Raw genomic sequence first — 115,343 nt, 5'->3', positions numbered from 1 at the left:
ATATCAATTACGATAAAAACTCTAAAAAATTTATTGGGATTAACAATTTTGGCATACGCATGCGTCATGAAGTTTTTGACCGTTGGCTGACCGAAGAACGCAGCGTGGATTATGTATTGGAACATTTAAAGGATGCCAATTTTGATCCTGAATTTTACAGCCAATACGAAAAAGAAATTGTAGCAAAATACAACAACGAAAATAACACAAACATTAAAGTAAAATCAAAAAGCTGGAAACGCATTTTTGCATAAACAATAAGAATACAAAGACATGAAAGCAATCAAATACACAGGTCTAGCAATTTTTATTGCTGCACTAAGCATTTTTACCGCTGTTCTCTTTATTGGAGAATTTAAAGCCTCAAAGGACACCGTAGCTGAATTCATTGAATCAAACAGCATTAAAAGTGACATTTTAAAAGATGAACTAAACAATACAATTGCCGGCACCACGTATAGTAACGGCATCAGTTTTTCTGCCGCCATTAAAGGCGCCATAAAAAAATCAAATGATCATTACGATGCTTTAATTGAAAAGTATGATGCCGAAAAAAACTGGGATAAAAAAGGCGAACAATTTCAATACAAAGTAAGTAATGTGAGTGGAATGACTTACAATCTAGCAAAAAAATCTGGCAGTGGACTAATTGTAAACAATAAAGGATTATTTTGGTGGCTTACTTTTGGTTTGGGTATTTTGGGTGCACTCCTATTTATTACACCTAATTTAATTTTATTAGGAAAACCTGGTATAAAACACGATCATATTTACCATGAGGCAGCTACTAATAGAGGTTGGATTGCTTGGTTAGTATTGGTATATCTGGTATGCTTTTACTTAGTACTTTATTTTGCTCCCTATTACGCCGTAAACTGGACCTTTATACTGGATCCAATTAGTAAAGCATTAAACGGTGGACCAGCAAGTCAATGGTTTGTGTACGGATTTTTATACTGTACCATCATGATTGTAATGGCAGTGCGTATGTATATTAAATACCGCCATAATAAGTACCAAATTATGCGTACCACTTCGGTATTGTTTTTTCAAATTGTATTTGCCTTTTTAATTCCTGAAATCATGACCAGCCTAAACATGCCTGGCTATGATTTTAAAAATGCATTTCCTCTGGATTATGATTTCTTTTTTGAGTGGAACTTAAAAAGTTTGACCGAAAGTGGAGGCATTGGACTATTCATTTTAGTATGGGGAATTGTACTTACTTTAGTAATAGTACCATTGATGGTGTACTTTTTTGGAAAACGCTGGTATTGTTCATGGGTCTGTGGTTGTGGGGGATTAGCCGAAACCTTAGGAGATCCATACCGCCAACACTCCAACAAAAGCCTAAATTCCTGGAAACTGGAACGCTGGGTAATCCACTCCGTATTGGTATTTTCATTAGTAATGACGTTAGTCACCCTATACTGCTATTTTTCAGGGGCAGAGTCGTTAATCGGAATAAAATCGCAATGGATCAAAGATACCTACAGCTTTTTAATTGGTGCTTGGTTTGCCGGAGTAATAGGAACTGGTTTTTATCCAATTTTTGGAAACCGTGTATGGTGTCGTTTCGGATGTCCACTAGCCGCTTACTTAGGTTTAGTACAACGTTTTAAATCTCGTTTCCGTATTACAACAAACGGAGGGCAGTGTATCTCCTGTGGTAACTGTTCTACTTATTGCGAACAAGGAATTGATGTACGTGCTTATGCCCAAAAAGGAGAAAATATTGTACGTGCAAGTTGTGTAGGGTGCGGAGTATGTTCCGCAGTATGTCCACGTGGAGTACTTAAGTTGGAAAACGGACCTGAAAAAGGACGCATCAACCCAACTGAAGTATTACTTGGTAATGATGTAGATTTAATTGAATTAGCAAAACAAAATAGACAATCTTCCTAAGCTTACCACCTTTTGATTACATAAACAGCACTGTCTCTTTAAAAAGATAGTGCTGTTTTTTTATACCAATCAATTACTATAGTTACAACACGCTTTTATCGCTTACGCTAGAAGGTAAAAAAGCTGCTCAAAAATATGGTGGATCAATTAGTAATTTGTGTTAATCTTATCGACTTTAAATTTTATTTAAAACAACCACCTTAAAATTGAGAATAATCACTTAACAAGTGTATACCGCGTCAAATTTCCATTATTCAATATTCATATAATTACACAAACAATGTGTGTTTAGATTTTGATAAAGTTGCTATAAGCTCATATTAAAATCTAAGATTATTTATGTATTTAATTAACAATTAGGTTTTTACAATAAAAAAATACTGAAATGTTTGTCATTGATTGAAATTCAGATAGTTTTGGAAATATAAAAATGTATGTATGCTGGTACATATATAATTGTTGTAGCCAATCTCAATAGCAAGACCAAAATAAATTAGTTATATAAGTGTAACTTTCTGACAAGTTTAAAGATCTCTAAATAAAAAACTCATTGAAATAATTATCTTTGCTCAAATGGCTACAGGACCAAAGAAATTACACAGATAAAACATTAAAAAGACTATTTGGGCTTTTTGGAAATCAATTAAACAGCTCAAAATCCGGGTTAATAGATTCATTTTTTCACTAGCCTGAAAGCGGTTAAAGCAGTAAAGTTTCTCTTGAATTAGATTATTGCTTCTAAAATCATAGAAAACCACTCATCACTTTGCCCATAGATTCACCACTAGGTATGTCAAATGGATTATAAAATGAGACTGAAGATACGCCGTTGCTTTTTTGAGATCAAAGCCGTATTTTATTTTCATAACCCCAGCTATGGAAATGAAACATAATACAGCTATCGAAAAAATGAATAAGTATTTGCGTCTATCATTTTATGATCTTTTTAGCATTGGTCAACAACGCATTCATCTATAGCTTATCGGTAAGACGAATGCTTTATGTGTAGGTACAAGTAATTATTTCACAGCCCAGTTTTCTAGCTTAATGTTTTTAATCCTATCAAATTCCTTAATATTTTCTGTAACCATAATTAAATCATTACATATAGCGGTTGATCCAATTAAAAGATCAAAGTCACTTATCATATTTCCTTTTTTTCTAAGTCTAACTTTTTCCTTTGCGTATACTGGTATAGCGTTATAAATAGGAAGTACACTTAACATATCTGTCAAGTCATTTATAAGCTTATGATTTTTGTAAGGATTAATACTATTCTCAGCTCCAAATATCAGTTCAGCTAATGTTATTTCAGAAATTAAACAGTTCTCTATTCCAATCTCTTCTAGTTTTTCTAATAAATTATATTTACCTCTGAAAAAGTGAATACAAATATTGGTATCTAGTAAGTATTTCATTAAAAATCTATTGAGTTTTGTTTGTCAACTCTTGAATTTTTAATGTCAGATATGATTTCATCAGAACTTCGTTCATCCTCCCAAGCACCAAACATTTTTCTCAAGTTATTATCTTTTTTCTTTTTTACCTCTATCGATTCTACTAATCGTAATATTATCATCTTCTTTGAAGATGTGTCTAATTTAGATAAAAAACTAAAATATTTGTCTGCTATATTATTTGTTATACTTAATGCCATAATTACAAATTTAAGCAAAATGATTTTAGCTTATTTGTGCCAACTGCAGTTTTTGTCTAAAAAACATTGCATCAAAGCTATGCCACACATGTATTAAAAAATGGAGTAAGTTTATTACAACTACATTAGTTGCCAGGGCATTTGTGTATTGAAAACGACCCGTACGCTAAGTGGTGAGAGAGGCGCACACTCCTAATTTATGAGGAGATTCGTCTACTCAACCGGTGGTGGTTATTTTATATCAGTTTCAGGTTTTACAATTCTTAATATTTCTCCAACGCAATTATGAATTTTATTACCTATTTCATATTTACTTTGTTGGTCATTTTCTACAACTAATTCAGTAATTAAAGATTCTATATTTGAGTATTCAGAAATTGTAGAAGATTCTTTGTCATCGGGCAAATAATGACAATTCTCTTTTAGATTGTCAATATATTTTCTTAGAACAGAAATTATGTTTTCATAATTCAGTCCTCTCACTTTTTTTGCTGGATTTGCTGGAGTGGTTAAATTCCTAGTTAGTTCAATAGTTGATTTTGTAGAGTTAAGAAGTTTTCCTAATTCAATTTTCTTGTATTCACGTTCTATGGATTTTTTCATTGTTTCAGCTTCTGAAGCCGAGTTTTTCGCTTTCTCTGCTTGGCGATAAGCATATATAGCAGAACCAATAGTTACAAAAGTTCCTAAAACACTAACTATCAAGCTAATTAAATCCATTTTTCTTCAACGATTTTAATTCCTGTTTGATTGAAATAAGAATTAAAATTTTTGTCATTTATTGAACCATTTGCAATCTTTTCAAATAACTTTATGAAATCATAATAATCCTTAGCTATTGTTAATTCTCCATTTTGCCCGTAATTAGGAATTGGTAATTCACAACGTCCTCCGTCAACAACAAGATAACTTTCTCTGAAAACTAATGACCCTCTGTAAAAAACATCAAGTATATTTGAATATGCACTTGGGTCAGGAAATTGGTTAGCCCATTCAGCTTTAAAGTCTTCATTTGAAGTTATGCCGTAAGCCATTGTAATATCAATATCTTCTCTAAATACACAAATATCACTATGTGATTCAACTTTAAGAACATTCTCTTTACCATTATAAGCTTCATAAAAATCAAATTTATCTTTATACGATGGTCCTGAACCATATCCCCAACAAGAAATTCTATTCCATTGTTCAGGTTCTGATGTTAAAATGACTTTTAAAAGTTCGTCTAATTTCATAATTTCTATTTGATGTAGTCAGGTCTTTTTATTTTAAGGTAGTGCTTACAATTACCGCCAAAATCACACAAATCCCACAATTAAGGTTTATTTCTGTTACACTCCCAAAACTATCAGAATTACATTTACCACCCAACAATTTAAGCTTCTTTTTTTTGTAAATTATTTATTTTTAGCAACATATGACAGTAATTCTAATTTAGTGAGTGAATTTTAAAGCAATGGTAACCGAATTTAAACGTAAATTATTCGTATAATTTTACGGTTAGTAATTGCTTTTTTTTTGACAAATGATGATGCGTTGAAATTTATTAAATACAATTATTTGGTTGGGATACTATTTGCAAATTAAATTTGCTGGCTCGTACTGCACATTTTGGAATTTTGTGTTACTATAAATAATTGTGGTTGATGTTTTATTTAAATTATTGTTTGCTAAAATTTTCAAATTCACTGTTTTTTCGGAAGTAAGTTCAAACTATCACTAGTATATTTTTTAGTTTGGATTTTGCATGTGTCTGCCAACTTTAGTGAATAATACAACTGATTTTAAATTTTTTGAGCAATAGAAAGCAGCAATTTATTGTGCACTTGTTTCTATTTATGAGCAAAATACAGTATTTAATTTGGGAAACAGGGATTTACTACTCCACTAAAACAATAGGCTAATTATTGTAATTGATTTCATTTACAAAAAGTAGGTTTGTTGTAGCAACACGCGGTCAGATTCGCAAAAATTGTCTGTATTGCTAACTGGCAAAAATGTATCTTTGCAAATTGGAACGGCTTTGGTGTTAAAACCTTAGTGTTTCGGGCAGGGATAGCAGTGGAAATCCCACAGCCTGAGTAGAACGAAGCGCGAGGAATTGGAACGGATAGCCCGGTTCAGCCCGCCAAAAAGTGAAGAGAAATTTTTATGAAGCATATTCGGAATTTTTGCATTATTGCACATATTGATCATGGGAAAAGTACGTTGGCCGATCGGTTATTGGATGAAACGGCTACGGTAACCAAACGCGAGGCTCAGGCGCAGTTGCTGGACAGTATGGATTTGGAGCGCGAGCGTGGGATTACTATTAAAAGTCATGCCATTCAAATGGAATATACGTATCAGGGGCAGGAGTATATTTTAAACCTGATTGATACGCCTGGTCACGTGGATTTTTCATACGAGGTTTCTCGATCTATTGCTGCATGCGAGGGGGCGTTGCTTATTGTGGATGCCGCGCAGAGCATCCAGGCACAAACTATTTCCAACCTGTACTTGGCGTTGGAAAATGACCTGGAAATTATTCCGGTACTCAACAAAATTGACTTGCCTAGCGCCAACCCGGAAGAAGTTACGGATGATATTGTGGATTTATTGGGTTGTGATGCTGAGGAGGTGATTCCGGCAAGTGCTAAAACGGGTATTGGTATTACCGAAATTTTAACTGCAATTATTGAGCGTGTTCCTGCACCTACGGGTAATCCGGATGCACCGCTTAGGGCCTTGATTTTTGATTCGGTGTATAACCCTTTTCGTGGTGTAGAAACCTATTTTAGGGTAATGGATGGGGTAATTAAAAAAGGGCAACACATTAAATTTGTGGCTACCGAAGGATTGCACCATGCGGATGAAATTGGTACGCTTAAACTGCAACAGGTTGTTAAAAAAGAAATAAAAACGGGCGATGTGGGTTACCTAATTACGGGGATTAAAGATGCGCGCGAGGTTAAGGTTGGGGATACAATTACGGATGCCAAAGAGCCAACGCAGGAAATTATTGGTGGTTTTGAGGATGTAAAACCTATGGTTTTTGCGGGAATTTACCCCGTGGATACGGAGGATTATGAAGATTTACGATCGTCCATGGAAAAATTACAACTTAATGATGCCTCACTGGTGTTTGCGCCTGAAAGTTCGGCGGCACTTGGTTTTGGTTTTCGTTGTGGATTTTTAGGAATGCTGCATCTTGAAATTATTCAGGAACGTTTGGAGCGCGAATTTGATATGACAGTGATTACTACCGTGCCTAACGTTTCCTATAATGCATATACAAATAAAGAGCCTGATACGGTAATTTTGGTTAATAATCCTTCGGATTTGCCGGATCCTTCTACCATGAATCGTGTGGAGGAACCTTTTATTAAAGCGACTATTATTACCAAATCCGACTTTGTGGGTAACGTGATGTCCTTATGTATTGAAAAACGAGGGGAAATTACTAATCAAACGTATTTGACTACCGAGCGTGTGGAGCTTACGTTTGATATGCCTTTGGCCGAAATTGTTTTTGACTTTTACGATCGTTTAAAAACGGTTTCCAAGGGGTACGCTTCTTTTGACTATACTCCAATTGGCATGCGCGAATCTAAATTGGTTAAAGTAGACGTGCTGCTTAACGGAAATACGGTGGATGCCCTTTCGGCATTGCTGCACAAGGATAATGCGTACGACATTGGTAAAAAAATGTGCGAAAAGCTGAAGGAATTGATTCCGCGTCAGCAGTTTGATATTCCAATTCAGGCGGCAATTGGTGCCAAAATTATTTCCAGAGAAACGGTGAAGGCCTTACGTAAGGATGTGACTGCTAAGTGTTACGGTGGTGATATTTCGCGTAAGCGTAAGTTGCTTGAAAAGCAGAAAAAAGGGAAAAAGCGTATGCGTCAGGTTGGTAACGTGGAAATACCACAAGAGGCATTTATGGCCGTACTTAAATTAAATGATTAATTAAATTTATACAATTTGCGGATAAGCACTTTTGGATTAATAGGTTAGTTTATATATCGCTCGCTGGTATAAGACAAAAATTAAAGAATAACCTTTAATTATGGGTTCATTTTTATACGCACAAGTAATAGAAATAGAAACAAGATATAGGTAATTCTTTTATTTATTTGTATTAGTTGTTTTTAAGCTTTTAGCGAGAAAACAAGACAAAAAAGCCTACAAAAGAAGTCCGAGGTACTTCTTTTGAGGCTTTTTTTAATGCGGTTGTTATTTAAAAAGAAATTGTTTCTTTTGCTATACTGATTCTAATTTTAAATGAGAAATTTAATGTTGATAGCAACATTATTCTAGCTACAACTATGTAATGAGTTTGTCTTTGTAATTATCATAATGTCACTATTTATTTAACCACTAACGTCCCAATACTAATTTAACATCTGTTCCATTGGGATCAGTTAGTACTAAGGTGAGGTTATTTTCTGTAAAAGAGCTTTCTGCAAGGTAACCTAACTGATTGTTGTTTTCAATTTGCATGTATTTTTGTAAGCCATTTGAAGCAGAGCCAAATACATTTATTGAAATTCTTAAATTTAAACCATCAGTGTCTTTTGAAAAACGAAGTTCACCGTTTGTTGAAAGCGATTGCGTTTGGTTTTGTTCATCTTCAGGCTCAAAAATTTGCATGGTTAAAAATTCTTCGGATTGTCCTGAGGTAAAGTTAATTTCCGAAAAGTTAAAATCAGCACTCCTATCTTCATTTCCTGATGTAAATGCAATAATTTTCCAAGGTGTGTTGGGGTTACTCATTAAAATATCCGAAATAAGATTTAGTTGATTTATAAAAACAAAATCATTAGCCAGTGTAGCTTGTTTTTGGAAAATAATGGTGGCCTCCTGATCTCCATTTTCATTAAAACCAATTATCGTAAATTTTGTACTTGATGCGTCTTTAAGTATTTTATAGCCTGTATTACCAAAGTTATTAATACTTTGAAATTTATTTTGTTGTTGCGTATTAACTATAAACATTTGAAACCTTAGGTCATTATTGTTTTCATCTTTAAAAAATTCATTAGTTCCTGTAGTTGCTGGAGTAAATGGGTTATTTACAAATGATGAAGAATCGTAAATTTCTGTACGCTGCGCGCCTTCATTTAGTGTTTCAAAAACAAAAATATCTTGTTCAAAATCTTGGGATAAGTCGTTTGTTCCAAAATTAGCACTTGTAATTTTCCAGGGATCTTGTAATGAATTAGTAGCAAGGGCATCCATAAAGTTTTGTTGCTCGCTTATTTGTAAAAAATCACTCTCAGGTGGAAGTGGAGGCGTAGTAATTACTTGTATTTTTTCGAATACAACCATCAATTTTTCGCCATTTCCATTGGCACTTAGTAAGGTTATCTTATTTGCTGTAATCGTTTTTAATACTCTGTATCCTAAGCTTACCGTAGCGGTATTTATGGAGCTAAATTTTTCTGTTTGAGCATTTGTTTGATTAACTACAAACGGGAATCGAAGGTCGTCATTAATATTATCTTTAACAATATCAGATGATCCACCAGTATTGAACAACCCTTGGGCAGTTTCCTGAACACGAATTTGAAGCAATTCGTTATCCAAAAGCGTAAATCTAAGTCTAGTGTCAACAAAATTTTCAGTTAAGTTAATTGAACCTGACAAGGCATTGGTTATTTTCCAAGCAGTTTCCTCAGTGCTATTAGTAAGTATTTCAATGAGTGCGTTTTTTTGATCAAACTGCAAAAAATCACTTTCAGTAATTTCCGATCTAGTTATTCCAGTAACGTCTTCCTCTTGCTCTTCACAGGAAATAAAAAGCAAAAAACACAAAATAATTTTTAATAAAATATATTTCAATCTCATAATTGGACTTTAGCCTAATAGTACTGTAACAGTTTAATGCCACTTAACCCTACCCTGAAAACACTTATTTTAAAAAAAACTTATTTTTTAAAATAAAAAAAACACACCACAAATTTAGAAAAATCATACCAATGTTATTTTTTTGTCCTAAAAGGTAGGGTTTTTCTAATGATAACGGTTCTAGTATTAGTAAACCTTTTTTGTAACTGATTTATTTAAGTTTAAATTAATTGTAAGCTTACCATTGGAAACAAAAATCTAATATGCTTTAACTAGCAAAATTAATGATCTTACTAAATTACAATGGATTTTGTAATTTAATAAAATTATAAATATCACTGTAAGGTGTTATAGCAGAAACAAACTTTTAACTAGTATTTAAATTAACTATGGGTAACGTACCATCAGTATGTAGCGAAAAAAATTACGAATTACTATACGATAAGTACAGTAACTCTCTTTACAGCTTTATGTATTTCCGTTGCGGAAATGCCGACCAAGCGGCTGATTTAGTGCAGGAAGCCTACATTAAATTGTGGACTAATTGTGCTAAAGTAATTTTTGAAAAAGCCAAATCGTACTTATACACTATAGCCAATAATAAGTTTTTTAATGAAGTTGCGCATGAAAAAGTAAAACTATCATATGAAAATGCAGGCTACCAATTGGATCGAAATTTTGAAAATCCAGAGTATGTATTGGAAGAAAAGGAATACATGAAAACCTTAGAAAACGCCATAGCGAACTTAACGGTTGCCCAACGCGAGGTTTTTTTACTTAACAGAATCGAAGGGAAAAAATATAAAGAAATTGCTGAAATGCTTGACGTATCCGTAAAAGCAGTAGAAAAACGGATGCATTTAGCACTTGTAAAATTAAGAGAAACTTTAGGCGATAGTATTTAAACCTTTTTAGTTTTACTCATAACAACTTATAGATATGACAAATTTTAACGCAGATGATACTTTTTTAGCCCGCTGGCTAAATAACGAATTAACCGAGGCAGAATTGAAAGTTTTTAAAGCATCAGAGGATTATGAAAGCTATCATAAAATCGCAGAAAAAAGCAAACAGTTTCAAATTCCTGCTTTTGATAAAGCAGGGGTTAAGGCAAATATCCAGTCAAAATTAAATAGTAGCTCCACTAAAGTAGTGCCATTATATAGGCAATGGGCTGCCGCAGCTGCAGTAATTTTAATATGCGCATTAGCAGGGGCATTCTATTGGATCAGTTTGCCCACTACATTTAGTACCAAAATTGGCGAGCAAATGGCGTTTGAGTTGCCCGACGGATCCACGGTAAAACTAAATGGTAAAGCCACCGTTAGTTTTTTAAAAAGCGACTGGAAAAATGATAAAAGAGATTTAAATTTGACTGGCGAAGGTTATTTCATAGTCAAAAAAGGATCAAAATTTAATGTGCAAACAGCAAACGGAACTGTTAGTGTGGTAGGTACTCAATTTAACGTAAATGTATTGGATACTTATTTTGCTGTAGAATGTTACGAAGGAAAAGTAAGTGTAAATCATAAAAGCTCAACCACATTACTCACCCCAGGTCACGGCATTCGCTATAAAAATGATATTGCCGAAAAAACATCCGTTAACCACACTAAACCGCAATGGATAAATACAAATTATACGTATAATAACGTTCCTTTAATGGTAGTATTAAATGACCTGCAAAATGTGTATAAGATGAATGTTGACATGCAAAATATTGATATTTCGGAGGAGTTTACAGGGAAATTAATAACTTACGACATAAATAAAGCTTTAAAAGCCATTTGTAAACCTATGAAGTTAAATTATGTTATAGATGGCACTCAAATAAGTATAAAGAGTAATTAAATTTATGTGGAAATGGATTGTTTTTTTTGGTTTTGTTGCCCTAGTATACTGGCTCAAAACACAAATAGTCTAACACAAATAATTAATAATTTAACGGACAAGTATCATATTGTATTTTCATACAAAACAAGCGATGTTAAGCCTTTTGATGCCATTATTTTACCTAACGAAACTTCCTTAAATGCCATACTATTTGCCATCCAAAAACAAACCAAACTATCCTTTGAGAAATTAGATGCCAATAACTATGTCATCACCAAAAGCACCTCAAATAATACAGTGATTAGCTGCGGTATTGTTAAAGATATCTGGGGCAATCCCATAGCAGAGGTGTTAGTATCTTCAAATAATAAAAATACCTTAACTGATAGTACAGGAGCTTTTCATTTGGCATTAAATGACATTGCAAGTACAGTAATTAATTTTAGTTATTCTGGGTATCAATCCGTAAAATTACCGCTTGATTATTTTGAAAAGAATTGCCAATCGGTAACCCTAAACAAAAAGGTGACCGCTTTAAAAGAAATAGTCATAACGGATTACATTACAAAAGGGATGACTAAAAAGGAAAATGGGAGCATCCAAATTGATTTAACTACAACCGGATTGCTACCTGGGGTTATTGAGCCTGATGTGGTGCAATCCTTGCAATTTGTACCAGGAGTATTAAGTCCCGATGAAACCGTGGCAGGTTTGCATATCAGAGGGAGCACACCCGATCAAAATTTGGTATTGTTTGATGGGGTAAAAGTATATCAGGATGCGCACTTTTTTGGACTAATTTCTGCATTTAACCCGCATGTTATTAATGATATTAAGCTTTTCCGATCCGCAACTAAAGCAAAATACGGAGGGCATGCAGGGGGCGTACTCTCCATTGGTGTGGATACCAAAATACCTCAAAAAGCTAGTGGAAGTGTTGGTGCCACTTTTACCCACACAGATGCTTTTGTAAAAGTACCTTTAGTGGCTAAAAAATTGGCTATGTTTGCGTCGGCGCGCAGAAGTATCACCGACATCTCTAATAACATCACGTTTAAAAATTTTTCGGAGGTTGCTTTCCAAAATACTGATATTTTAGGCGGTTTAAATAATGAATCTTCGCGTATATCGGCAGCCAAAAACACATTTTTATATCAAGATTATTTTAGCAAATTAATTTATACTCCTACGGATAAACTTACAGTAAACCTAAGCTTTATTAGTAATAAAAATGAGCTTTTTTTTCGTGGAATTGATAATTTTATTACTTCCGATTTTGAGGATAATATCACAGTAAAAAGCCATACTTTAAGTAATAGCGTCCAATTTAATGACTCCAAATTCGGAAACCACAACTTACAACTCAGTAGTACCTCGTTTGATAAGCAATACAATGGCCTTAATCAATTTGATTCTACGAGCCAAACACCAACCCTTTTGGAAATTACTTTTGATAAAGAAAATTTTGTTGATGAAACGTCCATAAATTACACAGGTAGCAAACAGCTTTTTAAAAACGGAACGCTCGAAGTTGGTTTTCAGCGTAGCAGATCCAAAATTGGCTATGTGGTGGAAAATTACGGGGTTGATTTTACCGCCTTTAAAGAATCATTAATTGGTACTGAAACTTCACAATCATTTTTTGCTGATTTTGAATTTAAATCAAAAAAAACACAAATTAACCTTGGGGGAAGAAGGCAATTTTTTAACCGACTTAATCGCACCTTTTGGGAACCCCGTATATTTTTAAACTATAAAATTTTAAATCGCTTATGGCTAAAGGGAACTTTCGAAAAAAAACACCAATCCATAAGTCAAGTCACTGATATTAGAAATGACGGTTTAGGAAATTTATTTGATAAACTATGGGTGGTTTCCACACCCAATGACGTACCAATATTGGAAAACACACAAGGAAGTATCGGATTGGACTTTCAAAAAAAAGGATGGACTTTAGATATTGAAGCCTACCAAAAAGAAATAAATGGAATAGGAATTTTATTGACTAACGACATTACCAATCCTCAAAACGTTACGGGTAATAATACGATTAAGGGCATTGATGTTTTACTAAAAAAGCAGTGGCCACATTACCAAACATGGGTGAGTTATTCTTTTTCTGAAAGTGAGTATCAGTTTAGTGCCATTAATGACAACACCCCCTTTGATGGATCATTTGACACCCCGCATAATTTAGTGTGGACGCATAGTTTTAATTATAAAAATTTTGAACTGTCTTTGGGTTACAGATACCATTCAGGTATACCTTACACCAACAAAAGACTTGATACTGACGCGTCGTTGTCAAATTTCATTCGTTTTGATGCATTTAATGCTGAGCGATTGCCTGATTACCAACGGTTGGATTTGTCTGGGAGTTATCAATTTTATTTGGATAAGCCCAAAACAATACATGCTAAACTAGGGTTTACGTTACAAAACTTAACTAATGAGCGCAATTTACTATCCCGAGATTTCAGAGTAGTTGAGGGTACTGATACCACTACTAGTCAAAATACCAGAAGCATTTTGCTTCAAAGAGTCGATAGAAAATCGTTGGGTTTTACGCCTAATTTTGTGTTTAGATTGCGCATTTGATTTTTATCCCCAAAATTACCCCTTTATTCATTTGAATCTTTTTATTAAAAAGAGTAGAAAACTAACATTGTTCAATTCGTATTAGTTAAAACTTCATTAAGCGCTCATTTTTACTACGTTTATAAGATGCAGTCCAATTACTACTGAAATTTTAGTGATTTTTTAGTGCAGAAGCATGAGAAGTATCTTAAATTTCATCAAGTTCAACTTTATATTTGACGGCATTTTAAAGAGGTTATAATATTAAACTATATAAAATTATGAAATGAGGTAACAGGGCAATTGTACCGTTTCCGACATTAATTTACTTATTTAAAACAGAATCAGAATTATGTGTTTCTGTGTGTGCTTTTCAATATTTTTTTTCTTTTATTTGACTACTTTACCAATGAAATTAGTCTTCAGTTGTGGACTATTTCCTCAATATTCTACGGATTCCACAATGATTATTAATTTCTATATATTTTAAAAATATTCATAATCAAATACTTAGTAATTTATCTAGTAACTGGCATGATTATTCCTTTATAGTTAGTACAAATCGTTTATAAAACATAAAAACTCATTAAAATGAAAAAGTCAATTTTATTACCAGTAGTAGCTTTAGGTTTATTAGTATCAACACAAACAATTAATGCACAGGATGCCACAGCAGAAGTTACTGCAACTGAAACTGTAGCACAGGATGAAATGGTTGTTGTTTCTATTGAAGAATTACCTGAACCTGTTAAAACTGCATTAGCAAAAGATTATGAAGGAATGACAATTGCTGAAGCACATGCAACTAAAGATGGATCTAAGTACAAGCTAATTTTAACAAAAGAAGGTAGTGAAGGAACTACTGTACTTTGTGATGCTGAAGGAAACTGGATTACTGAATAACCTTTGATTAGGTATTATATTCTTATATTAGTTTAGTTAGTTAAAAAAAGGGGGTAGTTTATTTAAAGCTACCCCTTTTTGATACTATTTCTTACCAAAAATTTGTGTCCAGTACCTTCCTGATTTTCCAACGCCCATTTCATTAACGTTAGGATTAAGCATATTTTTTCGGTGTCCTGAACTGTCTTTCCATAACTCAAAAATTTGATTCGCACCACTACCTTGCGCAATGTTTTCACCAAAAGCAAATCCTTCATAATCCTCTCTTCTTACTCGCTCTCCAAAACTTGATCCGTCTTTTCCCGTATGATCAAAATAATTGTTACTTTCCATATCTTTGGAATGCTTAAATGCTGCGGTATTTAAAGGGTTACTTAAAATTACTGGTGGTACTCCCTCATTTTTTCTAAACGCGTTAACCAATTCAAGCATTTTTTGTGCATCCGTATTTTGAACAGGTGCGGCAACTACTGGAGTTTCAGGTGTAGTTGGTGTAGATGCCTCAGGGTTTTTAGGATTAACATCTGGATTTAAGGGTATTTCTTCGGGAGTGTTTTTATCCTTATCATCATTCATATCACCATCCATTACAACATCATCAATAGGATCAAGCTTTTCAGGAACTTGCTGCTCAATAACACTAGGATCTTCTGTATTTGTATCAACGCGCTCTTCAATGGAGTCTGTTGCACAAGAAATAAATAACACAAATCCAAGCAGAAAAATCAATCTTAATTTGATAGCAGCAAGTAACTGAAAATAATACATATTAATGATTTGATGTAGTTGTCTATACTGTTTAACGAGTATTAGCAAGTTGATAGTATTCAGTTTAGAATTTACTTACAAAATACCACCTAGTAGGTTGTGATATTTTGATACCTCATTGCTTTCTGTATGAAAAGCGATAATAGTTAAACAAAAAGAGGACATCTAATTTTAGATAGCCTCTTTTATTATTTGGTATAAAGTACTCAAAAGACTAAAGGTAATTTACTTGAGTAATTTAGGTAACAACAAAAGACTGCCCTTTTGGGCAGCCTTCACTCAACAACATTACTATGAATAATTATTCCTTTACACAAGAATAACAGCAAGTACTTATTTAATTAATTAACACTGCCTCCCCATTTTGGCAAGCTATTTCTGTTGGTGGCAGTACAACATCGCAAGTTGAAACTATCCCCCATTTTTTATTAAAGTCATCCTCTGCTTTGGTATAAACAGCTACTTTGTCCAAAAAAGAGGTTACGTCAATTGTAGTGGAATAGGGTAAAAATAAATTAGGACCGCCACAGGCCTTTGAACCTACAGTTGTAAATTCCCATTCGGAAGCATCATCACAAACCACACTTTCTGAAATTTCATTAAGCTCAGTTAACATACTATTTAATAACGCCCTACCTGCTTCTTGGGTTAATCCGCACACTTTACAAGTGTCACTTTCTCCTCTTGTATAGCGAATACCTTCTTCAAAATTGGCTAAATTTAGAATAATAGTTTCGCCCGGCTCAATTAAAGATGAAATATCAAATGATGTTGTAGCAACTACCTTAGCTGGAAAAGTAAAATTTTCTTCAATGACAAGTTTTATTGTTGTTTGGATAGGAAAACTTTCCATAATATCACCTGATCCAACTAAATCAACATCAGCTACAGCATCCTGAGTACTTAAAATTTCAAAGGTAATGTGCAAACAGTCACCAATAACTTCTGCGTCAATAATCGTTGCCGCTTTTGAATTAGAAAATAACTCGGGGTCAACTAATACTGATTTGTCACAATTTGAAACACCGTTCCTGGTTGAAAACAACACTTTTCTATTTGTTGCTTCGGTTTCAAAATCAGGACAAGTGTTTAGCCCCGCAATACCTCCAAATTCGCAAATTATATTTTCATCACAATCATACACTATTTCAAGTGCATCAGCACAATTATTAATGCAATCATTAACCAGGTACACCGTTTGATTTTGAAAAGTATACTGCACAATTTCTAAACCGTTTGATTCCTCAGGATTTTGAGCCTGCTCGTTTGCTACTAAATCCCTCAATACACCAACATCTTCCAACGGATTATTACTACATTTTGGCGTGTCAAAAACCCGTTCGCAACTAGCAAAAGTAAATGCAACCACTGCTAATATTTTAATTAAATTTTTCATGATATTATAAGTTATAATTATAGTAAACTAGTAAAAAACATGCAATACAAACTAACTAAGTATTGCATGTAATAAGCTAAAAATTAATACTCCTCTTTTGAAAGCTTCCTTATTACTAAATTAGACCCCTCAATAAAAAAACAATAAACTAGAGCTATCCAAAATTTACGAAGTAATCAACCTTTTGTATTACTTAGATGGTAATAACTTTAAAAGGTTGCGTTAAATAATTATTTTTTTAACGCAACCTTTTTTATAAACCTGAATCTTACTTAAACAAATGCATTAAATTTATAACTCGACAGGCTAAATTAGTAAGACATAGAACAACTTATTGAACAATGCAAACAACATGATGCTAAAGCCCAAGCTGCGCTTTACAGGAGACTTGCGCCCATACTTTTAGGAGTTTGTATGAAATATTGTAAAAATAAAGCCAATGCCGAGGACTTATTTCAGGAGTCATTTATTATAATTTTTAAAAAAATCCATCAATTTAAACATCATGGATCTTTTGAAGGCTGGGCTAAACGAATTACAATTAATACCATTTTAAGTCATTTTAGAAAGAAAATGCTTACTGAGCCTATTGACGAAGAGAAAATTGAAACTATTGAAGATGAAGCTGATTTTGAACCCACTAATTTCTCGTTAGATACGCTATTGACATTAATACACAAACTTCCTGATCAATACAGGTTAGTATTTAACATGTACGTATTGGATGAATTTTCTCATCAGGAAATTGCTGAAGCCTTGCAAATTTCATTGGGTACATCAAAATCAAATTTATCAAGAGCCAGAGCTATTTTAAAAAAGGAATTAGTGATTTTAAAACAACAAAAACAGATGATTAATGGGTGAAAAAAAGCCACATATAGATGCAATTTTTAAGGATAAACTTCAAGATTTTGAAGCTATACCTAATGCCATTTTGTGGAAAGAAATTTCAAAAAACATTCCTAAAAAAAGGAAAAAGAATAACCGATTATTCTTTTTGCTTTTCCCTGCTGGTATTGCTGCTTCTGTACTCTTATTTTTTATGCTTACTACCATATCAAATACTAAAAATGAAGGTATAAAAACAAAAACCATTGTATTTGAAGACACTCCTTGTCCTGTCAACATCACTGACAAAAATACCCAAACTATAGTTAGCACAAGTAAAAATTCAGGTACTTTAAATACTACCTCAAAAGCTCCTAACAATACCGAAAATAGGATGCACCAAATTATAAAAAAGAATCGTTTTTCTTCACCGTTAAACGGGAATAGTAACAATTACATTAATAAAAATGAAATAGTTGGTACTTTAAATTCAGCTAAAGAATCTTTAAAAAATAGGGAGAACCTTTCTAAAAGCGAGCATTCTAACTCGGTTGCTGCAACAACTGAAGATAACGCCTTAGTTGGTATGCAAAAACATCATGTAAAAGTTAGCAGTAAAAAAAACGAAAAACCTTCAAAAAATTTAGCGGATCACTATACTGAAAAAGCTTCAAATGATGCTTTGACTCAACTTTTAGCTTCATCAAATCAAGAAGAAAATGATTCAAATACAACACCAAAACAGGACAAGAATTGGACAATTCAGCCTCAAATTGCGCCGCTTACTTACAATTCCATTTCAGGAGGGTCACCAATTAATAACAATTTTTCAGAAAATCCGCAATCCTATGATGCTGCGCTTAGCTACGGCATTCGAATTGCCTATCAACTTACTAATAAACTTCAAATTCGAACTGGTATTAGTACGGCATCTATCAATTTAGCTACAGATAATATTTTAGCTACTAGTTTAGCCAGCAGCAATCAAGCCATATTATTTAATAATTCGGACCAAGTAAGCGCATTATTAAATACCAATAATTTAGGCAACCCCGAAACTCCAACAAATAGTGAGCGTCCTACTTCTGAAGAGCTTGAAAATGCAGACATTCCAACACCTGACTTTAACAATCCCGAAACTGATCCAATAGTTTCCGATACTGATGACCGGCGTAACCTGCAAAGTGGTACGCTACAACAGCAAATTGATTATGTTGAAATTCCTTTTGAAATAGCCTACAAACTATTGGACAAAAAAATTGGTATTTCGCTCATTGGAGGGGTAAGCTCTTTTATTTTAAACCAAAAAAATAATAAAATTTCATTTGAAAACAATGCTGCTGCAACCGCTATCGGTCAAGCTAGAAACTTAAATAACACCAGTTTTAGTAGTAATTTTGGTATTGGATTAGATTATGAAATTACTCCAAAAATTAAATTTAGTGTGGAGCCTATTTTTAAATTACAATTAAATGCCTTTGATAACAATACCGATTTTGATCCCTATTTATTTGGTATTTATAGTGGTATAAAATTTAATTTATAGTGTATAAGCCGCATACAGCTTCAAATGATTTCCGCCATAGGATGTGGAGAATAAGAATAGTATTAAAAGATATTTATTCATGCTTCTGAACTATAACAAATTAGTTATCCATACATTTTTATACCATTAGCGGTACGTAAAAATATGCTAATCAATATGCAAATTTGTTCAGATGTTACATAAAAACATAACGAAGAAATCGTTATGACATATGCCATCATTTAACGCTATTTTGTAATTTAGAAGCTTAAAAAATTGAATGCTTTCTGTACAGTCCATTTCTTATGCCTATCACCAAACAAATGTTATAGATTCCATCAGTTTTACTGCAAAAAAAGGAACACACATTACCCTTATGGGCGAAAGCGGATGTGGGAAAAGTACGTTACTTAAAGCTATTTATGGACTGCTTACACTTACTAAGGGAAAAATCAGTTATAATGCTATGGAGTTATTAGGTCCAGAACATCATTTAGTGCCTGGCCACCCTTTTATGAAATACCTGGCTCAGGAATTTGATTTAATGCCCTTTACCTCTGCCGCAGACAATATTGGCGATTTTTTATCTAACTTTTACCCCAATCAAAAACAAAAACGCATTAATGAACTGCTGGAAATAGTTGGCATGACTGAATTTGCCAAAACGCATGTCCGTTATTTAAGCGGTGGCCAAAAGCAACGAGTGGCATTAGCACGTGTACTAGCCAAGGAGCCTGAAGTTTTATTACTAGATGAACCTTTTAGCCAAATTGATAACTTTAAAAAAACGAACTTCGTTACCGTTTGTTTACCTATTTAAAAAAGCAAAAAATTACCTGTATTACAGCTACACACGATAAAAACGATGCCTTAGCTTTTGCAAATAAAATCATCGTTATTAAACAAGGCAAACAGCTATCAGCACGTAGTCCGCAAGAAATGTTTGCCAACCCAACAGATCAATATTCGGCTTCGTTACTTTCGGAAATTAATATAGTACCACTAACTTTTTTTTACCCTGTCGGAGAAGAAAAGAATATTCTGCTTTATCCACACGAAATTGAACTAGCACAAAAAAATTCGGTAAACGCCACCGTAACCGATGCTTTATTTATGGGTACTTATTTTTTAATAAAAGCAATGGTCAATGATTATGCTATTGTTTTTCAACATGCTACTTATATTGCAAAAGCAACCATAGTTGGAATTTCTGTTAAAAAAAACGTTATTGAACAACGTATGAAATTGTAAGTTTGCGACCCTAATCATCCTTTTAGTAGGTGGTTCGCTTACCATAAAATGGTATTATTGAGATGTGTTCAGTACTATTTTTTTGGTGCGCTTTTTTCAAAGATTCACCTTCCATATTAATTCGGTTTTAAAGATCTATTAGCCTCGACAACTTAACGAACAAATTAGCCAGGCCAATAAAAATAACCGTGGCACTACGGTAAACAGCACCCGAGAAGAGGTGCGTTTATTTAAAAACGTAATTCAATCATATAATCAATTAAAAACGGCTTTACAAAAGTGGGAAATCAACTATGCCCTCAAGACGTCAACCACAGGAACCTTATCTTTTTTAAATCATTGGAGCATCAGTCAAAGTGTGACTAAGGGTGATTTTATGTTTACGGTGATTCCTGAAAAAAATAAAGATTATGTAGTTAAACTGAAAGCACCACTAGTAAATTCTGGCATAATCAAAAAAGGACAACGCATCAATATCAACTTGGAAAACTACCCCGAGCAAAAATTTGGAATGCTCATTGGAAAAATAAAACGCATATCATTAGTGCCCGATGCTAACGGACAATACATAATTGATGCTTCATTGCCTAACAAACTAGTAACAAGCTATAATAAATCCCTCGATTTTAAACAAGAAATGAGCGGCAGTGCCGAAATCATTACCGAAGACCTCAGACTCATTGAACGCTTCTTTTATCAGCTTCGGAAAGCGTTTGATAGATCATAATTTCAACTCACCTCAACAATCTCAGTAGACTTCCCTCTAAAAACAAAATGATCTCCTTTCTTTTTTCCTAATAAAAGTTGACCAATAGGGGATTGCATGGATATGGCATACACGGTTGTACCATCAACTAATAGTTCTCCCGCAGAAATACTAATATAATAACGCATGGTATCCGTAACCACATAACTCCCTAAGGATATCAACTCCATAGATTTATCCCACTGTAATTTCTTTAAAGTAGCTTCTAAACGCTCCACTTCCTTTAATTGATTTCCTGCTTTTTCACGCTCCAATTGTAACATAGCTCGTCCAGTTTCATGTTTGTCCCCTGCAGTACTTTTACTTTCTGAAGTCATTGAAGTGTGAATTTCGTCAATAATCCGCTGAATAGTATTTCGTTTATTCAAAACAAATTGTGCACACTGGTTATATAGTTCTTGCTTCAGCTTAGTCATAAATGCATACTAATTTTTTAAACTCAACATAAACCCAGATGATGCGATAGAACAATATAATCTTAATAAGTTAGGCATGTTTATTGCAGAAAATTATAAGTTCAGAAAAATACATATATTAATCAAGTTAACCGCTATTGCCGAGAAACATATTTATGAAATATTTTTTACCTGCTTTGCTCATTTTTAGTCTTTCCTTTTTAAGTTGTAATCAGACCATCACTCCTATTGAAAAAATAGAAACAGCACCTACTGCTTCTAAATTACCACTAAATGATACTATTTCTTCTGCGACAGCAATACCCCCTATTAAAATTAAAAATTTAGCTAGTGTTTCCGATACTTCTTTTATTAAAATTACTGATTATAACTCAAATTTTTTTTACGATTTACGCTATGCTACCCACAATAATTTTTTAAAAGAAAAAGTGTATAACTGTGGCGAATGTTACACCAGAGCCAAAACTGCTAAAGCATTAATAAAAGCCAATAACTTTTTGATGAAAAAGGGATTTAAAATTAAGTTTTTTGACTGTTACCGGCCTAATTCGGTACAATACAAAATGTGGAAAATTATGCCAAATCCGCAATATGTAGCTAACCCCAAAAAAGGCTCCATACATAACAAAGGAGGTGCTGTTGATATTACGTTAACTGACCTAAACGGAAAAGAAGTAGATATGGGTACTGATTTTGATTTTTTTGGCTGGAAAGCGTATCACACCAATATTACATTACCAAAAAAAGTACTAGAAAACAGAAAACTACTAAAAACAACCATGGAACGCTTTGGTTTTTGGTCCATACGTACTGAATGGTGGCACTACAATTTAAAAGGGACGAGTCATTTTAAAATCGCAAATTTTGAATGGAATTGTTCCGACTAGTTGCCGTTTTAATTGCTGCTAATAAGTTTATAAATATTTCTCTTCTTATATGATCGATTTAAAAACCATTTTGGATAGGTGATTTAACATCGGAAACGGTATTACTCTCTTTTCGTAAATTTTATAAGACCTAAGCATAACAAAAATAATCATACAAAAAAAGCCTTCTGAATTAACAGAAGGCTCTTATGTTATTACAACTTTATTTATTCAATAATTAATTTTTTAACTAATGTATTAGGAAACTTCACAAAATAAATTCCGCTTACAAGATTTGAAACATCTATTGTATCTTCTTGATTTGTATTAATTTCTTCTTCTTCTTCTGCTTCTTCTTCTGCTGCTGCTGCTGCTGCTTGCAAACCGCCCGTAGCATCGTAAATTTTTATTTTAGCTACTGGGTTTGTAATATCTTTATAAAAAATTGATACAACCTCTTTTGCTGGATTTGGATAAATTTTAATTGTATTTACCAATGCTTCATTTTCGCTAATTAATTGTTTAGCCCCAGTTCCATTTAATGGAGAAATTTTCCAGATACCAAAATCATTCGGCTCTTTAATTGATCTTGTCTTTCCATCAGCGTTAAATTTTTTATGAAAGTTTAATTTAGGTTCTGTTTCACTAAAAAGCACGGATTGTTTTTCGTTTGCTGCTGGTAGAATTTTAAATTCTCCTTCGTTAGGACCCTTTCTTAAAATCCACCTTGGAATTTCTTTTTCTTGATCTGCAAGAAATGGAAATACATTTTCCTCCGTTTCTTCTTTAATATCAGTTTCAGTATACCCTTTATGAATTTCTAAATATTTGCCTGTTTCAACATTTTTTATGTAATAGTAGTACGGGGTACCCAAGTGAACTCCCATTGCACAGAACTATCATCAGTATCTTTAGTTATCAATGAATTTCCAGTAGGTGATGAAGCTAATTTTTGATTAGATCCGAGATTGATTAGCTCATAATTCCCTGTTTCTCTTAATGGTACTGGATTTGGAATAGCATTTAAAATTAATTTTCCCGAAACAAATTGGTCTGCATCTATATTAATATTTGACTCATCAACTTCAGGTACATTCAACTGACAATTTTTTTCCAAAATTTCTAATCCTTTGTTTCCAGTTATTGTAATTAATCTTGAAACAAATTCTTGATTTTCATCAATTTCCTCTCCAACTTTATTCCTGTTTTCATACCACAAGAAATCTATTACACTAGTTCCAAAAGGAATAGCTTTCGATAAGTCATTATCTGTAATTGTCACTTTATTAGGAGCAAAACCATTTACTAAAAAATTATATTCTCCTGTTACTACATTATCACTTATTGTTATATCGTTAACGGCTTGTAATTCGCTATCTAAAATAACAATTCTGGATCTTTCAAATTCTCTTTCAGGATCAGTTGGTTTAGCATTACATTCAAAATTATTTCCTGAAATAACTATAGCGTTTGAAAATTCTTCAGCATGAATTAAGTCTACTACTGCAGTATTATCTATAAATTTATTATTTAAGATATTCACATTACTTACCCTTGATAAAGCTACTCCCGTATTAAGAAACTCACAGTTTTCAACAGTAGTACCGTCACCACTCCATACCACTGGGTATTCTGTATTTCCAGCATCTAATGAAATGCCTCGTGCGTCAAAATTAAAGTCTCCAGATTCATCATTTTCAGATGGGACAAACTTACATTTTGAAAAAGTTACTTTTTTCATTCCATCAGCTCTAGCCCTTCTATCATTTATATAACCAATTCTTCCGTAATTCAAAAAAGATACATTTGTTATTGTTGCTTCCATTCCATTTGCTGCAAAACAGCTATAGAAGCCTCCATCTAACTCGATATTTGTTAGCTCAATACCGGTATACTGATCATCGGCTACAAAACCTGGATTGGAAAAATTTTCTTCATATCTATCAGATCGACCATCGATTAATATGCCTTTTAAATCATCTCTTGAAATTTTTAGATCTTTAAATTTCACATTATTTGATCGTATTCTTAAAGAACCTACATTGGTTAAACTTGTTGTAATTTGTGATGCACCAATGGTATCTTTATCAATATTATTGACAACTACTTCTTGAAAGGTTAACTCTTTATCTATCTCAAGAACTAGATCATTCAGATCATATTCATTTTCTTTACCATTTCCATCTCCATTAAAAAATATGGTATCGCCATCGCAGGCATTTTTTACAAGTTCTACAAGTTCATTTGTAGTTTGATTGCTTGAAAATTTAATGGATTTGGACTAGGGCAAACTTGTTGTGCATTTGCAACGTTAAAAAACAAAGCTGACGCCGAAATGATTAATGATTTAACAGGCGACTTTTTTAGCCTACTTGTTTCTAAATTTAATTTAAACATAATTTTGAATATTTTTTTAATTCATAAAAGCTATTGAAAAAGCCATGATGTTATGCTAAAAATCTATCAAAATAGGTATGATTAATCAATTAAATCGATATAAATAGGTGCATTAAAATTGTTTCATAGTGTGTAAAAAGTGTGTATTTATAAATAATTACTATTATGAATTGTTATTGATTTACGTTAAAAAGAACATTCAGAGTTAAAATAACAAAAACCCCCTAAAATTTAGGAGGTCTTTTAACGTTGGCTAACACTTATTATTCACAACATTTGTACTATGCTACTGAACTAATAATTTTTTAACTTTTCCATTGGATGCTTTTACAAAATATACACCTGATGTCAAGTTAGAAATATCTAAAGCTGTGTTAGAATGAGAGTTAATCTGATCAGTCATTACCAACCCTCCAATGGCATTAAAAATTTCAACACTCATCACTGGTTGGTTGTCGTCTTCATAATATATTGTCACAATATCATTTGCAGGGTTTGGATACATTTCCATTCCTAAAATACCCTGGTTATCTGCAAGGGTTAGTTGCTTAGCACCTGAAGAAACAGCACTTGGATTTATCCACCATTTGCCATAATCATTAGGCTCCTTGATCGATCTTGTGGCATCGCTATTAAATTTTTTATGTTTGATAAGTTTAGGATACGTATTGTTTTCTAACGAAAGTACTGATTGCTTTTCATTGCCCGCTGGTAAAATTTTAAATAAACCAGTATAACTTGTTTTTCTCAAAATCCATTTTGGCTTATCACTACCTGCATAATTAAGGAATGGGTATACCGTTTCAGGCTTATTCTCTTTAATTTCCGTTTCAGTATATCCTTTGTGTGTTTCCAAATACATACCAGTATCTACATTTTTAATATGGTAATAATATGGTGGAACCCATTCAAATTCCCATTTTACTGAGTTGTTACTAACGCCTTGCTTGGTAACCAAACCATAACTACCCGCTCCATTAGAAGCTAACTTTTTATTAATATTTCCCGCGTTTACAATTTCATAAACACCACTACTTCTTAAGGCAGTAGGATTGTCTATAGCATTCAATAATACTTTGCCACTACCAAACTGAGCGTTGTGAATAGTAATTGCTCCACCACTTTTAGGAACATTAATTCGGCATTCTTTATTCCAGTTTTTAAAGCCAGTATTTCCTGTTATTGTAATTGCTCTTGAGGTAAATTCTTGATTATCATCAATACCTTCACCTGTCTTAAACCTATTTTCGTAATATCTAAAATCAATATAACTTTTCCCGAAAGGGAAACCTTTTGACAAATTGTTATTTTTAATAGTGATGTTTGTTGGTGCATATCCGTTTACAAAAAAGTTATACTCCCCCGTTACTATATTATTGTTAATCGTAATGTTTGTCACTGCTTGCAATTCACTATCTAAAGTAATGATTCTACTTCGCTCGTACTGTCGGTCACCTGATGGCTTAGCGTTACATTCAAATGTGTTTCCTTTAATGGTGAAATCATTTGAGAATTCTTCGATATGAATCATATCCACTAGCGCCGCATCATCTGAAAACTTATTGTTTTCAACTACTATATTTTTAATTCTGGAAAACGCCACACCTGTATTCACAAATTCACACGCTTTAATATAAGACCCATTACCACTCCAAACCACAGGGTATGAGGTGTTTCCTGCATCTAAGGAAATTCCTCTTGAATCAAATCCGAAATCGCCTGTTGGTGGTAATGGCTCAAATTTACATTTAGTAAAAGTCACTTTTTTCATACCGTTAACACGAGTTCTACGATCATTAATATATCCAATTCTTCCAAAATCAGAAAAAGAAACGTTTGTAAAATCTGCTTGCATTCCATTACCTGAAAAACAGCTATAAAAACCACCAATTAATGCAACATTTGTGAATTCGATACCTTCGTATTGGTCATTAGCAGTATAACCTGGGTTAGTAAAATTAGCATTGTAGCGTTCCGATCGTGCATCAATAAGTACTACCTCATTGTTTACTGCCGTAATTTTTATATTATTAAACTTAACGTTATTTGAGCGAATTTGAAATGAAACCACATTGGTTAAGTTCGTTACCACTCCTGAATGACCTGTAGCACTAGGCGTGTACATGCCTGAATAGGCACCTTGAAAAGTGATCCCTTTATTTACCAGAATTGGTGGACCGCTCATATCGTAATCATTCCCTTCGCCTCCATCAATAAAATAAATTAAATCACCTTCGGATGCATTATTAATTAGAGATTGAAGCACATTACGACCTTGGGTTTTATTTATGTACCAAGTTTTAGCAACCGCTGTATTAAAGAAAAGTAAAAATGAAATTAAAAATAATGGGTGGGCAAACAGCTTTCTTGTGCTATTAACCGAAAACGTTGTAGTAACTTGAGGCATATACTTAGTATTTTGGGATTATTGTTATGCAAACATAATAAAAATGATTAAATTGTAAAAAAAATCTTACTAATTTTAATTTAAAATGATATTCTTTGCACACGTTTTATTGTGATAAAAGATTGATTTAATCAATAAAAACAGGTGACTCAATGAGTATTTATAATCAATATAAATTATTTATAAAAGTAAAAAAAACAGGATTAAATGTAGTTTACAAAACTTAATCCTACAGTAATTACCTAATTTTCTTCATATTATGTGATAAAAGGGAGTGTTAAATTTTACTTTTTGTTATAATAACAATATGTAACTTTGTTTTACTTAAAATTGACTTTTATGGCAACACAAGCACCTTTTAACCTCAATAAATGGATTGCGGAAAATAGAGAATTATTAAAACCCCCTGTAGGAAATAAAAATTTGTATAAGGATGCAGGTGATTATATTGTGATGATTGTTGCAGGCCCAAACGCCCGAAAAGATTACCATTACAACGAAACTGAAGAGTTATTTTACCAGTTGGAAGGTACAATTGAGGTTCATATTCAGGAAAATAATCAAAAAAGAACCATGAAGTTAGGTCCTGGGGATATGTATTTGCATCCCGCAAAGGTACCTCATTCTCCAGTTAGGCATGAAGGTTCAATCGGATTGGTTATTGAACGAAAACGAAAAGAGCTTCCCATGGAAGATGGTTTATTATGGTTTTGTGATCATTGCAACACTAAACTACATGAAGTGTATTTTAAACTTGAAGACATTGAAGTTGATTTTTTAAAACATTTCAAAAATTTCTATGAAAATGAAACACTACGTACCTGTAACAATTGCAATAAAATAATACCTGTTGATAATCGATTTGTAAAAAAATAATGACTACTACTGAAATACTAGAACACCTCCACAATTTAGAAATTACCTCCTCAGAAAAAGGAACTGCTTACGGCAGCCAATTTTTATCAGGTACCGATTTAATTACTTCTTATTCTCCTGTTAACGGAAATCTTATAAGCAACATTGAATGCACTTCTAGCGAAAGCTATAAAAAAGTGATTGAAAAAGCCGAACAAGCATTTGTAAAGTGGCGCACCATTCCTGCACCAAAACGCGGAGATTTAGTACGGCAATTTGGCGATGCTTTGCGCGAAAAAAAGCAAGATTTAGGGGTGCTAGTAGCTTACGAAATGGGGAAATCACTCCAGGAAGGTTTGGGTGAGGTTCAGGAAATGATTGACATTTGTGATTTTGCCGTGGGGCTATCTCGTCAATTACACGGTTTGACAATGCATTCCGAAAGGCCTGAACATCGAATGTACGAGCAGTACCATCCTTTAGGTATTGTTGGTATTATTTCTGCCTTTAATTTTCCTGTAGCCGTTTGGGCGTGGAATACGGCGTTAGCTTGGATTTGTGGTAATGTTACTGTTTGGAAACCATCGGAAAAAACACCTTTATGCGCTATAGCCTGCCAAAAAATTATTGCACAAGTACTTGACAAAAATCAGTTGCCAGGCGCTATTTCATGCTTGCTTACTGGAGGTGCAAAATTTGGTAAATTGCTTGCTAACGATAACCGTGTTGCTTTGGTTTCAGCTACCGGCTCCACCAAAATGGGCAAAAGCGTAGCTACATCTGTTGCTGCCCGACTAGGAAAGTCATTATTAGAGCTTGGCGGTAATAATGCGATGATTATTACTCCTAATGCCAATTTGCAGCTTGCCCTTACGGGTCTTGTTTTTGGAGCTGTTGGAACAGCGGGTCAACGTTGTACTACTACGCGTAGGCTAATTGTACATGAGGATATTTTAAATTCCGTTATTGAAAAATTAACCGCTGCTTATGCGCAACTTAAAATAGGGTCGCCATTGGACGAAAAAAATCATATGGGACCATTAATTGATACGGATGCTGTAAAAAATTACGCCACCACTTTAAGCGAAGCAAAAAAACAAGGCGCCACCCCAATTGTTGAAGGTGAAGTGTTAACGAATAAAACCTATGCAAGTGATTGTTATGTAAGTCCTGCTATTTATTTAGCAAACAATGATATGGCTATAGTTCAAAAGGAGACATTTGCACCAATTTTATATATGATTCCCTATAGTGGTTCAATTACCAATGCTATTGCTATCCAAAATAACGTACCCCAAGGCTTATCATCCACTATAATGAGCGAAAATATACGCGAAACAGAACTATTTCTTTCGGCTCAGGGATCGGATTGCGGAATTGCAAATGTAAACATTGGAACATCGGGCGCTGAAATCGGCGGAGCCTTTGGTGGTGAAAAAGAAACTGGAGGGGGTAGGGAATCAGGTTCCGATGCTTGGAAAGCATACATGCGCCGACAAACAAATACAATTAATTATTCTACTGAATTACCTTTGGCGCAAGGAATAAAATTTAACATATAATTACATGATTTACAGGCAATAACGGTTTTTTTTGCTAAAAACATATAGTATTATAACGGAATAAAACTCAATAAATCGGCGGTTTGCTACAAAAAGCAGTACTTTTTAACGAAATTATTTGCTCTTTGTGTGTTTTTATAAACATTTTATCGATTAAACCAGCTAAAACAACAAGACTATTAAAAATTTAGGCGATTAATTATTAACTTGATGATAATTAATTAACTAATAACATAACTCATGTCAAAAAAAAGTCTTTACTTTTTGGGCATACTACTAACCGCAATTTTAGGTGCGTATTTCAACTGGATGTTTTGTTGCCCTCCTGATGGCAAAACGGACACTAAAACACCCGCAGTTGCACCTGTAGTAAAGCCCACAACTCCTTCGCCAACCTCATACGGCTTAACTTTTAACGACAATTCAGGTTTTAATTATGCCGTTAATGACAATTTTAATTTTGAAAAATCTGATTTCTCAATTTTAAAACCTATTTCATCAAAAGTTGATGATGGTGTGCTTAAATTAAAAGATTACTTAGTATCAAATCCTAGTAAGGTTATTGATATTACTGGATATTTTAAAAGTACCGAAGAAAATACTTCCGCATATCCAAATTTAGGGCTAGCACGCGCTAATGCAGTTAAAAACTACTTGATTGCACAAGGAATCTCGTCAAAACAAATAAACACTTTTGGCAAGTTAGAAGATAGTATGATTCCTGATGGTAATGTTTTTAAAGGTCCTGTAGCATTTGGTTTTGAAACTATGGATTTAAGTGACGAAGGCTCTAAAAAAGCAGCTGAAGAATTAGAGGCTATGCATCAAGAAATTATGGCGCATCCATTAGAGCTCCACTTTGCAACAAATTCAAGCAGCATAAAGCTTACTAGTGAGCAAAGACAAGAAATGGCAGATATTGCTAAATATTTAGATAAAGTTGATGATGCTAAAGTATTAGTTGTTGGGCATACTGACAACACGGGTAATGCTGAAGCTAATATGGAACTTGGATTAAACCGCGCCAATACGATTAAACAGTATTTGGTTCGCAATCAAATTTTACCAAGTAAAATTGAAACGCTTAGTAAAGGACAAAATCAACCAATTGCGTCTAACGAAACACCTGTTGGTCGCGCCAAAAACAGACGTGTTATGGTAACACTTAAATAAACTAATTAACAAATTTAAAAATATAGACATATGAATCCATGTATAATCATTCCAATAATTGCTGCATTAGTTGGCGCTTTATTAGGGTGGCTATTGCGCCATTTAACTTGTAACTGCGATGACGATTTAAAAGAAATTGAAAGACTTAGGGATAAAAACAGAAAATTAGAAGCGGAATTACAAGCTTGTTTGTCCGATAAAGAAAAAGCCATTTCATTACAATCAAACCAACCTATTGCAAATACCACCACAAGTAGTTTTGCAGCACATAGCTTGGAGACTAGCGAAATTGAAGTGGAGCCTAACCTGAGTTTTGATGCTGCTTTAGCAAAATCTATTTTCGGTAAAAAAGTAATTGCCGATGATCTGAAGGTTGTTGAAGGTATCGGTCCAAAAATTTCCGATCTTTTTAATGAAAACGGCGTAACTACTTGGTATCAATTAAGTAAAACTAGTGTAGAACGTTGTCAAGAAATTTTAAATATAGGAGGAAAACGCTTTGAAATTCATAAACCTACTACTTGGCCTAAACAAGCTGGCTTGGCATTTGAAGGAAAGTGGCAGGAACTTAAAGAGCTCCAAGATTATTTGGATGGAGGTAAAGAGCGTTAAGTATACATAGAAAATACTATATATAATTGGGCTTTCAAAATTAGTCGAAAGCCCTTTTTGCAACTGATTTTGTAATTTACAAAATTGATTAGCATCACAAAAAATGCCGCTTTATCTGAACAAAGCGGCATTTAATACAACAATATAACTAACTAAAAATAAACTAACATCTTACTTAAATCAAAGAGTGTGCCAAACGCCAATTTGCATATGACAAGATGTACGAAAACGACTGATTAGGGCTTCAAAATATGACTTAAACTATCATTCAATTAAAATAAACACTACTGAACTGAAATTAAGTCGTTAAAAATGTAACCTTAGCGATTCTTTTCTTTTGTATAGAATTACATATTTTTGCAGCGTAATTATTAACTATGAACAATACTATTCATTTCGCCGTTATTGGCGGAGGTAGCTGGGCAACGGCTATTGTAAAAATGCTTTGCGAAAATGTAACCACTCTAAGTTGGTATATGCGTAATGAAGAAGCGATTGATCATATAAATAACCACGACCACAACCCTAATTACCTAAGTTCTGTTGAGTTACATTCAGAAAAACTTAATATTAGTTCCGATATTAATACCGTTATTGAAAAGGCGGATTATATTATTTTTGCTATTCCATCTGCTTTTTTGCATAGCGAATTACAAAAATTGAGGGTAGCTATTACCGATAAAGTAATTTTTTCGGCAATTAAAGGAATAGTACCTGAAACCAGTCTTATTGTAGGTGAACACTTTCATGATTTTTACAAAATTCCGTTTGAAAACATTGGTGTTATTACAGGTCCTTGCCATGCAGAGGAAGTTGCGCTTGAAAAATTATCTTATTTAACCATAGCGTGTAGCGATAAAGATAAAGCCTGTGTGGTTGCAGCTCATTTGAAAAGTGACTACATAAAATGCACTACTAGCGATGATATTATTGGAACAGAATACGCTGCTGTATTAAAAAATATATACTCCATTGCAGCTGGTATAGCACACGGTTTAGGGTATGGCGATAATTTTCAAAGTGTTTTAATGAGTAATGCTATTCGCGAAATGAAGCGCTTTATTAAAAAGCGTCATAAAATGAAGCGAAATATAAATAATTCGGCTTATTTAGGTGATTTGTTAGTTACAGGGTATTCCATTTTTTCGCGCAACCGCATGTTTGGTAATATGATTGGGAAAGGGTATACCGTAAAAAGTGCCATGATGGAAATGAACATGGTTGCCGAAGGGTACTATGCTACTAAAAGTGCCTACAAGTTAAATAAAAACGATACGCGCACTCCAATTATAAACGCTGTTTACGAAATCCTTTACGAAAATAAAAACCCTAAAAGGATATTCAACAAATTAACGGAAAGGTTGGATTAAATGAGCTCAAACATCTTTCCAGGTAAGGGGCTTAATATTCCTTTTAGTTCCAAGGTTAAAAGCATTCCTGCCAATTGATAGGTGGGCAAGTTGCAATGCAAGGCAATATTATCCAAATCTTGCCTGCCTTCCTTTTTTAAAAAATCATACACCCGTTGTTCATTGGTGTTTAACTGAATAAACAATTCCTTTTGTACGGGCGCTTTTTTTAACGTTTCCTTTTTTAAATTTAAAATATACACCAAATCTGCTACACTGGTAAGCATATGCGCCTGCTGGGTTTTGATCAGCATGTTACAGCCTTTACTGTAAGGGTCAGTGGTTTTACCAGGTACAGCAAATACATCTCTAAAATAAGAATTGGCGATTTGAGCGGTCACTAGTGACCCCCCTTTATCCGCACTTTCGATAACTATGGTTGCTTTTGATAATCCTGCTATAATTCGATTTCTCCTTAAAAAGTTTTGTGGGTTAAAAGCATCTGTACTCCAAAAGTCAGTAAAAAAACCTCCGTTTGCCTCCATGGCAGCCATATATTGTTTATGAGTTTTGGGATATATTTGATTTAACCCATGCGCTAAACACGCTACTGTTTGTAATTTATTTTCTAATGCTGCTTTATGGGCAGTAATATCCACACCATAAGCAAAACCTGAAACAATTACTGGGTTGAACATGGCTAATTCAGCTATTAATTCCTCACAAAATTGCGCTCCGTAACGGGTTATTTTACGCGTTCCTACCACACTTAAAACAAGTTGATCTTTAAGTTTTATCGCTCCTGAACCAAACAAAACCACAGGGCCATCAATACATTGCGATAAATGTACAGGGTAATCCTTATCCCGATAGGTGATTGCTTGGATATTGTTTTTATGGATGAAAACACGTTCTTTTTCCGCTGCTTTTAAGTGTCCCTCATCATGTATAGATGTTACTTTTGCCTGACCTATTCCATCAATTTTTAACAGGTTGGATTTTTTTTCCTTCAAAACACCAATGGCGCTTCCTACCGTCTGAATCAGCTTTTTTATAGAGGCATCGCCCAAATTTGGCACGTGCTGTAAACAAAGTAAGGCGTCAAGTTCAGTCATAATTTAATGCAAAAAAATATTGAAACAATTTTTTAAAATTTACCATTAGCCTAATAGCAGCTTTAATGTTGAATTACTCATTTTAAATGTTTTTTTCCCTCATGCCAATTCACAACTTTACATATATAACTGTACTTCGGTTTCATTCTAAGTAGAAAAAATTACCTTCTTTATTTGAAAAATTTTGCTATCACCGTGTAGTACTTCTAGCCTAAGCGAAAAAAACTTAAAAAAAATTTACTGATAAATAGCAATATACTACAAAAATGCAAATCTTGTTAATAAGTATTGGATAAAGAGTTTTTTAAAATACAGTTCTTTTATACTTTTGTTATGATGACAATAACAAATTACATTTGCGATTTATTATACCGTTACGATTGCGTAATTGTTCCTGATTTTGGCGCTTTTTTGACCAAGAGAATTGCCGCACATTTTTCCGAAGATACTCACTTAATGTATCCTCCGCAAAAGCAGCTTTCGTTTAATCAGCAAATTACAAATAACGACGGCTTGTTGGCTAACTATATCGTCAGTAATGAGCAAGTAACTTATGACAAGGCTTTAGAAAAAATTAAAACTTTTGTTTTACAAGTTAAAACTGAATTAGAAAATAAAGGAAGGGTAACCTTTTCAGATATTGGTTTTTTTAATGTAAATTTTGAAAATAATTTGATTTTTGAACCTTTACATACTTCAAATTACTTACCTGAAGCTTTTGGCTTAAGTACCTTAATGTCCAGCAGTATTTTACGCGAAACGTTAAAGGAGGAAGTTCAGGCTTTAGAAGAAAAAGCTCCAATAGCCTTTACACCCGAAAAACGCAAAAGTTCAAAATTTGTTAAATACGCAGCTGCAGCAGCTGTTGCGCTTTTCCTGAGTGGTGTTGGAATTAACGCATATAAAAATCATGTTGTTCAACACAATGTTGTTGAAGCTATAAAGGCCGAGGCTTTGGTTGAGCAAGAAATACAAAGCGCCTCATTTGTTTTGGATATTCCCAACCCATTACCTGGTATTTCAGTTAAAGTAAAACAGTTTGCCGAGGATAGTTTTGAAGCCGAAACAACACCGCTACAAAAATATCATATTGTTGCTGGTGCCTTTAGAGAATTTGAAAATGTGGATAAAAAAATTAAGCAATTAAAACGCAAGGGGTTTTCGCCAAAATATATTGGTGAAAATAAATATGGGCTGCACCAAGTAATTTATAGCAGTCACACCAGTAAAAACGAGGCTATAAATGCGTTAAATGCTATTAAACGTCACGAAAACAGTAGTGCTTGGTTATTGGTAAAAAAATAAAGTGCTTTTACTTAAAGCTATCACAATATTGTAACGCATTTGTTTGAATAAATAAATGCGTTATTTATTTTTATCCAATGAATCCAAAGCACCCTTCCGCATCCTATACCTTATTAACTGATATTGTATTGCCTAGTGAGACCAACTCCTTAAACCACATGTTTGGTGGCGAATTATTAGCCCGGATGGATCGGGCAGCTAGTATATCGGCACGTAGGCATTGCAATGAAGTTGTTGTTACAGCCTCAGTAAACCACGTATCATTTAATTACGCCATACCTTTGGACAGTGTGGTAAGTGTGTCAGCAAAAGTTTCGCGCGCTTTTAAAACCTCCATGGAAGTAGTTATTGATGTAATGGTTGAAGATCCCAAAACGGGCTCAATAACACATGCCAATCAAGGGATTTACACCTTTGTAGCCGTTGACGAAAATAAAAGACCTGTAGCGGTACCAGAAATTATTCCTGAATCGGATACAGAAAAAGAAAATTTTGTGGCCGCTTTACGCAGAAAACAATTAAGCCTAGTATTAGCTGGCAGAATGAAAGCCGATGAAGCTACAGAATTAAAAGCGTTGTTCTTTTAAAGTAATAAAAACTAAATTTTTAAATAGACTCCAGTATGGGGCTAGAAATATATTGGCTATACGAATGCTTTAGGTGTTAACAACTGTTTTTATTTAGATTTTCCAAGTGAACCTTTCTTTAGTTTTAGATTCAGCTCCTAATTTTTCATAAAAATCAATTGCTTTTTTATTAAAATCAGGTGTTTGCCATTGAATTACAGGACAATTGTTTGATTTCGCGTAAGCTTTTATATTATCCATAATTTGTGTTCCTATGCTTTTTCCTCTAGATTGTTCATTTAAAAATAAACAATCCAAATAGATATAATAATTTGCATCCCAAGTTGAGAATTGTTTCGTAAAAGTTGCATAACCAACAATTTCATTATTAAGTTCAACTACCAAACATTCTACAACATCAGTATTGAAAATATAGTTACTTAATCGGTTGATGTTACTATCGCTTAAAGCGCTCGCTTTTTCAAATTTGACGTGCGCTTTAATTAATTTTTTGATAGGCTCGAAGTCTCTTTTTTCTGCAATTCTTATTGTCATAAATTATTAATTTAGCAAGCACATTCAAATATAGAACCTTTGGTGGCATTTGTTCCTTTGGTTGCATAGCCATCAAATTTCCACCATTCAATCCCACCCATAAGTTCTTTTACTTTAAAGCCCAATTTAGCCATTTTTAATGCACCTTTTGTTGAAGCGTTACAACCAATTCCATCACAATAAGTGACATAGATTTTTGATTTATCAAGATGCTTTGTAGTTTCTTCGTCCATTTCTCTATGTGGAATGTTAATTGCAGTTGGAATATGTTCTTTATCAAATCCGAATGCTTGTCGTGTATCAAGTGCAATATAATCTGTACTATTTTCAAAACCATCATACAAATCAGAAGGATCCATTTCGTAAGCTAATTTGTTTTCGTAAAATTTAATTTGTTCGTTCATAATTTTGAATTTAAGTTGATGCAAACCTAAAGACATTGTTTATTTAAAAATAGTATTAAAACTGAATGATTTTAATTTATAAATGAAAATATTTCATATTCAACTTTATCATATTATTGTAATTTTGAAGCTATGGAAATCAAGTACTTTAGACTTATAAAAACAATTGCTGAAGAAGGTAGTATTGCTAATTCATCTGACAAATTATTTCTAACTCAATCAGCTTTAAGTCATCAGTTAAAAGATTTAGAAGATCAATTAGGATTTAAAGTTTTTCTTAGAACTAGAAATAAATGGGTATTAACTGAAGAGGGTAAAGAACTCAATAAATTTGGTTGTGAAATATTAAATAGCTTAAAAAAAGGATTTGATACTATTAAAAGAATAAGAAAAGGTTCCATTGGTAATATAAAAGTTAGTACAGAATGTTATTCATTTTATCAAGGCTTTCCAATTTTTATTCAAAAAATGGGCTTATTGTATCCGGAAATTAATCTAGAATTAATTTTAGAAGCAACACACCAACCAATTTCAAAATTATTATCAAATGATATTGATATAGCTATTGTAACCTCAAAACCTGAAAATAACTTATTATCAAGTATGGAAGTTTTTGAAGATGAAATTTATGCAATTATGCATAAAGAAAATGTATTAGGTGATTTGGAATTTTTAAATGCAAGTGATTTTGCAAAAGTACACTTAATAATACATTCTTTTCCATTAGAAACTGTTTCGGTATACGAACACTATCTAAAACCAAATAAGATAGTTCCTTCTAAAATTTCTGCTATTCCGCTTACAGAAGTTGCTTTAGAAATGATTGGGGCAAATTTTGGGATACTATGTATGCCAAAATGGGCATTAAAATCGTTTAAACTTCCAGAGGAATTGATATATAAAAAAGTTGGGAAAAGCGGACTAAAGAGGAAGCATTTTTTAGTTATTCGTTCTGCTGATGAGCCCAAAAAGTATATTCAAGATTTTATTTCAAATTTTTCAGATGAATTTTCAATTGTGTAGATTTTTTTTTAGCTTGATGCTAATTGCGGGCATAAGAAATGTAGAGGGTTACGAAATGCTCTAACACCAAGTTTGTAATTAAGCCAAATATTATTGGTCATGTAAGCCTACAACCATTTGTAGCCAATCTTTACATGTTGGATCTTTCCCATGATTAAACATCAGGTCAGTCGACAAAGCTTTCATCTTTTGTTTACCAGTAGGGCGAATGCTTTTATGTGTTGTAGCCCATTCTGAATCTCAAGTTTTACTGTTTTTTTTCAAATATGTCAAACTTAAAAGAGTTAAAGAAAAAATTATTGTTAAAATCAATTTAAAAATTGAAAAATCATAATAGCTAGTTGTTAATTGAATTAAATATGTCAATACAGGTATTACAGTAATAATTATTGAAACATAAAGTGCGTTTAGATATTTTAAAGCTTTTTGGAGTAAGAATAAAGGGAAAGCCATTGATAATAAGGCTAAAGCTAAAAGTTCAGCCAATACATTTAATTGAATATTGAATGAAATTTTACTAAACAAAATCATAAGGAATGATAGTATCAACAAGCCATAAAATCTCAATGAAACAACCAAAGAAGCGGGCAGGCTTTTGTCTGCTAATTTTTTAGATGTTTTCATTATAAAAGCTCCTACAATTCCACCTACAATAGTTACTAAAGTTCCATATTTCATTATTATAGAAAAATTATTTTCTTTCAAATCCTGAGAAGCTAATAGAATCATTACTATAAACATAAATGAAAGTAAAAAGGAAATGTAGAAGTTACTTTTATTATAGTTTTTGGATTTTATTAATTCAATTATGAAAATATTGATTGGTATGGCACCAAGAAACAAACAAGAAAACAAAGAGGGACTCAAAAATTTTAAGCTGTAAAAAATTACAAGCCATATTATTGTATTAAGAATATTCAACCATAAAATGGACTTTTTGTTTTCCTTAATTAGAACAATATTTCTATTAAGTTTTTAAAGTTTAAAATGGAAAAAAATATTATGGTAAAGATAGAAGTGAAAAACAAGCTCAAAATTGGGTCAACAGTTCTTGTAGAATGATTTACAAATACATTAGAAATTGCACTTGTAATTACATAGAGAATTATAAAAATTCCACCTTTGAAAGGTACTTTTTTAGAAACCATTTATGAAAAGATCCTTTAGGTAAATTTTGTTGTTAATTGATTTTATGGGTCGTAACGCTCTTTAAGTGTTGCATTTGCATGTAAATGGCGGCAGATGCAATTTACAAACCGTGCGTGCCTTGAATGGTAAATATAGTTTTTCCCCTTTACCTACTCGACTGTACTCAGTTTTAATTTCTAAATTCTTTTAAGATTTTTATTTCTTCTTCCAGATAATGTTCTAAAGAATCATATGTTCCCATTCTGTCATCTTCCCACACGAAATCACCACTTTCTTTATCTATCAAATCATTGGCTATTTCATGGTCTATTTTAAAAACTCTGAAGTCATTTCCGTCTAAAGAAATGAAACTATCATTACCACATCCATCAGTTCCAATGCAAATTTTATTCTTACAAAGCCCTTCTGTTCTTGGAAGTTTATGAAAATCTCGGTTGAATTCAATCATCCAATTAAAGTCTGTTGTCAAGGTAATGTAGTCTTCGTCATTAGATAGTTTTTTAAATTTTCTAATTAACTTTTCTTTTTTTATATAGAAGTCTACAAAAAAACTCGGTAATTGAATATTGAGTTTTTGTTCGACTTTCTCTATTTGTTTTATGTCTATGACATTTTTTTTAAACCACATTATTTCGTTTTTTTTATTCTGAATACCGTCAATTTTATTTACTGGTTATTAGGTTGTTGTAAAATACTAAATCTTCAGGTTTTAAGTCAAATTTATCTATTTGTGTTTTAATTCTTTTCATTATCCTTAATTTTCTTTTTTGATCAAGGAATAAGTATTATTTAGGTTGTTAATATTGCATTTTTTTAGTAATCATATTCCAAATAATGACTGCTGGTTTTCTAGCAGTTACACTTACGACAGAATGCCTTACTTTTCTGTAGGCTAGTCTTCTGAATAAATCGGAAAGATGTGTGTCTTTTAAGTTTCCAATAGCATTAGCTACTTGCCTGAGTGCTATTTTTGGATTTATGGATCATAAAAAGTTTATTGTGTACATTTGTTCAATTCCCTCTAATGCATAACTGAAAAAAGCTATCTTTACTTGTTAGTATTTATCAAACGTATTACTATAGTTTATTATGAAAGAATTTACCATCTACTATGCTGATGATGATGATGATGATTTGTTTTTCTTTGAGGAAGCAGTAGAAGCGTTATCCGCTAAAAATAGAATTGAAGTTAAGCTCCACCTCCTAAAAAATGGTGAACACCTTCTCGATAGTATTGATAAAAAAAAATTACAGAATTCTGTAGTTTTTCTAGATCTTAACATGCCTTTAAAGTCTGGATTTGAACTACTACAGGATATCAGGAATGCCCCAGATATTAAAGGTACACCAGTCATTATCTATTCTACTAGCGCTAATGAAAACAACATTTATAAAAGCAAGAAACTGGGAGCCAACTATTATGCTGTTAAACCAACTAATTTTACAGATTTAATTGATATCATTACTAAGGCCGTTTCTTTCAATTGGAAATCTTATCGACACAATCCAGATCCCTTTTTGTTCAATAAAGTAGCAATTTAATTCAGCCTCATTTCGTCTCTATGAAATATAAAGATATTGTAAATAATAGCATTTCAAATCTTGAAAACTGCGAAGATGAACCCATTCATATTCCTGGACTAATACAGCCTCACGGATTTTTAATATCCGTTGATTCTGAGCTTCATATCATTACATTGTGTAGTGAAAATACGCAAGAATTTATAAACTTAAGTTATGAAGAATTACTAGGTAAATCTATTGATGATATTTTGGACCAGGATCTAGTGGAGCAAATTTTAAATAGGGAGAAGTCTACATCGGAAGCAGTCACTGTATTTGAACATTCCATTAGCGGTGTACACTTTGCTATAAGTGTGCATAGTAGTGCAAACACTATTATAATTGAAGGCGAACCAACCGATATTCAATTCAATAAAGAGCATGAACTTTACAATTCATCCAAGCAACTTCTCAGTTATATCAAAGACAGCTCTACCTTAAAAGAATTGTGTAATGAAGTAGCCTCCGCAATAAAAAACATCACTAAATACGATAGGGTTATGGTATATCGTTTTGATGACGACTACAATGGTGAAGTTTATGCAGAAAGTAAAGAAGAACATCTTGAGCCTTATCTAGGCTTGCATTATCCGCATACGGATATCCCTCCTCAGGCAAGAGCACTCTATATCAAAAATTTATTACGGATCATTGGAGATGTTCATTACAAACCTGTTAAACTTTACACCTATCAGCAAAGTGCCATAGCGCAATTAGACTTAAGTATGTCCATTTTACGAAGTGTCTCCCCTATTCATATACAATATCTTCAAAATATGGGCGTGGGTGCTACGATGACGCTTTCTCTTGTTCATAAAGGAAAACTTTGGGGATTAATCGCTTGCCACCACTACAGTCCAAAATATTTAAGTGAGTCTATCAAAAATACAGTTAAGTTACACGGTCATTTTATTACATCGCAAATCGATGTTAGGATTCTAAATGAACAATACAAAATTGCAGAAAATGTAAATATTTATGTAGACCGTTTAATCTCTAAAGATCTAAACTACGACCGCAATTCCATCAATCAGCTATTTAATGAAACTTCATGTTTAAATCTTTGTAATAGCGACGGTATTTCCGCAGTTATAAATGGTGAGGTCTATACAAGTGGAATAACACCCGACCGTGGAGATATAAAGGTGCTTGGTAGTTTTCTACTTGACTACAGTAAAAACACAAAATTCGAAACTTCCAATCTTAGTCGTGTTACATCTGATTTTAAACTTATTTCACAAGAATTTCCAGGAATAAATTACAACTCACTAGGAGATGAGAACAATTTTTTAATTTGGTATCGTTTACCTACAACAACCTCTATTAATTGGGCCGGAGATCCTAAAAAAGCTATTAATAAAAATGCCAACGGACTTTCGCCTAGGACTTCCTTTGCAACATTTATAGAAAATGTGAAGGATACTAGTATGCCTTGGTTACAGTCAGAATTAGAAGCTAGCAGTAAATTTTATTATTTTCTCCAAAATCATATTCGGTCCATAATAATAAATGAAGAAAAAGAAAAACAACGACAACTAAGTGAAGTACTAAAAGAAACTAACGCTGAATTAGAGAATATCAACTGGATCAGTACCCACGATTTGCAAGAACCACTTCGAAAAATTCGTATGATGGCGTCAACGTTACTGCTTAAAAAAGATGTGGTTAGCTTAGCTGATGATACCGTGAAACGTATTGAGCGTATGCAAAGTTCTGCTGAACGCATGCAAATACTTATTAACGACATTTTAAAGTACACCAAAACTACCTCAGGAGATGCAGAATTTGAAGATATAGATGTAACCATTTTGCTAGGTGGTGTAAAAAATGATTTAAAAGAAACGCTTAGTGATGCCAATGCTACGCTAACTATTGAAAAACTTCCTCAAATTAATGGCGTATCATTTCTGCTCAAGCAACTGTTTTTAAATACCATTTACAATTCATTAAAGTTTAAAAAACCAGATGTTAATCCAGAAATAGTTATAAGCTCTGATACTAAAAAGGACGAACTCAACCCTCAAAATGCTTATCATCTTATCAAAATTAAGGACAATGGTATTGGATTTAAAAATGATTATAATGCAAAAATTTTCAAGATTTTCGCACGTTTAAATAATAAGGAAGATTACAAAGGTTCTGGTATTGGGCTGGCCCTCTGCAAAAAAATTATGATAAAACATCACGGACTTATAAGTGCCGAAGGTGAGCCAAATAAAGGTGCTACTATAAAGTTATATTTTCCAAAGGTTTAGATTTAAGCAGCCATTGTCTTAACATATCAAATGTATCTTTTGCCCCAGAAACGATCTGATGTTCGTTAAGTTCTTCTTGCGAAGCCAATACTTCTGATTTTAGTTGCTTCCACATTGGTAGTGTCTGATCTTTATAGGAACTAAAATAAGATATAGCCGTAGCATCATTCAAATTTAACTGTTTGATTAACATAGCTGAAATTATTTGCCCACCCAAAGTAGAACCTTCAATAACGTAAAGTACACCAAGTCCATAAGACGGTGTGGTAATTTGCAATGTTTCATTGCAATCTATTGGTTTAATAGGATAACCTAGAATCGATAAATCCTGTAATATGCGGTGCATATGTTGCCTTAACTTTATATCAGGCATAAAGTTTTCATTTATTATATTTTGTAACTGTGCTTCAACTGGTGCGTAGAAAGCATAAAGCCGATGAAGAAGATTAGCATAATCTTTAGCATTCTGTAAATTTTTTAGTTCACCTATTAAAACTTTTTCAACACTCTGATGTTGTGTTTTTGTTGCTAATTTTAAATGGTCAAAGATGGTCATCCAATGTCGTAAATTTTATATGTGTAAGTTATAAATATATTGTAATGTTTTAAAATTTAATTCAATATTTGAAATCCCATCCATATGCTACAAAGAGAACTTGATCTTCAAAATAGGAGTTTGTTATTACCTCCAGTATTCAAATGGTATCCCATGTCAATCCAATATCATTTTGACAGTAAACCTTTCACTTTAAAACAACTTCGATTACAACTTGGGAAAAGTAAGAGCCGTATTTATAATACTGTCAGAGAATTAAAAAATCGAAAGATGTACATATTCCCGTATTGACAGTACTATTTGAAGAATTTTGTTTAAAAGAAAAGTCGTTTTCCAACTCTTGAAAACAACTTTAAAGCATTAGCTTAATTTGAATAAATGGGAGTATGATTTCTATAGTAAATCGATGTCTCTTACACCTACCAAGTTGCTATTATTTTTTTGATATCGAAATTCACCTATAAAATGATCATTTTTAAAATTAAATACTTAGGGCTTGCTGATTTTCTAAAAAAATGGTTTAGCCTCAATATTTATAGGGTTTCGGAGTGATTTTATGAACCAAAATGTATGCATAAGCGCATTAGATTTCGTATCTTCTTGTTAAATACTGTGGACTTATGATCAAATATACCCCTGCCAATCAACTGACTTTAGAAGGATTCGAGCATCCATTTGACCAAGAATTATCTCCAGATAACAGATGGGTAAAGTTAGCAACATTGATACCATGGGATGAACTGGCTTAAGTTTATTGTAAGCAGCTAAGTAGCACTTCTGGCAGGGAAAGTATTGATGTTCGTTTGGTCATCGGAGCAATTATTGTAAAACACAAGTTAGGATTAGACGATCGAGGTACCGTTGCTATTATAAGTGAGAATATTTATCTTCAATATTTTTGCGGGTTAAAGAGTTTTCAAACCGCATTACCTTTTCATCCAACCGTTTTTGTAGATATCCTTAAGCGTATGGGAGCCTCTGAGTTTGATTTATGGAATACACAGATCATCGAAAAAGCAGATAGCTTAAAGTCAAAGAGCAAACAACTCGTCTCAAAGAGTGACAAGGAAGACTTACATAAAAACCCTAAATCAGGTGATCCACCATCTAAAAAAGGAAAACTCAAAATAGATGCCAGTGTTGCCAATCAGAAGATCATCTTCCCTACCGATGCCAAGCTATTGAACAGAAGCAGAGAAGAGACTGAGCGACTTATAGATATATTTTACAAGCAACCTATGGACACTATCCCGAACTGCTACTAGCAGATCGCATCTACCTCAATACAAATATCCGAAAACTTTAAAAAGAAAAAGGGATTAGAATTGTAGGTAAACCTCTAGGAAGACCACCAAAAGAAAATCTAACTGCCTATCAAAAACGCAAACAAAAAAAAGAACGCAAACAAAGAAATCTCATTGAAGGCAAATTTGGACAAGGTAAAAACGCATATGGTCTCAACCATATTCAAGCTAAAAGAAGTGACACCTCCGAAAGCTGGATTGGTGCAATCTTTTTTGTCATGAATTTGGTATCAATACTAAAAATAGCTAAGAAATTAGCTTTTTTTTATCATTTATTGGTAAATAGGTCACCGATCCATTACTCAATCAAGCTAATGGTACTTCAAATAAGAATCACATGGAAATATTTTGAAAAGATTTTTGCTAAGCAAACGAATTTTAATTTTTTGACTTAAACAAAAATCAACAAGCCTTAAATTATAAATTTTATACTTTTAAAATTTGATTTTGAGCCATTTCCTTTAAGTTTGAATAATTGATCTCCAGTTCCTATAAAAGGATTTTGAATAAGTCAATGTCATCTTTAGCTTGTTTAACCAGTACTTTAATAAATCTCATACCCCAAAATAAGTGATAATATTTAGAGTGTCTTTTTTTTACATTTGGGCAATGACGGTGTTTGTCCTGCTACAGCTTCATTAAGTGCTTCCGCTATGTAGTACTACTAAGCGATCCATGATGGCGAATTCTAGTAAAACTTTTATGTAAAATGTGTAACTGAAAGCAACTAACAAATATTATTATTGGAAGATTTAACGTTAATAATTTACCTTCCTTGCGGTAATGCTTCACTCGGAAACTTAGCCACCCACTCTTTATCTTTATCTAACCCCGTAATCCTTCCATCGCTAACGGCATTGTTTTTAGTAGCATAAATCCTACTACTTTAACGTTAATAATATATTGGTTATCACGAATATCTAACGTTAAAGCACACCTTAATCATTGCTTATAACAAAAAAAATCTGTAAAATGATCATTTTTAAAAATTAAATACATAAAAATGAGTTTCTTAAGTTTTTACAAGCTTTCCTTTGCTTACAGCTAATAATCGAATTTATTTATGCTAACACCAGGAAAGATTTTACCCACAAATTAAAAATAATTAGACAAAATGCTTTTTTTAACGTTTATGTGTAATATATTTGTGGCTTTAAAAATTATAAAGAATAACTATTATGAAAAAATTTTTATTGTTATCCCTTTTTTTTACAGGGTTATTAATTCAAGCTCAGACTAAAGGAAAAGTTAGGGTTGATTTTAATTTGGGTTATGCCATTCCACAAGCTGGTGGTGGCGGACTAGCTCTTTCACTTGAACCTAAATACAATATTGCTGATAATATGAGTGTAGGTTTAAGATTTGGTACTGCTTTACTTGTTAAGGAAGTAAACGTTAATGAATCTGAAGAAACTGCTGAAGGCGAAATAGGAGGAAATGGCTCATACTTAGGTACTTTCGAATATAATTTTAATAAAGGAAATTCATCATTCGCACCTTTTGTTGGGGCTGGTGTTGGATATTACTCTATAGCAAATATTGGTTTTGATTCTAATACTGACCCAGATACTTCTTCAGAAGAATTAGAAGCAAGTGGTAAATTTGGAGGTATGGTTAGAGCTGGATTTGACTGGGGTAAATTTAGACTTGGCCTAGAATACAACATCGTACCTGAATCTGACTTAAAAGATTTCAATAACGAAACTATCGGTTCAACGAAAAATAGTTATTTAGGGATTTCTCTAGGTTTCTTTTTAGGAGGCGGAAAATGGGGTAAATAATTACCTACTGAATAAATATAATGGATTGCCCTTAGGGGGAATCCATTTTTTATTTTACCCAAAAAAATCAACCTGCTTTATGTAATAAAATTTCGTTACAAAGTTATGATGTCCAATAAATACCAGTGTTTTCTTGATTGTCAGCATAGCATCACTACGGTCAAATTTAAAAAAAAGTATACAAAAGTGTGTGTAGTGGATTTTAAATAAAAGCAAGTATCTTTTAATTTTGATACCACTTTTCTCTATATATCTTAGGGGGCGACCCCACAAATCGTTTAAAGTATTTTACAAAATAAGAGGCATCATCAAAACCTATTCTAAAAGCAATCTCGCCAATTTGTAAACTTGTGAATCTCAGCAAACGTTTAGCTTCTAAAATAATACGTTCTGATATAATCCCTGATGCCGATTTACCAACAACACTTTTAGTTATTGTTGTCAACGTTTTTGATGATATATTTAGCAACGCTGAATAGTCGCTAACGGACAAGCCTTTTTGATAATTTTCTTCAACCAACTCTTTGTATTTAGCAAACTGAAGCTCGTAATGGCTATTGAATTGAATATTATTATTTTCACTTTTACGATGAACGCGCTCAAGATTTATAAGTAGTGATTTTAATGAAAAACGAATGCTATCCTCATAACCAAACGCACCTTTGGTTGAAAGTTCTTTTTTAATTAAATCAATGTAAGAATTTGCAATAACAGCCGTGTCATCATCAATGATATAACATGGGTTTTCTACTGCACTAAAAATATTATATTTTAAAAAAATATCAACATCGCTATGCATAAAAAAACTTTCATTGAAATGGATAAGGTATCCGTTTACCTCCAAATTTTTATCAAATGCATGAATATGATCTTTGGAAATAAATAACACTGTATTTTTTTCAATTGGGTAAGTTGTAAAATCTACAATATGCTCCCCTCCTGCTTCAAAAAACCAAATAATTTGATAATAACTATGAGAATGCGCTACAGCTGCCATATCCCCACTTCGCTTTCGGTAAGTATTTAAATCATATACTTCAAACTGTAACTTTTCGGGATGCGCTTTGTGAAGGTGATATTTTTCTATTTTATTTTTTAAGTCTCTCAAATTAAACCTGTTGTTTGTCGGTAATTTTAAAATACAATTTTAAAATTACTTCCATATTGATAATTCTTTTAATTATGTCGAAAGAAAATCAAATAACACACTATTTAATCAATCATTTTTTTTGCCGTTAATAATCCACTGTAAATAGCTCCATCCATATAACCACCATGAACTGGTGAAGTTTCGGCTCCTGAAAAAATAAGTTTCCTATTAAAATAGGTTTTAGCAAAATCCGGATTCCCATATCTCGGACTCATATAAATCGATTTAATTTTGTTGCATGATGTGTTTTTATCTTTTGACCAATCTTTTTCTTGATAGGAGATATAGTCTAATACTTCTTCACCTAAATATTTTTGCAAATGCTCTAAAATACGTTGTTTACGCTCTTCAGCGGTTACATCTCTCATTCCTTCATTAACAAATCCCATTAATGAAAATGTTTTATCAGCTACATCACTATGATCATATAAATCAGTAACTACTCCAACTTGCCCAATTAAAGTGCCCGATAAATTTTTGTTTCTCCAAAAAGGCGTTTTAAATGTCAATCCAACTTTAATAGCATTACTCATCCAAGTATGTGTATCTTTCATTGATTTACGAACCGATTTTGGTAACTCTTCTGATGTAAAATCAATACGCGTAGCAATACGTGGTGGGATAGTTACTACTACTTTTTGAGCTACGTAAGTCTCTTTTTCGGCAACTACCTCAACAGTAGCTTCGCGATTATTAATTTCTGTTACCGTGGTATTTAATTGAATTTTATCATTGCCAATTTTACTGATTAATTTATCAATCATTGCCGTTGAACCGCCAGCTATTCTGTAAGCCGATGGTGAATTTGGATCATTTTCAAAATAATGAGCGGGTGCCATTGTGTTGTATACCAACACACTTTTCCCCTTGCTATACTGATAAAATTTATTAACTTCTAATTCATCAAGTAGTGCGTTTACATTTTCATGGTGATTATGAAACCAAGTTGCGCCGTAATCAATTCCTTTTTCAGTATATATACGCCCCCCCGACCTATCTCTGGATTCTAAAATTAAAAAATCAGTTTCCCCATGCTTTTGCAACATATAAGCTGTTGTTAAACCAGATAGTCCTGCTCCAATAATAACGTATTTTTTTTTAATCATACCTCATTAACTTAATCCAAACAATTAGTAATACCGTAGCTAAAGCTACATTTATGTTTTCTTTATCGTCTATACAAAAAATTTCGAATTTTTATTTGAGTAATTTAACATTAGAACTGGGATAAAACATATTCACTTTTTTGCATTCCAATATATAAACAAACATCTAATGCGTAAAGATGTTGTTTATTAAAATAATTATTGGACGATTAATTCTACTTCTGAAATTAAATTACTTAACTAAATTGGTTTGCTTACTTAAATTCTTCAAAACAAAAAAATCTTAGCTAAAGCTATATTTTGAATTAAAGAAATAACATTTGAAAATAATTTCTTTTAGAAATAAACTCCTAAACCGTCCAACAATTAAATGACATTAATAGTAATATCCTTTCTAATATTAAATTGTGTAATCTAAGCAAGCAACTCAACAGCAAAAATGATCTATTTTTAGTTCCTACCTGACATTACACCACCATCAGTATCCCAAATAGCACCAGTTACCCAGCCTGCTTTATCTGATAATAGGTAAGAAATGGTATCTGCAACATCTTTTGCTTTTCCATTTCTTCCAATTGGGTGAAAACCATGAAAATTCTGAAGTGCATCATGCGCCTCTTGCTTTCCTCCAAAAACACTTTCGTAAACTGGAGTTTCAACTACTGCTGGAGAAACTGCATTAACTCTAATTTTATGATCAGCGAGCTCCATAGCTAAGTGCTGTGTTAAAGAGTGTAATCCTGCCTTTTGCATTGAATAAGCAGATGATGGCGTAGCTTTTACAGCTTGCTTTGCCCACATTGACCCTACATTAACAATAGAACCCCCTTCAGTTTCTTTCATTTTTTTTGCCGCCGTTTGCGTAATAAAAAAGAATCCTCTGTTAAGGTCTTGATAGGAATCATAATCAGCTACCGTGTGATCTAAAAATGATTTTGGGCCAAAAATACCAGAAGCATTTACTAAGTAATCTAAATTATCCCATGAGTTTACTTGCTCATTTAATTTATCAACTTCAGCTGCGTTGGTGATATCTACCTTGTGCGTGTGTAAATTACCAGAAACATCAGATTTAAATCCATTTAATTTTGCCTCGTTAGTACCAACTACGTGTACCTCAACACCTTCTGACAATAAATTTTCTGCTGTAGCACGACCGATACCACTACTTCCCCCAATAATTAATGCTCTTTTACTCATAATACTATGTTTTTTTGTTATATAAACTGTTTTAATTTATTACACAAAAGTATCATCATGATGCAAATTACAATAGTGCTAAAACGATAATAAATGGTGATTTTAGGAAAACAAAATAATTTATTTGAAATAAGTCAGTTTTATTTCAATATTTGAAACAACAAAATTTAATCGTAAAAAAGTAAATTAATTTGCGGTTATTACCTATAAAAATAGCTAAAAAGTCTCTTGTACTTTTATTTTTTCTTAAAATACCATCTATTTTCTGAAATGTACTATTTGTAGAAACACTGGCATGCTACCTTTGAATTTCACAAAGAACAATTTTATTATTAAATATCGTATTGATCATATAGTTTATACAGTTTTTGATTTAGATGCTGCTATACAGTTTTTTACAAAAAAAATAGGTGTCACTCCCATTTTTGGTGGGTATCATAAAAATCAAGGGACAAAAAACGCATTGATCAATTTAAGTGATGAATGTTATTTGGAAATTCTGGCAATAGATAACACCAACACATCAATAAAACCTCCGAGATGGATGGGTGTCGACGTATTAAAAAAGAATCAGATAACGCGTTTTGCATTAAAATCAAAAGCACTAAAAAAAGAAAGCAAAATTTTAAAGCTATACGATAGCAAAATGGGAATTATAAGTAACGGATTAAGGCAAACCTCAAATGGAAATATTTTAAAGTGGGAATTAACACTCCCTTTGCCTAAACCTGAAGTCGAAATCTTTCCCTTTTTAATCGATTGGTCTGGGAGTAAAACACACCCAAGTTTACAATTACCACAAATGGATTGTAAACTCATAAAATTTTATGGTACACATCCCAACCCAAAAAAATTTGATCGCCTGTTTGAAATGCTTGACTTTTCAATACAAATAAAAAAAGACAAAAAAATAAGCTTACAAATGATACTTGATACTCCCAAAGGTCTTGTAACTTTATAATTCAAGAAAAACAAACCAATGAAATCAATATTAATTACCTACATCTTTGCTACGTTACTAACTACTTCCTGTAAAAATACTAATGAAGCAACCGCTAGTAGTATTGCGCTAACCCAAAATCAGGAAGATATCACCAAGGCTGATCAAATAATTGAAAAAACAATTCAAGCGCATGGCGGAAATTTATACCACACCGCAGATTATTCATTCACCTTCAGGAAAAAATTATACCGATTTACCAATAACGGAAGTGATTATACCTACACTGTAACCTATCAAAAAAACAATACTACTATTCTTGATGTCATTACCAATGGTTCCTTTAAGCGTTTTGTAAACGAACAAGAAATTGAATTGAATCAGAAACAAACTGATGCTGGTTTTGGCGCACTTAACTCAGTAATTTATTTTGCCACATTGCCTTACAAACTTAACGACCCTTCAGTTAACAAAAAATTAATAGAAAAAACTGTTATTAAAAATGAAAATTACGACGTTATTGAAGTTACTTTTAATAAAGAAGGTGGTGGTAAAGATCATGATGATGAATTTTATTACTGGATCAATAAAAAAACACATAAAATTGATTATTTAGCCTACAATTATCAAGTAAATAAAGGTGGCGTTCGATTCAGAAGTTTTTATAATCGAAGTGTTGTGGATGGTATTACTTTTCAGGATTATATCAATTGGAAGGCTCCTGTTGGAACTCCGTTACAAAAATTGCCCACATTATTTGAACAAAATAAACTTAAAGAATTATCTCGTATTGAAACTGAAAATATAACTCATTTAAAAAATTAATTTATGAAAAAAACACTATGGATTATAGCAATTGGATTGATCTTTTTCCAAGGTAACGCTCAAAAATTTGCTAAACTTGACAAAAGCCCTATGGACAGAGCTTATTATCCTGCCAATGCCGCAATTCGTAACTTTGAAAAAACGGATGAAAAGAAAAAAGCTGCTGAACCTAAAATTAGGGTGACCTACTCCAGACCTTCAAAAAAAGGAAGGACTATTTTTGGTGAACTCCTTAAATTTAAGGAACCTTGGAGGATTGGTGCCAATGAATCCACTGAGGTCATTTTTATGACTGATGTTGTTTTTGGGGGCACAACTATTGAGGCGGGTCGCTATTCATTGATTGCCATACCTGAGCAAAATCAATGGACACTACATATAAATACCTTATTAGATGGTTGGGGAAATTACGGATACGACCCTTCATTAAATATTGCCAGCATTACTGCTACTACTCAAAAAAGCAAAACAATAATCGAATACTTATCCATGGCTTTGTACAAAGCTGCTGAAAATACCGTACACTTAAAAATTGGTTGGGATGATACTTTTGCCGAATTTCCAATAACAATTAAATAATAAAATAATGACCACATTAAAAAGTATAATATTACAGGAGTTTAAGGATGAAATGGATACCACCATTCGGATATTTGAAGCAGTAACCGACGAAATTTTTGATTTTAAGCCGCATGAAAAATCCAAAACAGTACGTCAACTAGCAAATCATATGAGTGAAATTCCTAGTTGGGTTGCTGGAATTTTTGGTGGCTCAGAATTGGATTGGATGCAATATACCCCACCTGCAAAAATTACAACTGCTAAAGATTTAGTGGCTACCTATAAAAACAATGTAGCTGTAGCGCTACAAGCTTTTAAAAATAGTACCGAAGAGGATTTACATAAGGATTGGACAATGAAAAAAGAAGATTTCACATTTTTTACACTCCCTAAATATGCTGTTTTACGAAAATTAATAATAAATCATACCATTCACCACAGGGCACAAATGGGCGTTTATTTACGATTGAATAATATTAGTGTTCCGGCAAGTTATGTTTCTTCAGCTGATGAAAACTTATTTGCTTAATAGCGAAGTAATCCTTTAAACACTTAATACTTGTATTCAAATGGCAATTCTTAAAGTTATCAAACTAGGTCACCCAACCTTACGATCAAAATCGGGTATCATTAGCAAAAATGAAATCAATTCTTTTGAATTTCAGGATTTTATTGATGACCTGATACATACTATGAGAAGTCAGAATGGTGCTGGTATTGCTGCCCCGCAAGTAGCTTGTTTAAAAAGGATATTTATCATGGAAATGCAAAACAATCCGCGTTATCCAAATAAAGAATCCTTCCTTTTAAATGTTGTTATTAATCCTGAAATTGAATATTTAGACAACGAATTAGTGGATAGCTGGGAAGGTTGTTTATCCATTCCAACATTACGAGGCAGACTCAAAAGACATAAAAACATTTTACTTAAAGGACTAGATCGTAAAGGCGTTCCTTTTGAAAAAAAAATGACTGGTTTTGCTGCAATTGTTGCTCAGCATGAAATGGATCATTTGGATGGTACTTTATTTATTGATAAAATGAATTCCATGGAAACACTGACATTTCAAAAGGAGTATGAAAAGTACTGGATGTAAATGCTAATGAAATTAAAAAAATTGATTGGCAACCTAATTTAACTCTACATAAAATTACTAGTTCCATTCAAAAAGTAAGTTTGCCTAATTCATTGGGTAGGCTTACTTTAAAACAAATACAGCAATCATGAAAACAAATTACAATAACAAAACATTTAAAGTTGCTGGAAACGGTAACGATGTTACTCATTTTAAATATTCCCAAAAAGACAACATCGTTTGGGGTAAATATGAAGGTGGAGGAGTAACCAAAGGAAATTTAATAGCTACTGTTGATACGGAAGGCACTTTACACATGCACTACCACCATTTGAATGCTAAATTAGAGTTCAAATTAGGCAAATGCGTATCCATACCCACCGTGCTTAAAGATGGTCGTATTCAATTGTTTGAAAAATATGAGTCCGTAAATACCGATGTTGTTTCCAAAGGAGAAATTACCCTTATTGAAGTAGTGTGAATGAAACTCTATAATTATATATCCACCATTTTAGAAGCTCCTTTTGAGAATTTTGGGGGCAAAACAATTGGAGTTTCCTTGGAGGCTATTGAGATTGATGCCTTCATTTTTGGAAATGGCCCCAAAAAAATTAGTCTGATTGCTGGTAACCATGCCGATGAACCTATTGGTCCGTTATTACTTAAAAAGCTAGTTAATTTTTTAAGTTTATTGAATGAGCAACATGAATTATTGTTAAAATACACTTGGTACATCATTCCGCATACCAATCCCGATGGTGAAAAACGCAATTTAAAATGGTATACCTATCAGGACACTGAAGCAGATTTGGCCAATTATTTAACTCATGTGACCAGGGAGTTACCTGGTCAAGATATTGAATTTGGCTTCCCAATTGAAAATAAAGCAAAAGCATTACGCCCCGAAAATGAAGCGATTTACAACTTTTGGAAAAAAGCCAATACCTCATTTGATTTACATGTCTCACTCCATGGTATGAGCGCTACTTACGGACCATGGTTTTTAATTGATAAGAAATGGATCAATCGCACCCAGGCACTTAGGGATAAATGCACCCTTAAAACAAAAGCTTTAGGATATCAGCTTTTTGATCTGAATCGCTTTGGCGAAAAAGGTTTTGAACGCATTAGCAAAGGGTTTTGTACCCGCCCTGATAGCACTGAAATGAGAAACCATTTTTTAGCATTGAACGATAAAAAAACAGCCGAAAAATTTCACCCAAGTTCTATGGAATCCATACGCAGTATAAGTACTGATTGTTTAACCTTGGTTTCAGAAATGCCCTTGTTTATATTCCCTGAAGAATCCCGCCAACTCACATGGCCCGATCCTTTTTTACAAAAATGGAATACGCAGTTCACATTATGGAAACAACAAATACGTGCTAAAGAATTAACTGCCGAACAGTGTAACAAACAAGCAAAAAAAATGAATGTAAATGCAATGCCTTGGAAGGATCAAATGCGATTGCAGTGGCAACTCGTTGTCGCTGGAATTGAAACCATAGAAAAAGTCAATTGAACATTTAATTTTCAATTGACTTTTTTACTGTTCGAATTTTTTCAGAGTTTGTTATACTAAGGCATCTATTTTAGCCCTTAATTGTGCTTCGGGTGCTAGCCCTGTTAATTGATCTACAACTTTAGCATCTTTAATAAAAAATAGCGCTGGAATACTTCTTATTTTAAATTGTGCTGAAAGTTCTCTGTTTTGATCTACATTAATTTTTCTGATTTCTACTTTACCTTCGTATTCGTCAGATAATTTTTCAACTACGGGTAATAATGTTTGACAAGGACCACACCAGTCTGCATAAAAATCCAATACTACAGGTTTGTCTTGGTTCATTACTTCTGAAAAATCTTTATTGTTTTCTATTACTTTCATAATTATTTAAGTGATAAGGTTTTGCAATTTCCGACATTAAATTTCCATTAAAATGGTTTTTTCATTTAAGTCATTTAAAATCAGAACTAATTTTTTTATTTTGATGTTTTAATTTCTTTTACTATTTCATCAGTTGTAAATACATGACTTGCAATCATTTTGAAGTTTACAACTGCTGCTTCATACGCATTCATATTCGGTAAAATTGCACCTGCAGTTGCATCGGAAACTACAGCCACTTTAAAACCTGACTCTATCAAATCGCGCATGTGCGATTCAGTGCATAAGTTTGCCGACATACCTGCCAAAATTACATTATCGTAACCATGTTTGCGCAATTGTAACGCCAAGTCATTAGACTCGGGTCCGTATACTTTATGCGCATTTGTAACAATTACATTATCGGCTTCAATGTATTTTTTGTATTGATCTAACCAATCAGCTCCTGAATTTTCAAAACCATCTGTTTTTAATGTGTGAGACCTATCAAACATATTTATTTTATGCATCAACGCCTCTAATGCTCCTTCAATTTTCCAATTATGGTCGTGTTTATAGTAATAATGTGGAGATACCATTACAGTCATCCCTTTTTGTTTTGCTATTTTAAAAAGCGACTCCAAATTGGCAACTGTATTATTTTTTGTTACACTCTCCCCAACTACTCCCCACGCTACGCCCTGTGGACTTAAAAAATCATTTTGTGGATCGGTAATGACTATTGCAGTGCGCGAATCAACTGTAAAACCAGGATCGGGTAATTGTGCAAAAACGTTCGCACTAGTCACAATGGCTATTAAACCTGTTATTATTCTTTTCATCACTAAATTATTTAAATTAAACTTTGATTTGTTTTATAATATAGTGGTCGCTTAAGGTAACGTAAGCTTAATATTGGCTATTCCTTTTGTGTTAACGATTTTTCCCGAAGCTTATCTTCTTTAAATTCCGAAGGAGAAACACCTTCATACTTTTTAAAAAACCTACTAAATGATTGAATATCATCAAATCCAATTTCAAAAGCAATTTCTTTAATATGCAGAGCAGAATAACAGAGTAGTCTTTTGGCTTCTAACATTTTTCTTTCTTGTATGTATTGCAAAGGCGTTTTTGAACCCATTTTCAAAAATAAATTAGAAAGTGTTTTAGGAGATTTGAAAAGTAATTCAGCGTATTCTTTTACAGTATGTTTTGATCTAAAGTGTTTTTCAACTAAAAAATTAAATTCCCTAACGATATCGGAGTTTTCTATTACATCTGAATAATTTGCTTGCGTTTTATACACACGGGCACATAATATCAAGTAACGCTTTAACATCATTTGCAGCATCTCAATTTGTAAACTATCGTCAGATTTCATTTCTATAGAAAACATATTCCATAAAATTTCAAACTTTTCTAATTCACTAGGGGGTATATTAATAATTGGTAATTGCGAAGCGCCAAAAAACAATATCCCTTTGCACCCTACCTCAGTATCATGGTCTAGTACGCAATAAAAAGGCCTATTAAAACGTAACAACCTTATTTTATCTATTTTTACGGCGGAAACTCTGTGAAATTCAGTTAAAAAAACAATTTGATTTTTGTTAAAAATATGTTGTTTCCCGTCAACAATCAATTCATTTGTATCCTCAATAAACCAAAGTACAGTTAAACTACTTTCAACTTTTTCTTTTAACACATAGCAAGTATCTGAATTGATAGTTTCCAATTGTAAATATTCTTGCATGTTCCCTAGAAATTTCATTCTGTTGCTTTAAATTTTTGCAAATAGTTGCTACTCAGCAAATATGCTATTTATTAATGATATCAATATAAAGTTAGCTAATTTATAGTAAATTCTGATTACAAATAAGCATCGCCTTAACATAATTGACAGATCAACAAAAAACCTATAAATCGCATAAAATTTTCAATGTTAATATTATATCAATTTTTTACAACAATTGTTTTGTTTATCTTTTTAACCTTATATTTAAACAAAAATAACGGTATGACTGTGCTACAAAATTGTTTAGTAAGGCTATCTCAAGTAAAGGAAATTAACGCTAATATGATAGCTCACTATAATAAGCTATCACAAAATAATGAATTAAAAGAGCTTGCACCTTCATTATTATTTTTAAAGAATCAAAAAAAACGGTTTTTGAACGCTGCTATTTACGAAGTTGATCGTTTAAAAAATGAACATCCCAACACCGCCATTTTGGCAACAAATGATTTTAAATTCAACTTTGTAGTTCCTATAATAAATTCAAAAAATATTGACGCCTATTTATTACGACTGATTGCGACGGAACAGGATTTTATTGGATTTTATTTAAAGATTATTAGTGAATTAAATCCAGAAGGCGCGGTATATCACAGGTTAGTTAATCATATCGATGAAATGAGATCCAGCTTAACGATGTTAGAGCGCAATGTGACTCACCAACAACAGCTTTTAATTGCATAGGTTTTTTTGAAAATAATTTTTAACAGCTTCAAATTAACTTTTTTAAAAAAATTATCGAACTAAATTTTCAATGATACATACATTTCATTCTGCAAAAACAATTTATGCTACTGGAGGTTAACACTTTCGGGTAATAAATATTTTTTAACTGTAGTTTTAAAAAAATCTATTTCAATTGGTTTAGAAATAACTTCAGCACAACCTGCATTTAAGGCGGCTTCAATATCCTTATCGGAAGAATAGGCAGTATGTGCTAATATTGTAAGTTCAGGACGCATTTTCTTGATAATACGTGTTGCTTCGTAACCGTCCATTACAGGCATTCGAATATCCATAATAACTAGATCAATGTTGGGATTTCTTTGAGCAAAATCTACCGCCTCTTTACCATTGACAGCATGCAAAACCGTAAAATTAAATGGTATAAACTTTTTAAGAATTGAGTTTACCAATAAAAAATTAATTTTAACATCTTCGGCAACCAACACCGTATAATTTAAAGTGTTACTATCAGCTTCAAACCAAATATCTACTTGTGCTTGTGACGAAACGGCTTGATAGGGCAATTTTACCGTAAAAGTTGGCCCTATATTTTCTTTAGATTCAAAACTAATTTTTCCTCCTAAAACCAAAGTGTTTTCTTTTGCTATTGAAAGCCCCAAACCTAAGCCACTAAACGTTCTGGAAATATCGTTTTCGAGCTGCAAAAAACTGTCAAATATGAGTTCTTTTTGATCGCTTTTAATACCAATTCCAGTATCTGCGATAGTGACAATAATATATTGAGGGTCTTTTTCATAAGTAATAGACACTTCCCCTTGAGCAGTAAATTTTATTGCATTATCAGTAAGTTTATTCACTATAATAATCAAACGTTGTTTATCTACTTTTACTAAGTCTTCTTTTAGATTAGCTTGTTTATAAAAACTTAGTTTAATTTTTTTATCATCTGCTTTGGGTTTAAAATAATAGACTATTTTTTTAAAAATATCAATCAAATTAACTTCCTCCGCATGAGTAGTTACTTCTTTAGTTTGAAGGCTTGAAATTTCCAAAACATCGTCAACTATATAAATCAACTGTTTCCCACTGTGGATCACTTTTTCCATATGATTTTGCTGATCTGCCGATAAATTACCTTCTTTTTTTATTAATTCGGAAAATCCTAAAATACTATTTAATGGCGTTCTTATTTCGTGGGAAATATTATGAATAAAACTTGTTTTAAGTAAACTACTTTGCCCTGCAGCCTCTTTTGCTAATTGCAACGCGTGCGTACGTTCTTTAATTTTGTATTTTAAATATCTATTTAAAAACATATTGACAAACAACATGATGAACATGATTGTCAAAATAAATAACCAAAAACTAAATTTTAAATAAAATGGTTTTACCTTTTTTAGCAACCAACGGTCAAAAAGTTCGTTTTGCTCGCTAAAACTGATGCTTTCGGTTGCCTTTTCGATAATGTTATTCAACATTTCATTATCCTTCCGAACACCTAGGCCAGGAGAATAATAATACGGAGTTTCGGTAATAATGACCAAGTCTTTAAAGTTTTTTGCTTGTATAAAGTAATTAATAGCCGCTTTTGCTCCTACATAAGCATCGTATTTACCGGCGCTAAGTGCCCTAAGGCATTCCACTTCATTTTCTTCAATTTCTATTTTAATGCCAGGGAATTCTTCTTCAAGCGTTTCTCTAATGGCATAACCTTTAGGAGTTACAATTGTTTTATTGGTTAAATCTGCTATAGTATAAATATCTGAATCTTCCTTAGTAACAATGACGTGCTGTGATTCAAATAACTGCGCATAAAAATTGAGGTAAGGAGCTCTTTCTTTAGTTTCTTGGATTTCTAAAATCATATCAATCCTACCAACTTTGATATCTTCAATTACATTATTCCAGTACGTATATTTATGCTTTTTAAATTTATAATCGATTTTTTTCTCGATAAGCTCTAAATAATCAATAAATAGGCCTTCCACCTCTCCAAAATCATTTAAAAATTGATATGGTGGATAATATCCAAAAACTGAAGTAGTAATACCAGAATGCTCTTTTAGCCATTTTTTTCCTGATCAGTCAATATTGAATCCTTGGCACAAGAATTTAATAATACAAGCAACGTAAGTAACCGAAAGAACTGTTTATACATTAGAGGATATTTATATCCTAATATAATATAATTTTAACATATTTATACTAAATAAGACAACCAACCATCACCTTAAACATGAATTTATTAAATAAGTAATTGATAAAACTTATCGCATTTTTGTATTCCGCTCCTATATTTCTTTCTCAATAAATAAAATCAGTAGTCATTGGTTTAATTGTTATAGTTATGAAACTATTATTTAAAAGCACATCTAAAATTTATATATTTAATATACATGTAGTTACGTTATAAAAATATTAAAACAGAATATTTTTTACAAAAAAAAGCCAAGTTTCATTTTACTGAAGCTTGGCTTTTTAAACTTACTAGTTAAAAACATTTATTGCTTAATAATTTTTTTAATTAGTAGTCTATTTTTAGTTTTTATTTTTATAAAATAGGGACCTCTTTCCAATAATTTAAGATCTACTTTTTCAATTTCCAGTTCATTTGACGTCAAACGACGTACAAGTTTACCATTCATATCATAAATAATTACCTGCTCTAAATCATCTTCAAGTTCAAAATGCACACTACCCGTAGTTGGATTAGGATATATAATTATATTTTGGTCACTATTATTTGTTAAAAAATCATTAGTTGACAATGTGTTTTCAACAATATTAAAAAAGTACAGTTCCTTCTGAATATTTTCTTTGTAATCCTTACCTACTGGTCGAATACTTAACACTATTTTATACCTATCACCAATTGCTGGCAATTCGGTAAGATTTAAAGTTAAGTCTACAAAGCCATCCTCGGATGCCCGCACTGTTTGCGTTACTGAAGTTACCTCCTGATCCGATGGATTTTTTAAAATTAAATTAATATCTCTTTCCTCATTTGCAGTGTATTTAAAAGTAAAACTATACGTTGTTTGTTGAGTCAATTCATCAGCTTGTTCTTTAAATGAAATAGTATCATCAACTGTAGGTTCAGCTGGTGCTACTGGTGTTGTTGGCGGAGGTGTAGTTCCGTTACAAGATTCACCAGGCAAATTATAACATCCGTTACCAGATGGACCTAAATCTTTATCCCAATCTATCCCTGTTTTAAATGGAGCAACACCAAATTCATAGGCTCCTGCATCAGGGCTAGCGCCTTGAAACCCATCCGTAAATCCATCAATCACCCTTCCGTGATCAACCGCATCAGCTCCTGCCTTTAATTGGTAGTTATTATTTTCCCAGTCCACAAAGGAAGACCTATCTACCAAATTATTTTGTTTATCAGACTGCGGCTCCCATGTGCCTTCACTTTCTTGATTTCCACCTTGATCACTGGAAAACTTATCTGTAATATTATTCCAAACTTTTACATTACTGAACATGGTACCCGCTTTATGCCAAGCTCCCATTGTTGCTGAACCTTTAGCAAAGGTATTATTAAAGATATTTAGGTTAATACCATCCCAATTAATCTGGATATTAGTCCATTTCGTATTCCAAACAATATTGTGATGAACATCCCAGTTTTTGGAATCATTATCTAAATAGATACCTGCTCCTTTGAATCTGCCTTTTCTTGACTGTGAATCATGAAAGGTATTATGGTGTATTGATGATTTTTGGTTTCTTACATTTGTAGTATATAAAAGCCCGCCATCATCGGCTACAAAATTATTAAAACTAATATCATTATAGGCGTACTCACCCCCATCAACATAAGCTTGAATTACATCTTTTCCTGCTCTTGTCAATGTATTATTACGGTACTTACCTCTTTTGGCACCACGTGTGTTTAATACACAATCATAATTCCCAAGGTAATTAAAATCATGCACGTATGAATTTAATAGTTGGTTATCATCACCCCTGTCATAAACTCCATTTCCACCACCCCAAGCAATTTCGCACTTTTCAACAACATTACGTTTTCCGTTCATTAAAACACTTTGTCTTCCTGAATCAAATCCTCTAATAACTCCTAAGGTATGATTTCCATAAAAGCTGGAAACTTGATACAGCTTATTATCATTCCCGCTAATGTCAATAGATCCACCAAATACTGCTAAATTTTCAACGTGGATGAAATTTTTATTTAAACGAATTGCTTGCGTTCTTCTTCTAAAACGCACACTGTTTTGTGCAGGTGCACCTCCACCTTCAATTTGTACAAATAAGGTATTATTGCTTTTGTCAAAAAACCATTCGTTTTGATAATCTAAAGCTTCTTTAATTCCCTGAAGAAAAAATTCACCTTTTTTTATTCCATGCCCTGTATAACCAGGGTTATGCCTTAAACGGATCCAGTTTTGACCTCTTTCTAACTTAAATTCAATTTTGTTTGACGATGATTTAGTAACAAAATCAGTCCAAGCAAGGAATCCTGCACCTCCATAAAAATGTAACGAACCTCCATTTTCCCATTTACCTGCATGCGGAATGCTTTTAGCATGACCGTTACTTTGACTTCCATCGTAATTCATCCATGTATTTCCTCCTCCATCTTTACCTCGGTTACATGCTGGTAAATAATCTCTTTCAAATACATTTTGTGGGACGTTGTTAGGCCACCTGGCCAAATCCATCAACTTGTCGTTGTGTAATGCCATATTATCCTGACCCAAATCCCAGTCCACGGTAGCTTTATAAATATTTCCTTGATCCTTCGTCCAATTATTTACCGCCTGCATAGCAGTAATAATTACTTTGTCACCCGGCTTTCCTCTAAAAACTATTGGATTACCTGCCGTCCCTGATCTGGCAGGGCTCAGCAATTCTTCGTAAGTTCCTTCAGAAATTATAACAACATCACCCGCAACTGCAATATTGGCAGCTTTAGTAATGGTTTTATAAGGTTGTGCTTCGGTACCCGGATTATTATCATTTCCCGATTTTGAAACATAAATATCTTTTGCTACTACGGCTTGTAAACAGCAAAGTAGTCCAAATGCTGTTAATTTAATTTTGTGCATATTAATAGAGGTATACGTTTATTCTATGGCATAACACCAACAAAAAAAATTATTGTGCCTCACTAAATCGAAACCTACTAAATACCCACTAAAACACCTTACTCACCCAAATACAGCTAGTTGAATAAATCAATTAAATAGCTAAAAAAGCATCAAATTAGCCTTAAGCAGTTATCTAATATTTTTTTGTATGAAAATTCTTAAAATACTCATTTTTTCTACGTTTTTTAAAAGATACCAATAACAAACAAATACAGCTTCCCCCATGGTAAATTACTTTAAATCTAATCATGCACAATTCGGATATATTACATAGTTAAAGTTTAAAATCAGAATTGATATAATAATTCAGTATACATAAAAAACCTTCATACAATTTTTGATTGTATGAAGGTTTTGGCACTTGTTCCTAAGATTGAATCATCTTTTAAAATAAAGCTCTATTATTTAATATTTTTAAAAGAGTCAGTATTAAACCATCGCTTTTAGTTCATTAAAAGATTTTTTGAACAGCGCTTCTACAAAGTCTGCAACATGCGTTACGTCAAAGTCAATAATGAAATGATGGTCTTCACCTAATAAAGAAATATCCAGTTCAGCATCAAAAAGGTTCCCTTTTTTAATTTCACTCAAACTTGCAGAAAACTTAAAGCTCCTAATATCAATAAGATTCCCCGCATGCGTAGCTATAAGTGCGCCTAATTTTAATACTCCTTGAGCTCCAAATTTGGCTGCTTCTAAAACGGCTTTTGCAGTTTCAAAGGCAATCGCCTCAGTTCCATTTTCAATAGCCCTTAATGCTTCTTTAGCTACTTGCAATGCAATGTATGCTGCTGACTGACCAATATTATCAATAGCCGCCCTAGCAATTGCTATTGCTTTTTCTCCTGTAATTCTTACTAAGCTTAATGCTTTTTCGGCACCTTGCCAAACGGTATATTCACTTCCAAAACGAACCGCTTCCAGTGCTCTTCTAGCTCCATCAAAAGCTATAAAATTGGTGCCTGTTTTTGCTACATGCAACACTGCTTGTGCTGCTTCAAAAGCCGTATATTCTACGCCAAATTTAATTCCTTCCAAAACAATATTGGCAGCTTCCAATACTCCTTTTGCAGTTCCTAAAGCAGTATACAAACCTGCTAAAGGCTTTTCGTACCGTTTTAGCTTTTTTATTCTCTTTTTTACGTTGCTTATTTTACGGTTTAAAACGTTTACCTTTTTACTAGCATTTTTAACCGCATTTTGAGCACCACTTATACCGTTTTTGTATTTCTTTTCAGCATCGTCTACCTTTTTTTGCGCTTTTTTTAACACCCTGCTTATATATTTTTTCTGTTTTATCCAACTGTTTTTGAGCAGCTTTAACCCCTGAATTATATACTTTTTCAGCCTGGTCTAATGCTTCTTTCGCTTCAGTAAATACGTTATCATAAGCCCCCTTCGCTTTTTCAACAGCCTTTTCTGCTTTAGCAAATTCTTTACGGTAATCTGCCTGTACTTTATTTAAATCTTCAGTCAGTTTTTCCAAATGCTTATCCGCATTTTTCTGTGCTTTAGTCAACGCTTTTTGTGCAGGTTCAAATTTTGCTTCAAATGCCTTTTGTGCATCGTCTACCTTAGCTTGTGCAGCTTCAATTTCTTCTTCGGTAACTTTAAGAGCAACGTTTATTTTAGCTGCCACTTCATTTTTTAGGTAGGCAGTAATGTCATTCTGCATTTCTCCCGAAAGGTGAAAATCTAGCGATTTTGAGTCACTTAATACCCCTACACTAGCTCCTTTATTTTAGTCTTTCCCGAAATTTCAAATTTTGCAGGTTTTTGAATTGTTTTATTAAAAATTTGAAAATCAAGATCTGTATTTTTTACCTCAATGGGGCCTGCCTTAAAATTACCTAAATCGCTATCAAAAACAACACCCTGATCTGAAATATGAGCTATTGCTTGCATGGTATGATCATGAGCTGTTACTGCTGTCATTAATGATAATCCTGATACCACTTCAATATCCCCAATCATCATATCATGTGAAGCAAAAGCATCAGCCCTGTTCCTGATATTTCATTAAAAAGGTTAGCAAGGTCATTTAGCCCAAAACTAGTGGCACTGGCAACAATACTCATATTATCAGGGGTTAATATACCGTTAAAGTTAAGGGCGGTTTCACCTATAATGAATTCAGAAGAAAGATTCAACGAATTTACCGCACCTACTTGCCCTTGAACAGTTACGCTATCCAACGTAAGTTTATCTATACCAAATGCACCATTTAAATTTTTAGCATTTGCAGTAATCATAAGTGCATTATTCTTTTCCGTGAGTTTAAACCTCATGTAACCTTCATCATTATCTGTAAGAAGATTCACATCAAAAACTCCTGTAAGTCTAGGTACAATTGACCAACCCCCTTCATTTTTTGAAATATCCAATTCTAATGACGTTTCAACCAGTGTTACTCCTTTAAAAATTTCTTTATGAAACGCAACTACAGACGTAAAAATAGCGTTCGTTGGTTTTACCTTTTCGGAAAGTGATGCACCTCCGCTATTTATGGTAGCTGCCACTACTATTGAAGACTCACTACCTAAATAGTCCTCAAAAATAGCCAATGCACCATCCATGCGTAAGCTTCCTAAAAAAAGCAGGCTATTTACTCCATTTACCGACGATTTTGATATGCTAACATCATCAAAAATGAAATCATCTATATTACTACTATTAAAATCGTCAAATAAATCTGATAATTTAAAATTGTTTAAAAGATCAGTTACAGGCTCCTGATTACTGTTTGACACCCCCAAGTCAGCGGATATCGGCTCTAACTCCAATGTGTGAATTTCCATGGTTACTATATTTAAATTAAAAATTTGTTTTAATTTCTTTTCAGAAAAAATCCGTGAACAAGCTATCCGTGAATACCAAAAATATCCTTGTAGCTTTACCTTCAATTCAACTACCTAATCGGGGGAGATTAATGTAATCCTGAATTTTTTCTGTTTTTTATGATGGGAAGAAACTGATATAGCTATTGTTGAGCATGATGAAAAACTAAACAAACTAAAGCACAACAAATAGCTGACAATCAGTTTTTAAAACAAGTCAAAATTAGTCATACATGATAGTTGAATTATATCATGAAACCGCCTAATCCAGAGATATTTCCAACATTAATTTTGTGAAGAATACAAAAGCTACAACTTTTCCGACAAAAATTATTGCATTTAAGCTACGAAGTTTGAATATGATGTGAAGTTGGCTTGAACACCTTACCAGTTCTGAATTTTTATTATACCATCTTTAGTATACTACTCGAAACATTGAAAGATTTTACGCTAGGTTCAACAAAAAAGCAAACGAGCACTATATTATAATGAAATAATTAACCTACTGGAATACAATTCTAAAAAAACCAGTAGTTGTGTGATTCTGAACTAAAACTTCTTTTTTAGCCAGTTAAGCAGGCTAAATTTACGTTCATTAAATTGCATAGTCAATGCTTTGTCGTTGGTTACAGTATCATTACTTTCATCAATATATTGAATAGTATCATTGATGTTCATGAATTGCCTTGCCGCTCCAAGTGTTTCAATAAAGCCAGAACGTGTTAAAATATCGCGGACAGGGCCAATCATTCCACTAAATAATACTTCAATATTCTTTTCGGTCAACTCTCGGTATAAATCTTCCAATGTATGTAAACCCGAACTGTCAATAGCATGAATATTTGTTGCGTGTAGTATAATGTATTTTGGTGTGACACTGCGCTTTTCCATCAATCGGTAAATAGATTCTTTAAAGTAATCCGCGTTTCCGAAATACAACTGATCATCAAAACGAATAATTAAATAATTGGGATTGCTGATTCCATTAGGAAAACGGTTCAAATTTCTGTAATAGTTCGTCTCAGGAATTTTAACCAACTCTGCTATGTGAGGTTTAGCACTTCGGTATTGTAAAAAAATAAATGACAGCAAAACACCAACTAAAATACCTACTTCAATAGAATATCCTAAAGTTACAATAAATGTGACTAGCATGATTACAAAATCGTCAAAACGCACCTTAAAATAACGTTTTGCTTCTTTTACCTTAATTAAACTAAATACTGAAACCAATATAATAGATGCCAATACAGCTTTAGGCAAGTAAAATAACAAGGGCGTTAAAAAAAGTAACGCCATTAATATAATAAAGGCTGTTATTATTGTTGAAACTTGTGTTTTAGCACCTGCATCTTCATTTATTGCGGACCTACTGTAACTGCCTGAAGCTAAATTCCCTTGAAAAAAAGTACCAATAACTTTTGAAAAACCTAGTGCAATTAATTCCTGATTGGGATTTACGGTGTAGTTCCTGTGCTTCATTTGAAAGGATTTCGCAATACCAATACTCCCGATATATCCAATAACCGTTAAAATAAAAACGGTTGGCATTAATTGCTTTAAAGTTATCCAATCCATTTTTGGCCAATAAAATGACGGCAAACCATCTGGAATTTTTCCTATAATTTCAATACCCTTAGCCGAAAAATTTTGATAATAACTAATAGCCACAAAAAGTACCAACAACACTATTGCTGTCGGAAAGCTTTTTTTTATTTGACGCATTACAATTAGAAAAAACAATGAAATTGCAGAAATCAGAAGTGTTGGAAGGTGCGCGTTTGAATTATTTTTCAGTACATAAATCACTGCTGAAAATGTGGACATTCCACTTGGAATTTGCATTCCTAATACTGCATTTAATTGCGATGCAATGATTATAAACGCTGCCGCAGAAATAAAGCCTGAAATTACTGGTTGCGCAATAACACTGACTAAAAACCCCATGCGTAAGGCTCCCATTAATATTTGAAGTATTCCAACCAACAACCCTGTTAACAACACCAATGCTACAAAATGATTCGTAAAAGGAGCTGCTAAACTGCTTATACCAGTCATTAACAAAATTGATGTTACTGCAACTGGTCCAATACTTAAATGCCTGGAAGTACCTAAAAAAGCATAAATCAAAAGTGGAATTAATGAAGAATACAGTCCATATATAGGTGGTATGCCAGCCAAAAACGCATAAGCTATAGCTTGAGGTATTAAAATAACACCTACGGTAAAACCCGCCACCGCATCATTCTTTGCTAAATCTTTGGAATAGTTTTTTAGCGTTTCCAGCAATGGAATTATGTAAGTGGACTTTTTTATAAATTAAAACGCTATTTAGTTGACCCTCTTTTTACAATACTTGTATTAATGTATTTTGTATCTGGCAAATACCTATCCGCACGTAATTCAAGCTTATCTATTAAAATTTTTGCTGCCGTTTTACCCATACGCTTTGCATGCTGCGAAACAGTTGTTAACCCAGGGTACGAATATTTTGCTAACATTCCATTAGTAAAGCCAATTACTGAAACTTCATCTGGAATTTTTAAGCCTGATTTATTAGCGGCATTTAAGGTGCATACCGCTGCTATTTCATCCGCGCCAATAACGCCGTCAAGTTGGTTGGACTTTAAAAATTTGGCTATTTCCTCATCATAATCAGCATTTTGCCTAAGTTTAAGATAGCTCAATTCCATTCCTTTTTCTTCAAGTGCTTCCTTTACGCCTTGCATACGCTCTTTACCAACACTCAATTTATGAATAGTAGATACCACTCCAATATTTTTACAACCTTGATCCAATAATACATTTACTGCATTTCCTGCTGCTTTATTGTCATCAACAACAACTTTGTCGCAATACACTTCATCAGACACCCTATCAAACATCACAATGGGAATGTCATCCTTTAAAATTTCGTTAAAATGTTCTACCAAACCTTTTGACTGCGTTTCCTGAGCCACTGCTAATATAAAACCGTCGACACCATTGTATGACAGCATGTCTAAATACTCTACCTCTTTTTCATAAGATTCGTTAGTAATTACTGTTATAATCTTGTAATTATTTTTGGAAGCTTCGTTTTCAATACCAAGTAATACTTTGGCAAAAAAGTTATTAATTATATCAGGAATTACAACACCTATATTTCTGGTTTTACTGCTTTTTAAGCTAACTGCCAATGCATTAGGCTTGTAATTATGTTCCTTCGCTAACTTTTTAACGCGGTCAATTGTGGCTTGACTAATTTCAGGATCATTCTTCAAAGATTTTGAAATTGTAGAGATAGACAAACCTAATTCCTGTGCTAACTGTTTTAGCGTAACTTTTTTTCGCATTGCGGGGATCACTTTTGATTTGCAAGTAAAGATACTAAATTGCAAATAGTATGAAAATGCTTTATAACAAAAAAGCACAAAACCTGAGGTTTTGCGCTTTTTTGATGTATGTAGGTACTAGTTTTTTTTACCTTCCGTCGTCTACTAATCTGATGTCTAAAGCATCCACAAATACTTCTGCATTACCAGAATTTGGCGTACTTCCATCACCAACAACTCTAACCATTGGTCTTACAAAATCAGTAGGAATTGTAAATGTATTACTCACTTTAATCCATTTATTTCTTTCAACTTCACCTATCCCCAATCCAGCAGATTGATCGAAATCATTGATTAGAAAAAAGTCTACACTCGAACCGGGCTCCGCGCTAACAACATAAACCCAAAATGAAACTTCATAGTCTAAAGAATTTTCCAACATTAGACCTTCTCCGTCTAATAAAGTAGCACCTAAACCTCTTGGAGCTGAATTCGTATTGAATCGAAAACTATTAGCTCCAATTAAACTCAAATCAGAAGAAAACATTAATTCCTCAGTAGGAGGTGGAGGGGAAAAACCAAAAGCAGGATCTGAAGCTGCCCATCTTGCGCTATCTTCGAAGCTTACAAGACTTATATTTCCTAAAATATTTTCAGCAGTTTGGGCTACAACAGAATTTTCAAAATTACTTAATAATGCATTTGATTCACCTTTTAAATCTTCAGATGTAAAAGAGAGCGTGACATTATCCATCAAAATAGCTGGAATATCAGAAGATAAAGACAATATCATTTCTTTTGAATTATCATCATTAAGCGCAACGCTTGTTACTGTAATATTATCAATATCATCTCTTAGAACATCATCAACAATTTCGCTTGTATTTATTGATAATTCAAAGTCAGACGCATCTATATCCATAATGTTAGCTATATCGTCAGGATATCCTACTACTATTTCTGAACCACTTGCATTCAACTTAATTGGATCTTTCCCGTCGCCTCTACTAGGCACTAGGCCTGCAATCACGACAATTCTTTTTGTAGTTTCAGCAATGCTTTCTAACGGAAAATTTCTCGTCACTGTCAAGGTGACTAATTCCCCTTCTTCACCCTCAGGCGTTACGTCCGAGTATATTACATCTACAGTTTGATTAGGGTTGTTCGTGATTGCAAAAGTAGTTATGTCTGTTAAATTCCCTTCAGAATCTACTACTCTACCACTTCCAAAGTCCCAAGAAAAAACTGTTTGATTTTCTCCATTCAAGTCTGCCGTAGACAAACCTAATTCTTCAATAGTACCTGGTCTAAATGTAATAGGAGCATTTACAGTTGCCTGTGAAAATGAATTTATTACTGCTTTTACACTATCCCTAACCTGAATTGAAGTTGAAGATATTTCAACACTCCCGTCTGCTAATGTTTCAGTCAAAGTAACTAAAAAACCTCTTGACTCTGTGTTTAGGTTTGGCATATTTTGTCTACTAAAAGACAATGACAGTAACTCCAATGTTTCTACTAAAATAATTCCTTCTGTTTCAGAATTAACAGATTCAACTCCACCATTTAAAATTACCGCATCTGGTAACATCCATAGTCTTTTTACAACACCTTCGGACCTAGTTGAGGATAATTCAACATTATTTCCAATTAACGTAGTAAAAGTTGGCGCCAATCCTGAGTCATCCTGAGAATCCCCCTTTTGTTCATCAACCAATTTTACAACAATACTTGAGATTTGCTCTTTAGGAGTTGTATCTCTATCTAGAGGAGCCTCTTCACAGCTTGTAATAAGCATAAAAATAATGCTTAAAAAACCTATCAAATAATTTATATTTTTTTTCATATTTTTTGTTTTAAAAACAACCGTCAATACCATTTGTACCGTAAAGACAATTTTGTTTTAGATTTGGATTTAAAATAAGTTGATCTTGAGGTATTGGCCAATGGGTATGTAATTCTAAATCGAAACCTGCCTTTACACCTAAAAAGTTTTGTGCGGTTCTATCCGGATGTGAATCTACGTGAAAACTATTAACTATTCTATCCAATCTACCCATTCTAATTAAATCGTCTTTTCTTTTCCCTTCAAATGCTAATTCTTTTGCATTTTCAATAACTAATCTGTCAATTAACTCCTCTGCATCCAAACCTTCTGGCACCAAAAACGCTGTAGGATCTACATCCTCCAAATTCTCTTCGATAGCTGTATTCAAATCTGCTTGTGGCGTTCCTGGTTCATTGTCAACAGGAGTGATGTAAACCACACCTTCAGGAATAGTTTTTAACACTTTATCTTTTAAAGACCTCATGATGACTGTATTTATAAGCTCCCTAGCTTGCCCCAAATCATTCAAAGCTATTAAAGCTTCTGCTCTCATTAGTAATACATCGGCATAACGTAAAAAAGGAAAGTCAATAGCACCATCCCCAGGCGCACTTGAGTTAGGTAAAGGTTTAATATATTTTAGAGGTGACCAGTTTCCCCACCCTAAATTTTCTTGATTAAAAGCATCTTGAAGAGTAAAAGAACCTTCTCCCCTAAGTCTTCTCCCTACATTAGTAGGAGCTATTCTCCAGATATTGTGAGAAAAACGAGTATCGGATACAAAATTATCTACTCCAAGTAATAATACTTCTGGTCTAAAATTACTATTTGGAAAATCAAAAAATTCTCTATTTAATTTTGGCAACATGTTTGTTTCCGGCACATCTGAACCTGCTTGATCTGTAATAAGCACATCTCCATTCAAATAACTTAATGCAAAGTCAGCACCAGCTCTGTAGGCTCCAAAACTCCCTCCATCTCTTAAGTTTCCTTGACCTAAGAAGTCACCAAAATCACCACCAACATCACTGTTAGGCCCGTCATAACCTACTGAAAAAATAACTTCATTATTATTTTCATTAATAAAAACATCAGCGTAATTGCGTTCAAGTTGAAATGCTTGAGACTCCATTACTTCTTTTAATTCTGCATTCGCCTGAACAAATCTATCTTGTCTACTCATAGGGTCTCCATTTTCATTAGTTCCACCTTCTACTCCGCCATACTCTTTAGTAGTTGTCATTTGTAAAAAAACTTTACCCAAAAGAACTTGTGCAGCTTCTTTTGAAGCTATATCAGCGGTTGAACCAACTCTAGTATTTCCATTCTCTTTAGCAAATTCAAGATCCTTGATGATTTGAACATACACCTCCTCAGCAGTTGTATTTGTTAAACTTGAATCTTCACGTATTTGAGCTAAAGTTATATCCTCACTGATTACCAAAGGAATATCGCCCCATATTTTAACCATGTCAAAATAAAGTAATGCTCTTAAAAACCGAGCTTCAGCTATTACTGGATTTTTTTCATCCTCAGAAACTGAAAAAGTACTAATCTGACCTAAAAAAGTATTGATTTGCTTGATTGCTGTATAAAATTCAGTCCAAGTTTGACCAATTAACAAAGTTCCTGGTGCATAATTATATAGATAAAGAGGCAAGTATTCTTCTGGAAAAAGAGTTCCCGTATGCGTATCAACACCGACATCAGACCATGTTCCCAATAATCCACCCTGTCTATATAATGCATTTGATCTTAGCGATGCGTAAATACTTGGTAATCTTCCTTGTACTAATTCCTCAAATGTTGCGAAAGAGGCTGTCGTGGTGTTATTTTCTGATGTGATATCTTCACAACTGTTAGTAGAAAATCCTAAAATAAGACTTCCTAAACACAATAAAACTTTATTATTAATTTTTTTCATTTTTATCTTATTTATCTTGTTTAAAAAGTAGCTTTAATTCCTAACCTAAAAGTTCTTGCTTGAGGATAAGCATCAAAATCAACTCCATTTGTTAATCCTGCATTAGTTCCTGAAGATACGCTTACATCAGGATCGTATCCTGAATAATTCGTCCAAACATGTAAGTTGTCAGCTGCACCATAAATACGCAACTGGGACAATCCTAGTTGTTCAATAGCACTCTTAGGCAAATTATACCCTAATGTTATATTCTGCAATCTTAAAAAAGATCCGTCTTCTATATAATCAGAGACTGTCGCAAACCCTTCTTGTCTTACTCTACCTCTTAAACTATGCACTCTAGTATCCTGATTGTTAGGAGTCCATCGCTCTCTTGCAATGCCATATTTGTTAGAAAATTGATTCAAATTAAACCCTGTAAATAAATTTTTATTGTAAACATCGTTACCATACTTCCAATTCATAGCTACCGAAAGGTCCCATGATTTATATTGAAAAGTATTGGTCATACCACCAAAATGTTTTGGATTAGGGTCTCCTATTATCGTCAAATCGCCTTCGTCAATTACACCGTTACCATCCTGATCAACTAGCTTTTGCTGACCTGGCCTATTGGGTGCCGTTCCATTTTGAGCAACTCCTTCTTTCAATGTAAATGGACTAATACCTGTATCTGTTCTTACTCCTCCTGAAGCTGTATCACCATCAAAAACAAACGCTGCTCCACTACCGTCTCGAGTTCCTGTTCTATACAAATTCAATGACTCTTCTTCTGTCAAACCATCAAAATTTTCAAAATCTGAATATTGATACACACCATCACTAACAAATCCATACATGGCACCTATTGGAGCCCCTTCTGAAACTATAAATTCGTTAGATACGCTCGTAGCAACTGAAGATGTAATAGTGAAAAAGTTCTGTGCGTCCCCTAATGAAAGTACTCTATTTTCGATAAAACTTATATTGAAGTTTGTAGACCATTTAAAATCACCAGAATCAATATTAACACTACTAAACGAGAACTCATATCCTTCATTCTGAACCGAACCTGTGTTTTCTAACACAAAAGGGAAACCTGCCTGACTAGCCGTGGGCCTTTCTAACAATAAATCTTCCGTATCTTTTCTAAACCAATCTACGCCAATATTTAGCCTATTATTAAACAATCCTAGCTCACCACCTATATCGTACTGAGTTGTTGTTTCCCAAGTTAAATCAGGATTAGACGCTTGAGCTAAGAAAAAAGCATTTGATCTACTTCCTCCTCTAACCGCACCTGCATTGATATTATTTCCACCACCTCTAAAAGCAGCAAATCTTGTACTATTAAATGCTAATTGAGATCTAAATACACCTATTTTGTCATTTCCTGTTTGTCCAACACTTCCTTTAAACCTCAAATTACTTAAAAATCCTATGTTTTCTAAAAATGCTTCCTCAGATGCATTCCATGTTACACCAACTGATGGAAAAAAGCCCCATTGAGTAGACCCTGGAAAAAATCTTGAAGATTTATCCCCCCTCGCTGTAACATTTAGGACATAACGACCATCGTAGGAATAATTAATACGTCCGAAAATACCTAAAAGTCCATTTTCTTGTCTATCAGTATCAACAGAAACATTGGTCGCAGCACCCAAATCATCTAAGTTTACCGAATCACTTTGGAAATCAGTAGCCCCAGTATTTAAAATCCTAATTTCGTTTCTTAGAATACTGGTTCCCAATACTGTATTAAATTTATGTTTATCATTAAAAAGTTTATCATAAGTTAAAGTATTATTGTTCTGCCATCTAGCTTGATTCCATAACGTTATTGACGCTAATCCTCCATTTATTTCACCCCATCCGAATGATCTTGGAAAATATACTCTACCTTGATTTTCATAAGTATTAAAAGATAAAGAAGATCTAAATTTTAAATCATCGAATATTTTGTATTCCATGTACGCTGATATTGAACCGAAAAGCTCAAAACTAGTATTTACGGTTTCTTCAACTTGAGTTACAGGATTAATAATCAATCTTCCATTAGCGTTTGTAACAAATCCAGAATCATCTGTAACTATTCCATCAGCACCATTACCATTTCTACCTCTATCGAAGCGACCTTGAACAGGCGGTGCTAAAGCTAAATTTGTTATAACACCAAAGGCTCCACCAGTCCCTCCCGCATCAGGAGAAGCCGAAACTATACCTGAACGATCTGCTCTACCTCCATTTGCTTGAACACCTACTTGAAGACGACTATTAACATTACCCCCTACATTTACAGACGCTTGAATTCTTTTATAATCCGTATTTTTCACAATACCTTCTTGATCCGTATAACTTAAATTTCCGCTAAACCATGATGTACTACTACCTGTTCTTGCACTTAAACTGTACTTATTTATAACAGCTTCTCTAAATACTTCATTTCTGAAATCTCTAATTCCAAATCTACGAGTACCATCTTCCTTTAATTGATCAATAGGCAAATCATTACCATTATTATCTCTAAATGCCAGTTGCTGAAATCTAGAACCTGGAATAGCTGGATTATATGGAAAAGCCTCTCTAAAATAATTAACAAAATCTTGTGCTCCTAACAAATCAATGTGATTCGAAATTGTCTGAATACCTGTGCTAGCTTCCAAATCAAATATTAATTTATTCCCTGTTCCCTCTCCACTTTTTGTCTTAATGATAACAACACCATTAGCCCCACGAGATCCGTAGATAGAAGTCGCGTTTGCATCCTTTAAAATTTCAATCGACTGAATATTTGATGGATCAATTAACGATAAAGGGCTAGATTGAGATGAACCTGTTGCTTGACTACCACCAACACCAATAGGGTCTCCGTCAATTTCCACACCATCGATCACATAAAGTGGTGCGCTGCTTGCATTTATTGAAGTCGCACCCCTAATTTGAATGGTAGCAGCATCTCCTGGTCCACCTTGAGATGGTGTAATTTGAACCCCTGCGGCTTTACCCTGAATAGCTTCTTCAAAAGAAACTGCTTGCACTTTATTAATATCTTCGGATTTCAATGAGACCTGAGAACCTGTTAACTCTTTTTTCTCCAAAGTACCATACCCCACTACAACCACTTCGGATAAATTATTAATATCTTCGGCCAAAACCACATCCACAGTAGTTTTATCACCAACTGTGATTTCTTGCGTCACATACCCAACGTAAACAAATTGTAATACATCGTTTTCGTTAGCCTCTATACTGTAAAGACCATCAAAATCTGTTACCGCTCCAACGGATTTTCCTTTAAGCGTTATGCTTACTCCAGGCAGCGGTATACCATCAGTGGTAACTGTTCCCGAAATCGTTTTAGTTTGCGCGGATGCAAAACCAAAACTCATCAACAAAATTGATACCAATAGCATCGATTTGAGATGATCAACTAATCGAAAGTTGTTATTCATCATTTAATATTAAATTTGGTTATAAAAAATAAAAGTTAACATTAGATACTTTCATTTTAAGAAATGAAAACTAATCCTACAGCCAAATATATAAAAAAAAGATGTACAAAATGTAAAATCAATAAATTCAAATATTTTACAAATCTTTAACTCCTTAAAAAAACAAATAAATATCGATTAAATACAAAAAAGGTTAAATGATGAAATTCTTCATTTAACCTTTTTGTTTCAGTGTTTTAGAACTATTCCTAAAAAATAATCTATTTTGCAAAAATACGTTTGAGGATAAAAAACGTCATTTTAAAGCTAGCTTAGTTAACGGTTCCTCTGTTAAATGTTAAAGTCACCTTTGCACCAAAATTATTATTTGTTGTTGTAAATTCTAATTCGGGCACAAAAAAGGGTGCCACAAACTGATTCGCCGTTTCTTGACCTTTTTCTAGCTTTTGACTGGTAACTTTCCCGCCAAAATTAGGCGTAAATTCTGTTGAAGTATAACTTAAAATCATCCTTAAATTATTAATAATTAAAACATCAACAACTAACGTTTTACTTTCACCTTCATTTTCAATTGATAGTTGCACTTGGTTGTCAGATAAAATTGACCAATTTACAGTTGCACCTTCTTTTGCAAATAATGACGAAAATTCTTCATTCAAATTACCTTCTTCTGACTCAAACCTTCTTACGATGTCTTGGGTATTCTCCAAATTAGTCAATTCTACTCCATCTACTTCTGTTGTACCAGCAACATTTGGATTAGGTAAACGCTTAGGCGTTATTCGCTCACCTTCATAAGTAAATAGCGTAAATTTATTAAATTCATACCTCAACTTATATGTATCATTTTCCATTAATACATTTGTATTTGTATTAATGTCAAAAGTGAGGTTGTAGTTCAAGGGGTCATTATCATTTATTACATAATTTACCATACCTTCAAATGTTGGATTACTTCCATCATTTATCATTGCATTGACACTTCCCCCGCTAATCACCAAATTATCTAAAAACCAGTTGCCTTTAATATAATCTTCTGTTACTGGCGTAATGATCTCCTCAAAACTAGGGTCGTTATCACATGACGATAAAAGTACCGTTATGGCAATTGCTATAAAACTTTTTATATTCGCTAATTTCATATTCTTATCTTTAAAATTTACCCTTATTAGTCCAAGCCTAATAGTTGAATCCCATTCAATTTAACTTCATAGGCATCTGCATTTGATGCTTCTCTGTTATCAAAACCTATTTCAACCGTGGTATAATCTTCCGTTACAGTAATTTCCTGACTATATTGTCTCCATTCGGTATTAGTAATATCAAAAGGAGCCCCTAAAACAGCAAATGTTGAACCATTACCATTGCCAAAGAAGAGCACTCTTAAATCGGAAGATGTAGATTTGGCATAAAAAGTTAACTCATACTTCCCTGGGCTTAATGCCACTGCTTGAGGATTACCCGCTGGTCTAGGAAACATAGTATAATTTAAATTCCCTGGCTCAGCTACATTTATAACAAGATTTCTTTCGGAAACCGACGCTCCTGTTGGCAAATCTGTATTTGTTGCCATTGTACTACTCCCTGGTGGTAGCGCTGGAGAAAAAAAGATGTTAGCTTCTTCATTTAACGGAAGGATATTGGTATCTAAGTCGTAAATTTTATCTTTAAAAAAGTTGATTTGGAATGGTAAAACTTCTTGATTAAATACCTCCGCCTCAACGCCAAAAACATCCTTTATATTGTTCGATTCATAACTAAGCTGAGTAGTACTATTTGTTGTAATATTTACTGAAGGAACTATTACTAATGCATTTTTTTGATTTTCATCAATTTCAATAGCATCAATAACTATAGATGCTCCATCAACTTTCAAATCAAATTCAGTAATTATATCAGCCGGCAGTGTTTGAAAATTTCTATTGGCAACAAGTAAAATGGTACCATCTTCTTGCTCAAAAACCTTTTCAAACTTAAACGGAAGGCTAGGAGGAGTAATTCTTATTACACCTTCTTTTATATCAATACCAAAAGGCCTTACTGTGGAAGCTTCAAGGATGTATTCAAAAACACCAACTTCTTGAAACTTTTCAGGACTTTGTTGATCATTGGTAGACTTTAACACTCCATCCTTAAAAAAAGACCACTTTACAATTCTTGGACTACCAGCTGTTGTACTGGAAAAGTTAACATCCGCTCCTGCCTCAAAAACTAATTCATCCGTTTCTACATCCAATTCGTTAGCTTTCGCAGAAATGATACTTATTTTATCTAACACATTAAATTTAAAATCTAATGAATTATTTGACAACACTTCCCCTAAATCTGCACGTAAGTTGACCGTATGCGTACCAGGTTCCTTAAAGACAGCCTTAAAATTTTCTTCATTTGAAGTCTCATCTTCGGCACTTCCAATGATATCTGCTACTCCTTCTGGAAATGTCCAAGTTCTCCCTTTGGAAAGGGTTGATAAATCGCGAAAATTTAAAGTATCCGTAAAAACTCTAGTCAAAACACCTCCATCGGTCAAGGCAAAACCCTCAACATCAGGACTAGCCAAACCAAAAACCCTTCCTGAGGTATTATTTAACTGCTGATCATCATCAACTGTAGTACAAGCACTTATTGCTATTAGCACCATTGCTTGACTTATTATATATTTAATTTTTTTCATTTCAATCTTATTAATCAGTTATTAATAAACTAGGGTTGTCAAACAATTTTGGATTTTCATTTAAAGCCACAAATGGTATTGGAAAATATAAATTACTCCTTAAAAAACTTGATTGAATATTTTGCGTTCGTCTTTGAAAATCTTTTAAAAATCGACTTCTTGCATTGTCATTAACTCTAATAAAAGCAATTAAACCTGGTGAGGTATCTAAGGCATTTGGTACAACTAACTCGTAATCAATTGCCGCTAGTTCTTGCAGTCTTTCTAAGGCAGGACTTAAAGATGATCCGCTATTTCTCAAAGGCCTTCGCCTTAAATCATTCCATAAAATACCCCTTCCTTCAAATGCAAATTCAGCAGGTCTTTCTTTATCAAATAAATGGAAGACAATATTTTCAGGAGTTAATTCCTGCTCATTGATTTGTAAAGTGCTTGGTAAATTATTTTTTAAATTTTCTTCGCTTGGCGGAAACTTATTTAAGCGATCATTAAGTGTTAGATCCACAATCGGAGGCGTTTCCACACCTTGAAACAATGTTTCCAAACTCACCAAACCTCTTTTAGCCCTAACCTCATTAATCAATTCAATGGCTTGTTGCTTATTAGCTTCTGCGTCAGCGCCCCTTAGTAATGCTTCCGCATACATTAATAATACATCACTGTATCTAATAATTTTTTCATTTAGTGGAGAAGCCTGTAACTCGGCCGTCAATTCATCATTATGAAATTTACGTACTACGGCTCTCCTTGGCAATGTTGGAAAAGTTCCGTTTGAAAAACCTTGGCTATCGGTGGATCTACCGTAGTATAAAGAACCATCATCGGCAAATGCCATTGATGCTTTTGCCCGTTTAGAGAGTAACCTTGGCCTTGGATTTGCAAATAATCTAGGGGTCAATTCATTTTCACCAAATTCATAAAAAGCTTCCTCTTCCGATAAATCAGCTGCTGTTCTAACTTCATTTTTAAATAACGTTACAATAAAATGAGATGGCTTAAACCAACCAAACCCACCTTGCTCATCACTAAAATAAGCTGCTCTAATGGTAGATTCATTAGTTGTAGTTCCTTCACCATCACCAAAATTAGGTACAAATGGCAAATTGTCAGAGTATTGTACTTCAAAAACAGATTCTGAATTAAATTCACCTTCTTCTTTAAAATTAGACTCGTAATCATCAACTAGCGCGTAATTGCAACTCGCACAATTAACTACTTCCTGAAAAACATCCGCTGAAGCGTCAAATTTTTCATCGTACAACAATACTTTCCCCAATAAAGAAGCTACCGCTCCGAATGTTGCTCTACCATCTTGATTTCTGGTCGACCAACCAAAAACGTTAGATAAATACACATTTTTTGCCAACGTTAAATCCTTTATTATTTGCTCATAAACAGTTGCTCTTGAAGATAATGGTAAGCGCGTTCCCTCCACATCAGCAGCTATTTTTAAAGGCATCACTACATTACCCCCATTAAATGAATTTGACAACCAAAATAAAGCTAACGATCTTAAAAATAACGCTTCACCTCTTACGTTTGATAACCCAACGATACTTGGAATTTCTAATAAAGTTTTACGTTCATCTTCTGAAAAATTTTCTTTATCAAAATCTGATATATTTACTGCCACAAAATCATTATTTAATGGCGTTGCTTTATTTGCAGCTATCGCATTTCGGATTTCGGACCTCAGCAATTTATCAACCGTTGCTATAGTATTATTAGCTCTATTAACTACGCGATACAAATCAGAATACATTTGTTGCGCTATATCATCTGTTTCATCATAAACACCATCAGTTACTCCAATTGCAGTTGAAAATGGTATAGTAACATTATTCGGATTTACCGATACCTCAGAAAACCAAGCGGAGGCAATGGCTGCCTGACCCCCCGTAGCTCCTGGAAATTGCAAAGCGCTATAGGCTCCAAAAACCAATTGTTCCGCTCTTTCAACCGGACTCTGAAATACATCAGGGTCTGATGAATTATTATTTTGAACATCCAAATCATCATCACAACTAAAAAGAAAAATTGCAATGACAAAAAGAAATGATTTGTATAAATTTTTATTTTTCATTTTCATTTGTTTTAAAAACTTAATTCCAACCCTAATCTACCTGAACCTGTAACTGGAGTATATCCACGATCAATACCCCTAGAAAAAAGTCCGTTTCCTCCAACTTCAGGATCAAAACCTGTATAATCAGTTATTGTAAGTACATTTGATGCTGCTAGGTATATTCTTAACTTAGACAAATTTGCTTTTTTAAGGGTTTCCTTTGGGAAATTATACCCTATTTGGATGTTACGTAAACGTATGTAATCACCATCTTCAATAAACTGATCTGTAATTGACAAAAAGTTTGTTGGTCTTGCTCTTTGTCGGTTAATTGGAATTTCCGAAGCCTGATTATCCGCTCTGTAAGCGAATAATAAGTCCGTATGATTTTGAGCATTATAAGCCAATGCTTTAGGGCCGTTATAAATTTTAGCTCCAAAAGATGCGAACCATTGCATGGAGAAGTCAAAATTTTGATAATTCATCCCGTAATTAAGTCCTATTTCAAAATCAGGAAGAGAGCTTCCTTTAAAAGTTCTGTCATTTTGAACGTTTATTGAACCATCCCCATCAACGTCTTTGAATCGTAAGTCACCAATTTTAGCGTTACTTGGTATAGCACCGCCTAATAATTGATATTCATCAAGTTCAGTTTGATTTCTAATTAGTCCATCAGAATCCAATAAAAAGAATGAACCAACTGGAAAACCTTCGCGACCAAAATTTACTGGAAAATTCTGAAGCTGATTTGTTCCCGGAGCTGGTTGTCCTCCATTAATTTGAGAAGTGGTACCAGCCAATGCTGTAATTTCATTACTATTTGATGTAAACGTACCCGACAAATTCCATTGAAATTTACCTTTAATATCTCTGTACCCTGCTGTTAATTCCACCCCTTCATTTACCAATGCACCCACATTGGAAAACACTGTAGCTGTTGGACTTGGAAACGTTGGATTAAACCCTGAAGAAAGTGCTGTATTAGCCAAAAACAATAAATTATCTTTTTCTACCCGGTAAAGCTCTCCTGTAAAATTAAAAGCACCTCCAAACAATAATAAATCAACTCCCAAATTTTCAGAAACACTAGTTTCCCAAGTCAAATCCAAATTCCCTATTTGCGTTCTGGATATTCCTACAACCTCTACATTTCTTGTTCCTAAAATAATATTGGTTCCTGAACTGATCCCTGGATTAGCTATAAATGCTTCAACATTTTGATTACCAACCCACCCAATACTTGCTCTAAACTTTAATGATTCAATAAAGGATAAAAAATCAGAGTTTTCAATAAACGATTCTTTACTTGGCACCCAACCTAGAGAGATACCTCCAAATGTTTCTGCCCTATTTTCAGCTGTAAAGTTTGAGGTTTGGTCTCTACGTACATTAGCTCTTAACAAATACTTTTCCTTGAAACCATACCCCATATTTCCAACCAAACTCCTAAGTTTGTTTACCGTTAAATTTCCAGAAGCCTGCACTGCCGACTTGTCTTTAGCAGCATTAATATTCGGAAAACCTGCAGTATCAAAATCCCTAACAGATACTCCTGATTGAGCCCAGCTTCTATTCTCGCTAGTAACCCCTACAAGACCTGAAAGCTTATGTCCTGAAAAATCTTTTTCATACTCTGTAAAAAACTCGACCAAGCTCGTTTTTCCTAACCCTCTACGTTCTTGCAACGTGGCAATTGTTTGTGCTATTTGCCCCTCATTTACACCGCCATCCAGTCCAAGGAAGAAAAATGCAGGATCAAAAAACCGATCCTTTAAATCGAATCTACTGAAACTTAAATTCAATTTAGTATTAAACCCTTCAAACCAATTATAATTAAACGTTCCGTATAAACTTCCACTTAATGTCTCCCTTCTGTTTTCTTGCCTTAATTTATCAATTACATTATTTGCCGCTATTGTGTTTGCTGAGTTTTCATCTAAAGAAATAGTATTTGCATTTGCTAAATCACCAGGCCCTTGTATGTATGAAGGAGCAGTAAGCGCATCGTACAAAATTCTCCATGGTTCAACTCTTGCATTTGAATTAGAAATTGAAAAACTTGTAAACGCATTAAATTTACCTCCATTATTAAAGCCCGTATTTAATTTAATATTAGTACGCTCAAAATTTGAATTTACAATATTACCTTCTTGATTTAAGTAATCAATATTTAAACTATAGTTCAGAAAATCAACTCCTCCTGAAAATCTCAAATTTGCATTGTTTGAATATGCATATTGATTTAATATTTCATCCTGCCAATCTGTATCGAAATTAAATGCGTTTGGATTTCTTGTCAAAATACCTTCGGTTTGCACTTGTCCTCCTGTATTTTCAATAATGTTTCGGTCATTTGCCAATGCCTGACTTGAATTTAACACAGAAACCCTTCTTGTTAATCTGTTTACCGATGAATATGTGTTAAAATCAACTTTAAGTTTTCCTTTTACACCACGTTTGGTGGTTACAAGAATTACCCCTGCAGCTGCTCTAATACCATATATCGATGCAGAAGCCCCATCTTTCAAAACTTCAATAGATTCAATTTCACTAGGACTTAAATTAGGATCACCAGTAACTGGTAAACCATCAACTACCCAAAGTGGCGATAATCCATCGGCTAAAGGATTTTGTAAGGCTGCATTCGGATTATTGAAATCACTATCTGATCCATTTAAAGAGTTTGCTCCCCTAATTTGCACATTTGCACGAGCACCAGGTGAACCGCTTGAAGCTTGAATATTTACACCTGCTAGCTTACCTTGAAGCGCTTCAGCAGGGTCACCAACAGCTTGTTTTGTCAACTCATCGCCTTTTACAGAAGAAATTGCTCCAGTTACCTCAATTTTCTTCTGTTTTTGATATCCCACTACAACCACCTCTTCTAGCACGGATACATCTTCCTTCATGCTCACATTAATTGTATTTTCTTTACCTACAACTACCTCCTGAGACTTAAATCCTACATAATCAAATACCAATACATCACCCTCTTCTGCTTCAAGAATAAATATTCCATCGAAGTCACTTACCGTTCCTGATGAACTTCCCTTGATTAATACACTAACTGCTGGGAGCGGATAACCCTCCCCTGTTACTGTACCCGTAATCGTTTTAGTTTGTGCATTCATAAAGCCAAAACCGAGTAATAAAACTGACACGAAAAGCATCGATTTAAGCCGATCGACTAATCGAAAGTTGTTTTTCATCATTTAATTTAATTTTAGTTATGGCGACGAAAGTAACGGATAAACTACCCTTAAATCATTAACATAATGTTAATATTAAATCAGACGAAAAGAATTAAAAAACAGTTTAAAAAAACGTTTTAGCATATCTTAATAAGCTGATTACAAGCGATATAGAACCTTGATTTTTTAAAGAAAATATTCTAAAAAAAAGTTAAAAATTGAGAAAGTAAATTCCTACCAATTGATAAGTACCTTTTTTTATCAAATAAAATTAGCCTTTTATGAAAAGTACTGCTTGCAATATATGCGTTAGAATTATTGAAGAATTTTTATTTCGCTATTATTGATAGCAACCAAATAGCTTTTTTTATTGCGAACAGTTATTGGCCATAATCCTTTGACATTATTAGGAAGAAATATGCCACTTTTGTTGGTAGATAAATAGCTGAAAGTATTAGTATTGTTATGAGCATCTCTAAAAACTCTTTTAATTTAAAAACCCTGAGTCATCTAACCCAAATTGTTCGGCTTGTTCTAAAAAAGTGCCATCACCCTGATTAATGTATAGCAAATTTTTTCTGCTATTCTTTGGTTCTTTCCACCCTCATACGGTTACATATATGTCCACATAACCATCAGTATTCACATCTTGCATTACTACTCCATTATGCCAAGCTTTTTTTGCACGAATGCCTGCTTTAATGGTAATATCCTCAAACTTAAAATTTCCTTTATTTAAATAAAGCTTATCTTCCTTTTGATTTCCAACAAAATAAACATCCTCCAAACCATCATTATTAATATCCCCTACAGCTACACCAGCTCCATTATAAGCATAGTTAAAAACACCAAAAAAATTATTGTAATCTTCAGCGATATCATTTGAAAAATCAATTCCAGTTTGAGAAGATGATAAACTTGAAAAAAGCAACATTTTTTCTGCTTTTATTTCTTTTTTGGTGTGTGAACAAGCAATTAAAAAAAGAAATACTATAAATATAAATCGACACATCATATTTAAATGTTGAATAAACTAAAATGAATTATGGCACTAATAAACAATCAATATTACATTCATTTTTTGAACTTTAAAAAAAAATCCACAATAAAATATTCTCAACACCAAAACCAATGATTACAAATTTACAACTAACTGATAATTTGACTCTTTTTTGATGAATTTATGAACTAAAACGATTTTTAATCTTACAAATAATGATATTTTAGCTTTTGTTTAAATTTTACACATTAAAATTATGGGGATAATTTCTTTTATTGGTTTTACAATTCTTGTTGCTCTTATTGCATGGTGGTCAACTCGTAATACAGATGAAAACTCATCTGATGGTTATTTTTTAGGTGGTCGGAGTTTAACCGCTGGCGTTATTGCTGGATCATTATTACTCACTAACCTTTCCACCGAACAAATAGTTGGCTTAAATGGAGATGCCTATTCAAATGGAATTTTAGTAATGGCATGGGAAACACTAGCTGCCATCGCCATGGTAATTACTGCCATTTATTTATTGCCTAAATATTTAAAAGGAGGTGTTTCAACGATACCAACTTATTTAGAAAGAAGATTTGATGTTACCACAAAAGCAATAACTTCCGGGCTTTTTTTAACCGGCTACGCAATTGTTTTGTTACCCATTGTATTGTATACGGGCTCCGTAGGTATTAGCACCATGTTTGATTTTCCAAAATTATTAGGTGTCACTGAAATTCAAGCTATTTGGATTACCGTATGGGGCATTGGAGTTATAGGGTCTATTTATGCTATTTTTGGAGGATTAAAGGCTGTTGCTGTTTCGGATACCATAAATGCAATAGGGTTATTAATTGGAGGACTATTAATTCCAATTTTTGGATTAATGTCCATTAGTGATGATGGCTATATTTTATCAGGCATCACCAAATTAATGAATCAACATCCTGAAAAATTTAATGCCATTGGCAGCAATGATTCCGCCATACCTTTTTCAACTATTTTTACAGGAATGATGTTAGTACAACTGTTTTACTGGGGAACCAATCAACAAATTATTCAGCGCGCTTTGGGAGCTAAAAACCTTATTGAAGGTCAAAAAGGGTTAATTTTAGCAGCTTTCATCAAAATACTTGGTCCTATTATAGTTGTACTTCCTGGTATTATTGCCTTTCATAAATATGGAGGAAATTTGAGTAGTTCCAGTTTGGCCTACCCCAAACTTGTTGCTGATGTACTCCCCGTGAGCTATGTAGGATTTTTTGCTGCAGTATTGTTTGGAGCTATTTTAAGTTCCTTTAACTCCGCATTAAATAGTTGCGTAACTTTATTTGGAATTGATATCTACAAGCAATTCATGAATAGCGAAGCAACTGAAAGGCAGGTGGTAAATAAAGGAAAAACTTTTGGAATTGCACTAGCTCTTTTTGCCATGTGTATTGCCCCGTTTTTACACTATGCTGGCAGCATTTTTGGCTACCTCCAAACAGTTAATGGCGCATACAGTATCCCTATTTTAACGGTAATTGTGATTGGGTTTTTAACAAAACGTGTTCCCGCTTTAGCCGCCAAAGCAGGTTTAATTTTTTCGTTTTGCCTCTACGTAATTTACATTATTCTTTCAAAAGGAATGGAAATAGAATTGCCTCACTTTTTACACATTCAGGCAATCACCTTTGTACTTACCGTTATTATTATGCTTGTTATTGGCAAATTAAAACCAAGACCAACTGATTACATTCAACAATACACTAAAGATGTGGATTTAACTACTTGGAAATACGTTAAACCTGTAGGGTTAGCCATTTGCATTGTTGTCATTAGTACATACGTGGTATTTAGATAAATTGAATGGTTCAAATTAATTCATTTACATTATTACTTGTGAACACAAAAAACCAGCAAAAGCTGGTTTTTTTGTGTTCAATAATTGTTTTGAATTGTTCAAATAAAAATTAGGCTTTTCCAATAAATGGTGTTGAACCAAAACAATATAATCGTATCATTTTTGTAGTATTATTGCTCCACTTTTGTCAACCGTGCATTTAAAACCACATCAACAACCTCCGCAATTTTGTAAAACATCAATGAAGGTACTTTTATTTTAAAATCTTTCAATAGCAACTTGAAGTTTGATTTTAATTCAAAGCCCTCCCCTTTTTTTATCAATGTTATTGGAATAAATAATTCCTTTTTTATCCCGTGAATATTAAACACACCTTTAACCTTAGTTTCGTTAGCTAGCAAATTATCCAAATCATCAATTTTGGCTTCAAAACTTGCCGTGGGATACTGTTCACTTTCCATATAATTTTCATTAAAATGTTCTTGCATTAACGCGTTAGGAAACACAAAATCTGACACCTTCAACAAACCAACTAAAGCCCCATCACTAGGTCTAAAAGCAACCTTTACCTGACTATTTTTTGCCTGAATAGGTTCAATAGCGGTTTTTGCAGCATTAAAACTGATAATCCCTGTTGCAGTTTTATAGGTTTGTTGTCCAAAAACCGAGTCCAAACAAATACTGCTTTGAAACAACATTAAAAGACCTAGAAAAAGAAAATTACTCCTCCAATTTCCCATCATCGATCCATTTATTAAAAGTTTCCACAAATGATGCTGACAACATACCTTCGGATGCAGGTGGCATAGATCCATTACTCATCCTAGCCAACATAGCATTAGCATTTGCGCTCACTTGGTCAAAAGTTACATATACAGCACTCGCAGGAGCTCCAAACATTGTTGGACTACCATGGCATTTTAAACACCTATCCGCTATTAATGGTTTTACATCTTTTTCAAAAATTAAATTAACTTCCTGACCTGTTGTCGAAGGAGTTTCCTTTAAATCATCTTCACTATCTCCACTACAACTAAATAAAAAAAACGCACTGATCAACGGCAAAAAAAAGAGTTTCATAATAATTTAATTTAATATGTTAAGTTTGAGTCCAGAATATCGACCTATCCTTACAAACATGAAACCATGAAATTTATTGCACTTTCTATTAGCTCCCTTTTATTTAATTTCTCAATATATGCTCAAAACGATCTTTTGAAATCATTGAAAACACCTAGTTCAACTCCCCCAAAAAAAACCGTACAATCCGCATTTAAAAGTTATAAGCTTATAAATTTTGAAACCACAAAACTTGTCCCCAAACATCACTTAAATTTAGTTATTGCTCATCGTTTTGGAACTGTAAAAAATGGAATTGATGATTTGTTTGGGCTAGATCAGGCCTCAACTAGAATACAATTTATTTATGGCTTAACTAAGGCTATTAATATTAGCTTTTCGCGAAGCAAGTTTGATAAAACGTACGACCTAGCTACTAAATATAAACTAGTAAATCAGCAAAACAATGGGTTTCCCTTTAATTTGGCTGGATACAATTTAATAGCCGTAAATACTGCATTGGACAAAGAATTATCCGTATTGCCTAAACTTGAGTTTGAAAATCGTTTGCGGTACACCAATCAACTTATAATATCGCGCAAATTCAACTCAAAGCTTTCGCTAGAAGTAATACCTACTTTTTTTTATGACGGCTTAGTCAGAAGCCCAGAACAAGAAAACGCTCAATATGCTGTAGGCTTAGGAGGAAAATATCAAATAACCAAACGTTTTGGAGTGGTTGTAGATTATGGAGCGCATTTAAACAGAGCAAAAAATACAGGTTTTAGAGATCCCCTTTCGGTAGGAGTTGAAATAGAAACCGGAGGACATGTTTTTCAACTGCATTTTACCAACGCACAAGGAATGTTTGAAAATGCATTTCTTTCAAATGCCAGTGGCGATTGGAGTGATGGAAATTTCTTTTTTGGGTTTAATTTACACCGAGACTTTCTACTCAATCGAAAATCAAAAAATTAATATTACACTAAAATCATTGCAATTACTCGCTTATACTAAAAAAGCTTTCACTACCAAAACCATCGAATTACACCATAATAAACTACTAAATAAAGTGATTAATTAAGAATTCGACTAAATAATGCCTTTGCAGTAGCTATTGGCCATTTTTGATTATGTGATAAACTTTCAGTGATAGCACCTTCATACAATACATAAATTTGTTTTGATAAGGTTTTTGTTTCTTCAGCTGTCAATTTTGGCTCATTTTCTTGAATTAATTTCTCTAAAAAATTCAAAAATTCTCCTTTATGCTTTTGTATTGAATTTTTAAGTAATTGATCATTTTCTGGGATGTCAGAAATTGTTTTTACACGCCAACACCCATTAAACTCATTTGAATCATATAAAATTTCCAAAAAATCAAAAACACTTATAATTCTTTCATAACCAACTGGTCTTTTTGACACAAATTCATCTATTTCTGCAAGAAATTTTTCGTTTTTTTGGGCTAAAAAAGCGATACAAATGGCTTCCTTTGACTCAAATAGTTCAAATAACTGTTTTGCCTGAATGGCTGTTGCCTGAATAATCATATTCATGCTTGTTCCCGAATAACCATTTTTATAAAAAAGTTCCGAGGAAACTTCAATGACGTGTTGCTTTACTTGTTGGGGGTTCATTTTACTAAGATAAAAAAAAGAGATACGCTTGCACCTATTTAATTTCAAAACATTAGCTCAAAAAAGTATTTTTACAAAAAATATTTTATGAGCACGAATAACCTTGAAAATGAATTTTTTGGTATAGGCATACAAAACGGAAAAACACCTGAAAATTTAGGGGTACTATGGCGTAGCGCACAAAATATGGGTGCTAGTTTCATTTTTACAATTGGCAATCGGTACGCAAAACAAGCTTGCGACACGCACAACGCTGTAAAATCGATGCCCTATTACCATTACGATACTTTTGATGAATTTTTCAAAAACCTCCCTAAAGGTGTTCGCTTAGTAGGGGTTGAGCTAGGTGATACCGCTCATCATCTTGAAACTTTTGAACACCCACGTAGGTGTGCTTATTTACTTGGCGCTGAAGACCACGGCTTGTCCAAAAAAGCAATTCAAAAATCTCACTTTTTAATCAAATTTAAATCTACTTTAAGTTTAAATGTTGCCGTAGCTGGCAGTATAGTTATGTATGATAGAGGTATTAATAAACCTAGGAGTTAGTGATCAGTAGTTGATGGTTGAAATTTATCAAAACTATTGCTTGATTAATTTAAAGGATGCACCAGAATCTTTATCGCAAAGCAAATACATTCCACGATCCAAATTTGATATATTTATCTCATTGTTTTCATTTTCAAAATAAGAAGATAGTATTAATTTACCGGATAAATCATATACCGATAAACTCAACTCCTTTTTTTTCAAATTAATAGTTACAAAGTTCGTTGCTGGATTAGGATAAATTTCCGCACTCAAAGCTTCAAAATTGGATATAGATAGCGTACTTGACAAATTGATGTCTATATAATTTAAATTAAGTAAAAACTGAGATTCCCCTTCAAAAACAAATTTCAAGTTTTGATCACCTTCATTTAAAGTAATTTCTTTGTCCACAGTAGTCCACTCTTGCCATCCACCCGTATTACCTACATTTAAATTTTCTAGTACTACATTATTACTCATAATCACAATTGTACCGCCATTGGTATCTGAGGCTACTCGAAAATTAAATTTATACGCTCCAGTTTCAGCTACACTAACAGCATATTCAACAAAATCATTAGCTCCAATAAACCCTACATTTAATCCTCCACCAACATCTTCAGTCGGTTCTATTTGCATCCCATTTTGCTTGATAAAATCTTCTGCTTCTATTTTCCCAGGAATGGTTTGAAAAGCAATTTCACATTCTTCGCCTAAAATATTGTAACACCCATTACCTGAAGGGCCTTTTTTTAGGTCCCATTCCACACCAGGCACCCAATTATCACCCAATTCGTATGCCCCAACATCAGGATTACTTCCTTTAAAACCGTCTGTATATCCCGGAATAATCCTTCCAAAATCAACTGCTTTCGCATTTGGTTTTAACTGAAAATTATTGCCCTCCCAATTTACATATGATTCCTGGTCTACTAAATTATTTTGTTTATCAGATTGAGGCTCCCAAGTAGCTTCCTCCTCTTGCCCTCCTGCACTTGATCCTTCTTTATCCGTAATATTATTCCATACATTAACATTGGAAAACATAGTACCCGCTTTATGCCAGGCTCCCATGGTAGCAATATTTTTTGCAAATGAATTATTGTACACATTAATATCAGTTCCATTCCAGTTAATTTGCACACTTGTCCATTCAGTATTCCAAACTACATTTCTGTAAACATTTACCTTACCTGCATCATTATCCAAATAAATACCAGCTGCTTTTTTTAATTTACCTCTTGATTCAGCATCATGAAACCAATTGTGGTGGATTTCCATATTCAAATCTTCGCCTATGGTATAAATTAATGCACAATCATCAGCTATCAAATTACTTTTTGACACATCATTATACTCCACAGTTGAATTTTTTGTAATGATTTGAATGGCATCTCTCCCACCGTTTTTTATAGTATTTTTACTCAACAAACAATTGGAAGCCCCTCTAGCTAATACCGGAGCATTATAATCGCCCAGGTAATCAAAATCATGAATATAATTATTAATAATTTTTGTTCCATTGCCTTGGTCGTAAATTCCTGAACCTGCTCCATATGCAATTTCGCACTGTTCAATTATGTTATTTTTAGCATTCCATTTTACCATCACATTTCTACAATCAGCAATAAATGATTGTGCTACACCTCGGTAATAATCTCCATGAAAGCTACTCACTTTATAAATTCTGTTACCAGTGCCATCAATTTCAATCCTCCCTCCTAAAACCGCTAAATTTTGTATTTCTATGTAATTTCTTTTATTTAAATTAACCGTCATTTGCCTTTGTCTCATAGCAATCTGACCATCATTAGGTTTGTTGCCTCCAAGCACTTGAACATATAACGTTTTGGAATTACTATTAAACCACCACTCATTCTGATAATCTAATACTCCCTTAACACCTTCTAAAAAGAAATCACCACCATCAGCTGGCGGGTGTGCAGCAATAATCCAATCGGCTGATTTATTTACTGTAAAGTTTACTCTTCCTGTGCTTCCTCCGGTAATGTACTCCCTCCAAGTAGTCCATCCTGAGCCCCCTCGATCGCCATAAAACATAATATTTCCACCTGTCCAATCTACGTTTGGTATCTCCTTATTTAATAAAAAAGCGTTGTTTAAGTTGGATGAATCTGATCCTCCCTCACTCCTTACAGAATTTAATGAAAATGGATTCCCGTCCGTATTATTGGGCCAACGTGCTAAATCCATAACTACTCCATTATTCATTAACATGTTGTAATCCTTTAAATCCCAATCTACTGTTGTTTTATAAATTGAGCCCGCATCCAATTCCCAATTTTGCAAGGATTGCATGGCTGAAATAATTACTTTGTCTCCTTCTTTACCCTTAAAAATTATTGGATTGCCCGCATTACCCGAGTTTACAGGACGGATCGTTTCAAAATAAGTTCCTGATTCAATAATTACCGTATCCCCTGCTTTTGCTTGTTGTGCGGCTTTATTAATTGTTAAGTAAGGTGATGCCTGCGAACCATCGTTGGAATCATTCCCTGATTTGGATACGTAGATATCTTTGGCTGCTAAAAAAAAGAAGTTACATAAAAAAGCAACCGTTACTATTCCTTTAAAATTCAATTGAGCGTGTCGAATCATAATCTATATTTTGTTCGAAAATAGAAAAAGGTTTTTTTTAAATACCTAGAAATTTAGCTATATGTAGGTTTTTTCTTTATTTATTTTGACAATTTCGACAATAGGTTTTCAATATTTGCCAAACAACTTCATCAAATTATGGCACTATTAGCTACATCCCTTCTATTTCTTAACATAAAGGGTTAAAACAGCAATTTATTTTATTTGGTTTAAAGCTTCAAACTACAACACCGTTTGGTAACCATATTGTTTTATAAAAAGCGGTGATAATAAATCCAACGCTAAAGTTTGCTTTATTTCGGAAATAGAAATAGCCTTAATTTTCGTGCATCTTATATTCAATGGAGCTTATTCACTTTTATTAAAATTCCGATAAATAAATGCAAAACCCCTACCTTTGTGACCTAATTTAAGCCCTTTTGTTCCCATGGAAAACCATAAAGCTGGATTTGTAAATATTATTGGAAACCCAAATGTTGGGAAATCTACCTTAATGAATGCGTTAATTGGCGAAAAACTTTCCATAATTACCTCCAAAGCACAAACTACGCGTCACCGTATTTTAGGTATTGTTAACGGTGATGATTTTCAAGTTATTTTTTCGGATACTCCTGGGATTATTAAGCCTGCCTATGAATTGCAAACTTCCATGATGGATTTTGTGAAATCTGCTTTTGAAGATGCTGATATCCTTATTTACATGGTTGAAATTGGCGAAAAAGAACTTAAGGACGAACAGTTTTTCAACAAAATCAACAATTCAAAAATACCGGTACTTTTGTTATTGAATAAAATAGATAAATCCAATCAAGAAACCTTAGAGGAACAAGTAGCTTATTGGACTCATAAAGTATCAAATGCTGAAATTTTGCCTATTTCAGCTTTAGAAAAATTTAATATTCAAACTGTTTTTGATCGAATTGTTGATTTATTGCCAGTATCGCCTGCCTTTTACCCCAAGGATCAGCTTACAGACAAACCAGAACGTTTTTTTGTTAATGAAGCCATACGCGAAAAAATACTTTTGCACTACAAAAAAGAAATCCCATATGCTGTAGAGGTTGTTACTGAATCTTTTGAAGAGGATGAAAAAATAATTCGTATTAATTCTATAATCATGGTGGAACGCGAAACCCAAAAAGGCATTATCATTGGTCACAAAGGAAGTGCCATCAAACGGGTTGGGCAAGAAGCCCGCCAGGACTTAGAAAAGTTTTTTGGTAAGCAAATTCACATTGAACTTTTTTGTAAAGTAAACAAAAACTGGCGTAGTAATCAAAATCAATTGAAACGTTTTGGATATCAGCAAAAAAAATAATTTTGCCCTCTAATATCAATATCGTTTTCAACATTAAATTCCCCATTTAAATTGGTTCTTTTTTGCTTGATACTTTAACATAAAACAAAAAATTCCAAATTTTTATTTGAGTAATTTAAAATCCGAACCGGTATAGTTTTTTTGACACATTTGCTCATGCCCTGATATTTTACAGCAACTCAAACAGCAACAGCATGTTGCTTTTTATATAATATAGGGGTACTTACTACTAAAATAAGACGTATTTTTGCACAAATTTTGAAATCCTCAGTATGAGTACAATAGTAGCTATCGTGGGTCGTCCAAACGTTGGAAAATCTACTTTTTTTAATCGATTAATTCAGCGTCGCGACGCTATAGTTGACTCAGTTAGTGGCGTAACCCGTGATCGACACTACGGCAAATCAGAATGGAACGGTCGTGAATTTTCATTAATTGACACTGGAGGATACGTTGTTGGTAGCGATGATATTTTTGAAACTGAAATTGACAAACAAGTAGAGCTTGCTATTGATGAGTCAGATGCCATTATTTTTATGGTTGATGTTGAAACTGGTATTACAAGCATGGATGAGGATGTGGCTAAACTTCTCCGTAAGGTAAAAAAGCCTGTACTTTTAGCAGTTAATAAAGTGGACAATGCCATGCGTGTTAATGACGCTATGGAATTTTACAATCTTGGACTGGGTGATTATTTTTCCATTGCTAGTATTAATGGAAGTGGTACGGGTGAGCTTTTAGATGAGTTGGTTAAAATACTTCCTGAAAAAGAGGATGACAATCGTGAAGATGAATTGCCACGTTTTGCCGTAGTAGGTAGGCCCAATGCTGGAAAATCTTCATTTATTAATTCCCTTATCGGAGAAGAAAGAAATATTGTGACTGATATAGCTGGCACCACACGTGATGCTATTGACACCAAATACAATCGTTTTGGCTTTGAATTTAATTTGGTAGATACCGCAGGAATTCGCAGAAAAGCAAAGGTAAAGGAAGATCTTGAATTTTATTCCGTTATGCGTTCCGTACGCGCTATTGAACATGCTGATGTGTGTTTGGTAGTTGTAGATGCTACCCGAGGCTTTGATGCCCAAGTTCAAAATATTTTTTGGCTGGCGGAACGTAACCGCAAAGGGGTCGTCATTTTAGTAAATAAGTGGGATTTAATTGAAAACAAAGAGAGCAACACTCCTAAAGAATTTGAGGCCCACATCCGAAAACAAATTGCTCCTTTTACTGATGTTCCTATTGTTTTTATTTCGGCACTGACCAAACAACGAATTTATAAAGCTATGGAAACTGCCGTAGAAGTTTATAAAAATCGTACCAAAAAAATTAAAACAAGTGTAATGAATGAAATTATGCTTCCTATTGTTGAACATAATTCACCTCCGGCATATAAAGGAAAGTATGTAAAAATAAAATACTGTATGCAACTGCCTACGCCGCAACCTCAATTTGTGTTTTTTTGTAATTTACCCCAGTATGTACGCGATCCGTACAAACGCTTTGTTGAAAACCAATTGAGAAAAGAATTTGATTTTAACGGTGTACCTATCAGTATTTATTTCCGAAAAAAGTAAATTAATTTTTGAGTACTCCTGACTTTCAACTAATTATTTTTGACAAATTAACACACTTTGCATCATTTTTACAAGTAGCACATAATTTTTTGATCCTTTCTATAAGTAAATCTTTTTTTTAATCGATATTAAATGAACTTTATCTGCTTGTTGAAACAAGCATGTAAGATAACATCTAAAAATAATAAGTAAATATATATTTTTTATAGTTTTTTAAGTTATTTACTCAATAACAATCAAAAAACTAACATGAAGACTAATCATTACTCAATAAAGTCGATAAATCATCGGCATAATACAATGGTCATTCTTATTATTTCTTTATTTCAACTCAATTTATTTGCTCAAAGAATAGGAGATGAAGGAATGAAATTTGACAATTCCAAATTAGATTCAGCCTACCCGCAAATGCGAGAATGGATGAATGCTGGTGTTGAGGGTGGCATCCCTTTATTGTCGAAAAGTAAAATTAAAAAAACAATAAGTGCTACAAATAGTGATGGCATAAACCGAGCTATTGATGAAGTTTCCCGAAATGGAGGTGGTCAACTAAGGCTTCGCAATGGAAATTATACCATTAATAAAACCATTTTTCCTAAAAATAATGTTCGAATTGTTGGAGAAAGCCGAGATGGCGTTGTAATGACCATTACCATGACTGGTAAAAAAGGCGAGGCAATATACTTTAGAGGGGTAAAAAAAGCTAGTTTGGAAAGATTGACTATTAAAGGAAATCAATCAGGAACACCCGATCCTTTTAAATTGGCACTTACAAAACCCAACTATGATATCAAAGGAATTGTTTTTGGTAGTGGTGCTAAAAATTGCTGGGTAGACAAAGTAACTGTTTTAAACACAGGAGGCTCCCCAGTGAATACTTGGAAAACAGACCACCTAACCTTTAGAGACATGTATGTTGATGGAGTATGGAATAAAGGAGGCGGTGGAAGTGGCTATTTCGCTTTACAAAGTGGATATGCATTAGTGTATAATTGTACTATTAAAAATTTAAGACACTTTGCCATCCAAAGAGAAGGTGCTTATTACAATGTAGTTTACAAAAACAACATCACCCAAGATGTCAATTTTCATAATGCTGATGCTGGAAACAACCTAATTGAACAAAATAATATAACTATTCAAGCTGGTCTTGAAAGACCATACCATGCAGTTATGGGACCATGGGCTAGTTTCCACAGAGTATCCGATAGGGATAATTATATTTATAAAAACACTTGCATTGAAAGAAACAATAATAACAGAAGAAGTTTTTCAGACAATAATACAGTGTATTTAGGTCCTAGGAGGAAGGAAGAAGGAAGTAGAATCCCAGAGTATCCATTTAACAAATCAAAAAAAACACCTAAACACGGGACTTTTTACCCTGCAATAGAGAATGGAAACAATACACCTCCCGTAGTTACAACCCCTAAGCCTAAACCTGCTCCTACTCCAAAACCAACTACGCCTAATCCGGTAAATTCTAACAAACCCACCTTAAGCTTTGTTGGCATAAAAAATGGAAAATTAAGCGTAAAAGAAGGAGCTAATATTGATGTTGAAGTTAAGGTCAGTGTAAAAGGTAGCAGTATTAACAACGTTAAGCTATACCTTAACAACAAACTAATTAGACAGGAAAATAAGGCGCCTTACCAATGGGAATACAAAAAGGATACTCCACTAAAAAACTTAAAAAAAGGGAATTACACTATTAAGGCAGTAGCTACAGATAACAAAAATGCTACTAACGAATTAACCTTTAGCTTAAAAGTTGGAAATACAACTCCAAAACCTACCAACCTAGGTGTTGTTGACGGAAATATCCAAATGAATGGAACCTATTACATTAAAAACAAATCAAATGACCAAAATATAATTGCTCCTAAATGGGATGATTATAATACGCGCATGTACAATGCCCGTACTTTTAACGATCAAAAATGGGTATTTAAACATTTGGGTAACGGTGTGCATACAATAAAAAACACTGACTCCAACAGGTATTTAGAAGTTCTTTTCGGGAAGTGTGAAAACGGTAGCAATATTGCTACTTGGACTAATGCCAATTCAGACCACCAAAAGTGGATTTTAACACGTAAAAATGGCAACATTTTTTTACGTCCAAAACATTGCGCTAACAAAGCACTTGATAAAAGAGGAGGAAACGATCAAAATGTACATTTATGGGCGCACAACACATCCAACGTGAATCAACAATTTGAACTTATTCCTGTAAATGGAGCCAAAGCTTTGGATGATTTAACTCATGTTGGCATTAAGCTATTTCCCAATCCAGCTATTGAAACATTGAATTTAAATCTTGAAAACTATACGGATCAGGCTATATCTTATACCATTACATCCATGCTAGGACAAATAATACTTAAAGGTGATTTTGATAAAAGTCATGGTGCTACTGGAAGTATTTCAGTTAATCCGCTGAGTAATGGCATGTATTTTATTGCAATAAAAACTAGAAATGGCTTGCATGCTGTGGATAAATTTATGATTTCAGGAGAATAAATATTTACCCTTTTATCATATCAAAACAGGCTTAAAAGGTAACCTTTTAAGCCTGTTTTGATTTAATACCGTTTCCTGCATTAAATTTCCCCATTCAGAATGGCTCTTTTTCGCTTATTTAACAAAAATTAAATAACTCCGTAATTAGGGCTACGCTCATGTTTTCTATTTTAACTGAACAGAAAAACCTAACCAAAATTATTTTTTTGAAGAATTAAATATTTTATCGGCGGGTTCGGACAAGATTAAAAAACAACTAATTTGAAAAACATTCTTTTTTAGAGTCTCCTCTTTCTGTTTAGCAGCTATTTATTGACCTTGTATAGGAAAATGTGCTACCCCAAACAAAAAAGCCGACTCGTTAAAGTCGGCTTATCCTATGTTGTGCGGGCGGGGAGACTCGAACTCCCACGCCGTGAAGCACTAGATCCTAAGTCTAGCGTGTCTACCAATTCCACCACGCCCGCTTAATTTACTAACAGTTTACTTAGGACTACTGTTTTGCGAGTGCAAATATAAGAATATTTTTTAATTTTAGATATTAAATATTAAACTTATTATTTTTACAATGCCTTTAGCTGCTCTTTTTCTTTTTTAGAAAGTTTAGAAACTACCAATTCGTACGAATGATTGATCAAATGAAAAAGCTTTTTATCGGGTAAATTACCTTCAAAATCTACAGTGTTCCAGTGTTTTTTATTCATGTGGTAACCAGGCATAATTTCGGGATACTGTTCCCGGTATTCTATCGCTTTTTCTGGATTGCACTTCAAATTAATTTTTAAAGGACGGCTATTAATATTTCCTAAAGCAAAAATCTTGTTCATTACTTTAAATACTAATACTTCTTGATCAAATGGAAAGGATTCAGAAACTCCTTTTTTGCTCAAACAATAATTTCTGTAAGTTTCAATATCCATGAATAAAGTATTAGTTATTCAATAAGTACAGGGTCTTTTTCAGAAGTTTTTTTATTAGGCAGTTCCAAAGCAGTGTAGTTGATTTTCCAGCCAATGGATTCCGCCAAACTTTCTGCCAAAAGAATGGTTTTTAAAGCTTCTTTACGGGCTTCATTAATTAAGCCGCTTTGTGGTATTTTATCTATTATGTATTGCTTGGCCTCCTTATTAATTTCCGTTAAATCTTTGGATGTAAATGGATTTAACCAGCCTTCTTTTTTATCATAATACTTGAAATCGGTTTCAATAGTAAGTAATTCTGGTTGCGGAAAATGCGTTAGCTTTAGTACTTTAGTTTTTGGATTAGATGTAATCTTTATTTTAGAAAGATTAAAGCCTACGTGTGCCTTAGCATCAATTAATATCAGGGCTTTCTTTTTTCCTAGTAAAATATCAAAAAACTTTTCACGAACACTTTCGTAATGATAAATTTCAGCAAAATCACCTTCAACTGAGATTAACTTACATACCTGCTTTATTTTATCCTTTAATACTAATGCCTGAGTAGCGGTGCGCTTTTTTTTTCCAACCCATTGAAAACGCGCAAAAATTAAATAAGCTAAAATGGTACCAGCAATAAGCCCAATAAAAAGTAATTCCATAAAGTAAAGTTACAAAACTATCTTATTTGTTAGTCAGGGCATACAGCGTAGGCCTACTTGGGCTAGCATCATTTACAAAAGGAGCAATTTGTAAGTTGAGTAAATAAGTACCATCAATAATATGATCTGGTACGTATATAAACTCGGTAATTGTAGCTTGCTTACGGGTATTTTCAGGATATTGCCAAAAAGCTTTGTGTGCAAGCAAAGCGCCGTTATCCTTTTCTTTATCAACGGAAGGTAAGTCGATTAATAAATGTTTGATGTTTAAACTGGCAATATATGCTGCAGCTTCTTCAGTTAAATAAGGCCAATTGGTATGGTTGTATTGTTGGGTTTTTTTGATCTCCGAATTAGGTACAGTTCTTATAATTATGGCATCTCTACCTTCCAACTCCTCTGCATATTCTTCAAGCTGCTCTTTATTTATTTGCCGATCTTTACCCACTTTTATAGGGGCTACACTTACCAATTCGGCTACAAAATGTGCGGTTTTAAGACTGTCCAGAATGTTGTTTTTTTCAGGAGTAATGTGTCCTACGCATTCAGTATGTGTTCCGTGAGCATGCGGGTTAAAGCTAATGTGATTAAAATTTACTGGGCCACCTTCGGCCACCGAGCCTACCCATTCTTCCTCTTCATTATATTCGGCTTCAATAACAGGCGGAGTAATATACCACGCATTAGGGTTTTCAACACCTGATTGCAATGCAATTGAAATGTCTAATGGAAGATCAGTGTTTGCAAAAAAATCTTCTCCTCCAATGTTTAGTGTAATCTTCATATGAAGTCAATTGTGTGACACTAATTTAGGAAGAATAAATCACTTGCAATACCATCGCCCAAAAATTTTCCTTTTTTTGTTAGGTGCAAACACTGATCGCTTAAAAGCAATACTTCATTATTTAAATGGATTTGACTGTGTTTTTCCAGATGTTTCAGGTAGTTACCCCCAAAGTCAGCAGCTATTTTGGGTAACGAAACTCCCCACATGGTGCGCAATCCTGTCATAATATATTCGTTAAAACGATCGGTAGTACTCAAGTTTTCAACTTGAAACATCGGTTTGTTGTGCTGTATTCCATTTAGATAAAGTGTGTTGTTGGCAACATTCCAACTCCTTTGCATTCCGTTAAACGAATGCGCTGATGGACCAATGCCTAAATATTTTTTTCCTTGCCAGTAAGCCGTGTTATTTTGACTGAAAAATTGGGGCTTTCCAAAATTAGAAAATTCGTAATTTACGTAACCTTCCTTTTCTAAAGTTTCTGTCAATATTTGGTAGTGCGCTGCCGCAGAAGTATCATTAACGGCATCGATCTTTCCGTTTTTTATTAACTTTTCTAATGCTGTGTTTTTTTCTACCGTAAGGGCATAACTTGAAATGTGTGGCAATTTTAACAATAATGCTGTCGTCAAATTTTGTTGCCAGCGTTCATTGGTCATTCCAGGAATACCGTAAATTAAATCAATAGAAATATTTTGAAAGTATTTTTTTGCTAACAGCAAGCATTGCATTGCTTCATCGGCTTTGTGGGCACGATTCATTAATTGTAAATCAGCCTCACAAAAAGATTGTACACCAATACTCAATCTGTTAATTTTGGTATGAGCCAAATCACTTATTTTAGCTTCGTTTAAATCATCAGGATTTGCTTCAAGTGTAATTTCAGGCGCTGCCGACACTGAGAAATTAGCATATATAGTATTGATAATTTGATTAATTTCAGTAATTGTACAAACTGATGGTGTACCGCCTCCAAAATAAATGGTTTGAATTTTTTCTCCACTTAATTCTTCTTTCCTTAGTATAATTTCTTGGCATAGGGCATTAATTATAGCACTCTTTTTTTTAAAAGAGGTTGAAAAATGAAAATCACAGTAATGACATGCTTTTTTGCAAAATGGGATATGGATATAAATGCCTGAAATAACTAAAGTATTTACTGCAAAAATATACTATGATTTTTGCTAATCCAAGCATGTCTTTTGATTGTTTTAAAGAATATTAGTGGTTTAGTTTTTATGCATGATTTTTATATCCGTATTTGAATGATATATTATACCACTATTCTAACCTAAGATTATCCATTGACACCTTTATACATTAAATTACTCATTTAAAATCAGAACCAGTATAAAGTAATTGTAAATTAATTTACAATTACTTTTTGGTAGCTATCAACTGATTGTCAGAAAATAGCTGTAGGATATACAAGCCAGCAGTTTAGACAGGAACTAGGTGTATTTTAATAGCAATCTGATTGTCAGCTTCGTTTTTATTATGGTTTTTGAGTCGATTTGAACGCACTCCCTGAAAGCCGCCTTTTTCAAACGCAACAAAATAGCTTGTTTCATTATTTAGTTGTGGAATTACAAAAGCGATCTCCTTAAACCGCTTCCAAATTGAACTGTATACTTACACTCAAGCTTTTCAGTCACCTGCAAATTCTTCCTTTTTATCTAAAATATTTCTAAATAAATTAGCAATCGTAGTTTGATCTTAACTGACAACCAGCATGAATTAAAAAAAGCCGTAAGAAATTACCTGCTACACAAAAAATTTAACAACTAATTAAGGCAAACTTATTTAATTTTGTAGTTCCTCCACAATTAATTTATAATGAAATTAAAGTCTTTTATATTGCTCATAGTGTCGTTGACGTTGATTTCTTCATGTAATTCTGATGTTGACAGTAAAGAAGAAACTCAAGAGTTTATTTTCAATCCTATTTTTAATACTACCAATAAAGAAGAAACTTTTTTGTCAGAAAAAACTAAAGATGAGATCAGCAAAAAAGAAGATACTACTAATGCACCAATAATTGAAATCTTTGACGCACCCACCTCTATTTGTGATGTTATTGTGCAACTTAAAAAAACAGTTATTCCAAATACAAATGCTATAAAAATTAGTGGCGAAATTATTGAGAACAACAACACTGACAGTGAGCAGGGTTGGAGATGGTCTTTGAACAGTAGTGAGTTTGGTGAATTGTGGTTTTTCGACAAAAGCCCAAACTATGCCGAAATTGTAATTAAATACAGCGATATTGAATTTTTTAATAAAGACAATAATTATTTGGGCTTTTCATTTAATTTCTTTTCTGACGAATGCATTAAAGATACAGGTGTACCCGTTACCATTTTTATTGAAAATGGAACTGGTGATGACGATTTTGTAACAATTGATTGATTTTAACGCAACTTGAATTTTATTTCGTTCATCATACTTGATTTACCGCTATTCTTTTTTACAGTCAAATTGCAAGTGCTCTGATATGCTATTATTCTCTTTATCAAGAAACTAAATCAAGAAAATTGAATAGATAATACAATATCACCCTTTAAACTGCTCTTCAAATACTTCAAGAGTGATGGCATTGGCTACATTAAAATCACCAATTTTAGTGCGTCGTAACGCCGAAAGGTGGCCGCCAGCATGTAGTGCTTTTCCAAAATCGTGTGCCAAAGATCGGATGTAAGTACCTTTACTACAAATCACTCTGAAATCAACATTTACACCATTAATCGCTGTAATTTCAAAGCTGTTTATTTCAATTTCTCTGGGTGTTATTTCAACCTCCTCATTATTTCGGGCATACTCGTATAATCGTTTGCCCTCTTTTTTTAGCGCCGAAAAAACAGGAGGGTACTGTTCAATTTTTCCAACAAATTGCTTGGTAGCTGCATGTATACCTTCCTCCGTAAGGTGATCCGTAGGAAATTGAGCGTTAATTTCGGTTTCTAAATCGTATGACGGAGTAGTAGCTCCTAATACTATGGTACCTGTATATTCCTTTATTTGTCCTTGTAACTCGTTTATGGTTTTGGTTGATTTTCCTGTACAAATTAGTAAAAGCCCCGTAGCTAGTGGATCCAGCGTGCCAGCGTGCCCAACTTTTATTTTTTTTATATCATATTGTTTGCGAATTAGCCATCGCAACTTATTAACCACCTGAAATGAAGACCATTCCAAAGGTTTATCAATCAATAATGTTTGACCATTTAAATAATCCTGACCTTCCATAATTTACAGCAATATCTAGTGCAAAAAACCTACAGTTATTGCTATAATACCTACTATTAAACAGTATATAGCAAAATAAGAAAGTTTGCTTTTTTTAACTAAGGCTATCATCCAGGTACATGCAAAATATCCGCTAATTAATGCCGCTACAAAACCTGCTCCTAACGCCACATTGTTGCCTGTTTGCGAGCTAATAGCACCATCTAACAAATCCTTTCCTATTTTTCCAAAAATTAGTGGAATCACCATTAAAAATGAAAAACGAGCAGCTTTTGACTTATCGTTACCAAGCAATACCGAAGTTGCAATAGTTGCTCCGCTACGCGAAATCCCAGGTAGCATAGCAATAGCTTGTGAAATACCTATAACCATACTGTTAACGTAACTGACAGGTTTATCCGTATTTTTTGACTTATCGGCCAGCCGTAACAGTACTGCCGTAATAAGTAGCATAAAGCCAACAAAGGTAACTTTTCCACCAAATAATTGTTCTAGTTCATCTTCAAAAAATAAGCCTATGATTACGGCTGGTATGGTCGAAAGCATGATCTTGGCCACAAATTGCGTTTCAGCGTTCCATTTAAATTTTAAGAGTCCTCCTATAATTTCAGCGATATCTTTTCGGAACACAATCAAGGTACTGATAGCAGTTGCAAAATGAAGCACTACGGTAAACATTAAAGATTCTTCAGCTACGGTAGTATCTCCCAATATAGCTTTCCCTAGTTCCAAATGCCCGCTTGATGATACAGGCAAAAACTCTGTCAATCCTTGTATAATACCAAGGATAATAGCATCAAAAACCTCCATAAACGTTATTTGTTTGGATTTAGCAATATGGCATATACCTCTATTCCGAAACCGACAAGTATTAGTGTTGGAGCTAAACGAATGCGCTGAAAATTATAAATTGCAGGGTTAAACACATTAGGATCATCACTGCCACCGCCGGCCATAAGAATATAACCTAGCGATATACAAGCTAAACCTATTAGCATAAATACGTAATTCTTTTTTTCAAAAACAAATTTTTCAGAAGGTCTATTATTGGTCTCTTTTGTCATTTTTTTCGTTTATGATTTCGTTAAAAAGTACTTTATTGTTACAACTTAATTTCGAAATATGTGGAAAAACCCCATCAGTACTAAAGGGAGTCCACCGTTTAATGTGCAGCAAGGTAACTTCTTTTTGTAAAATAGCAGCTTTTAATTTATCAGCATTTAACCCCTGCTTTAACGCATTGTTTATGTAGTAATTGTGTGTGTCGCTTTCCAAGGTAATATAAATGTCGCCACCGTTTCCAACTGATACATACTGTACTACCCCTATTTTTTGAATTACGTCAGAAGTGGTCACGTTTCTGACAGGTTTGAACGTTATAAAAGCCAAACTAATTACTACTAAAAAAATTAAGAAACAACAGGTTAAATATATTCGCTTAAACACTAGCCACTAAATTTAATAATACAATTCGTCGGTTTGCAAACTTAAAAAACGTTGTGCAGCAAAAAAAGTACTTAACCAAGTTATAAAAAGGCCTAACAAAAATACGCCACAAAAAACTGCCGCTAACATTGGAATATCCGAAGTAAAATTAAATTCAATAAACGTTTTGTCCAAGTAGTATAGTACCGCTCCCATTCCCGATAGTGCCAATAGACCACCAAGTATCCCTAAAGTTAAGTTTAACCGAATAAATGGTTTTCTGATAAATGATTTTGTTGCCCCTACCATTTGCATGGTTTTTATAGTGAATCGCTTTGCGTATACGGTTAATCGTATTGAATTATTAATCAGCAACACGGCTATAATGGTAAAAATTCCACAAAGTAGCAGTACCCAAAAACTAATACGCTTGATATTTTCGTTTAATAAAGAAATAAGTGGCTTGTCATATACTACTTCATCAACAAATTTTTTCGCTAAAATATCAGCCACAAAGTCGTCAATACTTACATTATTCACAAATTCAGCATTCAAATTAATATCAATTGAGTTTTGTAACGGGTTTGTCCCTAAATAACTTATAAAATCCTCGCCAATTTCCTTGCTGTGGGTTGCTGCAGCTTCTTTTTTGGAAACAAATTTAGCTGACTTTACAGCTTCGGATAGTTTAAGTTTTTTTGTGAGCTGAGTTGTTTCCACCTCTTTAGCATTATCTTTCAAGTAAATGGTTAAAGGAATCTGTTCTTTAAAATAATCCGTTACCTTTTTACTATTTAAAACTAATAATCCTAATAAGCCAAGTAAAAATAAAACCAATCCAATACTTAGTATCACTGAAAAATAGGAGGAAATTAATCTACGCTTTTGATATTTTTCAAATTTAGAACTCAAGAGTGATATTTTTTAATTTTATTGTTTTTGCAATCTTTTAAATTTAACGTTAAATTTAAATTTAGAGTTTGGATTGCGATCAATATTTTTCTTAAGAAGCTAATTTATGAAATAGAATTTAATTGTAACTAGTCATTTATTAATAGTGTTTATAAATTATATGCTAAATGAAGCGCTACTGCTTTTATATAAAATGCATAATTCTTACTTTTGGTAGTAATAAGTATAAATAAAAAACACAATTATGGCTTTCGAATTACCTAAGTTACCATACGCATACGATGCGTTAGAACCACATATTGACGCTCGTACTATGGAAATTCACCATAGTAAACACCATAACGGATACACTACTAAATTAAACGGAGCTATTGAAGGGACTGACCTAGAAGGAAAAACTATTGAAAATATTCTTTCCAATCTTGATCTAGAAAACAAAGCAGTTCGTAATAACGGTGGTGGTTTTTATAATCACCGTTTATTTTGGACAGTAATGTCTGCCGATGGAGGAGGAAAACCAACTGGAGATTTAGCTGATGCAATTAATGCTTCCTTTGGCTCCTTTGAAGCATTTAAAGAATCATTTAAAAAAGCTGCAGCTACACAATTTGGGTCAGGATGGGCTTGGTTATGTGTTCATGAAGGTGGAAAAGTTGAAATTTGTGCCACACCAAATCAAGATAATCCATTAATGCCAGGCGTTGGTTGTGGAGGTACACCAATATTAGGTGTTGATGTTTGGGAACATGCATATTATTTGAATTACCAAAACAGAAGACCTGATTATTTAGAGGCTTTCTTTTCTGTGATCAATTGGTCTGAAGTTTCAGCACTTTTTGCTCAAAATAAATAGTGTATCGTTGGCATTTTAGTTTTTGAACTAAAACCGAATATAAAAGTAAAAGGCGTTTGAAAAATCAAACGCCTTTTTTTCGATAAAAAAATCGAAAAACACATCACCATCAACTTGCCATAACACAAGTACAAATAACCCCCACGGTAAGATGGTGGAGTTCCATTAAATTATATTCTTCTTTATTTTTTCTTTTCTTTTTCAGGAGTAATTTTTTTGAAAATTAGTATTTATGATTGTTGCATTAAAACTGATTAACAATTAAATTTTAATTCTTAACAACTTCGTAATTATCCTCAATAGGGCACACGAAAATGTTTGTTTTGAATTATCAATTTTATTTGGGATCATTTTTCAAATGATTTCACTAAAGTAATTTTAATAACTGTGCCCTTTAAAAGTAAACGCTACAGTATTTAAATTGCTTAATCCAACAGGGTATCATAAATTAGATTTGACTTTTCAAATTCTTACTCCCGCAATTTCTTTACTATTTCAATAAACTTATTTAACGGCAAAACTTTTTATGAGCATTATTGTTGTTGTTATTCCTTTAAAGAAATAGTTTATTAGGCTATTAAGCTTTTGCCATTAGTGTAATCATTAATTCCTGATTAAAAATTATAATTACTTGTTTAATACCTTTTACTGTTTGTAAAATTACAACAGTTGTGCTTTTAGAAGTGGCGATTTTGTCTCAATTAAACTTGGTTTTGTATCAAAGTAAATAACGACCAAGATTTAATCATATGTTATAAAAATTGAACAATAACATTACCTAAATGGTAAGATTTTTGATTTTTATTGATAAAGCTTAATGTTCAGAAATTGAAGTAATAACACCTGGCATTGTAACAAAAAAAGAACATCAACTAAACCTACTTTTCAGTGGAAATAAAAAACATATTATTAAAACAAAATTACAGTAGCAAATGCAAGGATGTATTTATAAAACATCTCTAAAAAAATTTAATTCAGTACTAATTGACCAAAATAAATTTCAATTATAAGTAGAAATTTTTTTTCAATACACTGAAATTAAATAAATTGAATAATTATTACTTTTAAATAACAATAAACCCTATCCATTCCCCTTTATAAAGTTAATGTTTTTAAACAGTTACATATTTGTTATTTTAAGTTTCCTTGTTTTACAAATTGGATATTGCCAATCGGAACATCAATTAGATCATTTTTATATCAATGACGGCCTTTCGGAAAATTCAATATTTAGTATGGAAATTGATACTAAAGGAACTATTTGGCTAGGAACCTTGAATGGATTGAATAAATTTAACGGCAAAAAATTTACTTCATATAAACCAAATGTTAACACTAATGGTTCTATTGTAGGAAATAACGTGACCGCCATAAAAGAAGACACGCATGGAAACATTTGGGCACTCACTAAAAACGGAGGGTTAAATAAATTTGATATTGACAAAAAAAGATTTTTTCATTTTAATCATCAGCCATTAATCAATTTTAGTGATGAATCACGCAGTAAAATCCTCGTACAAAATGACTCTTTACTTTGGTTAAAGAAAAAAAATGGCATTGGGGTTTACAATATAAAAACAAATCAATTTCAATCAAAAATAGATGCGCAGTTTACACATGGTTTTATACGTTCAAATAAGTCAAATACTACAATATTAACAAGTGGTAAGTTTGGTATTAAGGCTTACAAATTTGATCAAAATAGATTAATAACTACCATTAAATACACTAAGCCAATATATTATTTAGACCATTATAATGACAATTATATAGTTATAAATGACCAAGGTATTGTGCTATTTGACAAAGAATTCACTGCAATTGAAACATTAGTTTTATACAACGAATTGGAGCAACATTGTAATGTTAGTCAAATAAATAGCTTAGCTATTAACAGCAATCATTTATGGATAGGAGCGAAAAATGGAATTCACTTTTTTTCAAAAGAAAAACATCAAATACACAAAATAACGCCTAAATCAACTTTTGCGTATTGCAGCTCATCATTAAGCGAACACAGTATTACTAATTTAAAATACGACACATATGGCAATTTATGGATAGGCACCCAGTCGTTTGGTTTTTACTTATATAACAAACAGAAAAATCAATTCAACTTTATTTCAAGAAACAAAACTGCGCTTAATGCTTCATTAATAAGACAAATTAACCCAGTATGCGCTATTTCAAAGTCTACAGACAATAAAGTTTGGGTAGGTACAAAAAATAAAGGCATTGAAGTTTATGACAAAAAAGGAACTTTAACAAATTACACTCATGTATTTAATAAAAAAGGCAAAAAAGAACCTATCATAAATGTTCGAGAAATTTTTCAAGATTCGAAACAACATATTTGGATTGCAACGGAACACTTTATTGGAAAATTTAATGCAGTAACTAACCAAATAGAAACCTTAGACTGTTTTTACGATTGGGAATGGCCTTACAAAAGCTATTGTATTAAAGAATTTAGCACAGGAAAGTTGACCTTAACAGGCGCAAATGCTATTGGAGAAGTTGATTTAAATACTGGAAAATTAACCTTACTGCCTACTAAAATTGATAAAGTAGCTTTACAAAAAGATATAAGAGATATTGCCCTAGACGATAGTCAAAACCTTTGGGTAGTTCAAAATAAGTTTGGCCTAATTAAAATTGACAAAAACAGAACGACTTACAAACGTTTATTAAAATCATCAAGCGGATTTTCGGATAATAAAATATACGCTTTAGAAATTGATGGAGATAACATTTGGGTTGCCACCAATAGTGGACTCAATTTATTTAGCATATCTAAAAATAAAGTAATCAAAACTTTTTTTGAAGAAGATGGATTGTCAAGCAACATCGTTTATTCAGTAAAAATTAACGATGACAAAAATTTATGGATGAGCACCAGCAAAGGTGTCAGCCAGCTGAATACAACAACCCATAAAATTACTACATATTTATTGGATGAGTTTTTTTTTAGATGATGCCTATCATTTTAACAAAAAAGACGGAACTTTTTATTATGGTGGTTATCAGGATATTATTTATTTTAATCCTAAAAATATTCGCAAAAAACACCAGAAAACAAAAGCCGTTATCGAAAACTTTTACTTATCAAATAAATTGATCAAAGTGGGTGATACCATTGATGAAAAAGTAGTGCTTACCGAAAGATTAAAAGATCATTCAACAATAAAGCTCAACTACAAACAAAATTCATTTTCGTTTTCATTTGATGCTAATCCAATCAATTACTTTCAACCATCCAAATTCAGGTACAAATTAGAAGGATTACAAAAAAAATGGATATATCAAAACCAGCAAACTCCCTTAGCAAGTTATACAACTGTCCCTCCTGGAAATTACGTATTCAAAACATCGGTACAAAATAGCGATCAAACGTGGAGTCCTCCTTTTAATTTACGCATATCAATTGCCCCCCCGTTTTGGAAAACCAGTTGGTTTAAAATTTTGTGTATGGCAATCCTGTTTTTAGGATGCTATCTTTTTGTCCAGCTGCGCACAATTCAACTTAAAAAAAGTAAAATACGCTTGGCAAATAAAGTTGAGGAACAAACAAAAATTCTTAAAGAACAAAATAATCAAATTAGAGAAATTTCAGAAAAGCTGCATGAAGCAGACCAAAGTAAACTTCAATTGTTTACAAATATTTCTCATGAATTTCGAACTCCCTTAACTTTAATTTTAGGGCATCTTGAAGAAAGTAATAAAAACAAATTTGAACACACTAAAATAATCATCAAAAAAAACGCCAATCGTTTGCTCGAAATGGTTAATCAATTAATTGAGGTGCGTAAAATTGACGAAAAACAGATGCAACTCAAGGTAACCGAATTTGATATAGTTGCCTTTGCAAAAGATATCGTTACCTCCTTCCAAATACTTGCCATTGATAAAAACATCTCCTTAAATTTTTCTACTTCCGACCCAGCAATTAAAATTTGGTTAGATTCTGAAAAAGTTGAAAAAATTATATTCAATTTGCTCACCAACGCTATTAAATATAGTCCGAACGATGCAACTATTCATGTTGAACTCCAACAAAATAATAATGACATAAAACTCATTGTACAGGATAATGGAATAGGAATATCCGAAAAATCACTATCGCTAATATTTGATCGATTTTACAGGATAAATCAAGAAAATTTTGAAGGACACGGCATAGGATTAGCTTACGTAAAAGGACTTGTCGAAGTACAACACGGCTCGATTAACGCTGAGAGCAAATTAGACGAAGGTAGTACATTTATTGTGGCCTTTAAAAAAGGAAAGGATCATTTTAATGAGTGTGACATGTTAACCCTGCAAACATCCCAAACCAAATCAACAATTGACTACACTACCAAAAAAACGGCAAAAACAAATTTTGGGTATACCATTTTAATTGTTGAAGACAATGTGGAGCTTACCAATTATATTGTCTCCTTACTAGAAGATGCTTATTGTTTAAAAACAGCATCCAACGGTAAAGAAGGGATTGAAGTTTTAAAACACTGCAATCCTGACTTAATTATATCCGATATTATGATGCCCGTTATGGATGGTGTTGCTTTTTGTAGCACTGTAAAATCTAACATAGAAACATCACATATTCCATTTATATTACTTTCAGCAATAACTAATATTGAAACAAAAATTAAAGGTTTCACTTTAGGAATTGATAGTTATATTGAAAAACCTTTTAATCCTAGCGAACTACTGGCTCGTATTGATGCTTTGCTTTCCAACAGGAATTTATTAAAAAAACATTTATTATCATACAATTCGCAAAATGAATCAACAAAAAAATGGCTTAATGAATGCGATGCAAATTTTTGGAAAAAGGTAAATACACTTATCGATGAAAATTACGCGGACTACGATTTTAATGCTGAAAAACTGGCTCCATTATTATATATGAGCAGAGCTACTTTTTATAGGAAATTTAAAGACTTAACTGGGCTTAATATTGCGGAGCACATTCGAAAAAAACGGCTTCACAAAGCCAAAGAATTGCTTTTAAATGAAACGGTTAATATTGGAGAGCTTGGTACCTTGGTTGGATTTAAAAGCAGTTCGCAATTCCGAACTAATTTTAAAGCAGAGTTTGGAGATACCCCATTACAATATTTAAAAAAGCAAAAAGGTTAAATAACGTAATTTTATAAAAACAAATCAGAATCGTATAAGACCAAAACATAGCAAAGTCAAAACATCCTGAAAATAAAAAAGGTATACGTAAAGTACACCTTTTTTGCCCCAAATCTACCATGAACTTAACCTACTTATGTTATGGTATAGTAAATATAAGACCATATAACGTTGTAAAAAAATAAAATAGACGAACTACTTAAAAACTAGTTAAAGCGCAGTACCATGTTAAAAAACAGCATTTTAACAAGTTATACCTAGTAAGCACGTTCATTATTTCCTTCATAAAAATTAATAAAAGCTTTGTTGACCACTCTATTTCCACCTGGAGTTGGGTAATTGCCCGTAAAATACCAGTCTCCCAAGTTGTTTGGACAAGCTTTATGCAGGTTTTTAACAGTTTGGTATATAATTTTAACTTCAGCAGTTACAGACTCTTCAGTAAGTAATTCAGAAATTTTATCGCTAATTTGTTCATCGGTAAAACCATCGTAGATTTCATTAACAAAATTAACTACATCATTATCATCTAAATCCTCCTGTTTTTTACATTTCTGATACACTTCATCAACCAATCCGTAATTATCAGTGTCTTTTAGCAACTCAAGAGCTGCTTTAAACGCAACTAAACCTTCCATACGCGCCATATCAATCCCATAACAATCTGGAAACCTAATTTGCGGAGCTGAGGACACAACAACAATCTTTTTCGGGTTCAAGCGGTCCATCATTTTAATGATACTCTTTTTAAGTGTTGTTCCACGAACAATACTGTCATCAATAATCACTAAATTATCAGTGGACTTTACCACTCCGTAAGTAACATCATATACGTGCGCAACTAAATCGTCCCTACTGCTATCTTCGGTTATAAATGTTCGAAGCTTGGCATCTTTAATTGCAATTTTTTCAGTTCTAATTTTTGGTGATAAAATTTCGCGCAAACGCGCATTAGTCAGCGCCTGCTTTTCAGCTAAAATAGAAGCTTCCTTTTGCTTGTTCAATTCATCCTGAGCAGCTTCAACCATTCCGTAGAAGGAAGTTTCCGCCGTATTAGGTATAAATGAAAAAACAGAGTTAGTAGTATCGTGCTCAATTTCCTTTAACACCTGCGGCATCACTAGCTTACCCAGCTCCTTTCGCTCTAAGTAAATATCGGCATCGCTTCCGCGAGAAAAATAAATACGCTCAAAAGAACATGCTTTGCGTTCCAAAGGTTCAATAATTCGTTCTACAGTAGTGTTGCCATCTTTTTTAACTATAATGGCTTTTCCTGGATCTAACTCATGTACCTCATTAATATCAACGTTAAATACGGTTTGAATTACTGGCCGTTCCGAAGCCACTACCACTACCTCATCATCTTTGTAATAAAAAGCAGGTCTAATACCAGCTGGATCACGTAAAACAAAGGCGTCTCCATGACCTAACATGCCAGCCATTGCGTATCCACCATCCCAACGTTTGGATGATTTTTTAAGAATTTTAGCAATATTTAAGCGTTTCGCTATTTCAGGCGAAGCATCTATTTTACTATAGCCTTCTTTTTTTAATTTTTTATATAATTTGGACACTTCTCCGTCAAGGAAATGACCAATTTTTTCCATTACAGTAATAGTATCCACATTGTCTTTAGGGTGCTGACCCAATTGCAATAGGTTAGAAAATAACTCAGTGTTATTTGTCATGTTAAAGTTCCCCGCAACAATCAAATTACGGTGCATCCAGTTATTTTGACGTAAAAAAGGATGTACACTCTCTAAACTATTTTTACCGTGAGTGCCATAACGCACATGACCCAAAAGTGCTTCTCCAATGTATGGCACATTTTCCTTAAGCCATTTGATATCATCGGACGCTTGGGTATGGTCCTTTACTTTGCTATTGATGCTATCATTAATCTGTTTAAAAATATCCTGAATAGGCGATTGTTCACTTGAACGTACCCTACTTATGTAACGTTGCCCAGGATCCATATTTAATTTTATACTAGCAAAACCAGCACCATCTTGTCCACGGTTATGCTGTTTTTCCATCATTAAATACATTTTATTTACACCATAAAACGCTGTTCCGTATTTTTCTTTATAATACTCTAGCGGTTTTAGTAATCGAATAAAAGCAATTCCACATTCGTGTTTAATAGCATCACTCATAAGTAGGTAACATTAGGTGTTAAAATATGTAATTCTCAATTTTTAAGCCAATTCAATTTCAAATTGAGTAAGCTCTTTAAATTGACGCAAACGTTGATTTATTTCAGTATTTGTTAATCCTTGCATACGTTCAGTTCCAAATTTTTCCACACAAAACGAAGCTAAATTTGATCCGTGGATAATTGCTTTTTTCATATTCTTAAATGAATAATCATCGGTACTTGCTAAATAACCTGTAAATCCTCCTGCAAACGTATCACCAGCTCCAGTAGGATCAAAAACTTCCTCCAGCGGAAGTGCAGGAGCAAAAAACACTTGTTCTTCGTAAAATAAAAACGCCCCGTGTTCCCCTTTTTTAATCACTACGTATTTAGGTCCCATTTTAGTAATTATACGCGCTGCTTTGACTAACGAATATTCGCCACTTAGCTGACGTGCTTCCTCATCATTTATAGTAATTACATCAACCTCAGCAATGGTTTTCTTTAAGTCATCTAAAGCGACATCCATCCAAAAATTCATCGTATCCAATACTATTAATTTTGGTCGTACTTCCATTTGCTGTATTACAGATAATTGCACTAAAGGATGTAAATTTCCTAGCATAACTACCTCAGCATTTTTGAAGTTTTGCGGTACCACTGGACTAAAATTTTCTAAAACATTTAGTTGTGTATCCAAAGTATCACGGCTATTCATGTCGTTATGATAGCGCCCGCTCCAAAAAAAAGTTTTGCCACCCTTAACAACTTCAAGCGACGAAACATCAATGTTTCGATCCTTAAGCATTTGGATGTCATTTTCCGGAAAATCGTCGCCAATAACGGATACTATTGCCATTGGAACATTAAAGTTAGACGCAGATAAACCAATGTAAGTAGCTGCGCCACCTAAAATTTTATCGGTCTTTCCAAACGGGGTTTCAATTGCATCAAAAGCCACCGTTCCTACAATAAGTAGTTTACTCATATAAAGTGGAAGTAATTTTTTGCAAATATACGTTCTTTTTAAAGAAATATCGGTTTGTTAAGTCAGGAACTCAAAATCGATATTTCAGAGAACTCAAAACCATCTCAATCCCAAAACTATAAAAAAGCATCCCAAATTTAATA

Annotated in this window: 97 protein-coding genes, 1 tRNA gene and 1 pseudogene (1 of these 99 running past the window's edge); 43 read left to right on the top strand and 56 right to left on the bottom strand. The window is 33.3% G+C overall.

Going from position 1 to position 115,343, the window contains the following annotated elements:
- Together GMC_RS0113765 and GMC_RS0113760 are read left to right on the top strand one after the other, a co-directional pair.
- On the top strand, positions 1-254 hold the end of the coding sequence (locus GMC_RS0113765) for an NAD(P)/FAD-dependent oxidoreductase (protein ID WP_010522697.1). Its footprint begins 1,084 nt before the window's first position; the window shows 254 of its 1,338 coding nt (coding positions 1,085-1,338); its start codon lies beyond the left edge, outside the window; it ends in the stop codon at positions 252-254.
- A gap of 19 nt (positions 255-273) precedes the next feature.
- Complete coding sequence (locus GMC_RS0113760; protein ID WP_010522696.1) at positions 274-1,905, top strand: 4Fe-4S binding protein; 1,632 nt, start codon at positions 274-276, stop codon at positions 1,903-1,905.
- A 1,019-nt stretch (positions 1,906-2,924) separates the two neighbouring features.
- Here GMC_RS0113760 and GMC_RS0113755 read toward each other — a convergent pair.
- The 4 genes from GMC_RS0113755 to GMC_RS0113740 form a co-directional block, all read right to left on the bottom strand.
- Positions 2,925-3,323 carry a type II toxin-antitoxin system VapC family toxin gene (locus GMC_RS0113755; RefSeq protein ID WP_010522695.1) on the bottom strand — a complete coding sequence of 133 codons (399 nt, stop codon included), beginning with the start codon at positions 3,321-3,323 and terminating at the stop codon, positions 2,925-2,927.
- On the bottom strand, positions 3,323-3,562 hold the full coding sequence (locus GMC_RS0113750; RefSeq protein ID WP_010522694.1) for a hypothetical protein: 240 nt from the start codon (positions 3,560-3,562) through the stop codon (positions 3,323-3,325). Before GMC_RS0113750 ends, GMC_RS0113755 begins: the two co-directional genes overlap by 1 nt.
- 231 nt (positions 3,563-3,793) lie before the next feature.
- On the bottom strand, positions 3,794-4,282 hold the full coding sequence (locus GMC_RS0113745) for a hypothetical protein (RefSeq protein ID WP_010522693.1): 489 nt from the start codon (positions 4,280-4,282) through the stop codon (positions 3,794-3,796).
- Positions 4,273-4,797 carry a hypothetical protein gene (locus tag GMC_RS0113740; protein WP_010522692.1) on the bottom strand — a complete coding sequence of 175 codons (525 nt, stop codon included), beginning with the start codon at positions 4,795-4,797 and terminating at the stop codon, positions 4,273-4,275. The genes GMC_RS0113745 and GMC_RS0113740 overlap by 10 nt, the downstream gene beginning before the upstream one ends.
- A 916-nt stretch (positions 4,798-5,713) precedes the next feature.
- On the opposite strand from GMC_RS0113740, the gene lepA reads away from it, so the two are divergent.
- On the top strand, positions 5,714-7,510 hold the full coding sequence (gene lepA / locus GMC_RS0113730; protein ID WP_010522691.1) for a translation elongation factor 4: 1,797 nt from the start codon (positions 5,714-5,716) through the stop codon (positions 7,508-7,510).
- Between the two features lie 411 nt (positions 7,511-7,921).
- Here lepA and GMC_RS0113725 read toward each other — a convergent pair whose 3' ends face one another.
- A complete protein-coding gene (locus GMC_RS0113725; protein ID WP_138940641.1) occupies positions 7,922-9,349 on the bottom strand; it encodes a hypothetical protein in 1,428 nt (475 codons plus the stop codon).
- A gap of 431 nt (positions 9,350-9,780) precedes the next feature.
- Here GMC_RS0113725 and GMC_RS0113720 point away from each other — a divergent pair, with 431 nt between their 5' ends.
- The 4 genes from GMC_RS0113720 to GMC_RS0113705 all read left to right on the top strand — a co-directional run bounded on the left by GMC_RS0113720 (position 9,781) and on the right by GMC_RS0113705 (position 14,704).
- Positions 9,781-10,296, top strand: coding sequence for an RNA polymerase sigma factor (locus GMC_RS0113720; protein WP_010522689.1), 516 nt, complete (start codon positions 9,781-9,783; stop codon positions 10,294-10,296).
- A gap of 34 nt (positions 10,297-10,330) precedes the next feature.
- Complete coding sequence (locus GMC_RS0113715) at positions 10,331-11,242, top strand: FecR family protein (RefSeq protein ID WP_010522688.1); 912 nt, start codon at positions 10,331-10,333, stop codon at positions 11,240-11,242.
- Positions 11,243-11,254: 12 nt separating this feature from the next.
- Complete coding sequence (locus GMC_RS0113710) at positions 11,255-13,822, top strand: TonB-dependent receptor plug domain-containing protein (protein ID WP_010522687.1); 2,568 nt, start codon at positions 11,255-11,257, stop codon at positions 13,820-13,822.
- 570 nt (positions 13,823-14,392) lie between these two features.
- Complete coding sequence (locus tag GMC_RS0113705; RefSeq protein ID WP_010522686.1) at positions 14,393-14,704, top strand: hypothetical protein; 312 nt, start codon at positions 14,393-14,395, stop codon at positions 14,702-14,704.
- A gap of 84 nt (positions 14,705-14,788) precedes the next feature.
- Here the strand turns inward: GMC_RS0113705 and GMC_RS0113700 are convergent, their stop codons facing one another.
- Positions 14,789-15,472 (bottom strand): CAP domain-containing protein, encoded by a 684-nt coding sequence (locus GMC_RS0113700; protein ID WP_010522685.1) that lies wholly within the window; start codon positions 15,470-15,472, stop codon positions 14,789-14,791.
- 337 nt (positions 15,473-15,809) lie between these two features.
- Complete coding sequence (locus GMC_RS0113695) at positions 15,810-16,868, bottom strand: DUF6970 domain-containing protein (protein WP_010522684.1); 1,059 nt, start codon at positions 16,866-16,868, stop codon at positions 15,810-15,812.
- A gap of 321 nt (positions 16,869-17,189) precedes the next feature.
- Here GMC_RS0113695 and GMC_RS0113690 point away from each other — a divergent pair, with 321 nt between their 5' ends.
- From GMC_RS0113690 to GMC_RS19985, 5 genes are all read left to right on the top strand, one after another.
- Complete coding sequence (locus GMC_RS0113690) at positions 17,190-17,732, top strand: RNA polymerase sigma factor (protein WP_193361492.1); 543 nt, start codon at positions 17,190-17,192, stop codon at positions 17,730-17,732.
- A complete protein-coding gene (locus tag GMC_RS0113685) occupies positions 17,725-19,242 on the top strand; it encodes a hypothetical protein (RefSeq protein WP_010522682.1) in 1,518 nt (505 codons plus the stop codon). Before GMC_RS0113690 ends, GMC_RS0113685 begins: the two co-directional genes overlap by 8 nt.
- 259 nt (positions 19,243-19,501) lie before the next feature.
- Entirely contained in the window at positions 19,502-20,041 is a 540-nt protein-coding gene (locus tag GMC_RS22815; RefSeq protein WP_010522681.1) for an ABC transporter ATP-binding protein, read from the top strand.
- Complete coding sequence (locus GMC_RS22810; RefSeq protein WP_010522680.1) at positions 20,026-20,472, top strand: hypothetical protein; 447 nt, start codon at positions 20,026-20,028, stop codon at positions 20,470-20,472. Before GMC_RS22815 ends, GMC_RS22810 begins: the two co-directional genes overlap by 16 nt.
- A gap of 220 nt (positions 20,473-20,692) precedes the next feature.
- Entirely contained in the window at positions 20,693-21,199 is a 507-nt protein-coding gene (locus GMC_RS19985; protein WP_010522679.1) for an HlyD family secretion protein, read from the top strand.
- A gap of 2 nt (positions 21,200-21,201) precedes the next feature.
- Here the strand turns inward: GMC_RS19985 and GMC_RS0113665 are convergent, their stop codons facing one another.
- The gene (locus GMC_RS0113665) at positions 21,202-21,654 is read right to left on the bottom strand and encodes a GreA/GreB family elongation factor (RefSeq protein ID WP_010522678.1); all 453 of its coding nucleotides are present in this window, start codon (positions 21,652-21,654) and stop codon (positions 21,202-21,204) included.
- Positions 21,655-21,809: 155 nt separating this feature from the next.
- Here GMC_RS0113665 and GMC_RS0113660 point away from each other — a divergent pair, with 155 nt between their 5' ends.
- Positions 21,810-22,541 carry a M15 family metallopeptidase gene (locus tag GMC_RS0113660; RefSeq protein WP_010522677.1) on the top strand — a complete coding sequence of 244 codons (732 nt, stop codon included), beginning with the start codon at positions 21,810-21,812 and terminating at the stop codon, positions 22,539-22,541.
- A gap of 206 nt (positions 22,542-22,747) precedes the next feature.
- Here GMC_RS0113660 and GMC_RS20845 read toward each other — a convergent pair whose 3' ends face one another.
- The 3 genes from GMC_RS20845 to GMC_RS0113645 form a co-directional block, all read right to left on the bottom strand.
- Positions 22,748-23,407, bottom strand: coding sequence for a T9SS type A sorting domain-containing protein (locus GMC_RS20845; RefSeq protein ID WP_010522676.1), 660 nt, complete (start codon positions 23,405-23,407; stop codon positions 22,748-22,750).
- Positions 23,368-24,531, bottom strand: coding sequence for a hypothetical protein (locus GMC_RS20840; protein ID WP_010522675.1), 1,164 nt, complete (start codon positions 24,529-24,531; stop codon positions 23,368-23,370). The genes GMC_RS20845 and GMC_RS20840 overlap by 40 nt, the downstream gene beginning before the upstream one ends.
- Positions 24,532-25,203: 672 nt before the next feature.
- Entirely contained in the window at positions 25,204-27,324 is a 2,121-nt protein-coding gene (locus tag GMC_RS0113645; protein WP_010522674.1) for a T9SS type A sorting domain-containing protein, read from the bottom strand.
- Positions 27,325-27,663: 339 nt separating this feature from the next.
- Here GMC_RS0113645 and GMC_RS0113640 point away from each other — a divergent pair, with 339 nt between their 5' ends.
- From GMC_RS0113640 to GMC_RS0113620, 5 genes are all read left to right on the top strand, one after another.
- The gene (locus GMC_RS0113640; RefSeq protein ID WP_010522673.1) at positions 27,664-28,200 is read left to right on the top strand and encodes a 3-hydroxyanthranilate 3,4-dioxygenase; all 537 of its coding nucleotides are present in this window, start codon (positions 27,664-27,666) and stop codon (positions 28,198-28,200) included.
- The gene (gene amaB, locus GMC_RS0113635) at positions 28,200-29,741 is read left to right on the top strand and encodes an L-piperidine-6-carboxylate dehydrogenase (RefSeq protein ID WP_010522672.1); all 1,542 of its coding nucleotides are present in this window, start codon (positions 28,200-28,202) and stop codon (positions 29,739-29,741) included. The genes GMC_RS0113640 and amaB overlap by 1 nt, the downstream gene beginning before the upstream one ends.
- Positions 29,742-29,981: 240 nt before the next feature.
- Positions 29,982-30,914 (top strand): OmpA family protein, encoded by a 933-nt coding sequence (locus GMC_RS0113630; RefSeq protein ID WP_010522671.1) that lies wholly within the window; start codon positions 29,982-29,984, stop codon positions 30,912-30,914.
- Positions 30,915-30,944: 30 nt separating this feature from the next.
- Positions 30,945-31,526, top strand: a complete 582-nt coding sequence (locus GMC_RS0113625; protein ID WP_010522670.1) for a helix-hairpin-helix domain-containing protein — start codon at positions 30,945-30,947, stop codon at positions 31,524-31,526.
- Between the two features lie 377 nt (positions 31,527-31,903).
- On the top strand, positions 31,904-32,896 hold the full coding sequence (locus tag GMC_RS0113620) for an NAD(P)H-dependent glycerol-3-phosphate dehydrogenase (protein WP_010522669.1): 993 nt from the start codon (positions 31,904-31,906) through the stop codon (positions 32,894-32,896).
- Here the strand turns inward: GMC_RS0113620 and dprA are convergent.
- The gene (dprA, locus tag GMC_RS0113615; RefSeq protein WP_010522668.1) at positions 32,893-33,990 is read right to left on the bottom strand and encodes a DNA-processing protein DprA; all 1,098 of its coding nucleotides are present in this window, start codon (positions 33,988-33,990) and stop codon (positions 32,893-32,895) included. The genes GMC_RS0113620 and dprA overlap by 4 nt on opposite strands.
- Before the next feature lie 333 nt (positions 33,991-34,323).
- On the opposite strand from dprA, the gene GMC_RS0113610 reads away from it, so the two are divergent.
- Together GMC_RS0113610 and GMC_RS0113605 are read left to right on the top strand one after the other, a co-directional pair.
- Positions 34,324-35,295 (top strand): HU domain-containing protein, encoded by a 972-nt coding sequence (locus GMC_RS0113610; protein ID WP_010522667.1) that lies wholly within the window; start codon positions 34,324-34,326, stop codon positions 35,293-35,295.
- Positions 35,296-35,372: 77 nt separating this feature from the next.
- On the top strand, positions 35,373-35,882 hold the full coding sequence (locus GMC_RS0113605) for an acyl-CoA thioesterase (RefSeq protein ID WP_010522666.1): 510 nt from the start codon (positions 35,373-35,375) through the stop codon (positions 35,880-35,882).
- Between the two features lie 93 nt (positions 35,883-35,975).
- Here GMC_RS0113605 and GMC_RS0113600 read toward each other — a convergent pair whose 3' ends face one another.
- A complete protein-coding gene (locus tag GMC_RS0113600) occupies positions 35,976-36,416 on the bottom strand; it encodes a GNAT family N-acetyltransferase (protein ID WP_010522665.1) in 441 nt (146 codons plus the stop codon).
- Positions 36,417-36,427: 11 nt separating this feature from the next.
- On the bottom strand, positions 36,428-36,820 hold the full coding sequence (locus tag GMC_RS0113595) for a rhodanese-like domain-containing protein (RefSeq protein WP_029489794.1): 393 nt from the start codon (positions 36,818-36,820) through the stop codon (positions 36,428-36,430).
- Positions 36,821-36,952: 132 nt separating this feature from the next.
- Between GMC_RS0113595 and GMC_RS0113590 the strand changes: the two genes are divergently transcribed.
- A complete protein-coding gene (locus tag GMC_RS0113590) occupies positions 36,953-37,843 on the top strand; it encodes a LysR family transcriptional regulator (RefSeq protein WP_010522663.1) in 891 nt (296 codons plus the stop codon).
- A 240-nt stretch (positions 37,844-38,083) separates the two neighbouring features.
- Here the strand turns inward: GMC_RS0113590 and GMC_RS0113585 are convergent, their stop codons facing one another.
- The gene (locus GMC_RS0113585) at positions 38,084-38,521 is read right to left on the bottom strand and encodes a hypothetical protein (protein WP_238528012.1); all 438 of its coding nucleotides are present in this window, start codon (positions 38,519-38,521) and stop codon (positions 38,084-38,086) included.
- A gap of 640 nt (positions 38,522-39,161) precedes the next feature.
- A complete protein-coding gene (locus GMC_RS0113580) occupies positions 39,162-39,620 on the bottom strand; it encodes an SMI1/KNR4 family protein (RefSeq protein WP_010522661.1) in 459 nt (152 codons plus the stop codon).
- Positions 39,621-40,081: 461 nt separating this feature from the next.
- Here GMC_RS0113580 and GMC_RS0113575 point away from each other — a divergent pair, with 461 nt between their 5' ends.
- Together GMC_RS0113575 and GMC_RS0113570 are read left to right on the top strand one after the other, a co-directional pair.
- Positions 40,082-40,534 (top strand): response regulator, encoded by a 453-nt coding sequence (locus GMC_RS0113575; protein ID WP_010522660.1) that lies wholly within the window; start codon positions 40,082-40,084, stop codon positions 40,532-40,534.
- Positions 40,535-40,554: 20 nt separating this feature from the next.
- Positions 40,555-42,810, top strand: coding sequence for an ATP-binding protein (locus GMC_RS0113570; RefSeq protein WP_010522659.1), 2,256 nt, complete (start codon positions 40,555-40,557; stop codon positions 42,808-42,810).
- On the opposite strand, the gene GMC_RS0113565 is transcribed toward GMC_RS0113570, so the two are convergent.
- Positions 42,782-43,366, bottom strand: coding sequence for a biliverdin-producing heme oxygenase (locus tag GMC_RS0113565; protein ID WP_010522658.1), 585 nt, complete (start codon positions 43,364-43,366; stop codon positions 42,782-42,784). The genes GMC_RS0113570 and GMC_RS0113565 overlap by 29 nt on opposite strands.
- A gap of 620 nt (positions 43,367-43,986) precedes the next feature.
- On the opposite strand from GMC_RS0113565, the pseudogene GMC_RS21350 reads away from it, so the two are divergent.
- Positions 43,987-44,954: pseudogene (locus GMC_RS21350) on the top strand (transposase); the annotation flags it as partial.
- A 367-nt stretch (positions 44,955-45,321) separates the two neighbouring features.
- Here GMC_RS21350 and GMC_RS23025 read toward each other — a convergent pair.
- The gene (locus GMC_RS23025; RefSeq protein WP_369073181.1) at positions 45,322-45,489 is read right to left on the bottom strand and encodes a transposase; all 168 of its coding nucleotides are present in this window, start codon (positions 45,487-45,489) and stop codon (positions 45,322-45,324) included.
- A 359-nt stretch (positions 45,490-45,848) separates the two neighbouring features.
- Between GMC_RS23025 and GMC_RS0113550 the strand changes: the two genes are divergently transcribed.
- Positions 45,849-46,451: a hypothetical protein gene (locus tag GMC_RS0113550; protein WP_010522657.1), complete on the top strand. Its 603-nt coding sequence runs from the start codon at positions 45,849-45,851 to the stop codon at positions 46,449-46,451.
- Positions 46,452-46,674: 223 nt separating this feature from the next.
- Here the strand turns inward: GMC_RS0113550 and GMC_RS0113545 are convergent, their stop codons facing one another.
- From GMC_RS0113545 to GMC_RS0113535, 3 genes are all read right to left on the bottom strand, one after another.
- Positions 46,675-47,559 carry a helix-turn-helix domain-containing protein gene (locus GMC_RS0113545; RefSeq protein WP_010522656.1) on the bottom strand — a complete coding sequence of 295 codons (885 nt, stop codon included), beginning with the start codon at positions 47,557-47,559 and terminating at the stop codon, positions 46,675-46,677.
- Between the two features lie 104 nt (positions 47,560-47,663).
- A complete protein-coding gene (locus GMC_RS0113540) occupies positions 47,664-48,707 on the bottom strand; it encodes a flavin monoamine oxidase family protein (protein WP_010522655.1) in 1,044 nt (347 codons plus the stop codon).
- 450 nt (positions 48,708-49,157) lie between these two features.
- Positions 49,158-49,907, bottom strand: coding sequence for an SDR family NAD(P)-dependent oxidoreductase (locus tag GMC_RS0113535; protein WP_010522654.1), 750 nt, complete (start codon positions 49,905-49,907; stop codon positions 49,158-49,160).
- A 295-nt stretch (positions 49,908-50,202) separates the two neighbouring features.
- Here GMC_RS0113535 and GMC_RS0113530 point away from each other — a divergent pair, with 295 nt between their 5' ends.
- The 7 genes from GMC_RS0113530 (at position 50,203) to GMC_RS0113500 (ending at position 54,831) form a co-directional block, all read left to right on the top strand.
- The gene (locus tag GMC_RS0113530) at positions 50,203-50,868 is read left to right on the top strand and encodes a VOC family protein (RefSeq protein ID WP_010522653.1); all 666 of its coding nucleotides are present in this window, start codon (positions 50,203-50,205) and stop codon (positions 50,866-50,868) included.
- 18 nt (positions 50,869-50,886) lie between these two features.
- Positions 50,887-51,672 (top strand): DUF6503 family protein, encoded by a 786-nt coding sequence (locus GMC_RS0113525; RefSeq protein WP_010522652.1) that lies wholly within the window; start codon positions 50,887-50,889, stop codon positions 51,670-51,672.
- 3 nt (positions 51,673-51,675) lie between these two features.
- A complete protein-coding gene (locus GMC_RS0113520) occupies positions 51,676-52,251 on the top strand; it encodes a DUF2911 domain-containing protein (protein WP_010522651.1) in 576 nt (191 codons plus the stop codon).
- Positions 52,252-52,258: 7 nt separating this feature from the next.
- The gene (locus GMC_RS0113515) at positions 52,259-52,762 is read left to right on the top strand and encodes a DinB family protein (RefSeq protein WP_010522650.1); all 504 of its coding nucleotides are present in this window, start codon (positions 52,259-52,261) and stop codon (positions 52,760-52,762) included.
- 40 nt (positions 52,763-52,802) lie between these two features.
- Positions 52,803-53,330, top strand: a complete 528-nt coding sequence (gene def, locus GMC_RS0113510; protein ID WP_010522649.1) for a peptide deformylase — start codon at positions 52,803-52,805, stop codon at positions 53,328-53,330.
- A 127-nt stretch (positions 53,331-53,457) separates the two neighbouring features.
- On the top strand, positions 53,458-53,790 hold the full coding sequence (locus GMC_RS0113505) for an avidin-fold protein (protein WP_010522648.1): 333 nt from the start codon (positions 53,458-53,460) through the stop codon (positions 53,788-53,790).
- On the top strand, positions 53,791-54,831 hold the full coding sequence (locus GMC_RS0113500) for a M14 family zinc carboxypeptidase (RefSeq protein ID WP_010522647.1): 1,041 nt from the start codon (positions 53,791-53,793) through the stop codon (positions 54,829-54,831). It abuts the gene before it with no gap.
- Between the two features lie 51 nt (positions 54,832-54,882).
- Here the strand turns inward: GMC_RS0113500 and trxA are convergent, their stop codons facing one another.
- The 3 genes from trxA to GMC_RS0113485 form a co-directional block, all read right to left on the bottom strand.
- A complete protein-coding gene (gene trxA, locus GMC_RS0113495) occupies positions 54,883-55,197 on the bottom strand; it encodes a thioredoxin (protein ID WP_010522646.1) in 315 nt (104 codons plus the stop codon).
- A 95-nt stretch (positions 55,198-55,292) separates the two neighbouring features.
- Positions 55,293-56,018, bottom strand: a complete 726-nt coding sequence (locus GMC_RS0113490) for an isochorismatase family protein (RefSeq protein ID WP_010522645.1) — start codon at positions 56,016-56,018, stop codon at positions 55,293-55,295.
- A 77-nt stretch (positions 56,019-56,095) separates the two neighbouring features.
- Entirely contained in the window at positions 56,096-56,947 is an 852-nt protein-coding gene (locus GMC_RS0113485; protein WP_010522644.1) for a helix-turn-helix transcriptional regulator, read from the bottom strand.
- Positions 56,948-57,115: 168 nt separating this feature from the next.
- Here GMC_RS0113485 and GMC_RS0113480 point away from each other — a divergent pair, with 168 nt between their 5' ends.
- A complete protein-coding gene (locus GMC_RS0113480) occupies positions 57,116-57,655 on the top strand; it encodes a hypothetical protein (RefSeq protein WP_238528010.1) in 540 nt (179 codons plus the stop codon).
- A 107-nt stretch (positions 57,656-57,762) separates the two neighbouring features.
- Here GMC_RS0113480 and GMC_RS0113475 read toward each other — a convergent pair whose 3' ends face one another.
- From GMC_RS0113475 to GMC_RS22360, 16 genes are all read right to left on the bottom strand, one after another.
- Positions 57,763-59,706, bottom strand: coding sequence for a hybrid sensor histidine kinase/response regulator (locus GMC_RS0113475; RefSeq protein ID WP_094766303.1), 1,944 nt, complete (start codon positions 59,704-59,706; stop codon positions 57,763-57,765).
- Between the two features lie 453 nt (positions 59,707-60,159).
- Positions 60,160-62,736, bottom strand: a complete 2,577-nt coding sequence (locus tag GMC_RS0113470) for a T9SS type A sorting domain-containing protein (RefSeq protein ID WP_010522641.1) — start codon at positions 62,734-62,736, stop codon at positions 60,160-60,162.
- Between the two features lie 471 nt (positions 62,737-63,207).
- Positions 63,208-64,050 carry a hypothetical protein gene (locus tag GMC_RS0113465; RefSeq protein ID WP_010522640.1) on the bottom strand — a complete coding sequence of 281 codons (843 nt, stop codon included), beginning with the start codon at positions 64,048-64,050 and terminating at the stop codon, positions 63,208-63,210.
- Complete coding sequence (locus GMC_RS0113460) at positions 64,013-64,453, bottom strand: hypothetical protein (RefSeq protein WP_010522639.1); 441 nt, start codon at positions 64,451-64,453, stop codon at positions 64,013-64,015. The genes GMC_RS0113465 and GMC_RS0113460 overlap by 38 nt, the downstream gene beginning before the upstream one ends.
- 47 nt (positions 64,454-64,500) lie before the next feature.
- Positions 64,501-64,755, bottom strand: a complete 255-nt coding sequence (locus tag GMC_RS0113455) for a hypothetical protein (RefSeq protein ID WP_138940638.1) — start codon at positions 64,753-64,755, stop codon at positions 64,501-64,503.
- The gene (locus tag GMC_RS0113450; protein ID WP_010522637.1) at positions 64,752-65,576 is read right to left on the bottom strand and encodes a hypothetical protein; all 825 of its coding nucleotides are present in this window, start codon (positions 65,574-65,576) and stop codon (positions 64,752-64,754) included. Before GMC_RS0113450 ends, GMC_RS0113455 begins: the two co-directional genes overlap by 4 nt.
- Before the next feature lie 588 nt (positions 65,577-66,164).
- Positions 66,165-67,904, bottom strand: coding sequence for a SulP family inorganic anion transporter (locus GMC_RS19975; RefSeq protein ID WP_010522636.1), 1,740 nt, complete (start codon positions 67,902-67,904; stop codon positions 66,165-66,167).
- A 38-nt stretch (positions 67,905-67,942) separates the two neighbouring features.
- Complete coding sequence (locus GMC_RS0113440; protein ID WP_010522635.1) at positions 67,943-68,950, bottom strand: LacI family DNA-binding transcriptional regulator; 1,008 nt, start codon at positions 68,948-68,950, stop codon at positions 67,943-67,945.
- A 127-nt stretch (positions 68,951-69,077) separates the two neighbouring features.
- On the bottom strand, positions 69,078-70,775 hold the full coding sequence (locus GMC_RS0113435; RefSeq protein ID WP_010522634.1) for a carbohydrate binding domain-containing protein: 1,698 nt from the start codon (positions 70,773-70,775) through the stop codon (positions 69,078-69,080).
- A 10-nt stretch (positions 70,776-70,785) separates the two neighbouring features.
- Positions 70,786-72,681: a RagB/SusD family nutrient uptake outer membrane protein gene (locus GMC_RS0113430; protein WP_010522633.1), complete on the bottom strand. Its 1,896-nt coding sequence runs from the start codon at positions 72,679-72,681 to the stop codon at positions 70,786-70,788.
- A 20-nt stretch (positions 72,682-72,701) separates the two neighbouring features.
- Positions 72,702-76,115, bottom strand: coding sequence for a SusC/RagA family TonB-linked outer membrane protein (locus tag GMC_RS0113425; protein ID WP_238528009.1), 3,414 nt, complete (start codon positions 76,113-76,115; stop codon positions 72,702-72,704).
- Between the two features lie 308 nt (positions 76,116-76,423).
- Entirely contained in the window at positions 76,424-77,254 is an 831-nt protein-coding gene (locus GMC_RS0113420) for a hypothetical protein (protein ID WP_010522631.1), read from the bottom strand.
- Between the two features lie 26 nt (positions 77,255-77,280).
- Entirely contained in the window at positions 77,281-78,786 is a 1,506-nt protein-coding gene (locus tag GMC_RS0113415; RefSeq protein ID WP_010522630.1) for a carbohydrate binding domain-containing protein, read from the bottom strand.
- Positions 78,787-78,796: 10 nt separating this feature from the next.
- Positions 78,797-80,869, bottom strand: a complete 2,073-nt coding sequence (locus tag GMC_RS0113410; RefSeq protein WP_010522629.1) for a RagB/SusD family nutrient uptake outer membrane protein — start codon at positions 80,867-80,869, stop codon at positions 78,797-78,799.
- Positions 80,870-80,880: 11 nt separating this feature from the next.
- Positions 80,881-84,063, bottom strand: a complete 3,183-nt coding sequence (locus tag GMC_RS0113405; RefSeq protein ID WP_094766301.1) for a SusC/RagA family TonB-linked outer membrane protein — start codon at positions 84,061-84,063, stop codon at positions 80,881-80,883.
- A gap of 583 nt (positions 84,064-84,646) precedes the next feature.
- The gene (locus GMC_RS22360) at positions 84,647-84,976 is read right to left on the bottom strand and encodes an FG-GAP repeat domain-containing protein (protein WP_238528008.1); all 330 of its coding nucleotides are present in this window, start codon (positions 84,974-84,976) and stop codon (positions 84,647-84,649) included.
- 322 nt (positions 84,977-85,298) lie between these two features.
- On the opposite strand from GMC_RS22360, the gene GMC_RS0113395 reads away from it, so the two are divergent.
- Positions 85,299-86,876 carry a solute:sodium symporter family transporter gene (locus tag GMC_RS0113395; RefSeq protein WP_010522626.1) on the top strand — a complete coding sequence of 526 codons (1,578 nt, stop codon included), beginning with the start codon at positions 85,299-85,301 and terminating at the stop codon, positions 86,874-86,876.
- A gap of 170 nt (positions 86,877-87,046) precedes the next feature.
- Here GMC_RS0113395 and GMC_RS0113390 read toward each other — a convergent pair whose 3' ends face one another.
- Both GMC_RS0113390 and GMC_RS0113385 read right to left on the bottom strand, forming a co-directional pair.
- Entirely contained in the window at positions 87,047-87,550 is a 504-nt protein-coding gene (locus GMC_RS0113390) for a YceI family protein (RefSeq protein ID WP_238528007.1), read from the bottom strand.
- Between the two features lie 46 nt (positions 87,551-87,596).
- Complete coding sequence (locus GMC_RS0113385; RefSeq protein WP_010522624.1) at positions 87,597-87,956, bottom strand: hypothetical protein; 360 nt, start codon at positions 87,954-87,956, stop codon at positions 87,597-87,599.
- A gap of 135 nt (positions 87,957-88,091) precedes the next feature.
- Here GMC_RS0113385 and GMC_RS0113380 point away from each other — a divergent pair, with 135 nt between their 5' ends.
- Positions 88,092-88,913, top strand: a complete 822-nt coding sequence (locus tag GMC_RS0113380) for a DUF5777 family beta-barrel protein (RefSeq protein WP_238528006.1) — start codon at positions 88,092-88,094, stop codon at positions 88,911-88,913.
- 98 nt (positions 88,914-89,011) lie between these two features.
- Here GMC_RS0113380 and GMC_RS0113375 read toward each other — a convergent pair whose 3' ends face one another.
- Complete coding sequence (locus tag GMC_RS0113375; protein WP_010522622.1) at positions 89,012-89,575, bottom strand: TetR/AcrR family transcriptional regulator; 564 nt, start codon at positions 89,573-89,575, stop codon at positions 89,012-89,014.
- Between the two features lie 87 nt (positions 89,576-89,662).
- Between GMC_RS0113375 and GMC_RS0113370 the strand changes: the two genes are divergently transcribed.
- Positions 89,663-90,124, top strand: coding sequence for an RNA methyltransferase (locus GMC_RS0113370; protein ID WP_010522621.1), 462 nt, complete (start codon positions 89,663-89,665; stop codon positions 90,122-90,124).
- 33 nt (positions 90,125-90,157) lie between these two features.
- Here GMC_RS0113370 and GMC_RS0113365 read toward each other — a convergent pair whose 3' ends face one another.
- The gene (locus tag GMC_RS0113365) at positions 90,158-92,725 is read right to left on the bottom strand and encodes a carbohydrate-binding protein (RefSeq protein ID WP_010522620.1); all 2,568 of its coding nucleotides are present in this window, start codon (positions 92,723-92,725) and stop codon (positions 90,158-90,160) included.
- 427 nt (positions 92,726-93,152) lie between these two features.
- Between GMC_RS0113365 and era the strand changes: the two genes are divergently transcribed.
- From era to GMC_RS20835, 3 genes are all read left to right on the top strand, one after another.
- On the top strand, positions 93,153-94,043 hold the full coding sequence (gene era, locus GMC_RS0113355; protein ID WP_010522619.1) for a GTPase Era: 891 nt from the start codon (positions 93,153-93,155) through the stop codon (positions 94,041-94,043).
- Between the two features lie 272 nt (positions 94,044-94,315).
- Positions 94,316-95,626 (top strand): ribosome biogenesis GTPase Der, encoded by a 1,311-nt coding sequence (gene der / locus GMC_RS0113350; protein WP_010522618.1) that lies wholly within the window; start codon positions 94,316-94,318, stop codon positions 95,624-95,626.
- 300 nt (positions 95,627-95,926) lie between these two features.
- The gene (locus GMC_RS20835) at positions 95,927-98,149 is read left to right on the top strand and encodes a T9SS type A sorting domain-containing protein (protein ID WP_010522617.1); all 2,223 of its coding nucleotides are present in this window, start codon (positions 95,927-95,929) and stop codon (positions 98,147-98,149) included.
- A gap of 385 nt (positions 98,150-98,534) precedes the next feature.
- Here the strand turns inward: GMC_RS20835 and GMC_RS0113340 are convergent.
- From GMC_RS0113340 to hemW, 5 genes are all read right to left on the bottom strand, one after another.
- Positions 98,535-98,616, bottom strand: a tRNA-Leu gene (locus GMC_RS0113340).
- A gap of 96 nt (positions 98,617-98,712) precedes the next feature.
- Positions 98,713-99,069, bottom strand: a complete 357-nt coding sequence (locus GMC_RS0113335) for an MmcQ/YjbR family DNA-binding protein (RefSeq protein WP_010522616.1) — start codon at positions 99,067-99,069, stop codon at positions 98,713-98,715.
- A gap of 14 nt (positions 99,070-99,083) precedes the next feature.
- The gene (locus GMC_RS0113330) at positions 99,084-99,710 is read right to left on the bottom strand and encodes a DUF4230 domain-containing protein (RefSeq protein WP_010522615.1); all 627 of its coding nucleotides are present in this window, start codon (positions 99,708-99,710) and stop codon (positions 99,084-99,086) included.
- A 22-nt stretch (positions 99,711-99,732) separates the two neighbouring features.
- Positions 99,733-100,494: a cyclase family protein gene (locus GMC_RS0113325; RefSeq protein WP_010522614.1), complete on the bottom strand. Its 762-nt coding sequence runs from the start codon at positions 100,492-100,494 to the stop codon at positions 99,733-99,735.
- A gap of 20 nt (positions 100,495-100,514) precedes the next feature.
- Positions 100,515-101,621, bottom strand: a complete 1,107-nt coding sequence (gene hemW, locus GMC_RS0113320; protein ID WP_316928981.1) for a radical SAM family heme chaperone HemW — start codon at positions 101,619-101,621, stop codon at positions 100,515-100,517.
- A 712-nt stretch (positions 101,622-102,333) separates the two neighbouring features.
- Between hemW and GMC_RS0113315 the strand changes: the two genes are divergently transcribed.
- Positions 102,334-102,906, top strand: coding sequence for a hypothetical protein (locus GMC_RS0113315; protein ID WP_010522612.1), 573 nt, complete (start codon positions 102,334-102,336; stop codon positions 102,904-102,906).
- A gap of 144 nt (positions 102,907-103,050) precedes the next feature.
- Here GMC_RS0113315 and truB read toward each other — a convergent pair whose 3' ends face one another.
- From truB to GMC_RS0113290, 5 genes are all read right to left on the bottom strand, one after another.
- The gene (gene truB / locus GMC_RS0113310; protein WP_010522611.1) at positions 103,051-103,740 is read right to left on the bottom strand and encodes a tRNA pseudouridine(55) synthase TruB; all 690 of its coding nucleotides are present in this window, start codon (positions 103,738-103,740) and stop codon (positions 103,051-103,053) included.
- 15 nt (positions 103,741-103,755) lie between these two features.
- Positions 103,756-104,550: an undecaprenyl-diphosphate phosphatase gene (locus GMC_RS0113305; protein ID WP_010522610.1), complete on the bottom strand. Its 795-nt coding sequence runs from the start codon at positions 104,548-104,550 to the stop codon at positions 103,756-103,758.
- Between the two features lie 5 nt (positions 104,551-104,555).
- A complete protein-coding gene (locus tag GMC_RS0113300) occupies positions 104,556-104,804 on the bottom strand; it encodes a DUF3098 domain-containing protein (RefSeq protein WP_010522609.1) in 249 nt (82 codons plus the stop codon).
- Entirely contained in the window at positions 104,785-105,096 is a 312-nt protein-coding gene (locus GMC_RS0113295; protein WP_010522608.1) for a hypothetical protein, read from the bottom strand. Before GMC_RS0113295 ends, GMC_RS0113300 begins: the two co-directional genes overlap by 20 nt.
- A gap of 102 nt (positions 105,097-105,198) precedes the next feature.
- Positions 105,199-106,077, bottom strand: a complete 879-nt coding sequence (locus GMC_RS0113290) for a cell division protein FtsX (RefSeq protein WP_010522607.1) — start codon at positions 106,075-106,077, stop codon at positions 105,199-105,201.
- A gap of 244 nt (positions 106,078-106,321) precedes the next feature.
- On the opposite strand from GMC_RS0113290, the gene GMC_RS0113285 reads away from it, so the two are divergent.
- The 3 genes from GMC_RS0113285 to GMC_RS0113275 all read left to right on the top strand — a co-directional run bounded on the left by GMC_RS0113285 (position 106,322) and on the right by GMC_RS0113275 (position 112,075).
- The gene (locus tag GMC_RS0113285; protein ID WP_010522606.1) at positions 106,322-106,930 is read left to right on the top strand and encodes a superoxide dismutase; all 609 of its coding nucleotides are present in this window, start codon (positions 106,322-106,324) and stop codon (positions 106,928-106,930) included.
- A 1,106-nt stretch (positions 106,931-108,036) separates the two neighbouring features.
- On the top strand, positions 108,037-109,905 hold the full coding sequence (locus GMC_RS0113280) for a ligand-binding sensor domain-containing protein (RefSeq protein ID WP_010522605.1): 1,869 nt from the start codon (positions 108,037-108,039) through the stop codon (positions 109,903-109,905).
- On the top strand, positions 109,886-112,075 hold the full coding sequence (locus tag GMC_RS0113275) for a hybrid sensor histidine kinase/response regulator transcription factor (protein ID WP_010522604.1): 2,190 nt from the start codon (positions 109,886-109,888) through the stop codon (positions 112,073-112,075). The genes GMC_RS0113280 and GMC_RS0113275 overlap by 20 nt, the downstream gene beginning before the upstream one ends.
- Before the next feature lie 257 nt (positions 112,076-112,332).
- On the opposite strand, the gene GMC_RS0113270 is transcribed toward GMC_RS0113275, so the two are convergent.
- Both GMC_RS0113270 and GMC_RS0113265 read right to left on the bottom strand, forming a co-directional pair.
- Complete coding sequence (locus GMC_RS0113270) at positions 112,333-114,231, bottom strand: amidophosphoribosyltransferase (RefSeq protein ID WP_010522603.1); 1,899 nt, start codon at positions 114,229-114,231, stop codon at positions 112,333-112,335.
- A gap of 42 nt (positions 114,232-114,273) precedes the next feature.
- Complete coding sequence (locus GMC_RS0113265; protein WP_010522602.1) at positions 114,274-115,200, bottom strand: PfkB family carbohydrate kinase; 927 nt, start codon at positions 115,198-115,200, stop codon at positions 114,274-114,276.
- Positions 115,201-115,343: the final 143 nt, after the last annotated feature.

This window comes from Aquimarina agarivorans (assembly GCF_000218485.1).
GTDB lineage: Bacteria > Bacteroidota > Bacteroidia > Flavobacteriales > Flavobacteriaceae > Aquimarina > Aquimarina agarivorans.
The sequence above is the reverse complement of the archived record's forward strand: the minus strand, read 5'-3'. Positions and strand labels throughout refer to the sequence as shown.

Bases quoted from the DNA above. Each gene is read 5' to 3' on its own strand.
- GMC_RS0113760 (WP_010522696.1), top strand. From the start codon at position 274: ATGAAAGCAATCAAATACACAGGTCTAGCAATTTTTATTGCTGCACTA.
- GMC_RS0113755 (WP_010522695.1), bottom strand. From the start codon at position 3,323: ATGAAATACTTACTAGATACCAATATTTGTATTCACTTTTTCAGAGGT.
- GMC_RS0113750 (WP_010522694.1), bottom strand. From the start codon at position 3,562: ATGGCATTAAGTATAACAAATAATATAGCAGACAAATATTTTAGTTTT.
- GMC_RS0113745 (WP_010522693.1), bottom strand. From the start codon at position 4,282: ATGGATTTAATTAGCTTGATAGTTAGTGTTTTAGGAACTTTTGTAACT.
- GMC_RS0113740 (WP_010522692.1), bottom strand. From the start codon at position 4,797: ATGAAATTAGACGAACTTTTAAAAGTCATTTTAACATCAGAACCTGAA.
- lepA (WP_010522691.1), top strand. From the start codon at position 5,714: ATGAAGCATATTCGGAATTTTTGCATTATTGCACATATTGATCATGGG.
- GMC_RS0113720 (WP_010522689.1), top strand. From the start codon at position 9,781: ATGGGTAACGTACCATCAGTATGTAGCGAAAAAAATTACGAATTACTA.
- GMC_RS0113715 (WP_010522688.1), top strand. From the start codon at position 10,331: ATGACAAATTTTAACGCAGATGATACTTTTTTAGCCCGCTGGCTAAAT.
- GMC_RS0113710 (WP_010522687.1), top strand. From the start codon at position 11,255: ATGGATTGTTTTTTTTGGTTTTGTTGCCCTAGTATACTGGCTCAAAAC.
- GMC_RS0113705 (WP_010522686.1), top strand. From the start codon at position 14,393: ATGAAAAAGTCAATTTTATTACCAGTAGTAGCTTTAGGTTTATTAGTA.
- GMC_RS0113700 (WP_010522685.1), bottom strand. From the start codon at position 15,472: ATGTATTATTTTCAGTTACTTGCTGCTATCAAATTAAGATTGATTTTT.
- GMC_RS0113695 (WP_010522684.1), bottom strand. From the start codon at position 16,868: ATGAAAAATTTAATTAAAATATTAGCAGTGGTTGCATTTACTTTTGCT.
- GMC_RS0113685 (WP_010522682.1), top strand. From the start codon at position 17,725: ATGGGTGAAAAAAAGCCACATATAGATGCAATTTTTAAGGATAAACTT.
- GMC_RS22815 (WP_010522681.1), top strand. From the start codon at position 19,502: ATGCTTTCTGTACAGTCCATTTCTTATGCCTATCACCAAACAAATGTT.
- GMC_RS0113665 (WP_010522678.1), bottom strand. From the start codon at position 21,654: ATGACTAAGCTGAAGCAAGAACTATATAACCAGTGTGCACAATTTGTT.
- GMC_RS0113660 (WP_010522677.1), top strand. From the start codon at position 21,810: ATGAAATATTTTTTACCTGCTTTGCTCATTTTTAGTCTTTCCTTTTTA.
- GMC_RS20845 (WP_010522676.1), bottom strand. From the start codon at position 23,407: ATGGGAGTTCACTTGGGTACCCCGTACTACTATTACATAAAAAATGTT.
- GMC_RS0113645 (WP_010522674.1), bottom strand. From the start codon at position 27,324: ATGCCTCAAGTTACTACAACGTTTTCGGTTAATAGCACAAGAAAGCTG.
- GMC_RS0113640 (WP_010522673.1), top strand. From the start codon at position 27,664: ATGGCAACACAAGCACCTTTTAACCTCAATAAATGGATTGCGGAAAAT.
- amaB (WP_010522672.1), top strand. From the start codon at position 28,200: ATGACTACTACTGAAATACTAGAACACCTCCACAATTTAGAAATTACC.
- GMC_RS0113630 (WP_010522671.1), top strand. From the start codon at position 29,982: ATGTCAAAAAAAAGTCTTTACTTTTTGGGCATACTACTAACCGCAATT.
- GMC_RS0113625 (WP_010522670.1), top strand. From the start codon at position 30,945: ATGAATCCATGTATAATCATTCCAATAATTGCTGCATTAGTTGGCGCT.
- GMC_RS0113620 (WP_010522669.1), top strand. From the start codon at position 31,904: ATGAACAATACTATTCATTTCGCCGTTATTGGCGGAGGTAGCTGGGCA.
- dprA (WP_010522668.1), bottom strand. From the start codon at position 33,990: ATGACTGAACTTGACGCCTTACTTTGTTTACAGCACGTGCCAAATTTG.
- GMC_RS0113610 (WP_010522667.1), top strand. From the start codon at position 34,324: ATGATGACAATAACAAATTACATTTGCGATTTATTATACCGTTACGAT.
- GMC_RS0113605 (WP_010522666.1), top strand. From the start codon at position 35,373: ATGAATCCAAAGCACCCTTCCGCATCCTATACCTTATTAACTGATATT.
- GMC_RS0113600 (WP_010522665.1), bottom strand. From the start codon at position 36,416: ATGACAATAAGAATTGCAGAAAAAAGAGACTTCGAGCCTATCAAAAAA.
- GMC_RS0113595 (WP_029489794.1), bottom strand. From the start codon at position 36,820: ATGAACGAACAAATTAAATTTTACGAAAACAAATTAGCTTACGAAATG.
- GMC_RS0113590 (WP_010522663.1), top strand. From the start codon at position 36,953: ATGGAAATCAAGTACTTTAGACTTATAAAAACAATTGCTGAAGAAGGT.
- GMC_RS0113585 (WP_238528012.1), bottom strand. From the start codon at position 38,521: ATGAAATATGGAACTTTAGTAACTATTGTAGGTGGAATTGTAGGAGCT.
- GMC_RS0113580 (WP_010522661.1), bottom strand. From the start codon at position 39,620: ATGTGGTTTAAAAAAAATGTCATAGACATAAAACAAATAGAGAAAGTC.
- GMC_RS0113575 (WP_010522660.1), top strand. From the start codon at position 40,082: ATGAAAGAATTTACCATCTACTATGCTGATGATGATGATGATGATTTG.
- GMC_RS0113570 (WP_010522659.1), top strand. From the start codon at position 40,555: ATGAAATATAAAGATATTGTAAATAATAGCATTTCAAATCTTGAAAAC.
- GMC_RS0113565 (WP_010522658.1), bottom strand. From the start codon at position 43,366: ATGACCATCTTTGACCATTTAAAATTAGCAACAAAAACACAACATCAG.
- GMC_RS0113550 (WP_010522657.1), top strand. From the start codon at position 45,849: ATGAAAAAATTTTTATTGTTATCCCTTTTTTTTACAGGGTTATTAATT.
- GMC_RS0113540 (WP_010522655.1), bottom strand. From the start codon at position 48,707: ATGATTAAAAAAAAATACGTTATTATTGGAGCAGGACTATCTGGTTTA.
- GMC_RS0113535 (WP_010522654.1), bottom strand. From the start codon at position 49,907: ATGAGTAAAAGAGCATTAATTATTGGGGGAAGTAGTGGTATCGGTCGT.
- GMC_RS0113530 (WP_010522653.1), top strand. From the start codon at position 50,203: ATGCTACCTTTGAATTTCACAAAGAACAATTTTATTATTAAATATCGT.
- GMC_RS0113525 (WP_010522652.1), top strand. From the start codon at position 50,887: ATGAAATCAATATTAATTACCTACATCTTTGCTACGTTACTAACTACT.
- GMC_RS0113520 (WP_010522651.1), top strand. From the start codon at position 51,676: ATGAAAAAAACACTATGGATTATAGCAATTGGATTGATCTTTTTCCAA.
- GMC_RS0113515 (WP_010522650.1), top strand. From the start codon at position 52,259: ATGACCACATTAAAAAGTATAATATTACAGGAGTTTAAGGATGAAATG.
- def (WP_010522649.1), top strand. From the start codon at position 52,803: ATGGCAATTCTTAAAGTTATCAAACTAGGTCACCCAACCTTACGATCA.
- GMC_RS0113505 (WP_010522648.1), top strand. From the start codon at position 53,458: ATGAAAACAAATTACAATAACAAAACATTTAAAGTTGCTGGAAACGGT.
- GMC_RS0113500 (WP_010522647.1), top strand. From the start codon at position 53,791: ATGAAACTCTATAATTATATATCCACCATTTTAGAAGCTCCTTTTGAG.
- trxA (WP_010522646.1), bottom strand. From the start codon at position 55,197: ATGAAAGTAATAGAAAACAATAAAGATTTTTCAGAAGTAATGAACCAA.
- GMC_RS0113490 (WP_010522645.1), bottom strand. From the start codon at position 56,018: ATGAAAAGAATAATAACAGGTTTAATAGCCATTGTGACTAGTGCGAAC.
- GMC_RS0113485 (WP_010522644.1), bottom strand. From the start codon at position 56,947: ATGAAATTTCTAGGGAACATGCAAGAATATTTACAATTGGAAACTATC.
- GMC_RS0113480 (WP_238528010.1), top strand. From the start codon at position 57,116: ATGTTAATATTATATCAATTTTTTACAACAATTGTTTTGTTTATCTTT.
- GMC_RS0113470 (WP_010522641.1), bottom strand. From the start codon at position 62,736: ATGCACAAAATTAAATTAACAGCATTTGGACTACTTTGCTGTTTACAA.
- GMC_RS0113460 (WP_010522639.1), bottom strand. From the start codon at position 64,453: ATGCAGAATGACATTACTGCCTACCTAAAAAATGAAGTGGCAGCTAAA.
- GMC_RS0113455 (WP_138940638.1), bottom strand. From the start codon at position 64,755: ATGATGATTGGGGATATTGAAGTGGTATCAGGATTATCATTAATGACA.
- GMC_RS0113450 (WP_010522637.1), bottom strand. From the start codon at position 65,576: ATGGAAATTCACACATTGGAGTTAGAGCCGATATCCGCTGACTTGGGG.
- GMC_RS0113440 (WP_010522635.1), bottom strand. From the start codon at position 68,950: ATGCGAAAAAAAGTTACGCTAAAACAGTTAGCACAGGAATTAGGTTTG.
- GMC_RS0113435 (WP_010522634.1), bottom strand. From the start codon at position 70,775: ATGAAAAAAAATATAAATTATTTGATAGGTTTTTTAAGCATTATTTTT.
- GMC_RS0113430 (WP_010522633.1), bottom strand. From the start codon at position 72,681: ATGAAAAAAATTAATAATAAAGTTTTATTGTGTTTAGGAAGTCTTATT.
- GMC_RS0113425 (WP_238528009.1), bottom strand. From the start codon at position 76,115: ATGATGAATAACAACTTTCGATTAGTTGATCATCTCAAATCGATGCTA.
- GMC_RS0113420 (WP_010522631.1), bottom strand. From the start codon at position 77,254: ATGAAATTAGCGAATATAAAAAGTTTTATAGCAATTGCCATAACGGTA.
- GMC_RS0113415 (WP_010522630.1), bottom strand. From the start codon at position 78,786: ATGAAAAAAATTAAATATATAATAAGTCAAGCAATGGTGCTAATAGCA.
- GMC_RS0113410 (WP_010522629.1), bottom strand. From the start codon at position 80,869: ATGAAAAATAAAAATTTATACAAATCATTTCTTTTTGTCATTGCAATT.
- GMC_RS0113405 (WP_094766301.1), bottom strand. From the start codon at position 84,063: ATGATGAAAAACAACTTTCGATTAGTCGATCGGCTTAAATCGATGCTT.
- GMC_RS22360 (WP_238528008.1), bottom strand. From the start codon at position 84,976: ATGTTGCTTTTTTCAAGTTTATCATCTTCTCAAACTGGAATTGATTTT.
- GMC_RS0113395 (WP_010522626.1), top strand. From the start codon at position 85,299: ATGGGGATAATTTCTTTTATTGGTTTTACAATTCTTGTTGCTCTTATT.
- GMC_RS0113385 (WP_010522624.1), bottom strand. From the start codon at position 87,956: ATGAAACTCTTTTTTTTGCCGTTGATCAGTGCGTTTTTTTTATTTAGT.
- GMC_RS0113375 (WP_010522622.1), bottom strand. From the start codon at position 89,575: ATGAACCCCCAACAAGTAAAGCAACACGTCATTGAAGTTTCCTCGGAA.
- GMC_RS0113370 (WP_010522621.1), top strand. From the start codon at position 89,663: ATGAGCACGAATAACCTTGAAAATGAATTTTTTGGTATAGGCATACAA.
- GMC_RS0113365 (WP_010522620.1), bottom strand. From the start codon at position 92,725: ATGATTCGACACGCTCAATTGAATTTTAAAGGAATAGTAACGGTTGCT.
- era (WP_010522619.1), top strand. From the start codon at position 93,153: ATGGAAAACCATAAAGCTGGATTTGTAAATATTATTGGAAACCCAAAT.
- der (WP_010522618.1), top strand. From the start codon at position 94,316: ATGAGTACAATAGTAGCTATCGTGGGTCGTCCAAACGTTGGAAAATCT.
- GMC_RS20835 (WP_010522617.1), top strand. From the start codon at position 95,927: ATGGTCATTCTTATTATTTCTTTATTTCAACTCAATTTATTTGCTCAA.
- GMC_RS0113335 (WP_010522616.1), bottom strand. From the start codon at position 99,069: ATGGATATTGAAACTTACAGAAATTATTGTTTGAGCAAAAAAGGAGTT.
- GMC_RS0113330 (WP_010522615.1), bottom strand. From the start codon at position 99,710: ATGGAATTACTTTTTATTGGGCTTATTGCTGGTACCATTTTAGCTTAT.
- GMC_RS0113325 (WP_010522614.1), bottom strand. From the start codon at position 100,494: ATGAAGATTACACTAAACATTGGAGGAGAAGATTTTTTTGCAAACACT.
- GMC_RS0113315 (WP_010522612.1), top strand. From the start codon at position 102,334: ATGAAATTAAAGTCTTTTATATTGCTCATAGTGTCGTTGACGTTGATT.
- truB (WP_010522611.1), bottom strand. From the start codon at position 103,740: ATGGAAGGTCAGGATTATTTAAATGGTCAAACATTATTGATTGATAAA.
- GMC_RS0113305 (WP_010522610.1), bottom strand. From the start codon at position 104,550: ATGGAGGTTTTTGATGCTATTATCCTTGGTATTATACAAGGATTGACA.
- GMC_RS0113300 (WP_010522609.1), bottom strand. From the start codon at position 104,804: ATGACAAAAGAGACCAATAATAGACCTTCTGAAAAATTTGTTTTTGAA.
- GMC_RS0113285 (WP_010522606.1), top strand. From the start codon at position 106,322: ATGGCTTTCGAATTACCTAAGTTACCATACGCATACGATGCGTTAGAA.
- GMC_RS0113280 (WP_010522605.1), top strand. From the start codon at position 108,037: ATGTTTTTAAACAGTTACATATTTGTTATTTTAAGTTTCCTTGTTTTA.
- GMC_RS0113275 (WP_010522604.1), top strand. From the start codon at position 109,886: ATGAGTTTTTTTTTAGATGATGCCTATCATTTTAACAAAAAAGACGGA.
- GMC_RS0113270 (WP_010522603.1), bottom strand. From the start codon at position 114,231: ATGAGTGATGCTATTAAACACGAATGTGGAATTGCTTTTATTCGATTA.
- GMC_RS0113265 (WP_010522602.1), bottom strand. From the start codon at position 115,200: ATGAGTAAACTACTTATTGTAGGAACGGTGGCTTTTGATGCAATTGAA.